The sequence below is a fragment of the Ectobacillus sp. OTK genome (assembly GCF_059698935.1).
The window spans coordinates 4,715,020-4,829,452 of the sequence record NZ_AP048547.1 but is presented as its reverse complement, the minus strand read 5'-3'; the positions used below and the strand labels follow the sequence as shown (position 1 = coordinate 4,829,452).

Genomic DNA, 114,433 nt, shown 5'->3' with positions numbered 1-114,433 from the left:
CGGCAGCAGCGTTTGCAAAATAACCCGCTTGGTTTAGCTAATAGCTTGCGCGGTATGGGAACGGGAATGCAGCCTTCCTGGTGGGAGTCGTTGCATAAGCTGCACATGCCGGTTTTATTGCTTGGCGGAGAATATGACGAAAAGTTTCTCGGCATTTTGCAGCGTATGAAGAAGCGTCTTCCTAATGCTGAATTTGTACAAGTTTCTGGTGCTGGTCATACAATTCATGTGGAACAACCAGAAAAGTTTGATACAATAGTAAGGGGCTTTTTCCAAACACAATACTTAAAAGGAGGTTTACATCATGACTTTTGAATGGGTACAGCAAGGGAAGTATGAAGATATTATTTATTCTACATACAATGGTATCGCTAAAATTTCGATTAACCGTCCAGAAGTACATAACGCATTTCGTCCAAAAACGGTGTCTGAGCTGATCGATGCATTTGCACGCGCACGTGATGATGCTTCTATCGGTGTCATTATTTTAACAGGTGAAGGCGGCCGCGCATTTTGCTCCGGCGGCGACCAAAAGGTACGCGGCCATGGCGGATATGTAGGAGAGGATGAAATTCCTCGTTTAAATGTACTCGATTTACAGCGCTTAATCCGAGTGATTCCAAAACCGGTCATTGCGATGGTAGCAGGCTACGCAATTGGCGGAGGCCACGTGCTTCATATCGTTTGCGACTTAACGATTGCAGCTGATAATGCAGTATTTGGTCAAACTGGACCAAAAGTGGGCAGCTTCGATGCAGGCTACGGTTCCGGCTATTTAGCTCGCATTGTCGGTCATAAAAAGGCGCGTGAAATTTGGTATTTGTGCCGTCAATACAACGCGCAGGAAGCGCTTGATATGGGACTTGTTAATACAGTAGTTCCACTTGAGCAGCTTGAAGAAGAAACAGTGAAATGGTGCGAGGAAATTTTAGAGAAAAGCCCAACGGCAATTCGTTTCCTAAAAGCAGCATTCAATGCGGATACAGACGGTCTTGCAGGTATTCAGCAATTCGCTGGAGATGCAACGTTATTGTATTATACAACAGAGGAAGCAAAGGAAGGACGCGATGCGTTTAAGGAAAAGCGCAAGCCGGACTTCGGTCAATTCCCTCGTTTTCCTTAATTGTAGAAAAGGCTTGATGCATTGTCATCAAGTCTTTTTTCTATCAGATTGTAACGCAATTCACAGAAAGGAGCGACGATGATGGAGACAATGCCAAATTGGCTCAAGCAACGGGCGTTTTTAACGCCGGATCGCATTGCTCTCGAAACAGAGCAGGAGCAGTTGACATTTCGTGAGCTTCAGCAAAGAGTTGCGGCTCTGGCTGGAAAGCTGCATAGCGCAGGAGCTAAGAAAGGAAGTCAGGTTGCAGTTTTAATGCGTAACAGTATACAAATGGCTATTACGATCCATGCCTTAGCCTATATGGGAGCGACTGCTGTGCTGCTAAATACGAGGCTATCGGAGGAAGAGCTTGCATGGCAAATGAGCGATGCTGAAGCTTCCCTTCTGCTTGCGGACGAGGCGCTTCGGCATTATGGAAGAAACGTTGCTACGTATACGATAGAGGAGATCTCCTCTCTTGAAGCGCAGCCATATATTGTACAAGAGGAATTTTGCTCCGAAGATGTAATGACGATAATCTATACGTCCGGTACGACAGGGAATCCAAAAGGCGTATTGCTTACATATGGAAACCATTGGCATAGTGCTGTCGGCTCTGCACTCAATATAGGATTTCGGGAGGATGATTGCTGGCTTGCTTGTCTGCCCTTTTTCCATGTTGGCGGTTTATCAACTTTGCTGAAAAGCGTTATATACGGTATGCGTGTTGTGCTTGTAGAGAAGGTGGATGCAGCCGTATTAAATCGCGCGATTCAAGAGAGAGGTGTTACGATTATTTCCGTTGTAACGAAGGTGCTTACAGATATGATGCAATATCTTGGAGAGGGTGCGTATCCAAAGTCGCTGCGCTGTGTGCTCCTTGGCGGCGGACCAGCTCCGAAGCCTTTGCTGGAGGCGTGTATGAAAAAAAGCATTCCCGTATACCAAACGTATGGTATGACGGAAACCGCTTCGCAAATTTGTACCTTGTCCTCTGATTATATGTTGACAAAGGTGGGCTCAGCTGGTAAGCCGCTGTTTTCCTGTCAGCTTCGGATTGAGGCAAACGGAGGGGAGGCACCTGTAAATGCACCGGGAGAGATTGTTGTTAAAGGACCGAACGTTGCAAAAAGATACTTCAAGCGGGAGTCACATTTAGAGAATGGCTGGCTCCGAACAGGCGATATTGGCTATGTGGATGAGGATGGATTTTTGTATGTGCTCGACCGCCGAAGCGACCTTATTATCTCTGGAGGAGAAAATATTTATCCTGCCCAAATTGAAGAGGTGCTTCTCGCTCATCCTGACGTTGAGGAAGCAGGCGTTGTTGGGAGGGAGGATGAAATGTGGGGGCAAGTGCCTGTTGCGTTTGTTCGAAAAGCAGAGGTGAGCCGTGTCACGGAGAAGGAGCTTCTTGCGTTTTGCGGCAAAAGGCTGGCCCGCTATAAAGTTCCGCGGGAGATTCAATTTGTAGATGCCCTTCCGCGCAATGCTTCTAACAAGCTATTGCGTCGTGAGCTCAAGCAAAGATTGAGGGAGAATTCGTATGAAAATTAAGCGAGTCACGCTCTATGTTACGGAAATGAAGCTGGTTTCTCCGTTTGCAACAAGCTATGGAACATATCGGGAGCGGGAGAGCGTTTTAATCGAAATGGAGGATGTGGATGGACGCATCGGCTGGGGAGAGGTTGTTGCCTTTTCACAGCCTTGGTATACGGAGGAAACCGTTCAAACGGCATTACATATGCTGCAGGAATTTCTTGTTCCTATCTTGCTAGGTAAGAACATTGACCACCCAAGTGAGCTGCCTCAGCTATTTTCAAATGTAAAGCGAAATAATATGGCAAAAGCGGGGCTTGAGGGGGCTGTTTGGGATTTATATGCACAGCATAAGAATCAGCCGCTCGCAGCGGTGCTTGGCGGCGTACGCAGCGACATTGAAGTAGGAGTGGTAGTTGGGATTGATACGCTGCCGCGCATGCTCGGGCAAATCGAACGATATGCCGCAGAGGGATATCAAAGGTTTAAAGTGAAAATTAAGCCAGGATATGATTATGAGCTGCTGCAAGGGATTCGTCAGGAGTTTCCTAATATTCCTTTAATGGCTGATGCCAACTCAGCTTATACGCTGCAAGACAAGGCGCAGCTAAAGAAGCTTGATGAATTTGGACTGATGATGATTGAACAGCCATTATCAGATCATGATATTTTGGACCATGCACTGCTGCAAAAAGAGCTGCACACACCCATTTGCTTAGATGAAAGTATCCATTCCTTTGAGGATGCACGCATGGCGCTTACGCTCGGAAGCTGCCGTATTGTAAATATTAAAGCAGGCCGAGTCGGAGGACTGACCGAGGCTATTCGCATTCACGATTTTTGCCAAGCGCATCATATTCCTGTTTGGTGCGGAGGTATGATTGAGACAGGTATATCCCGCGCACAAAATGTGGCACTTGCCTCTCTTCCAAATTTCACGATTCCGGGAGATATTTCGGCTTCCTCGCGTCACTGGGAGGAGGATGTGATTATTCCTGAGATAAAGCTATCCAATGGGAGAGTGTGTGTATCATCGGCATCTGGTCTCGGGTATGAAGTGAATCGCAAGCGATTAAAGGACATTACGATGCAAACAATCGTGCTTGAAAATCCGTTATGAACAAGTTTAACTCCTTTTTATATTCTGTGATTTACGGTATAGTGAAGGAGTGAGCAAATTGTGGCAAAAATGTTACGGAAGTGTATGTGAACTATGGTAAGTTTTTGTCATGTGTAAAAAGTGTAATGCAAATCATTGTCTATTTTTTAAGCTCTTCTCTTGACTTGTTTTTTCAAGAAAGAGAAGATTAGAAAAAGGAGGAGTTATGTATGACGTTGTTACATGAAGTGTTAACTTTTAATGAGAAGTTTGTGCAGGAAAAAGAATATGAGAAATTCCAGACAGATAAATATCCAGATAAAAAGCTCGTTATTATTTCTTGCATGGATACAAGACTTGTTGAACTGCTTCCGAAGGCGATGAATCTTCGCAATGGGGATATAAAAATGATAAAGGTAGCTGGGGCTGTCATTGCCCATCCGTTTGGTAGTATTATGCGCAGTGTTCTTGTTGCTTTGTACGAGCTTGGCGCTGACGAGGTGTGTGTCATTGGCCATTATGATTGCGGCATGGCAAGTTTGCAGGCACAAAAGACAATCGAGAAAATGAAGGAGCGCGGTGTTTCAGAAGAGAAACTTGATACGCTTCGTTTTTCTGGTATTGATTTAGATCGCTTCTTACATGGCTTTGAAAGCGTAGAGGATAGCGTTAAGCACAGTGTGAATATTATACGGCAGCATCCATTAATGCCAGAAGGCGTGCCGGTTCATGGATTAGTCATTGATCCAAAAACAGGGCGTCTTGACTTAATTGAGAACGGGTACGAAGCCTAATGGCCTTTATCCGATTTTTCCGGGACGGGGTCAAAGCCGCCCGGATGAAACGGATGACATTTACAAATGCGTTTGAATGTGAGCCAGCCGCCTTTTGCTGCGCCGTGACGGCGGATAGCCTCTAAGCCATAGTGCGAGCATGTAGGATAAAAACGGCATGTCGGCGGCTTTATTGGGGATATTACGAGCTGATAAAAGCGAATCAATGCGAGAAGAATAGATTTCATGAGCTTGCTCCTTTTCGTTTTATTGTATGTTTTTTATGCCTGTAAACAGGTAGAGATAAGTCGTTTTAGACAGTATTCTTTACCAAACCCTCACTTTCGAATATCATTATGGAGTGTATCTGAATAAGATGCAGCACTAAAAAAAAAAGGAGGATTTGATTATGCCATCAGTAGAAAGCTTTGAGCTTGATCATAATATTGTAAAAGCGCCGTATGTGAGACATTGCGGTGTTCACCATGTAGGAAGCGACGGCGTTGTGAATAAGTTTGATATTCGTTTTTGTCAGCCGAATAAGCAGGCAATGAAGCCTGATGTGATTCATACATTAGAGCATTTACTTGCTTATAACTTAAGAAAGCACGTAGAAAAGTACGGCCATTTTGATATTATCGATATTTCTCCAATGGGATGCCAAACTGGCTTTTATCTTGTTGTAAGCGGTACGCCGACAGTTCGTGAAATCATTGATCTATTGGAAGACACGATGAAGGATGCGGTTGAAGTGGCAGAGGTGCCAGCTGCAAATGAAACACAGTGCGGGCAGGCGAAGCTTCATGACTTAGAAGGTGCTAAGCGCCTCATGAACTTCTGGCTACAACAAGAAAAAGCCGAGTTGGAAAAAGTATTCGGTTAATGAACTGAGGGCTTGTCCTCGTCCTGTTTTACATAAGGGCTATCTTCGGCACGATCCACAGAGTGCTTGTAAGAATAGCCCTTATTGATTGTGAGAACAGATAAAAGCAGCACCACAATCACCACAATTACGGAAATCACCAGTATATGAAACATCTCCATTTCCCTCCCCTTCTCCTCAATAGTACCATGTCTGCAGTGTTCTGCATATTTCTCGCATTGTTAGGAACAATGAAGAATAGAGGAATCATCAGCGTTTATTAAGCCAATCACGCTGTTTAAGGCAACGCAGTATTTCACAAAGTGAGGGACAGCAAATGGAGAAACAAACATATTATGTATCAATTGCAGACGGTGAGATTTCTAAGGTGAAATCCGCGAACACATATAGCTTTGAAATTCAGGCAAATGATATGGAGATTGTGCAGCTTCGTCAATATTTTGATGAAGCGTATCGGGCAGATTTAAAAACCTTCGTCAGATCGCATATTCCGTTCCTTGAGTATCATCATGACCCGGAAAACCATGAATATGACGACAGCCTTCAAAAAGCGTATCGAATGATTTATAGCCTGAGTGATCAGGAGACACAAGAAATCATCGCGCAATTAGGTATTATAGACGGGCTGTAATAATAGGCATAGGCGCGAAGAATGTGCTACAATTTGTGGTAAGAAAAATTCGCCACAATTGTTAGGGGAGCGTGTGAATGTACACTTTTAAAGATTATTACCACAATACAGTACAATTATCCTTCGAAGATCGTCCGTTTTCCCATGAGCCCAAGCACGTATGGGTTGTTTGTCGTCATGAAGATGAATGGCTGCTGACGCATCATTTGCGACGCGGATTAGAATTTCCAGGAGGAAAGGTAGAGGCCGGGGAGAAGCCTGAAGAAGCTGCTGTGCGTGAAGTGCGGGAAGAGACTGGAGGGATCGTGTCCCAGTTACAATACATAGGACAGTATAAGGTCTCAGGAAAGGATAAAATTATCATTAAGAATATTTATTTTGCTACGATTAGCGATTTACAGGATTATACGCATTACAATGAAACAAATGGACCGGTTCTGCTTAAGACGATACCAGATGATATTAAAGAGGATAAGCGCTTTAGCTTTATTATGCGTGATGATGTGCTGCAACACAGCTTAATGTATATTCAACAGCATTTTTTAAATTCCTCAGGGACGATAGAGAGAAAAGTACGGGAATTCTAAAGCTGATTTACATATAAAAACAGACCGAGCCGTGTTGAACTGAACCAATTGGGGTGCAGTTCATGTGGACTTGGTCTGTTTTTACACTGAGTATAAATTGTAAGTGCAGCTATGCTCCTGTCTTCGCCTAATGGCTCGCCAATCAGCGAGTTTTTTTATATGCTTTACTGGATATGTCGATTCAATATATGTTCAAACCATTCGACGAGCACATACATAACAGTAGCAAATACGCACGTAAGCAACACGCTCATGAGAACGAGGGTAAAGTTGAATACCTGAAAGCCGTAGCTAATTAAGTATCCTAAACCTTGCTTAGAAACAAGAAGTTCGCCAAAAATAACGCCGACCCAGGAAAGTCCAACATTTACCTTTAAGGTTGAAATAATAATCGGCAGTGAAGCTGGAAGTATAACCTGTTGATAGCATTGTCGTCTACTGGCTCCAAACGTTTGCAGCACCTTCAAATAATTCGGGTCCACCTCACGAAATGCGGAGTAAATAACAAGAATCGTAATGATGATGGAGATAATTACCCCCATGGCGATCGAGGATGTAATAGTTGGTCCGAAAACAACAATAATAATTGGTCCGAGTGCTACCTTTGGCATGGCGTTTAATACAACAAGATATGGATCGAGAACCTTAGCAAGAAACGGTACAGCCCATAATATAGTTGCAATAAGCGTTCCGAGGACAGTGCCGAGGATAAAGCCGGCAAATGTTTCTAAAAGCGTCGTCCAAATATGCGGATACAGCGAGCCGTCCATTATCTTGTCAGCCATCATGTTAAAAATGCTGGAGGGAGAACTGAAGAGCAACGGGTCAATCCACTGGGTGCGGCTTGCAGTTTCCCAAAAAATAAAGAAGGCAACTAATATAAAAATCTGTAATAATAAAATGGCTTGCCTTTTCTTCTGTTCTTTTTGCGTATATGTGCGATGAAGGAAGGATAAATCTAAATTTTTATACTTCAAGCCTCTCCAGCTCCTTCCATATAGATTGAAATAGCTGCCCGAATTTCGGGTGCTGGCGCGCATGAAATGGGGAAAGCAAACGAATGTCCTCAGGGACGAGGATTGTTTTGGCAATGCGGCCGGGATTGGTGTGAAGCAGAAAAATGCGGTCACTCATGGAAATCGCTTCTTCTATATCATGGGTGACCAGGATAGCTGTTTTTTTAAACTGCTTCAGTAAGGCGTACACGAGCTCCTCTAGTTTAATTTTTGTTTGGTAGTCCAGGGCTGAGAACGGTTCATCCAGCAGCAGCATTTTTGGATTGGTAGCAAGTGTGCGTACGAGCGCGGCCCGTTGCCGCATACCGCCCGACAGTTGGCGCGGATACAGCCTTTCTACATTTTCGAGTCCGACTTCACCAAGCAGCTTCAGTGTTTTTAGCTTTTTTTCTTCATTATACGTTCCGGTAATGTGAAGACCTGTCATTATATTTTCTTCAATTGTTTTCCACGGAAACAAGTAATCTTGCTGGAGCATGTAGCCGATTGAGGAGGTCGGCTTCCATACACGCTCTCCCTCAATCTCGATTATTCCATCTAGCGGCCGAAGCAATCCAGCGATGATAGAAAGAAGAGTTGTCTTGCCGCAGCCGCTTGGTCCTAAGAAAGAAATGAATTCTCCTTGCTCCACCTGAAGATGAATATCAGCCAGCACGAGCCTCGCTTCCTTGGCATCGAAAAAGCAATGGTATAAATTTTGGATCGTCAAAAAGCTCATGCGGAATCACTCCTATTGGTTAATGACGCTTTCCGCGATGGAAGTGTCCACTAATACCTCGTACGGCACTTCCTTTGGCAGCTCGCCAGCTTCCTTCATAATGTTTTGCAGGTTGTTCCATTCTTCGTTATCTAAAATCGGATTTGTCGCATAAGAGTTTTGGTTTTTATAGCGCTCAATGACTTTAATGATAATATCCTGTGGTGTATCCTTGAAAAATGGCGTTACCGCTTTTGCAATTTCCTCTGGACTGTGGGTATCCACCCATTGCTGCGCCTTATAGAGGGCCCTTGTAAATTTCTCTATGACCTCCTTGTTGTCTTTTAAATAGCTTTCTTTTGTCATAAAGGATGTATAGGGAACCTTGCCGGACTCTTTGCCAAAGGATGCAACGATATAGCCCTTTCCTTCTTTTTCAAAAATACTTGCCGTTGGCTCAAACAATTGTACAAAGTCACCTGTACCAGAGGCAAATGCATTTGCAATATTGGCAAATTCAACGTTTTGAATCAAAATTAAATCCTTTTGTGGGTTGATGCCATATTTCTTCAAGACGTACTCCCCAACCATTTGCGGCATGCCGCCTTTTCGCTGACCAAGGAATGTGCTTCCTTCTAAATCGCTCCAGTTAAAGGAGTCGAGCTTTTTGCGTGAAACGAGAAACGTTCCATCTGTTTGTGTGAGCTGCGCAAAGTTGATAACAGGATCCTTTGCCCCTTGGTTATACACATAAATAGATGTTTCTGAGCCAACAAGAGCGATATCGATGCCGTTTGAAAGAAGCGCAGTCATCGTTTTATCGCCGCCGGCTGTTGTTTGTAAATCAATATCCAGTCCTTCATCCTTGAAATATCCGTTTTGTAACGCCACATATAACGGTGCGTAGAATAAGGAGTGCGTTACTTCTCCGATACGAACCTTTTGCAGTTTCACTTGTTTTGTTTGATTGCATGCTACAAACGTAAAGAAGCTTAACATCATGATTGTCAATACAGTAACAAGCTTTTTCATAGATGCACCTCCTAAAGTAAGCCTATTTTACTGTATGTGAAAAAGCGCCCATGTGTGAGCGCCCAGAAAAATTTTTGCTTGTACCGGAAGTGAAGCGGCTAGGAGTATATAGAAAAGAGCAGCCTGTCGGGAGGCTGCTCTTTTTCTAATATGATCGCTTCGGGAAAGCTAGGGTTTTGTCGGAAGATACAGCTTTCCCGAAGCGGTATTAGACGAAATGCTACAAGATTGGTCCGCCAAGCTTCACTGTACGCTCGGGAACTGTTGTGAACTTTTTGAAGTTTTCTTTAAATTGAGCCGCAAGCTCTAATGCTTTTACTTTATATGCAGCTTTATCAGCCCATGTTTTTTCAGGTGTTAATACATCATCTGGAACGCCTGGCACATGAATCGGAATTTCAAGACCGAAAATATCATCCTTTACCGTTTCTATGCGGTCTAACTCACCGTTTAGCGCAGCCTGCACCATTGCGCGTGTATACGCAAGTTTCATACGTTTTCCAGTGCCGTATTCTCCGCCCGTCCAGCCGGTATTCACAAGGAATACTTTTACGCCATGCTTTTCGATCTTTTCGCCGAGCATATCTGCGTAGCGGGACGCATTTAGCGGCAGAAACGGAGAGCCAAAGCATGTTGAGAACGTTGCCTGCGGAGATGTGATGCCGCGCTCTGTACCAGCCAGTTTGCTTGTGTAGCCGCTTAAGAAATGGTACATCGCCTGCTCCTTCGTTAATTTGCTGATAGGAGGCAGTACGCCGAATGCATCGGCTGTTAAAAATACAATTGTGTTCGGATGGCCAGCTACGCTTGGAAGCACAATGTTTTCGATTGCCTCAATCGGATACGCAGCACGCGTATTTTCCGTTAAGGAGACATTGTCGTAATCTGCAAATCTAGTATTTTTATCTAACACAACGTTTTCCAATACAGAACCGAATGTAATCGCATCAAAAATTTGCGGCTCCTTCTCACGGGACAAGTTTACGCATTTTGCATAGCAGCCGCCTTCAATATTGAACACACCGTTGTCAGACCATCCGTGCTCATCATCGCCGATTAATTTACGATTCGGATCAGCGGATAATGTTGTTTTTCCTGTACCGGATAAGCCGAAGAACAATGCTACGTCCCCTTCTTCTCCTACATTGGCCGAGCAGTGCATAGAAAGGATGTCCTGCTCTGGAAGCAAGTAGTTCATAATGGAGAAAATGGATTTCTTCATTTCTCCCGCGTACTCTGTACCTCCAATCAGCACAATACGCTTTTCAAAGGAGGTGATAATGAAAGCCTCGGATTTTGTTCCATCAAGTACTGGATCTGCCTTGAACGTTGGAGCAGATATGATGGTAAATTGCGCCTCATGGTTTGCAAGCTCTTGTTCCGTTGGACGGATGAATAGCTGATGTGCAAATAAGTTGTGCCACGCAAATTCATTTACAACCTGAATCGGAAGGCGGGAGTTACGGTCTGCACCTGCAAAGCCCTTGAATACGAAAAGCTCCTCTTTTTCTTTTAAATATTCCAGCACTCTTGTGTATAAGTGATGAAAGGTTTCTTCAGAAATTGCTTGGTTCACTACGCCCCAATCAATTTTATCTTTGACGGATGCTTCGTGAACGATAAATTTATCTCTCGGAGAACGTCCTGTATATTTCCCAGTTGAAACAGAAACAGCACCTGTAGAAGTTAGATTTCCCTCTTCTCTCATCAAAACCTTTTCTACTAATTGCGGTACGCTTAATTGCACATGTGCATTGCTTCCATTCAATAGTTCATGTAACTCGATTTGGACATTCACAGTACTCATCATCAAAACCATCCTTTGTTTAAATTATAGAGAAATATCTCACATCATCTACAAAAAGTATAACACATTAAAATAAATAATGTATACTATTTATTGATAATTGTTTGTACATTTGCACCTTTTTGAATGTTTTTCCTTCGACAAAAATTAATAAAGGATATTTTGCAGAGAATTGATGTGAACCATTGGACTTGTTTTGCCTGCATTTATCATCACATAAATAGATAGGATTTTTTTGCTAAAATGTGCAGATAATGAATTGACAAAGTTATGTTATTTCTATACTATATCCTTTAGACGGATACTCTCTTATCCCGAGCTGGCGGAGGGACAGGCCCTATGAAGCCCAGCAACCTCACCGAATAGGTAAAGGTGCTCAACCTGATGCAAGGCATGAATGTCTTGAACGATAAGAGTGAAAGGCAAAGAAATGACACATTCAACCTTTCCTCGAATGGGAAGGTTTTTTATTTTGCTTTCTTGGGAATTTTAAGAATGTCGTATGACAATTTAATTTAGGGATGAGTTCCGTACGCAATAGATTAAGGGAGGTTTACCAATGACAAACAAGCGTCGTCTTTTCACGTCTGAGTCCGTAACTGAGGGACATCCGGACAAAATTTGTGACCAAATTTCAGATTCTATTTTGGATGCGATTTTAACAAACGATCCCAATGCACGTGTAGCTTGTGAAACAACGGTAACAACGGGTTTAGTGCTAGTAGCAGGGGAAATTACAACTTCTACATATGTAGACATTCCGAAAATTGTTCGTGAAACAGTTCGTGAAATCGGCTATACTCGCGCGAAATATGGTTTTGATGCTGAGACATGTGCAGTATTAACTTCCATTGACGAGCAGTCTGCTGACATCGCAATGGGTGTAGATAAAGCACTAGAAGCACGCGAAGGCTCTATGTCTGATGAAGAAATTGAAGCAATCGGCGCGGGCGACCAAGGTTTAATGTTCGGCTTTGCATGTAACGAAACGAAAGAGCTTATGCCTCTTCCAATCTCTCTTGCACACAAGCTATCCCGCCGTTTAACGGAAGTGCGCAAGGATGATACATTACCGTACCTTCGTCCGGACGGTAAAACGCAAGTAACGGTTGAGTACGATGAAAATGGCAAGCCAGTTCGTGTTGACACAATCGTTATCTCCACGCAGCACCATCCAGAAGCAACGCACGAGCAAATCGAGCGTAACCTTAAAGAATATGTAATTAAGCCAGTTGTTCCGGCCGAGCTTGTTGACGAAAATACAAAATACTTTATCAATCCAACAGGCCGCTTCGTAATTGGCGGACCACAAGGCGATGCTGGTTTGACAGGACGTAAAATCATCGTTGATACGTATGGCGGATATGCCCGCCACGGCGGTGGTGCGTTCTCCGGTAAAGATCCTACAAAGGTAGACCGTTCTGCAGCATATGCAGCTCGTTATGTTGCGAAAAATATCGTAGCAGCAGGGCTTGCAGAAAAAGCGGAAGTGCAGCTTGCATACGCAATCGGCGTAGCGCAGCCAGTATCTATTTCCGTTGATACATTTGGAACAGGCAAAGTAACTGAAGATGTATTAGTTGATTTAATTCGCAAAAACTTCGACCTTCGTCCAGCGGGTATCATTAAAATGCTTGACTTGCGCCGCCCGATCTACAAGCAAACAGCAGCGTACGGTCATTTTGGCCGCAACGAGCTCGACCTTACTTGGGAGCGTACAGACAAAGCGGATGCGCTTCGTCAGCAAGCAGGACTATAATCATTGTAAAAAAGATCCATGCAACGCATGGGTCTTTTTTACAATTTAAGGAACTTTCTTGGATTTGTCTAACCCTTCGCAGTCAACTCATCCTCCCCAAGTAGGTTGGCAAAAGCGCCTTTAGTGATAAAGAATCCACGGAATACTTGTATGACCTCGCTTCGCCTGAGCCGTGCATTTTGTGCACGGGCTGTTGGTCTGCCCCAGCTAACCAGAACGTCTCCGCTTTCTTAAATTGCGAAAAAAAGGAATGATTGTATTGTTTACTTTCCTCAAACAATAAGTTTGCAGATGCATTTTCAGTTCGTTCCCCTTATGGAGCATAAGCAGTGTAAGGGGAAGAGAAAGGGTGGGCTGCAATGATTAATAAAATTGCTTATTTATTTTGGCTGCTTTGTCTGTGTATATTCCTAAGCGGTGTAGTTTGGACTACCTCCAAAGAGTATGAACATGAAAGAATTATGCATTCTGTCGTACATAAAGTGCAAATACAAAGAATGTACGATGAGAAGGTACATGATATACAGCTATAAGCTAGAGGAGAGCAGCAGAAGAATGATACGCCCATTCGGCTGCAGTTCCATGATACATGCAAAAAGCCTTGAGTTAGAGAATATGACTCAAGGCTTTTATATGAAAAGAGTAGCATTACTTTTGCTGCATGTTATATGCTTGAGTTGTGGTTTAACATAGCAAAAATACATCTACGGTTGTATAGAAGGCGGGATTGTGAAATGGAGCAACATACTGTACAGGCGGAGCTTTGTCTTATTCGAGATCATGGCTACGCGGTGCCAGATGATACGGATGCCTATCCGTATGCACAAATTATAATGGAGGAAATTGGATCAACCGATGCTGATTTCCGTGAGTTGATTGGTAAGGTGCTGAAAAACTGGATTGCAAACGGAGTCTTTCGTCATAAGGAGCTAAGAGGTTTATTGCTTCAAGCAATTAGCCCGGATTATTTATTGTATGGGATCGGAGAGAATGGAACGGATTCTGTGTTTCGCCGTGCTGCTTCAGCTTCTCTTTCAGCAGCCATTGTATCCTACCATGAGCGTGATCCATTTTTATCAGAGACGCAGCTAGAGAGCGTTGCCGAGCAAATGATAGAGTATATGTACTTAGAACAAGATATAAGAGGCTACATAGAAGGAAAAGGAAGTGCAAAGCCTATTGCCCACGCAGCCGATGCGCTTACTGCAATTGCCCGTTGCTTAACAGAGGAGCAGGCATCGCTTGCCTATGCGATGCTGGAAGCGATTAAGGAAAAGGTGTGTAATGGGGAGCAAGTATATGCTCATTTCGAAGATGAGCATTTTGTAGGTGCAGTGCTCGCGCTTTGGGAAAAGGGGCTTATTAATGAAATATATCTGGCAGCTTGGATTGTGAATTTTCTTGAAACAGAAGAAGCCATGCAGCCGACTAGGGATATTGTAACGCAAAACATCAAAATGTTTTTACGCAGTTTGTATTTTCGTATGGCAGAAGAGTATGACAATATTGCATCTGTGCTGCTTGAGACGCTGCAGCAATTAGGGCAGAGAGAGTAGCTGAAAAGAAAGTATCTGGTTGCATACATTCTTAAAGCTTTTTTCGTTCGAGCAGCGAGCATACCGGCATGGGAGAGAGCAAGGAATAAAAAGACATGTACCATAGAATGATGGTACAAAAAGGAGAGTGGCTATGCCAACTGTAAGGCTTCTTGTCCTGCTTAGCTTTTTAGATGCGTATTTTACTGATATTGGTTTACGTTCCCAAGCTGTTGAGGAGGAAAATCCGATTGCCAAGCTGTTGTACGAGACGGATGTGGCATTGTTTTATGGATGGAAAATCGTTTTGCCGCTGCTCCTGCTGTTTTTGTACCCAAAGGTGAAAACAAATGCTTTTATTTCTCGAATGGCACACGGTGCATGTATAGTGTATGCTGTGTTGCTTCTCTATCATATGTATTGGTTTACTCACATGTTTTCATAAAGTGTGTAAAGAACACTTGCCGTTAAGCGAAGACATAGTTGCATTTGCAATTTATAATCTTAAAGTCTAACAAAAAAACAAGCAAAGGAGTAAGTCTTTGCTTGTTTTTTTGTTAAAACCTCTGTTCTGCCTCTAATACGAGCGCCTCACCGTGAATCGTTGCTTCTCCTTCAGACGTAAGCAATGTGCAGCTTGTAATTGCAAATGCTTCTCCTTCTTTACTCATCTCATATTCCAGTAGAATGCCGCTGTCCAGAAGTTCGCCGTCCGCATAGACATGGACATATTCCCCCTGTGAGGAATGCAGCTTTTTTTCATGCAAAAAGCGGCTCCACTCATCCCAATTTGTTACGATATAAGCGGGCGTTCCGTCCATTAAATAGCCAAGCATACTGCCTTTATCGAAGACACGTCCATTTGTTTTTTTCGAAAGCATGACAAGAAAGCGGTGAATTAAGGCGTATTGTGCGTACGAGAGCTTTTCGGAAAAAGAAACAGTGATCTCCTTTGTTTCCTCACGCACCTTTGTTGTAATCAATTTGTCTAAAGTGTTTGTGATAAGTGTTTGTATATACTCTTCAGGATTGCCATTCTGATATGTAACTCTTGCCTTTAACATTGTGAAGCCTCCTTAATTATATAGTACTTTTATTATGGCTTACTGGTGATGAATATTCTGTGAACATGGTCACAGATAGGCCTGTTTTTGTGATAAATATCACATTTCTTTTTCTGTAACCACTATAAGATAAGAGCATAGAGAGCGCACTCCATCTTATCCAAATTGAAATGAAAATAACTCAAATGCAGAGAGGGGAATGTATATGGCGACTGTTGTAGGAAAACAGGTTAAGAAAAAGCAGAGTCGTATCGGTGCAAACTGGGATCCAGAAAATCCAACATTTTGGGCAGCGGAAGGAAAGCGTCACGCGACACGAAATCTTTGGATTTCTGTTCCAGCGTTAATGCTCGCTTTTATCGTTTGGCAAATTTGGTCTGTTGTTGCAGTAAGATTAAATGATATCGGTTTTTCCTTTTCGCAAGAGCAATTATTTACCTTAGCGGCAATTCCGGGTCTTGTCGGCGCAACGCTTCGTTTCGTATACACATTCGGTGTGGGACAATTTGGCGGACGTAACTGGACTGTATTTTCGACAGCAATTCTTGCAGTTCCGGCAATTGGAATTGGAATAGCGGTACAAAATCCAGACACACCATATTCTGTTATGCTTCTATTAGCGGCGCTTTGCGGACTTGGCGGCGGAAACTTTTCTTCTTCCGTTGCGAATATCAGCTTTTTCTTCCCGAAAAAAGAAAAAGGTACAGCGCTTGGTATTAACGGCGGTTTAGGAAATATGGGTGTATCCGTTGTACAGTTTGTTACACCTTTAATTATTACAACAGGCACATTCGCAGCAATCGGCGGCGAAGGGCAAGTATTGAAAAATGGCCAAGAACTTTGGCTGCAAAACGCAGCATTTATTTGGGTCATTCCGATTATCATTGTAACACTTGCAGCATTATTTGGAATGGATAATGTTCCAGGTGTGAAGCAGTCTCCAGCAGCACAATTTGTGATTGTAAAGCGTAAGCATACTTGGATTATGACTTGGTTATACGTTGCAACATTCGGTTCCTTTATCGGGTATTCTGCAGCATTTCCGTTATTATTAAAAGCGCAGTTCCCTGAGAAATTATCGCTTGCCTTCTTAGGTGCGTTGCTGGCAGCGGCAGCTCGTCCAGTTGGCGGCTGGATTTCTGATAAATTCGGCGGCTCTAAAGTAACAGCATTCACGATTGTTATTATGGCAATTGGAGCACTAGGTGTGATTCATTTCTTGGGTCAAAAGGATTTTAACGGCTTTTTAGCATCCTTCCTTGTACTGTTCGTGTCGGCTGGCCTAGGGTCTGGTTCTACATTCCAAATGATTCCGAACATTTTCCCTGCTAAAGAAGCTGCGCCAGTATTAGGGTTCACGGCAGCATTTGCGGCGTATGGCTCCTTCTTTATTCCGAAATTGTTTGGATGGTCTGTAAAAACAACAGGAACACATGCAACAGCACTCTATTTCTTCATCGCCTTTTATGTCATTTCCTTTGTATTAAACTGGTATTTTTATCAAAGAAAGAATGCGGAAATAAAATGCTAATGCTAAAGGGAAAGGTTACTCTTTCCCTTTTTTTGTTTAGCGTATAAGGAAATAAGAGGTTTAGATGCTATCTACACTTCTCGCTGTGGGGAGAGGTTTCCGCTCGATGAGAAAGTCAGATTGTTTTCATTTTTCTTATAATAGAGATGTTTATATTGGAATTTATAGAGTTTCAGCGTTACAATAAAAGGATGTTCTAACAAGAGTAAGAGTGTCGGAAAGGAGAGCGCTGCGATGGAAGATAGAAAAGTACAGGATATGCATAAACGCTCGCTTCGTGATTTACGTATTTCGGTGACAGATCGCTGTAATTTTCGCTGCATCTATTGTATGCCAATTGAGGAATTTGGTTCGAATCACTGCTTTATGCCGCGCGAACAACTGCTCACCTTTGAAGAGATTACTCGGCTTGCGAAGCAATTTGTCCGCCTTGGCGTAGAGAAAATCCGGTTGACTGGGGGAGAACCGCTCCTTCGCAAGGATTTACCTGTGCTTATCGAGATGCTTGCGGCAATCGATGGAGTGAAGGATCTATCTCTTACAACGAATGGTCTTTTACTGAAGAAATATGCACCGATTTTGAAGCAAGCGGGTATCCAAAGAATTAATGCGAGTCTTGATGCGCTCGATAATGATATATTTACGAAAATGAATGGAGTAGGTGTTCGTTCCGAAAGAGTTCTAGAGGGGATCGAAGCAGCCTTGCAAGCTGGGCTAAAGGTAAAGGTTAATATGGTTGTGAAAAAGGGTATGAATGATTCGCAAATATTACCGATGGCGCGTTTTTTCAGGGAAAAAGGCATTACGCTTCGTTTCATTGAATTTATGGATGTTGGTTCAACGAATAATTGGAAGCTTGATGAGGTAGTTACAAGTAAGGAAATTCACGATATGATTCATAGCGAGATGCCGCTTGAGCCTGTTGCTCCCGATTATGCGGGAGAGGTGGCGAAACGGTATCGCTATGTAGGTACTGAGGCAGAAGTTGGTTTTATTTCCTCTGTTTCAGCAGCCTTTTGCTCATCATGCACGCGTGCCCGGTTATCAGCTGATGGTCATGTATATACATGTTTGTTTGCAGAAAAGGGAACACCGCTTCGGGAGTTTGTTCGTTCTGGTGCTTCAGATGAAGAGCTGTTTGAAAAGCTGCGCGGGACGTGGGAAAAGCGTGATGATCGTTATTCTGAGGAGCGTTCCTCCTATTATAAAGGAGGAAAGCAAAGAAAGCCGATCGAAATGTCATATATCGGCGGGTAAGAAGGAGACAGTGTATGAGCGTACAGGAGCATAAAAGACGGGGAGCGCAGCATGTTTGCTGCAAGGTGATTACGATTTCGGATACAAGAACAAAGGAAACCGATAAAAGTGGTGCAGCTATGATTAGATTGCTTGAAGAGCATGGTATAACAGTTGGCGCCTATGAGATTGTAATGGATGATAAAGAAAGTATTCAGCAGGCTGTGTTGTCCGGCTGCCGCGATGCCCATATTGACGTTGTCCTTACAAACGGCGGTACGGGCATTACGAGAAGAGATGTAACGATTGAAGCGGTGCGCGAACTGATTGAGAAGGAAATTGTAGGATTTGGCGAATTATTTCGGATGCTAAGCTACACAGAGGATATCGGCAGTGCAGCGATCATGAGCCGTGCAATTGCTGGTACCATTGATAGAAAAGCAGTATTTTCCATGCCGGGCTCTACCGGTGCAGTCCGTCTTGCAATGAATAAGCTCATCTTGCCGGAGCTTGGGCATGTTGTATGGGAATTGAACCGTCAATGAAGACGGCGGGCATTGTATTAGCTGGCGGACAGTCACGGCGCTTCGGGGAACCAAAGGCGCTTCAAATTTGGAAGGGAAAGCCGTTTCTATCCTATTCTATCGGCGCACTGCAGCCGAGCGTGGATGAAATTGTTGTAGTTAGCCACCTTAAGGAGCTGGTTCATATACCTGGAATTGTTGTGCGTGAGGATTTGGAAAAGTATCGCGGCATGGGACCGCTCGCTGGTATTTTAACCGGGATGGAAGCAGCTGCTGGGGATTGGTATATTGTATTGCCTTGTGATGTACCGCTTGTAACGAATGAAATCATAATGAGCATAATGGGTGAAGTAAAGGGAAATGTGGACGCGGTTGTGCCGATCGTAGATGGACGGACGCAGCCGCTGCTCGCATGCTATCACAAAAGCATCAAAGAGAAGCTGGAGCAGCTTTTACGAGAAGGTAAACGAAGCATGAAGGACCTCCTCTCTCTGTGTACAGTTGTATATGTGACAGAGGAGAAGTTAGGGGCAAACACGCAATCATTCATAAATGTGAATACAAGGGAAGAATATAGGAATTTACCGTGAGCCGATTTCGTATCAAGGAAATCGGCTGCTTTTTTATACTTTAAGACATTATAAAATTCCAACTGGGGAGCTGTTCGATGCAGTAGGAGATTTCAAGAATAAAGTATAAGTGCAGCTAGGCTGCCAACCTTTCCAAGGCTTGTGCTAGTTAAGCTTTCTTTACACTTTAAGAAAGTACAAATTTCCAGCTAGAAGTAAATTCGATGTAGTTGGAAATTTTAGAGGTAAAGTATAAGTGCAACTACGCCCCTGTCTTCGCCTAACGGCTTGCCAATCGGCGAGTTTTCTTTATGACAAATTTGTTTCAAGACACGATTTTCCTAGAGAAAGTGTGATTTGTATCACACTTTCTCTAGAAGCAGTTCTTTATAGTTAAACATGTGGTAATCATTCGTGCAAGAGTAACCTAATGCATGTATCTTAAATGACAATATTGAACTCTCCCCTCTATTTGTTGGAGCTGTCACACCTTCGCATAAATTGAGGAGGGAGTCTTCTTGGCTAAAATGATAAAAGATAATACAATACAAAGATAGGAAAAAAGGGGTGGTTACATTGACGCTGTTTCGAAAGCCGATTCCAATTGAAGAAGCGTTGACAAAGCTAATGCAGTTTCCAAAACAAATAGAAGAAGAGTATATAGAATTAACAGCGAGTGCCGGCAGGGTGTTGTCTCGTGATGTATATGCACCTCATCCGGTTCCTTGGTTTATTCGTTCTCCATATGATGGCTATGCTGTTCGGGCAAGCTCGACTAGGGAAGCAGGGGAAAGCAATCCTGTTTGGCTAGAACTTCTTGGTACAGTGGCTGCTGGAGAGGTGTGGAATGGTACAGTACAGGAAGGACAAGCAGTGAAGATTATGACAGGAGGTGCTGTTCCTGAAGGGGCAAACGCTGTAATTATGCGCGAGCTGACAAAGGAAGAGGAGCACGGCGGTAAGACATTCGTTCAGCTAAAACGAAAGCTGAGGGAGGGAGAAAATATTTCTAGCATCGGAGAGGATATAGAGGAGGGCGCACGGATCCTTACAAAGGGGACGTATATTAATGCGGGAGTGATCGCGTTATTAGCAACCTTCGGATATGAGAAGGTTCCCGTTACCCGAAAGCCAAAGGTTGCCATTATTGCAACGGGAAGCGAGCTTCTTGGTACGGGTGAGCCGCTTATGCCGGGAAAAATCCGCAACAGCAATGGTTTTATGCTTTACACGCAGGCGCTTCGCAGCGGAGCCGAGCCGATTTCCTTTGGCGTTGTAAAGGATACATTTGAACAAACGTTGGAGACGGTGCAGGCAGCGCTGCGGGCAGCGGATATCGTTGTGACTACAGGCGGTGTTTCTGTGGGAGATTTCGATTATATACCAGCTGTCTATAAAGAGCTTGGTGCAGAGCTTCTATTTAATAAGATTGCGATGCGTCCGGGAAGTGTTACATCAGCAGCAGTGCTGGGAGATCAGCTGCTGTTCGGATTATCAGGTAATCCGTCCGCTTGCTATGTCGGATTTGAATTATTTACAAGACCAGTAATTCGAACGATGCTCGGCATGGAGAATGTCTATTTACAAAAGGCAGCAGCAATCTTAAAGCAGGATGTGCTAAAAGCAAATCCGTTTACACGCTTTGTGAGAAGCAAGCTATCCTTTGAAGGCGGACGCTTGTATGTACAGCCGTCTGGGAAGGATAAGTCCAATATCATTTCTTCGCTGCCGGGAGCGGATTGTTTTATGGTACTGCCGGGCGGTACAAGAGGATGGCAGGCAGGAAGCATGGTTGAGGTTGTACTCATCGAAGGGCAGGATGGCATGAAGAAATGGGACTGAAGCCTATCATCCTGCAAATTGTCGGTTATCAAAATAGCGGAAAAACAACAGCGGCAGAGAATATCATCTCTTTTTTAACGAAGGATGGCCTGCGTATTGCTTCCTTTAAGCATCACGGTCACGGCGGGAAGCCAGCTCTTCCAGAAGGAAAGGACTCGACCCGTCATATGCAGGCCGGTGCCATTGCAGCTGCAGTTGAGGGAGATGGAACATTTGCGGCAGCCATTCAAGATCAACAATTTCAATTAGAGCAGTGGATAGAGCTGTGCGGTTCACTTAGTATTGATGTGCTGCTTATTGAAGGATATAAAGAGAAGGAATATGAAAAAATTGTATGCATTCGCAGTGAGGAAGATCAAAAGCTATTGCGGCTTCCGAATATTATTGCGGTACTATCATGGATACCGCTTGAAAGCGATGCCCCTGTTTTCTCCATTCAAGAGGAGGAACTGTATTGTACATGGGTAAAAGGTTATATAGGGAGGAAACAGCATGTTTGAGATTACAGCATCTCCTATTTCTGCTGAGGAGGTAACGGAGCAGGTGATGCACCGAAATGCAGGTGCGGTTGTAAATTTTATCGGCACGGTGCGGGAGATCACGAAGGGCAGAAGAACTTTATATTTAGAATATGAAGCGTATGTTCCAATGGCAAAGGCAAAGCTAGAGCAAATCGGCAGAGAAATAGAAGAAAAATGGCCAGGCGCAAAATCTGCAATTGTGCATCGCATTGGACGATTGGAAATTGGTGAAGCGGCGGTTGTCATTGCTACGTCTTCTCCGCATCGCGCGGATGCGTATGAAGCAAATCGGTATGCGATTGAGCGGATTAAAGAAATGGTTCCGATTTGGAAAAAGGAGCATTGGGAAGATGGAGAGCTTTGGATTGGCAATCAGCAAGGAACGATTTCCTATGAAAATGGCAAGCCTGAGGTGAATGAAGAATGATTACAGTACTATTATTCGCTCATTTACGTGAGCAGCTCGGCACACGTGAGCTGCAAATAGAAGAGCAGTCAATAACAGTAGCAAACTTAAGAAAACGGCTAGAAGAGAAATACGAATTCCTTGATACGAAAAGTATTATGATTGCGGTAAATGAAGAATTTGCCGACGATGAGGATGTAATTCAAGCAGGTGATACAGCGGCACTGATTCCACCGGTAAGCGGAGGGTAAGGAGGAGAAGCAATGAGTGAATTTACACATTTCAATGCAGAAGGAAAAGCACGCATGGTTGATATTTCTGAAAAACATGAAACAGCACGTACGGCACATGCCGCATCGAGCGTGATTGTTTCAAAGGAAGTATATGAAAAAATGACAAAGGGAGAAGTGAAAAAGGGAGATGTCTTATCCGTTGCGCAAGTTGCAGGTATTATGGGCGCAAAGAAAACGGCGGACATTATTCCAATGTGCCATCCCCTTTCTTTAACAGGAGTAGACCTTTCGTTTCGTTGGGAGGAGCGTGGTGATGAGTACGAACTGCATATCGAGTCCTTCGTGAAAACAAAGGGAAGCACGGGCGTAGAAATGGAAGCATTAACGGCAGCTTCCGTTTGCGCCTTAACGATTTATGATATGTGCAAGGCGATTGATAAGGGGATTGTAATCGGACCGACTTATTTACTGGAAAAAACAGGCGGGAAAAATGGTGATTACAAACGCTTAAAGGGGTAATCAGCATGAACCGATATTCAAGACAAACACTTTTTGCACCGATTGGAGAGCAAGGGCAGAAATTTCTGAGACAGGCTCATGTACTCATTGTTGGGGCCGGAGCGCTTGGCTGCGGTAACGCTGAAATGCTTGTTCGAGCTGGCGTGGGGAAAATTACAATCGTCGACCGAGATTATGTGGACTGGAGTAATCTGCAACGGCAGCAGCTGTATGAGGAACGTGACGCTGAGCAAGGGATGCCAAAAGCGATTGCGGCGAAAAATAGGCTCAGCCGCATTAATAGCGAGGTGGAAATTACAGCGCATGTTTTAGACATTACACCTGATGAAATTACCATTTTCTGCGAACAGGGAGTGGGTGTTATTATAGATGCGACGGATAATTTTGAAACACGTCTTCTTATTAATGACGCATCGCAAACATATAATATACCCTGGATTTTTGGCTCTTGTACAGGAAGCTATGGGTTATCGATGGCAATTATTCCAGGACAAACGCCGTGCTTTCGCTGTTTGCTCCCGCATCTTCCATCTTACAGCTTAACGTGTGATACCGCTGGTGTAATTGGTCCAGCCATTGGTATGACAGTGTCTTATCAAGCAGCAGAAGCATTGAAAATATTGACTGGAAATATGCAAGCAGTACGACCGTCATTGGCTTTGTTTGATATTTGGAATAATGAGAATATGTTTTTGCGTGTCGGAAAGAGAAAGAATAAAAAATGTCCATCGTGCGGAGAAGAAAGAACATATCCGGCTTTAAAGGAAGAAGATAGAAGCAAGGCAGCTGTTTTATGCGGCAGGGATACGGTTCAGCTTCGGAGTACGAAGCCGTTTGAGCTAGAAAAGCTTGCTTTGCACATGAAGCGTGCCGGATATGATCTTCAAAGCAATCCGTATTTGGCGATGATGCAGCTAGAGGGACACCGTATTGTCCTATTCCGCGACGGCAGGGTGCTTATTCATGGAACGAAGGATGTTACGGAAGCCCGTTCTATATATCAGCGTTATTTTGGATAACCTACAGAAGGGAGCAGATCCATGCCGACAGTTTTAAGCACTGAGAGTGTAGAGCACTTATCCAGACTGGCATATCAAACGCTGAAGATAAAGAAAGGAATACATTTGTTCCAAGAAGGCCAGGACGGAGATCGATTTTTTGTGGTGCTAAAAGGAAAGTTTCAAGTCAATAAGCTTTCAGGTGATGGAAAGCAGCTTTGCTTGCGTTTGTGCGGACCAAACTCAATTATGGGAGAACTTATGATTTTTTCGAAAAACGGAAAATATTTGTTCAGCGGCCGCGCGCTCGAAGATAGTGAAGTACTTGTAATTAAGAACGAAACAATCGAAAGGGAATTGCTTACAAATCCGCTGTTTGCGGCGGACTTTATGCCTGTTATGACGGACCATATTCGCAAACAGCATACAAAATTTCGTGACCTTGTCTTGTACGGGAAGAAGGGGGCGCTCTATTCCACTCTAATTCGTATGACAAACAGCTACGGTGTGCCGGTAGAAAACGGTATATTGCTTGATGTGCAAATTACGAATCAGGATTTAGCGAATTTTAGTTCAACAACACGGGAAAGTGTTAATCGTTCCTTAAATGAGTTAAAGGGGATGGGGATCCTTTCCTTTCAAGGAAGAAAAATTATCATTCATGATATAGAGTATTTGAAGCGGGAGATCAACTGTGAAAATTGTCCGGCTTCATATTGCAATATTGAATAGAAGTAAGCAGCTATCTGATGATGGCTGCTTTTTATATTGCACAATAGTTCAGATAACTGTCACGACATTGTCAAACAAATATGTGATGTACGTCACAGTGATTCCGCTCACTCATGCGTATAATGAAAGCAACAAGATGGCTTTCAAGAATAAGGGAGGGAATGACATGAATATAATCGAGCGCAAGTTTTATTCAAAAGCGCGGTTTTATTCATTTGTTATAACATTGCTGTTAGTGTTGACAGTGTGGTATGCAACAGATCAGTTTACCCATATTGATTTAGCAACGCTCGGGTATTTGCTTTCTTCTATTGTATTTGCAATTGGGATGACAATCCGTGTTTGTTTTTGGTTCGCGAGGCCGGCAACACATCAGGTTGTGAAACGGAGCTTACAAAACTTAAAGTCATCCAATCGTGTCAAACGAAATATTGTGTCTGTTTTAAAAACAGGATTTGAAAATATATTTTTGCAAAAATTTATTTTTAAACGCGGTATATACCGTGGATTGCAGCACTTTTTAATTGCATGGGGCTGTATTGGGTCTTTAGCCTTTACATTCGGTTTAACATTTGGTTTGTTTCGTTTCACTTTAATTGATGCTCATACGTATGGCGTTATTGTGTTCAACCGCCAGATGATGAAAATTCAGGCACATGGCCTTGTTGCAGAGCTTATGTACAATTCACTCAACATTTTTGCGATGATGCTGCTAATCGGTGCAACGATGGCGCTTATCCGCCGCACAATGAATAAGGATGTTCGTGTAACGCAGCGATTTGAATTTGATATTTTACCGCTTCTTTTATTGCTCGGTGCAGCAGTAACAGGATTGATGCTTACAATTTCTTATGTCTTCCTAAAAGGATTTATTCATAATTATATAACGATTATACATCAAATATCTGTTGTGTTTTTCCTTATATATTTCCCATTTGGCAAGCTATTCCACGTTCCGATTCGCCCGCTTGCAACAGCTGTTCCGATGAACTATCAGGAGGTTGTAAAGGTGGATACAAGAGCATGTAAGAAGTGCGGCACGAATTATAGCAATGACGATCAGATTTCAGATGTAAAAGCCATTTTAGCAGCGCAGCAATTTGATTTGCAACTTGCAGACGGCTCATATCTAGCAGATTACTGTCCTTCATGCCGCAGACGGATGCGCGTGATGAAGCAGTTAAATATGGAACAAACAATCGGCAACCCGTACGGACCGATTCAAACAAATAACGGTATTCATGTACCAGGCTTTGGACAAAAACGTTCGGAAAAGTTTTATGAAGCAAAAAAAGATGAAGCAACAATAAAATAACGGGGTGAATCAGATGGCTCAGATTGTGAAGCAAGATAAATTCGTGACAAAAGACAATGTAAAAAACCTGCATAAGCCTGGTGAAAAGCTTATCACAACACATTGCTGCTATTGCGGGATGCAATGCGGTATGCATATTCGTGTAGAAGAGAAAACAGGAAAGGTAGTTGGTGTAGAGCCTCGCTATGATTGGCCGGTAACGAACGGGAAAATGTGTCCAAAAGGTGTGACAGCATATCAAACAATTGAGCATCCGGACCGGATTACAAGGCCTTTAATTAAACGAAATGGAGAATTTACAGCCGTATCTTGGGATGAGGCGCTAAGCTATATTGCAGAAAACTTCCAACGTATTCAACGTGAATATGGCAAGGACGCGATTGGAGTGTTTGGCGGTGTATCCATGACAAATGAAAAATGCTATCTAGTTGGTAAATATGCACGCGTTGGTCTTGGAACGCGTTACATCGACTACAACGGCCGCTTTTGTATGAGTTCTGCGGCAGGAGGTATGCTGAAAACTTTCGGCATCGATCGCGGTATGACGCTGCCCATACCAGAGCTTGAGCATACGGATTGCTTCTTCTTAGCCGGAACAAACTCTGCTGAGTGTCATCCGACAAGTACGCAATGGCTATGGAAAGCAAAAGACAAGGGTGCAAAAATCATCGTTGCAGACCCTCGTGAAGTACCAATTGCCCGTGTAGCTGATGTGCACCTGGATTTGAAGCCGGGTACAGATTCTGCTTTGGCGGCAGGCATGATTCATTTGTTAATTCAAGAAGGATATGTAGATAACGAATATGTAAGGGAGCGTTGCAATAACTTTGAAGAACTGAAGAAATCTGTTCAGCATTGCACTCCAGAATATACATCCAGCATTACAGGTATTGCAGTTGAGAAATTGATAAAAGCAGCACATATTTATGGTCAATCTCCACGCTCTGTTGTCATGTTTGCCCGCGGTGCGGAGCAGCAATCTAAAGGTGTGGAAAACGTACAAATGTACATTACAATGTCCTTGCTGCGCGGTATGGTCGGTAAATTCGCTTCCGGCTGCGGCACGTTTACAGGACAAGGAAATGGGCAGGGTGGTCGTGAGCACGGCCAAAAGGCAGATTTGCTGCCAGGCTATCGTAAGCTAACAGATCCAAAAGCGATTGAATATGTATCTAGCGTATGGGGCATTGATCCGAAAGATATGCCGCAGCCAGGCGTATCCGCATTTGAGATGTTTGACTTGATGCATAGCGGTGAAATTCGTGCGCTTCACTTAATGTGCAGCAATCCAGCCGTATCAGCACCGAATATTAACTATGTAAATGCAGGATTTGAGAAATTAGATTTTATGGTTGTAAGTGACTTCTTCTTGTCTGAATCAGCTGAGTATGCAGATGTTGTTTTACCAGCAACTTCTTGGGCAGAGGACGAAGGAACAACAACAAACTTAGAAGGACGCGTTATCCGTATTCGTAAGGTACGCGAGCCTCTTGGTGAAAGTAAACCGGATTGGGAAATTATGAAATTAATTGCTGAGCGTATGGGAAAAGGAAAATTCTTCCCTTATAAGGATGCACGCGATATCTTTGAAGAGTTTCGAATCGCGACAAAAGGAGGCCCTGCGGATTATTACGGCATTACGTGGGATCGAATTGATAAAGAGGATGGTGTATTTTGGCCATGCCCTTCTGAGGATCATCCGGGAACTCCGCATATGTTTAAAGAAAGATTTGGGACATATGATGGTAAAGCAAACCTTGGCATCTTTAATTGGAAAGAGCCAGGTGAGGTTCAAGATAAGGATTACCCGCATGTATTGACGACAGGTCGTGTTGTGTTTCATTACTTATCAGGAAATCAAACGCGCCGCGTTGACTTCCTAATGGAGCAATGTCCGGTGCCGTACGCAGAAATGCATCCGGAAATGGCAATGCAGTATAACTTGGCAAACGGTGATAAGGTAAAGCTTGTGACACGCCGCGGCCATATGACAGTCGATGTCCGTTTAACAAAAACAATTCGTAAAGATACAGTATTTGTTCCATATCACTGGGGTAAGGAATTGGCGGTTAATCAGCTGACAAATCCTGCACTAGATCCAACCTCTCGCATGCCAGAGTTCAAAGTGTGTGCAGTAAAAGTAGAGAAGGCGTAAGGAGGATATACTATGAAAAAGGTAATGTATTTAGAATTCGAACGCTGCATCGGCTGCCGCTCTTGTCAGGCAGCATGTCGAGAATGCGGTGATCATGAATATAAAGAACGCAACTATGTAGAATACGTAGATTTTATGGAAAGCCGTCAAACCTTTCCGATGATGTGTATGCAATGTAAAGATCCTGCATGTGCGCGTGTTTGTCCGGCAAATGCGATTCAAATTACGGAAGAGGGCGTTGTCCTTTCCGCGATGGAAGAAAAATGTATCGGCTGCCGTAACTGTACGTTTGGCTGTCCATTCGGGATTCCGAAATTCGATTTTGAAGCAAATAAAATGTATAAATGCGATATGTGCTATGACCGTACAAAAGAAGATATCCCGCCAATGTGTGCATCAGTTTGCCCAAGTGAAGCGATTCGTTTCATTGACTTTGATGAAATGCAGGCTCTTCGCCGCAGCCGTGCCCGAATGAACTTAATTGAAGGCAAGAAACCGTCTGAAGGTAATAAATGGAACTTTGTGCCGGAGTTTTTCGGTGTCTATTCTGAGTAGTCCCGTTTGGAGGGGAGGAACGTCCGATGAGTGAACAGGAGAAGAAAAAAAAGCGTCATCGCGAGGAAACAGATCAAGATATGATGAATCTGATAGATAATTTAAAGCGTGTGGATGATGTAAAGTATAACCGCCGTGCATTTATTAAATCCATGACGGGGGCAACGGTGGCAATAGGTCTGGCTACCATCCCGTTCCAAATTGTCAGTGCCAATAAAAAGGCAGATAAAGAAGCGCGCGTAAAGATTACGGAGCTGGCTTCTTTGCCGAAAGGGCAATCTGTAAACTTCAGTTATCCGACAGAAGCAGATACTGCTATTTTGGTCCATACGGTGGAGGGTGAGCTTGTAGCGTATAATAATAAATGTACGCATTTGCAATGTCCGGTGTTTTATGAAAAAGAGCGTGACATCCTTGTTTGCCCGTGTCACCGCGGTTTCTTTAATATTAAAACAGGACATCCGGTGGAAGGGCCGCCGCAAAGAGAATTACCGCTCATTGAATTAGAGGTAGCCAACGGTGTTGTATATGCGGTTGGAAGGAAGTATCGTCATGAGTAAACGCGGATGGGTTATTATCATTATGACTTCGCTTATCGTGAATGTCATATCCTTACAGCATACGATTGAGGCGTATTACGGCAGGGAATATGGTACAGTGACAACATGTATGATTGTGAGTATAGTCTCAGTTATTGTGGCATTGATGGCATACTTTAACTGGAGAAAGCTAGAATATAACAGATAAAAAGCAAAGGTGGGAGGCCTTTGCTTTTTTGCAGTTTACTTAGTTTGCCTGTTAGAGAAAAGAACTGACTGCATCCGCTTTTCGTTATGCTAACAATTTATCTTGAGGCGTTTGAATAACGTCTTTGTAATGACCCAGAAGGTTCTCGAAAATCGTGTCCCAGCTTTGGGACAATGCATACTCTCGTCCGGATCGTCCCATTGCGGCGATTCTGGAATGATGGCTAAGAAGATCTTTAATTGCAGCGCAAAATGCATCAGTCTCTTTTGGTTCACATAGGTATCCTGTTATGCCATGCTGCAAAATATTCTTCACTCCCCCCGCGTTCGCTCCGATTACAGGCGTACCGGAAGCGAGCGATTCCAGCACGACATTGCCAAACGTTTCTGTTGCGGATGGGAACACCATTAGGTGTGAGGAAGCATAGACAGCTGCGAGTTCTTTTCCTTTTAAATAACCGGTGAATGTTACGTTTTCGTTTAGCATTGCTTTCATTTCCTCTGCGAGCGGTCCATCCCCGACAAGGAGCCAGTGAACAGAGTCTCCAAGCGTTCGATTTGTTTTTTGAATAATTTCTGTCAGTGTATCGATATCCTTCTCCGGAGCCATACGACCGACGTACGAGAGAATATATTTTGCTTGTATGTTGTATGTATCACGTATGGCTTTTTCCTCATAATGCGGATGATAGAGATTACAATCAACGCCGCGTGCCCAAATGTGCAGGTCTCGGAACCCTTTGTTCTTTAGCTGCTTGAGCGTTTCATAGGAAGGAACGAATGTTTTTTGAAGAGAGCTGTGGAACCATCGTAAATAATTCCAAAGAAAGCGAGAGAGAAAATCTAGTTTGTAGTACTTCAAGTAAGCGTCAAAATCAGTATGATACGATCCGACAAGCGGAATGCCTAACTTCTTTGCGTAATACATACCGCACAACCCTATGTTAAAGGGGGTTGCGACATGAATAAGGTCAGGCTGAAAGCGTTGTAATTCTTTTTTTATAAATACTGGGTTTGGAATCGCCAGTCTGCATTCCGGATACACGGAAAGCGGAATGCTTTTCATTTTTTTCACATTCGTAACAAAGCTGTCCTCAGCAGTATTTTCGGGTGCAAATACATAATATTCTATTCCCATGCGCTGTAGGTACTCCGTGAAGCGTTCCAGTGTTTTCGCAACCCCGTTTACTTGCGGTACAAAGGTATCGGTAAAGATAGCGATTTTCATAAGACGCCCTCCCCACTTACAATAGTTGTATGATTTGAAAGTAAGAAAGAATGCCGGTGAGCGTTCCAAGGCACATGCCTGCGAGCACATCGGATGGATAATGAAGACCCAGATAAATACGGGATATACCGACGCTTAAGGCAAGAGGAAGGAACAGGAATACTGATACAGGCACATAGATAATGAATGGGATTACGACTGAAAAGACAGCAGTGGTATGCCCAGAAGGAAAGGAATGGTCTTGCAATGGGTTCAAATGATGCTTTGTTCCATCAATCATTAAATACGGGCGTTTTCGCGGATACAGCTTTTTGAAAATTTGCACCGGAATATGGCTGATAGCAAGGGAAACAGCGCTTGCTACTGCGGTTTCGCGAAGCGAACCCTTTGATAGGAGCAAGAGAAGCAATACGGAAAGAATGGCACATGTTGCCCCCCCTGCATGTGTAATTGTGCGAAAGTATAGGTTTAGTGCCTTTCGCTCAAAATAACGGTTAATTCCCTTGAAAATGTAACATTCTATTTCATATAAGGCGCTGATAGAACGTGCTATCATCAGCAGCACCTCCCTAATGTCAGTATATTTCGTATTGCATTTCCATTTTAATAAGAATTTGTTGAGAAAGTGATAAGGGATTGTAAAAAAATAGTGGATAGATTCTAAACAATGATGAAGGAAAAGGGGAGAAAACTTTTATTTTGATGAGCACAGGCCTGCCAAAAAGCGTCTATCCAGGCTGGAGTATTTTCTATATCGGCAAAAAGCCCGGTATGCACCGAGCTTTCCTCATATCAATTTATTTTTGCTGTACACTCTTATAGAATTGTCCTTTTTCCACATATTCACGGCGAATACGAGCCATATCCTGCTTATCTTCTTCTGTTAGTTCGCGAATCACTTTTGCCGGACGTCCAAATGCTAATGTATTCGGGGGAATAATCTTTCCTTGCGGCACGAGGCTGCCGGCGCCGATAAATGCACCCTCTCCAACCTCCGCGCCGTCAAGTACGATAGAGCCCATGCCAACTAATGCATTTTTCCGGATTGTGCAGCTATGTAAAGTAACCTGATGACCGATTGTTACATCATCCTCTAAGATAAGCGCGCATCTTGGACTTTGATGGAGCACACATAAATCTTGCACATTGACGCGATCGCCGATAATCGTAGGAGACACGTCGCCGCGAATAATTGTGTTAAACCAAATACTGGAGTACTCGCCAATTGTCACATCGCCTGTAATTGTGACATAATCAGCAATAAAAGCACTGTCTGCAATGTTTGGATATTTATCTTTATATGGATAAATCATAGATCGAAACCGCCTTTCTGTTCATGTACTATTAGTGTATCAACAATATTTTAAAATGAAAACAGGGGGATGCGCATGTGGAGCTGGGAAGCGAAAGCGGCAAAAGCTGTTGTGGTAATTGTTCATGGGGCCATGGAGCATCACGGTCGTTACGCAGCGCTTGCCGATATGTGGACGGCAGCAGGATATCATGTAGTGATGGGTGATTTACCGGGGCATGGAACATCTTCAAGACAGCGAGGACATATTAATAGCTTTGAGGAATATATACATACGGTGCGGAAATGGATTGAGGAAGCAAAGCGCTACCGCCTTCCCCTTTTTTTGCTTGGTCACAGCATGGGAGGTTTAATTATTATTCGTCTTCTTCAGGAAACCGGGATGCAGGTGCAAGGTGTTATTTTAAGCTCGCCGTGCCTAGGCGTATTGGCAGAGCCTCCTATCTTGTTAAAGGCCGCAGCGAAGGTATTAAATGCACTCGCCCCAAAAATGAAGTTTTCTTCCCATTTAACTGCTGAGATGGCAACACGCAATAGAGATATCCGAGATGCCATGGAGAATGATTCCTTGCTTTTGCAAAAGGTATCGGTGCGTTGGTTTGTTGAACTGACAAAGGCAGTTTCAATCGCACACGAGCAGGTTTCAGCCTTTCCAGATGTCCCCCTTCTCATTATGCAGGCATGTGAGGACAAACTTGTGGACCGGATGCAGGTTCGCAAATGGTTTAATGAAGTGAATAGCAGCGATAAGGCGTATAAGGAATGGAAGGATTGCTATCATGAATTGTTCAACGAGTATGAACGTGAGCAAATTTTTGCGTTTGCGAAAGCCTTTACGGGAGTGCATATTGATGAAAGGAGTGAAGTAAAGTGAAGATTCCTACAAATCCCATATCTCTTATGTCCAAAGTCTATCGGAATGTGATGCCGCCGGTGCATCAAGAGCTGGTGAAATGGACGGAGCGGGCGCAGAGGATTCCAAATGAGGAGCTGCGCAAGCAAGCGCTAGCGAGTATTGAGCATAAAACCTTTCATTGCGAGGGGGGAAGCATTCTCGCCATCTTGGCAGGTACAGGGATGAATGAATGTGTTCGCTTTATTGTCGCCTATCAAACCATCAGCGACTATTTAGATAACTTATGCGACCGCAGTACTTCTTTGGATCCGCTTGACTTTGAAGCATTACATCAGTCGATGCTTCATGCTCTTACTCCGGGAAGCTCTATAGAAAATTATTATCGCTTCCGTGAAGACCAGAACGACGGCGGCTATTTGGAGGCACTGGTTCGAACGTGTCAGGATGTCCTGCAGCATACGAGGCATTACCCAAAGATAGCTGGAACATTGCGGGAACTCGCTCGTTATTATTGTGATCTGCAGGTACATAAACATGTAGCTCTCACAGAAAGAGAGGGGCGGCTTCAGGAGTGGTTTGCTGTGCATAAAGAACAGCTTCCTGCAATGAGTTGGTATGAGTTTTCTGCCTGTGCCGGCTCAACACTCGGCATTTTCTGTCTGGTGGCATATTCCTTCCATCATGAGTTAAGTGAATCACAAATTATAAAAATTAAAAAAGGCTACTTTCCTTATTTGCAGGGATTGCATATTTTGCTTGATTATTTTATTGATCAGGAGGAGGATAGGCTCGGCGGGGATTTGAATTTTTGCAGCTATTATGAGAACCGGGAAGAAACACTTGAGCGGCTGAAGCATTTTGTGCAAGAGACAGATAGATGTCTACAGGAACTGCCGCATGCGAAATTTCATCGTTTGATTAGCCGGGGCTTGCTTGGTATGTATTTGTCCGATAAAAAGGTAGCGGAGCAAAAGGAGATGCAGCAAATGGCTCGTCATATTGTTAAGTATGGCGGAGTTGTTTCCTATTTCTTTTATGTGAATGCCAAGCTGTATCGTATGCGGGCGTAGGAAAAGATGTTGACTATAGCTGTTCCATTTCAAGGAGGGACGTAGTCAAGCTATATCGAATGGCAATGCGGCCGCCTGTATGAACAATCATTTTTATACGAAAAAGGTGTCAGCTTTATCCGACACCTTTTCCATTTTTATTCCACACATGTAAGATCAGTTCTCCTGATTTACTATCGTTTTTCGATTGCGATAATAAATGGCGGATGATTGCTTTGGTTAATAAATTCATATCGCAGTACGTGTGCGATTTGCTGATCAAGATTCATCGCAAACTCTACGACTGCATCACGCTCTGCCTGTCCTTCTTCATGACCATGGTAAATCACGAGTACAATGATTCCCTCCGGTGCCATAAGCTTCAGGAGCTGTTCAATTGCGGCGATGGTTGAAGCTGGCTGTGTGACAATGCTTTTATCACCGCCTGGCAAGTAGCCAAGGTTAAACACAGCCCCTGTCACTTTTCCCATTGCATCAGCGGGCAGCATTTCCAGCAGCCTTTCGTGACTTTCATGAAGCAGTACTGTACGATTGCTTAAATCTTGCTCCATAAGCCGTGCTTGTGCATTCAGAATTGCTTGTTCTTGAATATCAAAGCCGAACACTTTTCCAGTTTCTCCGACAAGTCGTGCGAGAAACGCTGTATCGTGTCCATTTCCTATTGTAGCATCCACCGCGTAGCTTCCGTCCTTTACTGCCATTTGCAGAAGCGTACGCGCAAATGGCAAAATGCGTTCAAGCTTCATATGTTCATCACCTTTTCCGCAAATTTTCCTTGCCAGCTGCCTCGGCGTACAAATTCCGCATCAATTGTATTGAGAACTTCCCATTTTCTCAGGCTCCACATCGGACCAATCATGAGATCAGCCGGACCGTCACCCGTGATGCGATGCACAATGACCTCTGGCGGAATGATTTCAAGCTGGTCAACAACGAGCCTTATATACTCCTCAAAAGACAGAAGCTCAAGCAGCCCCTTTTCGTATTGCTTTACCATTGGCGTACCTTTTAACAAATGAAGCAAATGAATTTTAATGCCTTGAATATCAAGTTTTGCGACTTCGCGTGCTGTTTCCATCATCATGTCATAATTTTCAAGAGGCAATCCGTTAATGATGTGCGAGCAAACGCGAATATTATGCTTCCGCAGCTTTTCTACCCCTTTTACATATGTCTCATAATCGTGCGCACGATTGATGAGAAGAGCAGTTCGTTCGTGAACTGTCTGCAGGCCGAGCTCAAGCCACAAATACGTGCGTTCATTAAGCTCTGCCAAGTACTCTACAACATCATCGGGCAAACAGTCAGGGCGGGTTGCGATGGAAAGGCCGACAACTCCTTCCTCTTCTAAGACAGGCTCAAATGTCCGCTTCAGTACATCGAGCGGGGCATGTGTGTTTGTGAATGCTTGGAAGTAGGCCATATATTTGCCTGCCTTCCATTTTTCATGCATTTTCGCTTTAATTGTATGAAATTGCGTAATCACATCTTCGGTGCGATTACCGGCAAAGTCACCAGAGCCGGCAGCGCTGCAGAACGTACAGCCGCCGAACGCAACTGTACCGTCGCGGTTCGGGCAATCGAAGCCCGCATCTAATGATACCTTAAACACCTTGCTGCCGAATGTTTGGCGCAGGTGGTAGTTCCATGTGTGATAACGTTTGTTATCTGCCGAATACGGAAACGGATTGTTCATCGAATCTCCCTCCTTTAAACAAGCACTATTTCTGTGAAAAGTTCAGTTCATCTAAAAGGAAACAGTATTCATTATAGCACACCAGCTCATATAGTTTGCAGGATGGGGGATAATAAAACGAGACTTCCATCGGCATAGCTTGCCGCTTGGTGGTTAGTGATGTACATGAAGCAACATAAGGGGGCTAAGTATGACAACACGTGATTCGTTAAATCAATATATTGATGAAGCGGAGCAAGCGCTGCAATATGCAAAGGAGCAGCTTGAGATAGGAAAGCGTCAGGAACACTATAATATGATGGAATATACAGACGCACAATTGCAGCTTGAGCAAGCTGTAGCGGCTCTTGAGAAAATGGAACATAACGCAAATGAACAACAGCGTGACCGCATTGAGCGTGCGCTTATCCAACTGCGCAACATACAGCATGAAATGATTACTACACGGCATTAATAAAGGAGGAAGAAGACGATGAAAAAACGTTCAAAGCAAAATAATCCAGAACAAAAAACGCAAAATGGTCATAACCAAGAGTTTTCAAATGAGATGGATCCAGTTGTGCAAGCAAAGAAAAACTATGCACGTCAAGGGCAGCCGCAAAGATCAAAGCAATAGTGCTGTGATGGCCGGAAGCTAAGGGAATCCTTCATTACTAAATGAAAGGAGCCATCATGGGAAACCTATTATTTATGGTTTCCCGGATGGCTTGCTTATTATTTTTACATGCTTTTATATTATTGCTGAATATTTCAGGCAGCCTCCTCCGCTTTTGCATAACATGCTCCCCTTAAACATTTTTCTCATATCTCCGAAAATATTACGGTTTCTATTAGGAGAACAATGGTAAATATGAATCAGAAATCAATATTACATAGCATAATGCCGTATAAGAGGCCGACAGGCGGTTTGAAAATATTTTGCATACAGAGAGTAACTAAAGCATAGGGGCACAAATCAAATGGATTATGGTGAACTTCTTCGTATAAAGGATTTGATATACAGCTTTTAGAAGCGACATCTGTGGATAGTTCTTATTTTATTTATCCATATAGATTAATTTATTATCCTTGTAATAATTTATGCATAGATTGGTTATGCTGTTTGTATCTATCATTGTGCCTATCTTGTATAACCGGCAATCCAAAGCCGATAGCAGCAGAAAGCATAGACAGAAGCAAACCTTAAATACACTAAGCACTGTTTGACGGAACAACACAGATGTTTTAGAATAGGATGTATGTAAATACACAACAACAGTGATAAGGAGCAGTAGTAGTACATACAGGTACAGAGAGTTGACGGTTGGTGCAAGTCAATCCGCGTTGTATTATGAACTCGCCTTTGAGTTGCAGCTGTGAAGAAAGTAGCGGCTGCCGTTTCTCCGCGTTAAGGAATTGAGTGAATGTTTTTACATTAATTAGGGTGGTACCGCGGGAATATAACCTCTCGTCCCTTTTGGGATGAGAGGTTTTTTGCATTTTACAAAGGAATAAACGATTGGAGGATTTACTTGTGAGCTTCAACCATAAAGAAATAGAACAGAAGTGGCAGGCGTATTGGGAGGAACATAAAACATTCCGCACGCCGGATGAGACAGACAAACCAAAATTTTATGCACTTGATATGTTTCCGTATCCATCCGGAGCGGGCCTGCATGTAGGGCACCCGGAAGGATATACGGCAACGGATATTTTATCGCGTATGAAGCGTATGCAAGGCTATAATGTACTGCATCCAATGGGCTGGGATGCGTTTGGTCTGCCTGCTGAGCAATATGCGCTTGATACAGGCAACAGTCCAGCGGAGTTTACGGAGAAGAACATCAATACGTTCCGCCGCCAAATTAAGTCTCTTGGCTTCTCTTATGACTGGGACCGTGAAGTGAATACAACGGATCCAAATTATTATAAATGGACACAATGGATTTTCCTTAAGATGTTTGAGAAGGGCTTGGCTTATGTGGATGAAGTTGCGGTAAACTGGTGTCCAGCGCTTGGCACGGTTTTGGCAAATGAGGAAGTAATCGACGGAAAAAGCGAGCGCGGCGGTCATCCGGTCGAGCGTCGTCCGATGAAGCAGTGGGTACTCAAAATTACAGCTTACGCGGACCGTTTGCTTGAGGATTTAGAGGAGTTGGATTGGCCGGAAAGCTTAAAGGATATGCAGCGCAATTGGATTGGCCGTTCTGAGGGAGCTGAGGTACGCTTTCGGGTAGACGGAACAGAGGAACAATTTACGGTGTTTACAACTCGTCCTGATACATTGTTTGGTGCAACCTATGCAGTACTGGCACCAGAGCACGCATTGGTAGAAGCAATTACAACGGCTGAACAAAAAGAGGCGGTTGAGGCGTACTTAGATGCGGTGAAGACGAAGAGTGATTTAGAGCGTACTGATCTTGCGAAGGATAAAACAGGCGTATTTACAGGTGCCTATGCGGTGAATCCAGTAAATGGCGAAAAGATGCCGATTTGGATTGCTGACTACGTGCTCGTGAGCTACGGAACAGGCGCCATTATGGCGGTGCCGGCGCATGACGAACGTGACTATGAATTTGCGAAGAAATTCAACCTGCCAATCCGAGCAGTTGTGGAAGGCGGAGATGTGTCACAAGAAGCTTATACAGGAGACGGCAAGCATATTAATTCTGAATTCCTAGATGGCATGAATAAAGAGGAAGCTATTACAGCGATGATTGTATGGCTTGAGGAAAAAGGAATCGGTACGAAGAAGGTAACATATCGTCTGCGCGATTGGTTGTTTAGCCGCCAGCGTTACTGGGGTGAGCCGATCCCAGTAATTCATTGGGAAGATGGTACAATGACAGCAGTGCCGGAGGAAGAGCTGCCGCTTGTATTGCCAAAAACAGAAAATATTCGTCCATCCGGAACAGGCGAATCTCCGCTTGCGAATGTTGAGGAGTGGGTGAACGTTGTTGATCCGGTGACAGGCAAGAAAGGCCGCCGTGAAACGAACACAATGCCGCAATGGGGCGGAAGCTGCTGGTATTATTTACGCTATATTGATCCGCACAACAGCGAGCAGTTGGCTGATCCGGAAAAGCTAAAGCAGTGGCTGCCAGTTGATATTTATATCGGCGGAGCGGAGCATGCGGTGCTTCACTTATTGTACGCACGTTTCTGGCATAAATTCTTGTACGACCTTGGCGTTGTACCAACGAAGGAGCCGTTCCAGAAGTTATTCAACCAAGGTATGATTCTTGGTTCTAATAACGAGAAAATGAGTAAATCGAAAGGCAATGTTGTAAACCCGGATGATATCGTGAGAAGCCATGGCGCTGACACGCTTCGTTTATATGAAATGTTTATGGGACCTCTTGAAGCATCGATCGCTTGGTCTGAAACAGGGCTTGACGGCTCGCGCCGCTTCTTGGATCGTGTATGGCGTTTGTTCGTACAAGACAGCGGGGAATTAAGCGAGAAGATTACAGCAGAGCCAAATAAAGCAATGGATCGCGTATATCATCAAACAGTGAAAAAGGTTACAGAGGATTACGAAGGCATTCGCTTTAACACAGCGATTTCACAAATGATGGTGTTTATTAATGAAGCGTATAAAGCAGAAACGCTGCCAAAGGCGTATGCTGAGGGCTTTGTGAAGCTATTATCTCCGGTTGCGCCGCATTTGGCTGAAGAGCTGTGGGAGAAGCTTGGACATAGCGAGTCTATTACGTATGCAACATGGCCGGCTTATGATGAAGGAAAGCTTGTCGATGATGAAATTGAAGTTATCGTACAGGTGAATGGCAAACTGCGCGGCAAGGTAACGATCGCAAAGGATGCAACAAAGCAGCAAATGGAAGAGGCTGCGCTTGGAAAAGTACAAACGCAAATCGAAGGCAAAACGATCCGTAAAATTATTGCTGTTCCAGGCAAGCTAGTTAACATCGTTGCGAACTAAGAAAAGCGGAAACGGCCTGATTTGCGCTTATAGTAAAACAACTGATATATATGATTTTTTATGAAAGCAGATAAGTCCTTTTAAAGCTATGCTTATCTTTATCAAACGGTTCCCCGTAATAGGGAACCGTTTTTTCTTAGAAGAAACGATTTATAACTTCGGGGCGTCGCCTAGCTCTCTTCCGTAAAATAACCTTCTCTGCAAGAGGAAAAAAGTTCCTTCCAGTGCAGAACAAACGGAATACTTCTACAAATAAGCCTCATTGAACTGTGTCCGCTTTTCTTATTCCATTGATTGTACGATTTTCACAAAATCTTGGATGCCAATTTTTTGTCCAGCCTGCCGCCTTATTCCTAAATGATATTCTAAGCCGTTTTTTTGAAAAAGAAAAAAGCAAAAGGCGTTGCCTGCCATGGAACGGTATATCGCTTTTGTCCCGTCCTTCATTGTGTACGTCCGGTCTATGCGAGGAATGACCGGAATTTGTCCGTTTGCTGGGCGAATGACCATTTTAAAATGCTCCTGCGGATTTTGGGCGTTGAAGTAACTAATATCTAAGTGAGGCGGCCTGGTATTGTCTAATTTTCCGAGACTGTGGGTAAATGTGAAAGGAGGAAGCTTCTTAGGAAGCATTACCTTCTTTTTATACATGTCCTCGAATTGCTTAACGGCTTCTGGGAGCGGCTTGTAGCCCTGATTGAGTTCTGTATGTTCAATTGCTTGGAAAGCAGATGGATGAACTTCAGCGCCTATGGCAAATAAAGCAAGCGGGATGTATAGAAAAAGAGCCCAAGTTCGTTTCATGGTGTCCCCCCTTTTTTCTTAGTGTGACAGAGGAGCGGAAATATATGTGCTTTTACATGTCAAAAGTAGAAACTTACCCAATTTATATTTACATATAAGAAGCCTTGTCTGCAAATCATACATATGAATGCACAAGAAGGAGGGATGGGCATGAGCAGGAAAAACAACGGTGGTCAAAAGCAACCGAATTTTGATGATTCTTCAAATTTTTCAAGCAATAAACAAACTCAAATTAAAAAGCAAGATAAAAACAAATAATTGGCAAGAAAGGCCCATCACGGTACAGTGATGGGTCATTTTATATATCATATAAAGTGAAAATTCAGCGGATGGTTCAGAGATCTATGTTTAGTTTCGCAGCTAAAGCATGTGCTATGGAGGAGGAATTATACGCTAGAGCATATTTGTGTTGTATTGCACTTTGCTAATAGCACTTTAGCTTGTTAGAATAGGATGAAAGGAAGCAGAAGGAGGAGCAGCAGATGGACGAAATTAAAACAATCACACCGGCAGAGGTGGAACAAAGGCTGAAAGAGGGAGAAACATTGTTTCTTGTAGACGTGCGCGAATACGAAGAGGTTGCGTACGGTAAAATTCCAGAAGCCGTCCATATTCCAATGGGAGAGATTCCAAATAAGCTTGATTCTTTCGATATGGATAATGAATATATTTTCATTTGCAGGTCCGGTGTTCGCAGCGAGCATGTTTGCCGTTATTTAGATAGTCTTGGCTACAAAACGGTGAACATGATCGGCGGTATGCTGGCATATGAGGGAGAAACAGAGTAAACGGAACGAGCAGGTTCCGTTTTTTCTTTTTAGATAAAGCTGCTTCTCTGTCTATGGTCCATCCTTATATAAGAAGGATGGACCATGTTTGTTTTGCTTACATACAATATAGCAGGCCAAGGAAAGGACGATGAGAATGGCACCGCGCATTCGCAAGGTAAAGATTATCAATAACAACGGCTCAATTAATTTTGGACAACGGGCCTGCTTGACCCCTTTTTCTGTTTCAAAGGAGTATAACGGATCAGGAGGCGCAAGTACGGGAGTTATTGTAAATGGCCGGCGTACAGGGGGGGGAGTTGGAGCAGGGCAGCAAGTAGTTGAAGGGACGGAGCTTCAGCAGGGCAGCCCCTTTGAGTTTTGAATACCAGGAGGAAGCAATGGGTATATGTATTGAAAAATTTATTGTTGTAAACAATTACGGAACAATTGAATTTGGAAATGGCCGGAGGGAGGTATCTTTTTCGGCCTCGAAAACGAATAATGGGGCAACAGGAGTAACTGTCGCTGATTTTGTGAATGGAAGACGTGTAAGCAATGCAGAAATTTCGGCTGAAGTCCCTGAGATAGTCAGTCAGGAAGAGATTGACCTATCTAGCGGGCTGCCTTTTTAGCTGTGAACGAGCATTGATAGCAGATGCTCGTTTCTTTTTGTACTTTAGGCAGTGTAAATTCCCAGCTAGAAGTTTATGAGACGAAGCAGCAAATTTTAGGAATAAAGTATAAGTGCAGCTTCTCGCTGCCCTCTACTAACGGCTCATCAATCGATGAGTTTTCTTTAATAAATTTACATGTCCTGTATCATAAATTCTCTCTTACATAATAAAATAAAGCAAATCACTCTCTTTTGAAGGGAGGGGGAAGGTGTGGAGAAAACGCTGAAAATTGATATTACCGAAAAAGTAACAGCAAAATTTAAAGAGGAATATTTGGAGTTATATTCTCATAAATTTAGAATTGGCAAGTTTTATATACATGCAGAGAAGAAGTACGATTTAGAAGAAGGATATATCTATGAAAATGGAAGGTTTTATCGGCTTATTCAGACACGTCGTGATAGAAATCATTCAGAAGAAAGCAATTTAGGATGGTGCTGAGATGATTCGGGTGAAGGTGTTTGACGAAGGTCACGAGAAGGATCTAGAAGAAGCAGTGAATGTATTTTTGAAGAAAATAGACGATGAGAATGTAGTAGATATTAAATACCAAGTCGCGGTTTGCAATAATGATGAGGAGAATCAAATCTATTGTTTTTCTGCTATGATTGTATACAGAGCCTAACGTTTCGTTAGGCTCTCTTTTCTATGGGAAACTGCGCCTCTGTCTCACCAATCAGCGAATTTCCTCAAAAGATAAGGAAGTATAACTTTTGAGGGACACTGCCCTGCTCCCACGGTCTGCTCCCTGTGGAGAAAGACCTTCGCCCGCCGAGGCAAAAAACGCCTCAATGTGCAGAGAACTGTCCCTTTCGCAAGCAAACTGGGTCATGTCCGCTTTTCTTATTTTGCATAGCGTGCTGCAGATGTACCCGCAATTCGTCCAGTTACGAGCGCTGCGGTAATGTTGTAGCCTCCTGTGTAGCCGTGAATATCAAGGATTTCCCCGCAAAAGTACAAGCCATTCATAAGCTTAGATGCCATCTCTTTTGGATAAATTTCTTTGACAGACACGCCTCCTCCCGTAACGAAGGCTTTTTCTAGGGGCTGTGTGCCATTTACAGTGAACGAAAATCCTTTTAAGTCTTTTATAACGCTGCGAATGCTTTCACCTGATAGCTGTCCAGCAGCATGTGTTGGGTCGATATTATTTTTCTCAAGCAAAAAGAGAAGATATCTTTCTGGAACATAGCCCTTTAACACGTTTTTGATTCCCTTTTTCGGTTCGTCCTTAATTTGCTGCATAATGCGCTGAAATAACGGTTCTTCTTTTTCAGCCGGCAGTGCATCGATGCGCATCGTTACTGTCTTTGTTTGAAATTTTTTCATTGTTTTTAGTACATATTGACTGCAGCGGAGTGCAGCTGGGCCAGAAATGCCGAAATGTGTGAAAATCATGTCCATAATATGTGTTTTGACGAGCTTTCCTTTCGGGTCTACTACGCTTAGACCAATATTTCGCAAGGAAAGCCCTTGGAGAATTCGTTCTTGAATAAACGGTTCATTTGAGGTGATTGGCACCTCTGTCGGAAACAGCTCTGTAATGGTATGCCCTGCTGCCTCCGCCCAAGCATAGCCGTCTCCGGTAGAGCCTGTATGAGGTACCGATTTGCCGCCAACAGCAATGACAACATGCTTCACCGGGATGACTTCGCCCGTTTGCAGGACAACTGCTGATGTTTGTCCATTTTCATACTGTACAGTTCGGACAGGTGTATTTACGCGAACGTCAACCCGCAGCTCTTTTAGTCTGCGCAGTAACGCATCCACGACAGACTGCGCCTTATCAGAAACAGGGAACATCCGTCCGTGGTCCTCTTCCTTTAGATGCACACCGAGTTTTTCAAAAAATGAAATGATGTCCTCGTTATTAAAAATAGAGAATGCACTGTACAAAAATCGGCCATTACCGGGAATATGCTTAACAATTTCGTCGACAGGAAGACGATTTGTGACATTGCAGCGCCCGCCGCCGGAAATTGCGAGCTTTCGTCCGAGCTTGTCCCCTTTGTCAAGAAGAAGCACCCTCGCTCCTTCCTCAGCTGCGCCAATTGCCGCCATTAAGCCAGACGGCCCGCCGCCGATTACAATTACGTCATAGTCCATACAATCACCCTTCGCAAGAATTACTGTAAACTAGCATAGCAGAAAGGAAGGAAAAAGAAAAACAAGGCCGTCTTTAGAAACTAACAGCAATTGTGATACAATACTAAGGTTAGAATGCATGAGGGGGCTTTTTCTTATGTCCGATTCGAAGTTTTTGCGCGGCACGCTCATTGTGACGCTTGGGACGTTTTTAGTGAAGTTTTTAGGTATGATTTATGTATTCCCGTTTCACGCTTTAGTACAGACAAATGGCGGTGCCTTATACAATTATGGATACGTGCCGTATACTATCTTTTTAAGCGTGGCAACGGCGGGTGTGCCGCTTGCGGTTGCCAAGTTTGTTTCGAAATATAATGCACTTGGCGATTATGCGACAAGCCGGAGAATGTTTCGTTCCGGTATGAAGCTGATGATTGCGATGGGGATTTTGTCGTTTGCTGTCCTCTACATAACGGCACCGCTGTTTGCCGAGGCGTTTCTTGGCAGAGGGAACTTAGAGAATACGGTGGAGGAAGTAACACTGATTATTCGTCTTGTCAGCTTTGCGCTTCTTGTTGTTCCGGCAGCTAGCCTAATTCGCGGCTTTTTTCAAGGTCACCAGTCAATGGGACCGACGACTGTGTCGCAAATTATTGAGCAAATTATCCGTATCGCAATCCTTCTTGGCGGCAGCTTCGTTGTTATTAAAGTTTTGCACGGTACTGTCGCGACTGCCATTGGTGTGTCAACGTTTGCTGCATTTATTTCGGCACTCGGAGCGCTTGGCGTATTGCTAGTGTATTGGAGAAAGCGAAAGCCGTCCTTAGACCGGCAGCTAGAATCTCAAACTGTGCAGCCGTCTAGCGTGAGCACAGGACAGCTTTTTAAAGAACTGTTCGCTTACGCACTTCCATATGTGGTGGTTGGACTGACCATTCCGTTATATCAAGCTGTGGATACTGTAACCTTTAACCGCATGATGTTATCTATTGGCAAAGGGGAAATTGCAGAAGCTGCCTACAGTATTTTCACGATGTGGACGCACAAGCTTATTATGATCCCTGTTTCGCTCGCCACAGCCTTTAGCTTAACGCTTGTACCGACGATTACAAAATCATTTACAGAGCGCAATTCAGTCTTATTGCAAAGGCAAATTTCACAAACCTTTCAAATTAATGCGTTTGTCACACTTCCTGCTGTAACCGGTATTTCTGCACTGGCGTATCCGATTTATAGTGCATTTTACGGTGTGAGTGAGCTTGGCGGCCAGATTTTGATGTGGTATGCACCTGTTGCGATGCTGTTTGCTTTATTTTCTGTAACAGCGGCTATTTTGCAAGGAATCAATCAGCAGCGGCATGCAGTTATCGCGCTTGCAATTGGAATTGTGTTAAAGATAATTGGAAACCTTGTGTTAATTCGATATTTTGAAACAATTGGCGCTGTGCTCAGCACAGGCATCGGCTTTTTTGTCTCTATTTGGTATACGAATGTACAAATTCGCAAGTATGCAGGCTTTGATTTTACAATCGTGTATAAACGGATGTTCCAGATAGCGGTCCTAAGTGCTGTGATGACAATCGTTGTAAAACTTGTACAATGGGGACTGTCACCGCTGTTTGGAGATTCTAAAAGTCAGCTTGACGCTGCCGTTGTTGTTGCAGCAGGAGCGATCATTGGTGCAGCTGTCTATGGTTTATTGGCAATTCGGACCGGCATGCTGCAGCGTATATTTGGGGACGAGCTTTTGGATAGACTAAAACAGAGATTTGGAAGAAGATTTAAAATGAAGGCGAAAGGTGCATAGGATTTCTTTTTGAATATCCAGCCTCCTTCTGGAAATGTTCCTCACTATAAAAGGCAAAAGTGCTTTTCATGGTGGGGAACATTTTACTACGGGAGTAAAGCACAGAGACCGGGTACGTCTTTCGTATTGATAAGCATAAAGAAGGTGACATAATGAGAATTGATAAGATTTTATCTAATATGGGCTATGGCAGCCGTAAAGAAGTAAAAAAGCTGTTAAAGGAAGGTGCGGTACAGGTAGATGGTGTACCGGTAAAGGATGCGAAGCAGCATGTTGATGTAAATGAGCAGGAGGTCACGGTTCACGGTGAGGTTGTCGAGTATAAGGAATTTATTTACTTGCTGATGCATAAGCCGCCGGGGGTAATTTCTGCAACAGAGGATGACATGCATGAGACCGTTATTGATTTGCTTGAGCATGAGGATTTGATTTTTGAGCCGTTTCCTGTCGGTCGTCTTGATATTGACACAGAAGGATTGCTGCTGCTTACAAATGATGGGCATTTGGCGCACCAGCTTCTTTCCCCGAAAAAGCATGTTCCGAAAAAGTATTATGCGCGCGTACGCGGCCGGGTAACAGAGGATGATATAGAGGCGTTCCGAAAAGGAGTTGTACTTGACGATGGTTATGAAACGAAGCCAGCGGAACTAACAATTTTGCAGCGCGGAGAAATGTCAGAAATTGAGCTGGTGATCACAGAAGGAAAGTTTCATCAAGTAAAGCGTATGTTTGAAGCGGTCGGAAAAAAGGTAATATATTTGAAGCGTACGGAGATGGGGCCGCTTACGCTTGGAGATTTAGAGCTTGGAGAATATCGCGAATTGACAGACGAGGAAGTGCAGCAGCTAAAGGAATATCGCGTGGAGGCATAGCTCGTTCCACGCAAAGAAAGCCCCTTTCTATTCATAGAAAGGGGTATGTATATGCAGCGTTATTTGCTATGATGTTAATTTGACTTTCTTTCCTGTTGTTGTCCATTTCCCCCGAGTTGGGCTGTATACAAGTTCGTTGAACTCCAGCACGTTTAAATCGCGCTGTACCGTTCTTGGGGTAATACCGAATTCATCCACAAGGTCTTGTGTTGTAACAGTACCTCTTTCATTAATGTACATGTAAATTGACTTAATCCTTGTTAGCATACGAGAAGTTGTGAGTTTCAAAAAACCACCCCTCTACGAATTTTTTATTGACCAACAGAGAAAGAAAGCTATTTATTCCCATTGTACTCTATTTGCTAAAATTCATGCTTTTACTAACTTAATTTTAACATAATTTTAACATGTCTATCATGAATGGAAAAGGTTTGTTGTGAAATGTTTACGGAGGATTTTTTTTCTAGTTTCCATACGTAATAAACAGAAATTCTATAAAAGACAGGGAAATCCTTTATGTTACCTAGCAAATGTTAGGCTGCAAATGGTATTATTTCACTTATATTCCTGTAGTATTCTGTTTCGTTCGCAAATTTCCATTAAAGGAAAAAATTATCAATAGTAGTTTTAGATCAATAAAGAGGTGAGTACGATGTCGAATATCAATTGGTTAGAAGAGGTGCAAAAGCGGCAGCAGAGCTTAATTGATGACACACAGCAATTTTTGCGCGTGAGAAGTGTTCTTGATGAAGCGACAAAGTGTGAGGGTGCTCCTTTTGGAGAAGGCATTGCTCAGGCCCTTGCATTCATGCTTGAGACTGGAAAGCAGGATGGCTTTGTGACGAAGAATTTAGATGGTTATGCGGGCCATATTGAAATGGGGCAGGGCGAGGAGTTAATCGGTGTATTATGTCATGTGGACGTAGTGCCTGAAGGAGATGGATGGAAGAGTGACCCATACGCTGCGGACATTCGGAACGGCAATATTTACGCGCGCGGTGCAATTGACGATAAAGGTCCAACGATGGCTGCCTATTATGCAATGAAGATTGTAAAGGAGCTAGGGCTTCCTTTGACAAAGCGTGTTCGAATGATTTTAGGAACGGATGAGGAAAGTCATTGGCGCTGTGTAGAGCATTATTTTCGTCATGAGGAAATGCCGACGATGGGATTTGCTCCGGATGCAGATTTCCCAATTATTAATGCTGAAAAAGGCATCTGCGATGTACATATAGCACAGCAGTCTTCAGCTACAGATGGAGAAAAAGTACTTTTGTCATTCCAAGCAGGCAGACGGCTCAATATGGTACCTGATTATGCTAAGGCAATAGTACAAACAAAGCAAGCGCAGGAGCTTGCTGCTGCATATAAAGTGTGGGTGCAGTCCATGGGATGTATAGGAAAAGCAAACGTGAGCGGTGATGAGGTCGCACTTGATCTAAAGGGGCGTTCTGTACATGGATCAACTCCAGAAAAGGGTGAGAATGCCGGCATACGTTTAGCCGCATTTTTAGCAGAACACGAGTTGGATAAGCAGGGGGCCTCTTTCGTACAGTTTGTTTCCCGATCTTTTGGAACAGATACTAGAGGCACACTTTTAGGCATACAGTATAACGATGATATTACCGGTGACTTAACTGTGAACGTCGGTCTTCTCTCCTACAGGAAGGAGGAAGGAGGTACATGCGGCCTCAATATTCGCTATCCGGTTACGACAGACTTAGAGGGTACCTTGAAGGTTTTGCGCGATTCTGTAGGCGTTCAAGGTTTTGAGATAAGGGATCTGTCTGATTCTAAACCGCACCATGTAGATAAGGACCATAGATTAGTGCGGACGCTTCAGCGTGTATACGAAGAGCAAACGGGAGAAAAGGCGGAGCTGCTGGCAATTGGCGGAGGGACGTATGCCCGCTCACTGCAAGCAGGTGTAGCGTTTGGACCGTTATTTCCAGGAAAGGAAGAACTCGCTCACCAAAAAGACGAGTATATCGAGATTGAGGATTTAGTAAAGGCAACCGCTATTTACGCACAAGCGATTTATGAACTGGCAAAATAGGTATACCGCTCTCCGGGAAGGAGAGCGGGCTTCTTTTTGCTTTATAAAATTAAAGAAGGTATAACTTTTAGAACCCGTCTCCGCTTTTCTTAATGAGGAGGAATGAAATATGAATGTATCTGTGCAGACGGAAAAGCGAAATGCTGGGAACGTATTTCGTTTATATTATTTTGTTGTTTTCTTTGGCATGGGAGCATTGTTCCCGCTGCTCGGGGTATACTTAAAAGAATACGTGCATTTATCGGGTGTGCAAGTTGGAAATATTATGTCGATTGGTCCAGTTATCATGATTTTTGCTCAACCGCTCTGGGGGATGTTGTGTGATTATACGCAAAGGCCTCGGCAAATTTTGCTTCTAACGCTGCTTTTGACTGCAGGGATGGCGTTTTTGTATTCCATGACCGCAGTATATCCGATGCTGCTTCTCATTGCTGTTTTGCTTGCGTTTGGGCAAAGCGGTGTCATACCTGTTTCAGATAGTATTACGCTCAGCTATGTGCAAAAGGTTGGGGGCAATTATGGAGCCATTCGCTTGTATGGAGCTCTTGGCTTTGCAGCAGCTGTGTTAATCTCAGGAAAAGCGACCGATTATTTCGGTGTACATATTATTTTTTATATCTTTACCTTTGTTTGGGTAACGGCGGCACTATTAACAAGAATGCTGCCAAACCATGGAGCACCCCTTCGTACAAATATAACAGAAGGTACAAAAATACTGCTGAAGAAGCATGAGTTTGCTGTGTTTTTAGCGTGTACCTTTTTAATTATCGGGCCGGCTCAAGCAAGCAATACATATCTTGGCATGCTTATCTCGGAGCTGGGAGGAACGATGACGGGGATCGGCTTTGCATTTTTGTTAGCTGCTGGCAGTGAAGCTCCGTTTATGAGAACGGCATCGTACTGGATTCAAAAGGCAGGCATGCATCAAATCCTCATTCTTGCTGCTTTCGTCTCTGCACTGCGCTGGCTGCTTTACTTTTTTGAGCCGCCTTTAGCAATTGTGTATGCGACGACAATTTCGCAAGGAATATCTGTCGGTTTATTTATTCCAACTGCCCTGCAATATGTTCGGGACATGGCCCCGCCTTCTATGCAATCTACCGCCGTGTCGCTGTACGCGACAGCCGGAGGAGGATTTGGTACATGGTTTTGTACGTTTATTGGCGGTTTCCTGCTGGACCGATTTGGAATTCAAAGCGTATACTTAGCGTACTTTATTTTAACGATGAGCGGTGTACTGTTATTTGTGCTGGAAGCAACACGCACAAAAAGAATAGAGGGAAGACTAAGAGGAAAGGAGAGTGTGTGATGAAGTCGCATTACTTTCTTGCTATTTCACTGCCGGAAACGGTGAAGGATGCTCTGGATGCATGGAAGCAGCAGTACAAAAAAGAGCTCCCGTTTCAGTCATGGGTACACCGTGATGATTATCATATTACACTCGTGTTTTTAGGAGAGGTATCGTCTCTAATGTTACCTCGTATAGAAGAGGAGATGAATCAGATCTCTGTAAATAGAAAGTTTCCCATGACTTTGCAAGGAATTGGAGCATTCGGGTCAGTGGAGCGTCCTCGTGTTCTGTGGGCGGGGACTACTCACCCGCCTGAGCTGTTTGCCCTGCAAAAGCAAACGTATAATCTTTGTGAAGCTCTCGGCTTTTCTCTTGAAACGCGTGCGTATCGCCCTCACATTACGCTAGGGAGAAGATGGCGCGGCGAGCAGCCATTAACAGGCTTACAGCAGCGAGAAATCCATGAGCTGCCGTTTTCAGTTGAGAAAATTACATTATACAAAAGCCATTTACAACGGACTCCAAAGTATGAGGAGATTTTCAGTATCCTTCTGTCTGATTCTTGAAACCGTTTACTTAAGTTGTGAATATACTATTACAAGTAAGAAAAGCGAACACGGCACGTTTTTCTCCCGTAGTCAAGCCATCCGTGCACAAGGTGCGCGGTTCGACGAAGCTTATTCATTAAGGGGCTTTCCGTGTGCCTCTTATCATGAAAGACGGATTTTGCCTTTTGTAGGAAGGGGTATTTTACGGAGAGGAGCCGGTCGTGGAAGTAAGATGAATCTGGAAAACTAAGGGAAGGATGGTGAGCACGGTATGCTGAAGATTGAACGTCTATTTGAGGCGTACTTAGACGGAATGGACTATATTGTTGTATTGCTTCCGCACTCGTACGGGGTCTCCAGCCAATTTCTGCTAAGGAACGGAAAGCAGGAATGGCAGCTTCAAGTAATACACGTACACAATCTTCCCGGATTTACAAAGTATGAGTGCAAAGTAAGCGAGCATGTTCAAATTGGAGCAGCCTACCGCGTGGTTGATGATCGGAAGAATGAGACGGATTTGCAAGTTGGTGCTGTCATTCGTACAAAGGAATTTGATGAGGCGTATTATTACGACGGAGATGATTTAGGAGTTGCCTACACAGCAGAAGAAAGTATATTTAAGGTGTGGTCTCCTCCAGCTTCTTTGGTGAAGCTGCGTGTGTACAAAGAGGATGGGTACGATGATTATGATATGGCTCGCGGAGAAAGTGGGGTTTGGAGCTGTAAACTTCTCGGAGATTGGGAGGGAGTACGGTATACATTTGTTGTGTGTATCAATCTTGTGTGGCGCGAGGTGACAGATCCGTATGCAAAAGCGATCACAATGAATGGCGAGCATGGAGTAGTTGTAAATCTGGAAAAAACAAGAGGGAAGCAGACGATAGATTTCCCGCCTCTAGTTAATTTTACGGATGCTGTTATTTATGAGGCACATATTCGAGATCTTACGATTCATCCTGATAGCGGAGTCCTGCAAAAAGGAAGGTATTTAGGGATAACCGAAGCGCAAACAATGAGTGCAAATGGGACAACAACGGGTCTTTCCTATTTGAAGGAGCTTGGAATTACACATTTAGAACTGCTGCCATTTAACCATTTTGGCGGAGTGGATGAGCAAAATCCTGAGGAAGCATATAATTGGGGATACAATCCGCTGCATTTTAATGCGCCGGAAGGAAGCTATGCAACGAACCCAGCTGACCCGTACAGCCGTATTGTGGAATTGAAGCAAATGGTTGAAGCACTGCACGAAAATGGTATTGGTGTCATTATGGACGTTGTATACAATCATGTGTATATACGCGAGGAGTCATCTTTTGAAAAGCTTGTACCAGGCTATTATTTCCGTCATGATGCAAATGGCATGCCTTCAAATGGAACAGGGGTAGGAAATGATATTGCATCCGAACGGCGTATGGTTCGTAAATTTATTTTGGATTCCATACGGTACTGGCTTCAGGAATACGGTGTAGATGGCTTTCGCTTCGATTTAATGGGAATTTTGGATTGGGAGACAATGAACGAAGTTCGCCGCGCCGTTGATGCAATCCGACCTGATGTTTTAATTCTTGGGGAAGGATGGGATTTAAATACGCCGCTTCCTGCTGATAGAAAGGCAACATTGAGAAATGCCAGATATATGCCGCGAATTGCGCACTTTAATGATCGATTTCGTGATTACATTAAGGGGAGTACCTTTTCAATCTTCGACCAAGGCTATGCGTTTGGAAACTGCAGTAAATTAGATGAGGTCAAAAGAGTAATCAGAGGGAGTGTCCCGCTGCAGGCAAATGAAACGGACTTATTTGATGAGCCTGAACAGACTGTTAACTATGTAGAATCACATGATAACCATACAATGTGGGATAAGCTGTCTCAAAGTAATGCAGAGGAGCCGGAAACGATGCGCAAGCGCCGCCATCTCCTTGCAACGACCATTACGCTTTTATCGCAAGGTATTCCGTTTCTACACGCTGGTCAGGAATTTTACCGAACAAAGCAAGGGATTGAAAACAGCTATAACTCCCCAGACAGCATTAATCAGATCGATTGGAAACGAAAGGAGAAAAATAGTACGGCAGTTGAATATGTAAAGGGACTCATTCGTTTACGCAGATCGCACGGCGCATTTCGTTTTGCATCAACTGCTCTCATTCAAAAGCATTTTTCCTTCTTGCCTGCTCCTGAACCCGCTATCTTATATCACTTACATGATGTTGCGGCTTTTGGTCAGTGGAAGGAGATCCTTGTGTTGTTTAATACGGGCGCAGATCTGAAAATAGTAACACTGCCGGATGAGGGGGAGTGGCAGGTGCTTGTAAATGAGACCGAAGCAGGTATTCTCCCTATTACTTGTCATAAGGGAGAGGAGTTTGCAGTTGCGCCGGTCAGCGCCTATGTCTTGGCGAAAATGTAACATCGCTACTTGACGATGAGAATGTAATACAGGTAGAATTGACGAAGGTAGCTATTTTGGTCATAATACCACAATAGCTCTCTCTTTTTATATAGAGGAAAGAGCAGCTGAGGCGTTTCTTTATTTTTACATGCTTGCTGCGTTCGTGCATTGCAAAGCATAGTATGATGTCAAGGCAGTTCTCTATCTAAGTTAGGGTTTGGCTGTCATATTGTTGGCATGGCAATCCTGTGCAAGTACCGATAGTAAATCATGTTTCACATTGTATGAAGAAGTGTGGAACAATGAACATGATAGAAACAGCAGGGAAGAGATGTGTCGGAAATTCACTACAACAAAAGGAACTGTTAGCGGGTAATGAACATGGAATGGTTGGAACAATGGTTAGGAGAAGATTGGAAGGTGGCACCGGCCGGCGGAGCGACAGGTGATGCGTATATTGCTCAGCAGGGAGAACGAAAGCTATTTTTAAAGCGAAACTCGTCACCTTTTCTTGCCGTGCTGTCGGCTGAAGGCATTGTTCCGAAGCTGCTTTGGACAAAGAGAATGACAACCGGAGATGTAATCTCTGCACAAGCATGGCTGAGCGGGCGAAAGCTGGAGCCTGCAGAAATGAAGAGCGAGAGCGTAGCTCTTTTATTACAAAAAATTCACTCGTCTCAAGCATTACTGCAAATGATTCAAAAGCTTGGAAAGAGGCCATTTTTTGCTAACGATATTTTAGACGAGCTTCTTTCTATGTTGGAGGAGAAGGTGAGACAGAAAGAAGCTGTACAAAAGGGCCTTCAATATTTGCATAGTTCGCTTGCGGAGGTTGTACATGAAGAGCTTGCTGTTTGTCATTGCGATGTAAACCATAACAACTGGATATTATCCGATTATAATGAATTGTATTTGATTGATTGGGATGGAGCAATTATTGCAGATCCTGCTTTAGACATTGGCATGCTGTTATATTGGTACGTGCCGCAAAGTGAGTGGAGGTCATGGCTGAAGCATTATGGCCTGGATATGACGAAATCTCTTTTGCGCCGTATGGAATGGTATGTTGTTGCCCAGTCCATTATATCTATGCAGTGGTATACAACGAAGGGGAAGCAGGAGGAAGCTTCCTATTGGCACGATTACCTAAAAAGCCTCCTTGCCTCCCGGTCCTCTTAGGATAGGCTATCTATTCCAGAAATCCATTGTGAAAGCTGGTCTTGGTGACTTGAAATATGCTGATCTAAATCGGGAGAATATTTTCCCGCCTGGCTATAATAATAAACGTCGTTTAATACGGTTCTTGTATCGTCAGCTACATTGTCGTTTGCCATGAGCGACTTGATAATACGCTCCATTTGTTCACATTCGGCTACAGTTCCGCAGCAATCACACTGATGGTTTGTTAAAATGTCCTTTAATACGGTCATTTGATGCTCGTGGTTGAGAGGCATATCAACACATCCTTTTTTAAAGATAAGAAAGTATAGATTTTTGGGCGTTGCCTAGCGGACGCGACCTTGCTCCTTTCTGTAAAATAACCTTCCACGCAAAAGCAAAAAGCGTTTGTCAAGGTGGAGAATCGTTTACAATAGGAGCAAAACAGGCTGTGTACGCTTTGCTCATTGTTCCTTTGTAGTTTCCGTGATTGCTGTTTGTTTTATACGAGAGAAGGACCGAGTGCAAGTGTACTTGGTTTTTTACACTTTAAGAAAGAATAAATTTCCAGCTAGAAGCAGCAAATTCGGCGTAGTGGGAAATTTTTGGGATAAAGTATAAGTGCAACTACGCCTCTGTCTTCGCCTAAAGACTTGCCAATCGGCGAGTTTTCTTTATGTGACAGGAAACGTTTGGGTGATGCTTGCCCAAAGCAAAAGCGGATCGTGCCCGTTTTTGTAGCATGATTGAGAAGGGAAGAATACTTAATGCGTCTTAGACATAAACCATATGCAATGGAAATGATTGAAACCTATCCGCAATTTGTAATTGCTGACCCGGCAGCTCATAAAGGCAACTGGAGAAAGCTATTCGGAAATGATAACCCGATTCATATTGAGGTCGGTACAGGGCGCGGCCGCTTTATTTATGAAATGGCAAAAGCGCATCCGCATATTAATTATATCGGTATTGAGAAGTTCTCAAGCGTGGTTGTCGATGCGCTGCAAAAGCTGATTGATGAAGAAGTGCCGAATCTGAAGCTGATTAATAAGGATGCGAAGGATTTAACTGTATTTTTTGAAGGCGAAGAGATTGACCGTATCTATTTGAATTTTTCTGATCCTTGGCCGAAGGCTCGACATGAAAAACGCCGTTTAACGTATAAAACGTTTTTACAAAATTATGAGCAAGTGCTTATAAAGGGTGGAGAAATTCACTTCAAAACGGATAATCAAGGACTATTTGAATATTCCCTTATAAGTTTTTCTGAGTACGGCATGCTGTTACAATATATCAGCCTCGACCTTCATAATAGCGATTTCGAAGGCAATATCATGACAGAATATGAAGAGAAGTTCTCGAGTAAAGGGAACCGTATTTACCGGGTTGAAGCAAAATTCCGCAATGAACCTGTGCTCTAAAGGCACAGGTTTTTTGCATTTTAAGGGTATAAATTTTCAGCTGGAAGCTAATTCAACGCAGAGGAGAATTTTAGGAATACAGTGCAACTACGCCGCTGTCTTCGCCGATCGGCGAATTTTCTTTATTTTGTTTTACAACAACTTACTTTACGTGTGTTACAATTATTGGAAGAAAGGGAGTGGGGGAAATGGATACACTGCGGATAGGAGAAATCAAAGTCACATGGCTTAAAGGCGGACGAAGCAACTTGGATGGGGGCGCGATGTTTGGGGTGGTGCCAAAGCCGCTTTGGTCACGTAAGTATGAGTATAATGAGAAGAATCAAATTCCGCTTCGAACAGATCCGCTTTTATTGCAAACAAAAGATGAAAATATACTGATTGATTCAGGAATTGGAAACGATAAAATGAGCGAAAAGATGAAGCGAAATCAAGGGGTAACCGAGGAGTCTTCTGTTAGTGAGTCACTTTCACAGCTTGGATTAACACCTGATGATATTCATATTATCCTCATGACACATCTGCATTTTGATCATGCTTCCGGCCTAACCAAGAAGGAAAATGGACAAGTAACGTCAACATTTCCGAACGCAAAGATTTATGTATCAGAGGTTGAATGGAACGAAATGCGCAGTCCGAATATTCGTTCACGCAATACATATTGGAGAGAAAACTGGGAACCAATCGTGCATCAGGTGCAAACGTTTCAAAAGGATATTGAGATTACAAAGCAGGTGCGTATGGTGCATACGGGAGGCCATAGTGATGGACATGCAATCATCATAGTGCAGGACAGAGGAGAAATGCTGCTGCATCTTGGTGATTTATTGCCGACGCATGCGCATCAAAATGTTCTTTGGGTTATGGCGTATGACGATTACCCAATGACATCCATTGCACAAAAGCAACAATGGATCACATGCGGCATAGAACAGAACGCGTGGTTTACGTTTTATCACGATTATTATTATCGTGCAGTCAAGTGGGATAGTGAAGGAGCGCTAATGGAAAAAGTACAAGTAGCGGAAAATAAAAAGTCCCTGTGAGAGGGACTTTGTTTTAGTCTTCAATTACTTCTAAAATTGTTCCTGTTTTGGCATCGACTAAAAATTCAAATCGTTCCTGTACGCCATCGATGAGGGCTGTGATGCCGCCGCGATACACATCATACGTTAAATTGTAGCGTTCTAGCACCTCTGGCACCATATGAATCCAAGATCCTGTAATTTCACCTTTATCTTCAAATGTTTTTTTTGCCATTTGCAATGCTTTTTCGGACGAAAGATGACTGCCTTGCTGTAATTTTACCGCTGCGAAATATCCGGCAGTTACACCTAAGCCCATGCCGATGAGCAAGCTTTTCCAATTCATCGCTTCCACCTCTATTGAACAGAATGGTTTGTTATTTTCAAGTATAATCGAAATTTCTCAAAAAAAGAAGAAACTAGCGACATTTGTAGAATTTCGCTACAATAAGAGTCAGTGTATATAGGAAAAAGTATCCTACCAAAAAGGAGAGTTCATTCGATGAATCAAGAAACGATGAATTTATTTCGTACGTTAACGGAGCTTCCTGGAGCATCAGGCTTTGAACATGCTGTTCGCCGCTTCATGAAGGAGGAGCTCGCGAAATACTCCGATGAAATCATTCAGGATCGCTTAGGCAGCGTTTTTGGTGTGAAAAAGGGGGATGAAAACGGTCCTCGCGTGATGGTAGCCGGTCATATGGATGAAGTTGGCTTCATGGTGACGCAAATTACGAAAAATGGCATGATTCGTTTTCAGCCGCTCGGCGGCTGGTGGAGCCAGGTACTGCTTGCGCAGCGTGTACAAATCATAACGGATAACAAGCCGATCATTGGTGTAATTGCTTCTGTTCCGCCGCACATTCTAAGCGATGAGATGCGAGCTAAACCGATGGATATAAAGAATATGCTTATTGATATTGGAGCCGATGATCGTGAGCATGCGTTGGCGATTGGAATCAAACCGGGACAGCAAATTGTGCCGATATGCCCGTTTACGCCAATGGCAAACGAAAAGAAAATTCTTGCAAAAGCCTGGGATAACCGTTACGGATGCGGCTTAGCTATTGAACTTCTAAAAGAAGTAAAGAACGACAAACTGCCAAACATACTATATTCCGGTGCGACTGTGCAGGAGGAGGTCGGTCTTCGCGGTGCGCAAACAGCGGCCAATATGATCGGGCCCGATATTTTCTTTGCTCTGGACGCAAGCCCGGCAAATGATGCAGCTGGTGATAAGAAGGAGTTTGGTCAGCTTGGAAAAGGAGCGCTTTTACGTATTTTTGACCGTTCGATGATTACACATAAAGGAATGGTTGAGTTTATTTTGGACACGGCGGAAACAAATCAGATTCCGTATCAATATTTTGTTTCGCAAGGCGGAACGGATGCAGGTCGTGTTCACACTAGCAGTTCTGGTGTGCCGTCTGGTGTAATTGGTGTATGTGCTCGTTATATCCATACACATGCGTCAATTATGCATGTAGATGATTATGCAGCGGCAAAGGAGCTGCTTGTGAAGCTTGTGAAAGCAACTGATCGTACAACGGTTGAAACGATTCGAAGCAAGTAAGCATTAACGTTGTTTTGAAAAACGGAGGAATAGAGATGAAGGTAGCAATAGGGTCTACAAACAAAACAAAAACGGGGGCAGTGCGGGGCGCGCTTCCGGAAGCAACGCTTATCCCTGTTTCTGTTCCATCTGGTGTAGCTGATCAACCGTTTTCTGATGAGGAGACATTACAGGGGGCGGTTAATCGGGCTAGAAATGCTTTGGAGGAAACGGATGCTAATATCGCAATTGGTTTAGAAGGCGGCGTGCTTGAAACAGGACGCGGCCTGTTTTTATGCAATTGGGGAGCGCTCGTGACTCGCAGCGGAGAAACGTTTTATGCAGGGGGAGCACGTATACAGCTTCCAGATGAATTTTTGCATCCGCTTCTTTCTGGAAAAGAGCTGAGCGAGATCATGGACGATTATACGAAGCGTCGAGATATTCGCAGTGGTGAGGGAGCCATCGGTATTTTTACGAACGGATATGTGAATCGGGAAGAGATGTTTACCCATGTAGCAAAGCTGCTCATTGGGCAATATATGTATTCAAAAGCATAAGAGTTGCAAGAATTCTATTTAGACGAGTAAAGTAGACAGCAGAAGGAATAAGGAGAGTGGACATATGAAAGTGCTTGAAAGCATGGAACAATTTCAGACATTACAAGGAGAACAGAACGTTGTATTTTTATTTTCAGCAGATTGGTGCCCAGACTGTGTGTTTATTAAGCCATTTATGCCGGAAGTAGAAGAGACGTACAGCGATTTTACATTTGTTTTCGTTGATCGTGACAAGTTTATTGACCTATGCCGCGAGCTGGATGTATTCGGAATTCCGAGCTTTGTTGCCTATAGTAATGGGGAAGAAATCGGACGATTTGTGAATAAGGACCGGAAAACACAAGAGCAAATTGAGACGTTTTTGGAAGGACTTCGCACGCAATGAAAATGACAAGCAAGAAAGTGAAGGACGAGCTGGTCAGGCGGCTTGAACGTCCAGATTGGCAGTTTCAGTATGACAGGGAAAAAGAGACGCTTCGAATTGAGGATAAGGAAACTAAAAAAGGGATTACAGTTTCTCTGCCGGGTATCGTTGCAAAATGGGAGCAAAAGCAAGAGAAGGCCGTAGAGGAAATCGTATATTACGTAGAAGAAGCACTTATCGCGATGCATAAAGAAGGAGCGCAGGCAGAGCGGATTTTACCTGTTATTCGCTCTACTTCATTCCCCATGGAGCAGGAGGAGGGAAACCCGTTTATTACAACGGAGCATACAGCAGAAACAAGGATTTACTATGCTCTTGATTCTGAAAAAACGTATCGTCTCATTGATCAACGTCTCCTTCAAAGTCTTGGTCTTGATGAGCAGCAGGTGAGGGAGATGGCTCTGTTTCACCTTCGATCCTTGCCGCACAAGGTAAAGTCTGATGAAGTAGCCGGCAATGTATTTTACTTTTTTAACCAAAATGACGGTTATGATGCCAGCCGGATTCTCGATGATTCTCTTTTAATGGAGATGAAGGGACAAATTGAGGGAGATATGGTCGTTGCTGTGCCGCATCAGGATGTGTTAATCGTTGCAGATCTTCGAAATGAAATTGGATACGATATTATTGCGCAAATGACGATGAAGTTTTTCTTTGAAGGTCGTGTTCCGATTACAGCTCTTTCCTTCATGTATGAAAATAAGGAGCTAGAGCCGATTTTTATTTTAGGAAAAAAACGTCGACAGAAGGACAATAAGAAAGAATAAAAAGTCTGCATATCTATCATGTTTGCTTAGGGAAGAACAGCTTTTTTGCCCCGTAGCAAGGGCAGAGCACGTATAATCCAGCACATCTATAAAAAGCAAAAACCGCTGCTTAGGTGGTTTTTGCTTTTTTATATTATGTACTACTACTAGAGTGCGCTCTGACCCCTATAATTTTTTCCCCACATTCGCTATAATGCTGTTACAATAAAAGATGTTATTATTTTGCAGAAAGAGTGGTACTGCATGTTGGATTGGATGAAAAAACTGTTGAATAAGGAGGAGAAGAGTACGGCTGAAACTCCTCAAACAGATCATTCGCTTGTTATAAACAAACACGAACCGTTACAAAAGGAAATAGAGGCAAGGGTGACTTATCAATACCCAAAGGGTAAATTTCGATTTCCGCTAGAGGTTAATGAACAGATTGAGAGGCGTGAGAACGTTCAAACTGAGCAGTTGACCCGACATGAAGAAAGAAGGTCTACTGTAGAACAGAATAGGAGCAAGCCTTATTCATTGCAGCAGGAGAGGCTTGAGCAGGTACAGCCTGTGCCGCTGTATGTACCAGAATCCAGGCTATATCAGCGTGAGGAGCAGCTCTCTACTCGTTCACAATTGCCAGAGTCCAACCGCGGCCCTTTTCGTCCAACGGAAATCGCATCCCCCATCTTTGGCTATACACGTCCAGAGCAGGCTAAAGAAAAACGAATGCCGGTTGAGGATATCGTACTGTCAAATGAAAGAAAATCAGTGGTGGATGCATGGATGGAGAAAAATGGATATGTATCAGTTTTAGAGAACAGGGAAGTGGTACATACGGAAAAGGCATATGCAGACAGTGAGGAGCAAACACTCTTAAATAAGGAATATGTGGAAACGGCTTGTGCTGAAAAGCTAGAGGTAGTTCAAGTGATGCAGGAGGAAGCAATCGAGCAAACGGAAGAAGAGACCTCTGAGCCAGCGGCAGAAGCAGCTGAGGAAGAACTCGAACTATCACCGGAAGAAGAAGCAATCGAGCAAACGGGGGAAGAGACCTCTGAACCAACGGCAGAAGCAGCTGAGGAAGAACTCGAGCCATTGCCGGAAGAGGAAGCAATCAAGCAAACGGAAGAAGAGACCTCTGAGCCAGCGGCAGAAGCAGCTGAGGAAGAACTCGAGCCATTGCCGGAAGAGGAAGCAATCGAGCAAACGGGGGAAGAGACCTCTGAACCAACGGCAGAAGCAGCTGAGGAAGAACTCGAGCCATTGCCGGAAGAGGAAGCAATCAAGCAAACGGAAGAAGAGACCTCTGAGCCAGCGGCAGAAGCAGCTGAGGAAGAACTCGAGTTATCACCGGAAGAGGAAGCAATCGAGCAAACGGAAGAAGAGACCTCTGAGCCAGCGGCAGAAGCAGCTGAGGAAGAACTCGATCTATTGCCGGAAGAGGAAGCAATCGAGCAAACGGAGGAAGAGACCTCTGAGCCAGCGGCAGAAGCAGCTGAGGAAGAACTCGATCTATTGCTGGAAGAGGAAGCAATCGAGCAAACGGGGGAAGAGACCTCTGAGCCAGCGGCAGAAGCATTGAAAAAAACAGACAAAGTGCCTTTTGCAAGCAAGACCGAGGAGCGTAAGAAAAAGCGATTTGTGCCGTATAACGTAGTAATGCTTAAGCAGGACAAGCTTCGCTTGGAACAAAAGAAGCAAGAAGTGCCAAAATATATTATTCCGCCTATACATTTACTGCATGTTCCACCGCGTTTGGAAGTGAATGATGAAGAGTGGCTGCAGGAGCAAAGGGAGTTATTGAATACAACATTTTTCAACTTTAATGTTGGCGCCAAGGTTGTGCATATGACGCAAGGACCTTCTGTTACGCGATTTGAAGTACAGCCTGAACCAGGAGTGAAGGTTAATAAAATCACCAACTTATCTGATGATATCAAGCTAAACCTGGCCGCCCGCGATATTCGCATTGAAGCGCCGATTCCAGGCAAAAACGCAGTTGGCATCGAGGTGCCAAACAAGCAAAGTAAGCCCGTATTTTTACGGGAGATTTTGCGCAGTCCGCAGTTTACAAAAAGTGAATCGCCTCTGACGGTTGCGCTCGGTTTAGATATTTCTGGTGCACCGATTGTAACAGATATCCGAAAAATGCCGCATGGGCTGATTGCGGGCTCGACTGGATCTGGAAAGAGTGTGTGTATCAACGCAGTCTTGATGAGTATTTTATATAAAGCGATGCCTCATGAGGTAAAGCTTATGCTGATTGACCCGAAGATGGTCGAATTGGCACCGTATAATGAGGTGCCTCATCTTGTGTCTCCAGTTATTACGGATGCAAAAGCTGCTACGGCTGCTTTGAAATGGGCCGTAGAAGAAATGGATCGTCGCTATGAGTCATTTGCGCATGCAGGTGCCCGTGATTTAACAAGATATAATGATCTCGTGCGGCAAAAGCAAACACCGGGACAGCAGCTGCCTTATATTGTCATTATAATTGATGAGCTGGCTGATTTAATGATGGTAGCACCTGCTGATGTAGAAGAAGCCATTTGTCGTATCGCGCAAAAGGCGCGTGCATGCGGAATTCATTTGCTTGTTGCGACACAGCGTCCGTCCGTTGATGTTATTACTGGACTCATTAAGTCAAATATACCGACACGTATTGCCTTTACTGTGTCGTCTCAGGTTGATTCGCGGACGATTATCGATACTGGAGGGGCAGAAAAATTACTCGGACGCGGGGATATGTTGTTTTTAGAAAATGGTACATCGAAAACGGTTCGCCTGCAGGGTGTATATGTATCGGATGAAGAAATTGAGCGTACCGTGCAGCACGTAAAGCAACAAATGAAGCCGAGCTATTTGTTTCAGCAGGATGATTTGCTTGCGAAGACAGAGCAGCATGCAGCAGAAGATGAGCTGTTTTATGATGCCTGCCAATTTGTGCTGGAGCAGGGCGGCGCATCTGCCTCGTCTGTGCAGCGCCGTTTCCGAATCGGCTATAACCGCGCCGCACGTCTTATTGAAGAAATGGAGGCGCAAGGCATTATTTCGGAGGCACGCGGAACAAAACCGCGCGATGTTCTTATCACAGAGGGAGAATTAGCTGCTATGCAGGATATGAACGGATAAGGACATTTTACCTCCTTTTCCTGTTTATAAATATAGGGAAGCAGGGGCAGACAGGTTATACTAAAAGAACTGATGAGATGATGGGTAGGGAGTCAATCATGATGAAAGAAATCGAGTGGAAGCTGCAAGGAAAAATTAAGCGTCTTACAAATCAAACCTTTAAGTTTGATGAGCGAGTTGGAGAAGGATGGTTCTCTGCCGTTTATTTTTTGAAAACGCGTGATATTATTCAGCAGGCTCTTCCGGGAACTGTGGTAACCATGCAATTTTTCCAGAGGGAGCATGCGGTTTTATGCGGTACGGATGAAGCAATTGCGTTATTGCAAACCTTTGCTGCGCATCCGGAGAAGCTGGAAGTCCATTCCTTAAAGGATGGCGATAAAATTAGTCCATTTGAGACAGTACTAACCATTCGTGGACCTTATGAGTATTTTGGATATTTGGAAGGTGTTATTGATGGTATTTTGGCAAGGCGTACGTCAGTGGCTACGAATGTGTACAACGTTGTGCAGGCAGCGCGCAGCGGCAGCAGAGAAAAGCCAATCATTTTTATGGGGGATCGTGACGACCATTTTACGCAGCAGGCGGGTGATGGATATGCAGCCTATATCGGGGGAACGAGTGCTCAGGCAACACATGCGATGAATGAATGGTGGGGAAAGAGCGGTATGGGAACAATGCCTCATGCGTTGATCCAAATGTTCGGAGGAGATGTTGTTGCAGCGACAAAAGCATATCATAATCAATTTCCAGAAGATGACTTAATTGTACTGATTGATTATAATAACGATGTGATTACTGATGCACTTCGCGTGGCTAGGGAATTTGGTCCGAACTTAAAAGGTGTGCGCGTCGATACGTCTCGCACGATGATTGATCAATATTTTATCCGGCATCCAGAGGTACTGGGCACCTTCGACCCGCGTGGTGTAAATCCGCAGCTTATTTTTGCGCTTCGTCAGGCTCTTGATGCAGAAGGCTATGAGCACGTGAAAATCGTAGTAACCGGAGGGTTCGATGAAAAGAGAATCCGTGAATTTGAGTCACAGGATGTCCCGGTTGATATGTACGGAGTGGGAAGCAGCTTGCTTAAAATAAATATTGGCTTTACAGGGGACAATGTTGAGCTCAATGGCGAGCCGCAGGCGAAGGCAGGACGAAAATACCGCCCAAATCCGCGCTTAGAACGTGTTGAGCTATTGGCAAAACAAGAGGTATAAGAGTTTTAATACTGCTTGTTCTTAGTTTTCATGTGATAGGGTATGCTGCGGGATAAATTTGTTTATTCCTGCGGTGTCTCCAGATCGTTAAGAAGCAGTTATGTTTTTCTCGGCCGAATAACCGGTTGCATCAGTGTTTCTTTATTCTATGCAGCTTGGGGAATTATCTATAATGGCTATGTTATGTGTTTGTTTCACGTTTCGAAATAACAATACAGGAAGAATTTTCATTGTCATTCCCAAAAACGAAAACACAATCATATACTGTCTTACAGATAGGCCGTTGTATTAGTTATAGATGTTGGAGGTTCTTTAAAATGACAGTTTATCACTTTGTAGGCATCAAAGGAACAGGTATGAGCGCGTTGGCGCAAATCCTGCATGATATGAACTATGCCGTCCAAGGATCTGATGTGGAAAAGCACTTTTTCACGCAAACGGAGCTTGAAAAACGCGGAATCGCAATTTTACCTTTTGATAAAAATAACATTCAAGAAGGGCAAGTCATTATTGCTGGTAATGCGTTCCCGGATACACATGAAGAAATTGAACGCGCGAAGGAGCTGGATTTGCCGATTTACCGCTATCATCATTTCCTTGGTGATTTCATGGGCCGCTATACGAGCGTTGCCGTTTCCGGTGCACATGGTAAAACATCCACGACCGGTCTGCTTTCCCATGTAATGCAGGGAGCATATCCAACGTCGTATTTAATCGGTGACGGAACGGGAAAAGGCGTAGAAGACAGCAAATATTTTGTGTTTGAAGCATGTGAATATCGAAGACACTTTTTGTCGTATCACCCAGATTATGCGATTATGACGAATATCGATTTTGATCATCCGGATTATTTTGCGGATATTAACGATGTGTTCAGTGCGTTCCAGCAGATGGCGCTGCAAGTGAACAAAGGGATTATCGCCTGTGGTGACGATGAGCAGCTGCAGCAAATTCAAGCCAAGGTACCTGTCATCTTCTACGGCTTTGACGAGCATAACGATTTTCAAGCCCGCAATATCCAAAAAGGAACAGACGGAACTCGCTTTGATGTGTTTGTGCGAAATACGCACTACGGAACATTTCAGATTACAGGATACGGCAACCATAGTGTACTGAACGCACTCGCGGTTATTGCGCTATGTCATTATGAAAATATCGATATAGATATTGTGAAGGAGCAGCTAACAACCTTTGGCGGCGTGAAGCGCCGCTTTAGCGAGAAGAAGTCGGGTACACAAATTATCATTGATGACTACGCCCATCACCCTACAGAAATTAATGCTACGATTGAAGCTGCAAGGCAAAAGTACCCAAATCGTGAAATTGTTGCAGTGTTCCAGCCGCATACATTTACGCGTACGAAAAAGTTTCTAGATGAGTTTGCTGCAAGCTTACAAAAAGCAGATCAAGTCTATTTATGTGATATTTTCGGTTCTGCACGTGAAAATCAAGGAGAGCTGTCCATTCGTGACTTACAGCAAAAGATTGATGGCTCGGAGCTTATTAGCGTCATGACAACAGATATGTTGAAGAAACACCAAGATGCTGTGTTGATTTTTATGGGCGCAGGGGATATTCAGAAGTTTCAAAAAGCCTATGAGAAGGCAGTCGAAGTGAAGTAATAAAAAAGAGGCGGAAAAATTCCGTCTCTTTTTTATTTCAAGATAAGAAAGCATAAACGTTTAGGATACTACCTGATTTCAGCATCCGGCCCCCTTCCGCGGTGAAAATGGAAGTCTGCTGTGGATAAACGCCGTCGAACTGCCCATTTTGTTTGGGGGTGGTTTTACTGCAGGGACAAAGGCGGACCGCGCCCGCTTTTCTTATTTTAGGTTCTCCGGATTTAGTGCTTCTAGCTCGGCAATTACAAAACGCCCGTTTTTTCGAATAAGCACATCATCGAAGTATATTTCACCGCCCCCATATTCCGGACGCTGAATGCAAACTAAATCCCAGTGGATGTTGGAGTTATTGCCATTGTAGGCCTCTTCATATGCTTGACCTGGCGTGAAGTGGAAACTGCCGTCAATTTTTTCATCAAATAAAATATCGCCCATTGGATGTAGAATGTAAGGGTTGACACCGATAGCAAATTCACCTATAAAGCGTGCACCTTCATCTGTATCAAAAATTTCATTAATTCGTGAAGTATCATTTGCTGTTGCTTCTACGATTTTACCGTCTTTAAAAGTAAGCTTTACGTTTTCAAATGTGTAGCCATTATAAGGAGACGGCGTGTTATATGTAATAGTTCCATTTACGGAAGTCTTTACTGGAGCTGTAAATACCTCACCGTCCGGAATATTCATTTCACCCGCACATTTAATAGCTGGGATGTCTTGAATGGAGAAAGTTAAATCGGTACCAGGACCCGTAATCTGTACTTTGTTTGTACGATTCATCAGCTCGACAAGTCCGTCCATCGCCTTGTTCATTTTGCTGTAGTCTAGGTTGCATACGTCGAAGTAGAAGTCTTCAAATGCTTCGGTACTCATTTTTGCGAGCTGTGCCATGGAAGATGTCGGATAGCGAAGAACAACCCATCTTGTTTTCGGGACACGAATATCACGATGGACTTTTTGTCCGATTGTTTGGTTGTAAATCTTCATTTTATCGCTTGGTACATCTGCTAACTCATTGACGTTGCTGCCGGAGCGAAGTCCGATGTAAGCATCCATATTTCTCATGACTTCTGCTTCAAAGTCTGCAATTTGTGAAAAATGCTCCTCTGAGGCACCTAGCATTAATGCTCGATTTACCTGCTGATCCTTTAAGGATACAAACGGATAACCGCCTGCTGCGTAGGCTTCCTTGATAAGCGCATTGACAAGCTCGCGCTCGAGCCCGAAGTTTTCAATTAAAATTTTTTCACCCTTTTTTAGTTTTACGGAATAATGAATGAGGTTGTTTGCCAATGTATCAATGCGTGGATCTTTCATATTTGCATCCCTCCTAAATCAAAATATCAAAATTATTGTAACCCACTTTTTCTTGTTTGTTTACTAAGATGCTAGTTATTTTCCAAAAAAATGAAATGAACTGTGGAATGTCTGTATCGTTTCGTTCTATCTTATGAGAAGATTAGAATAGCAACAGAAATAGTTGTATAATACTAATAATAGGATCAAAGGGGTGAACGGTATGGAAATTATTTTATATGTAAGTGCGCTCATCGCAGCTATTGCATTTGCGGTGCTTGCGGCGTATCTTGGCAATACGCTCGTTGCATTGCGGAGGACATTGCTGAGTCTTGCGCGTACAACAGCTGCGTTGGAAAAGCAGTTACAGGGTGTTACATATGAAACAGAGCAGCTGCTTCACAAAACAAACGCATTAGCTGAAGACATTCAGCAAAAATCTCAGTCACTGAATAAAGTAGTAAAGTCAGTGGAAGGCATTGGCACAACAATTGATTCTATTAATGGTAAGCTGACTCAAGCGACGAACTCTGTTGCACATCAAGTGGAGCAAAACGCAGATAAGGTCGCGCAGGTCATGCAGTGGAGCACGGCAGCGATAGAGATATACGACCGTCTCCGAAAACGAAAATTTGAAAAGGAGGAGCAGCGGGAGCGCAAGCAGGAAAAGCTTCCGGTGCGGGTACGGGGTGAATAGTATGAAAGCAGAAAAGCTAGAAACAAACGAACAATTAGAGCAAGCCATTGAGGCAAATCCAGCATGTATTATATTTAAGCACAGCCTTACTTGTCCTATTAGTCAAGGCGCATTTCAGGAATTTCAAGCGTATAGAGAAGAGTATGCGGAGGTTCCTGCCTTTTATTTATACGTACAGGAAGCTAGAGATGTTTCTAATCATATTGCGGAGCGCTTTGGTATTCGCCATGAGTCACCGCAAGTGCTGTACATTCAAGACGGCAAAGCGGTATGGCATGAATCTCATTGGAAAATTACGAAGCAATCCTTACAAGAGCACGTTTCTGCTACTTGAAAAAGCATTTGGGATAATAAAATTTTGAATTTTTAGAAAAATGCATTGACGAACCGCGTGTTTATGGTATTAAATAAAAAATGGAACCTCCATATGTTGAATATAGTACCGCATTATCATATACACAAGAGGCTGAAGAAAGCGATTTCCTATTGTGCTAGGTAAGAACAGCAATTCATAATGTTTGGTATACCATTTTTGAAGGGGGTCTTTACCTTGTCATCAAAAAATTTGGAAACGTTACGCTTGCAAGTGGATGAAATCAATTTAAAGATTTTAAAGCTGTTAAATGATCGCGGACAGATTGTACAGGAAATTAATAAACTAAGAGAAGTACAAGGTGTGAAGCGGTTTGACCCTGTACGCGAGCGTAAAATGCTCGATATGATTTCAGAGAATAATAATGGGCCATTTGAAACATCCACACTTCAGCATATTTTTAAGCAAATTTTCCAAATGAGTCTTGAGCTGCAGGAGGACGACAATCGAAAGGCGCTTCTTGTTTCGCGTAAGAAAAAGCCGGAGGATACAGTTGTTGAAATCAACGGAGAGAAAATTGGTGATGGTCAGGTTCATTTCATTATGGGGCCATGCGCGGTGGAAAGCTATGAGCAGGTAAAGACCGTTGGACAGGCGATGCAGAAGCAGGGGTTAAAGCTCATGCGAGGCGGTGCCTTCAAGCCTCGTACATCTCCATATGATTTTCAAGGCTTAGGCGTGGAGGGCTTGAAAATTCTTCGTCAGGTCGGCGATGAATGCGGTCTTGCCATCGTGAGTGAAATTTTAAATCCAAATGACATTGAAATGGCACTTGATTATGTAGATGTGATCCAAATTGGTGCACGTAATATGCAAAATTTTGATTTACTGAGAGCAGCTGGTGCTGTGAAGAAACCAATTTTACTAAAACGCGGTCTTGCTGCTACGATTGAAGAGTTTATTTACGCAGCTGAGTATATTATTGCGCAGGGCAACGGTGAAATTATTCTTTGTGAACGCGGCATTCGTACATATGAGCGGGCAACGCGAAACACGCTTGATATTTCTGCTGTACCGATTTTGAAAAAGGAAACACATTTACCGGTTGTAGTCGATGTAACACACTCAACAGGACGCAGGGACTTGCTGCTTCCAACAGCAAAGGCAGCAATTGCAATCGGTGCGGATGCTGTCATGGCAGAGGTTCATCCAGATCCGGCTGTGGCGTTGTCTGATTCTGCCCAACAAATGAATATCCCAGAGTTCCATTCGTTTATGAATGAGCTAAAGGCGTTCAAAAATGTAAATTTACAATCATAAAGAAAACTTGCCGATTGGAAAACGCTCCAAACAGCAATACTTTCTTATTCTTCTACAAAAGCTAGGGGGTTGAGTGTCATTCAATCACTCCCCTGGCTTTTTTGTTAGAATAAAATCTTATATACTTGAAATGTTCATGTTTTTATAAAGACTGGACATCCTCTTTTTGGTGAATTTGTACAAAAAATAACGACTGCTTTTGTCATTTTTTATGCTTTTTACACGATATTCGAGAATTTTTTTGTACATTTGAGGGAAAATATTGTCTGAATAAGTATTTGTGTCGTATGATTAAAAATGGATGTATAATATTGTTTTACATATACCTATGCATCTCATTATGTAAACGGATAAAGAACGATTTTACATAGAGTGATTTTATAAAAGGAGCGTATGACCCGATGAATGTTACAATATATGATGTAGCACGCGAAGCAAATGTATCTATGGCAACTGTTTCACGTGTTGTAAACGGCAACCCGAATGTGAAGCCTACAACCAGAAAGAAAGTACTTGAAGCGATTGAACGTCTTGGATACCGTCCAAATGCGGTAGCAAGGGGACTTGCGAGTAAGAGAACGACAACTGTTGGTGTAATTATCCCCGATATTTCTAATATTTTTTATGCCGAGCTGGCACGCGGGATTGAAGATATCGCAACGATGTATAAATATAACATTATTTTAAGTAACTCTGACCAAAATAAGGAGAAAGAGATGCATTTATTAAATACGATGCTTGGCAAGCAAGTGGACGGTATCGTATTTATGGGTGAAAACATAACAAGGGACCATGTTGAAGAGTTTGAAAAATCACCAGTGCCTATCGTACTTGCTGCTTCATTTGATGCTGAAAACACCACGCCATCCGTAAATATTGATTACGAGCAGGCTGCTTATGATGCGATCAAGTACCTTCTTGATAAAGGACATACTCGAATTGGCTTCGTTTCCGGCCCGTATGCAGAGGCGGCTGTAAATCATAAAAAGCAGATTGGGTACCAAAAGGCGCTTTCAGAGGCAGGTATTCCTTATGATGAAGCACTTGTGGCAGAAGGAGATTACACATATGACTCCGGCATGGAGGCATACGAAAAAATGGCAGAGCTTGCAAATAAGCCGACGGCTGTGTTTGTATCTTCAGATGAAATGGCGCTTGGTGTCATTCATGCAGCGCAGGATCAAGGTGTTCATATTCCTAGCGAGTTAGAAGTAATTGGTTTTGATAATACACGTCTCGCAACGATGGTTCGTCCGCAATTAACAACTGTCGTACAGCCGATGTATGATATCGGTGCGGTTGCGATGCGTTTGCTTACTAAATATATGAACAAGGAATCGGTAGGGGATCATACTGTAATCTTGCCGCACCGCATTCAGTTCCGTAACTCTACAAAGGAAGAATAATACGAAAAGCGGACAAGGTTTGCCTGCTCCTGAAGGAGACAGCGTTCCCGTAAAAAGTTACCTTTCTTATCTTGTAAAAAAAGCGGATGCAGTTCAGTGAACTGCATCCGCTTTTTTAGCTACATAATGATATTTTTCATGTTTGTTCGGATAGGCTCGAGACATTTTGTTAAAGAAATATAATTTTTTTCTTCAATCTCCTTTTTGCGTGGAATAGGCTTGTACATATTCTCCGGGTCTTCCCAATGCAGAGCAAGCGGTACAGGTGCTTGCTTTTCCCATGCTTCAATCCACTCAAGCGGCAAAAGTCCTGATGCAGCATTACGCATATGATTCATTTCAAGCCAAATGAGCGACCATGCACGCGGTACAACACGCCAGATGTCGTAGCCGCCGCCCCCTACTGCAATCCAACGTCCGTTGCAGTATTCGTGCGCAATTTCATGAGCAACTTTCGGAATCTCCCGATAGATGTTAATGGTAGAGCAAAGATGGGTGAGAGGGTCATAGTAATGGGAGTCTGCACCGTTTTGCGTTAGAATGACGTCTGGCTTAAAGTATGCCGCTACTTCCCGAATTAAAGCACGATATGTGTAAAGGAAGGATTCATCCTCTGTAAACGCATCCAAGGGAACGTTGAAGGTATACCCATAGCCTGCACCTTGCCCTCGTTCATTGATGGCCCCTGTTCCTGGAAATAAGTATCGTCCTGTTTCGTGAATGGATACAGTGCACACATTTGGATCATCGTAAAATGCCGATTGCACACCATCGCCGTGATGGGCATCCGTATCAATATACATCACGCGTAATCCATATTTCTTTTGTATATACTTAATCGCGATAGAGCTGTCATTATAAATACAGAAGCCAGAGGCCCTATCGTGAAAGCCGTGATGCAGCCCTCCGCCTAAATTTAAGGCGTGCTCTGCTTTTCCCTCTAATACGCAATCAACTGCTGTTAACGTTCCGCCCACTAACAATGCACTCGCTTCATGCATGCCTGCAAACATGGGAACATCATCGGTGCCGAGTCCATATTGCAGGGCTGTTTGCTTGTCGAGTTTCCCTTCCCCCGCTTTTTTTACTGCATCTATATATTTTTGATCATGAATCAGAGTAATCTCCTCATCAGTCGCGATACGCGGCGCGACAACTTGCTCTTCATGAATGAATCCCCCTTTTTGCAGCAAATCGTAGGAAAGCTTTACACGTAATTGATTAAATGGGTGTTCAGAGCTAAATCGATAGCTCTGAAACGCATCGGAATAAATAAAGATGTTCTTCATGACGGCATCCCCGCTAAATTTGGCCACAGTACCTGGTAGCCTTCCTTACGCAAATGTTCAATCACCTTTAGGGGGTTCATGGTTTGAATACGAAATACTAATACTTTATGATCGGGGTCCTTATCCGGATATACAAGCACACTGACGATATTAATGCCAAACGAGCTAAATACAGTCACTACCTTGCCAAGAATTCCTGGTTCATTTTTCACTTTTACTTCAATTTGCGAGCCTGGCTGATGGGCGCCTGTTAACTCAACAAGCTTATGAAAAACAGTCGGCTCTGTTAAAATACCGACAAGCTTGCCCTCCTTTGTCACTGGCAGGCAGCCGATTTTGTTCTCATACATCACGTTAGCAATTTCTTCTACGAAATCAAGCGGGTGACATGTAATTACATGTCTCGTCATAATGCGTTCAATAGGCTGCTGCAGAGCCTCCATTGATACGTTTTGGTCTAGAATGGAAGGACAAGCATCCCGAACATCACGGTCGGAGATAATGCCGACAACCTCAAGATTTCCATTTACAATTGTAATATGACGGATGCCTCTTGCTGCCAATATTCTCAGTGCTGTTGCAATCGTATCCGTCGGGCGGAGCGTTGCAGCCTTTGCATTCATAATCTCTTCGACGATCATAGATTTCCCCCTTAGTACATAAAGCGATTTTGAAAACGAATTCTGTCAAACTTTTGCATAGTCTGTTGATCGATGCGTTTTCCGACCCGCACCATGAGGCAATTAGCCGGATGCGAACAAATTTCTGGATCATCTGTTGCCATCCAGATGAGTCCGCCGGCGTTCATCATTTTTTCCATCACTTTTCTGTATTCCCAAACATTTAAGCCGGTTCCTTTTAAGTCCCAGTGCCAATAATATTCCGTTGTGATGATGATGTAGTCCTCCATGTTATCGTCCATCATTGAGACTTGAAGCATGTTTTGACCGACATGAAATCCGCGGAACTCCGGGATCACTTCAATGGCTCCGAGTTCTATTAAATTGTCCATGTTTGATTCTGACCAGCGTTCGAGCGGATCAGGATATAAATATGTGACATATCCTACAATCGTATGCTCATGCCGTGCGATAGTAACGCGTGCTTCCGGAAGCTGTGAAATTTCAATGATGGCTTGATGCTGCTGATGTGCAGGCCGAAAAGCCTTTAGGTCCTCGTGAAATTCATAATTTTCTAAAGCAGGAACAGGTACCGGTCCTTCTATCATGAGGGTTCCTTTGGGGGTCTTTAATGTTTGTGAATGATACACCTTGTTGTGAATCAATTAGTCTCACCGCCTTTTTGGAGAGGAAACAAGCAATCTGAATATATGCTCATTTTCATAGTAGCGCAAAACAGCATTGAAGTGAACTGGAAATATCGTCAGAATTATGTACAATATTCTGAATTGAGTCGGATTTTTGTAAAAAAAATATAAAATTTTGTAAAAAATGCTGAAAATTTGAAATAGTTTATATTATAATAGGCATTAGATTCTATAACGAAGGGGGATTTAAAAATGAAAGTGGAAGCGCTTCCTGTAATGAAGAGAGATAGTAATCTACTTAGTTATGAAGAAACGTACAGCAGCTTTGACTGGGCAGAAGCAGAAAAGAATTTTTCCTGGTACGAAACGGGACAAGTGAATATGGCCTATGAAGCAATTGATAAGCACGCTAAATCCCACCTGAAAAATAAGGTTGCCCTTTATTATCAAGATGCTGAACGTAAAGAAAAATACACATTTAAAGAAATGATGGAGCAGTCCAATAAGGCCGGAAACGTGTTGAAAGCTTACGGTGAGATTGAAAAAGGCGACCGCGTCTTTATTTTTATGCCTCGTTCTCCGGAATTATATTTTACAGTGCTTGGCGCGCTTAAGCTAGGTGCAATTGTAGGTCCCTTATTTGAAGCCTTCATGGAGTCGGCTGTACGCGACCGTTTAGAGGATAGTGAAGCAAAGGTGCTTGTTACGACACCAGAGCTGCTTTCACGTGTTCCGCTTAATGATCTTCCCGCATTAAAAACAGTATTTGTTATAGGTGACAACATAGAAGAAGGCGGCAAAATTACCGCGTTCAATCCACTATTCGAACAAGCCTCTAAAAAGCTCGACATCACATGGCTCAGCCGTGAAGACGGTTTAATCCTTCATTATACATCTGGATCCACCGGAAAGCCGAAGGGAGTTCTTCATGTACAGAACGCAATGATTCAACATTATCAAACTGCAAAATGGGTTCTTGATTTAAAAGAAGATGATGTATACTGGTGTACCGCTGACCCGGGCTGGGTAACAGGAACGTCTTATGGTATTTTCGGTCCTTGGTTAACAGGAACATCTAATGTTATTTTAGGCGGACGTTTCAGCCCTGACGCATGGTATGAGACGCTGCAGGAATACGGCGTGACCGTATGGTATAGTGCACCGACAGCATTCCGCATGTTAATGGGTGCCGGCGAAGATGTTATTAAAAAATATGATCTATCTGCTCTTCGTCATATTTTGAGTGTAGGTGAGCCGCTAAACCCTGAGGTTGTACGTTGGGGGGTTAGAGTATTCGGTCTGCGCATTCATGACACGTGGTGGATGACAGAAACGGGTGCACAAGTAATTTGTAACTATCCGTGTATGGAAATTCGTCCAGGCTCCATGGGTAAGCCGATTCCAGGTGTACGAGCTGCCATTGTCGATAATGAAGGCAAGGAAGTGCCTCCGTATACAATGGGCAATCTTGCGATTAAGAGCGGTTGGCCGTCCATGATGCGTGCTGTCTGGAACAACCCGGCGAAATATGAATCATACTTCATGCCAGGCGACTGGTACGTATCGGGTGATTCTGCTTATATGGATGAAGATGGATATTTCTGGTTCCAAGGTCGTATCGACGATGTTATTATGACAGCCGGAGAACGGGTAGGTCCGTTTGAAGTTGAAAGTAAGCTTGTTGAGCATCCAGCTGTTGCGGAAGCGGGGGTTATCGGCATTCCTGATCCGGTTCGCGGTGAAATTATTAAAGCGTTCATCGCGCTTCGCGCAGGCTATAAGCCTTCTGAGGAGCTCATCGAGGACATTCGTTTGTTCGTGAAGAAGGGCCTGGCTGCTCACGCGGCTCCGCGTCAAATCGAATTCCGCGACAAGCTGCCAAAAACGCGCAGCGGTAAAATTATGCGCCGCGTCTTGAAGGCTTGGGAGCTAAACCTGCCAACAGGTGACCTCTCCACGCTAGAAGACTAATAGTACTGTGAACGAGCCAAGTCTGAATGCCTTATTCGACTTGGCTTTTCTTATATTAATTAGAAAGCTGTATTTGACATGATACCGTTATCAATGGTATAAAATAAGTAAATCATGAATATTTGCGCGTTGAAAGGATCTAGTAGCAATCATTTCCCTGTTACAGAGAGCTGATGGTTGGTGTGAATCAGCACATAAATGATTACGAATTACACCCTGGAGCATTCTTCTTCGATTGAGTGTTACTCAAAAGGGGAAGGACGGCACGAGCCGTTATCGAAATGAGGCGGTGACAACATGTCACAACTAGGGTGGTACCGCGATTATATATTCAATCGTCCCTTCTTTTCAGAAGGGGCGATTTTTTTATACTTTAAGAAATTATAAATTTCCAGCTAGGAAACCATGAGACGCAGCGGGAAATTTTTAAGGATAAAGTATAAGTGCAACTGGGCTATCCCAAACCTTTACAAGGTTTGCGCCAGCCAAGTTTTCTTTATTTGAATGGAGGAGAGAAGATAATGGATATTTTACAGGATTTGGAGTTTCGGGGACTGATTAACCAGCAAACAGATGCAGAAGGATTGCGCGAGCTATTAAATAAAGAAGTGGTAAAGCTATATTGCGGTTTTGACCCGACAGCAGACAGCCTGCATATCGGCCATATGCTGCCAATTCTTATTTTGCGCCGCTTTCAGCAAGCTGGACATCAGCCGATTGCGCTTGTCGGCGGCGGCACGGGTTTAATTGGTGACCCGAGTGGGAAGAAGGCGGAGCGTCAGCTAAATGAAAAAGAAACAGTAGCAATGTTTAGTCAACGTATTAAAGAACAGCTATCCCGTTTCTTAGATTTTGAAAAAGAAGAAAATCCAGCAATTGTTGCCAACAACTATGATTGGATTGGCAAGCTTGACGTGATTACGTTCCTGCGCGATATCGGGAAAAACTTTGGATTAAACTATATGCTTGCGAAGGAATCTGTATCTGCTCGTCTAGAAACAGGTATTTCCTTTACAGAGTTTAGTTACATGATTTTACAATCATATGACTTTTTAAATTTATACCAAACACATGGATGCAGACTGCAGGTTGGCGGCAGTGATCAATGGGGCAATATTACAGCTGGTATGGAATTAATCCGTAAATCAGAGGAAGATGCAAAGGTATTTGGTTTAACAGTGCCCCTTGTGACAAAATCAGACGGCACGAAATTTGGTAAAACAGAAGGCGGAGCGATTTGGCTTGATGCAGAGAAAACAACGCCATATGAGTTCTACCAATTTTGGATTAATACCGACGACCGTGACGTTGTAAAATACTTAAAATACTTTACATTCCTGTCCCATGACGAAATTAATGAACTAGAAAAGCAAACGCAGGAAGCGCCAGAGCAGCGTGCGGCACAAAAAGCATTAGCAGCAGAGATGACGAAGCTTGTGCATGGTAAAGCAGCACTAGAGCAAGCGATCAAAATTTCAGCAGCGCTATTCAGCGGCTCTGTTGCAGAGCTTACAGCGGAGGAAATTCAGCAGGGCTTTAAGGATGTTCCATCTTACGAGCATACAGGGGAAGAGATCTCTTTAGTCGATTTGCTTGTTGCGAGTAAAATTGTATCCTCTAAGCGTCAGGCCCGTGAGGATGTATCGAACGGTGCTGTATCGGTAAACGGAGTGCGTGAGCAGGATGTAAACCGCATGATTACTGCTGCAGACCGCATTGAAGGACAATTTACAATCATTCGCCGCGGTAAAAAGAAATATTTCTTGATTAAGTACTAAGAATAATGGAGGCGTAAGTTTTTTCTTACGCCTTTTATTATTAGAGGGGAGAGAAGGATGAACATACAGCATTGGTTTCAAGAGTACGTATTCAATCCAAATAAGCTCGTAGCGGTTGGCGGGACAATTGTGAAGATTATCTTTATTTTTGCTGCGGCCCGTATTTTTTTATATTTTGCCAACATCGCTGTAGAGAAAATGTTTAAGCTTCGTTTAAAAGGGCCATTACGTCAAAGTGAGCGGCGGGAAGCGACACTTGTTAAGCTTTGTCAAAATATCCTTACCTATGTCACTTATTTCATCGCGATTATGACTGCAATCGAAGCTCTTGGCATCAATATTACAGCATTGCTAGCAGGGGTCAGTATTGCTGGGCTTGCGATTGGTTTTGGTGCACAAAATTTAGTGAAGGACATTGTAACGGGTTTCTTTATTATTTTCGAGGATCAGTTTTCTGTTGGAGATCAAGTAAAGGTAAATGACATTGGCGGTACAATTGAAGAAGTTGGATTGCGAACGACAAAAATGAAGGCTTTGGATGGTGAGATTTATTTCTTTCCAAACAGCACAATTACAAAAGTGGCAAATTATACGTTGGGCGGAAAAGAGCTAGAGAAGGATAGCGCTGCTTCGACAACTCCTGCAGCACCATCTGCACCTCCCGCACAGCCTGCGCCGGCTCAGGCACCTATTAAGCCGCTTGAATCAGTAGAGAAGGGGGCAGAAGCGCCTCAAAAAGGGAATGAGGTGGTGGAAAAGCAAGGGGAGACCGCAATGAAAGAAGGGGAATCACTTGCTAAGCAAGGAGGAATATCCTGATTGAGAACAAGCCGATGCAGTTGCATCGGCTTGTTCTCAGACTGTGGAGAAAGTCTTCCACTTGAGGGAAAGCGTTGCAATGGGGATTGCCTCCATTTTCACATCCATTGTTGCACCGTTTCTCGTTCCATTTCTATACTAAAATAATAGATAAAGGCAACTAAATATCTGAATAAAAAAGAGAAGGTATTTAGTTGCCTTTGCTGATTTGCTGCTAAGGCTATTTTACACTTTAAGAAAGTATAAATTTCCAGCTAGAAGCGAATTCGAAGCAGCAGGAAATTTTAGGAACAAAGTGTAAGTGCAGCTACGCCTTTGCTTCGCCTAACGGCTCGCCAGTCGGCGAGTTTTCTTTAAAATAAAAAATACCGACACACAGGTGTCGGTATTTTTGTTATTAACGAGAGTAGAACTCTACGATTAATGCTTCGTTGATTTCAGCTGGTAATTCAGAACGCTCTGGTAAGCGAGTGAATGTAGCTTCTAGCTTGTCAGCGTTGAAAGCTAGGTATTCAGGAACGAAGTTGTTTACTTCTAAAGCTTCCTTAACAACAGCTAAGTTAAGAGATTTTTCACGTAGGCCGATTGTTTGACCTGGCTTTACGCGGAAAGACGGGATGTCTACGCGAGCACCGTCAACAGTAACGTGGCCATGGTTTACCAATTGGCGAGCTGCACGACGAGTGCGAGCAAGACCCATACGGTAAACTAGGTTGTCCAAACGGGATTCAAGAAGAATCATGAAGTTTTCACCGTGCTTACCAGACATTTTTCCAGCAATGTCAAATGTGCGGCGGAATTGACGCTCATTTACGCCGTACATATGGCGAAGCTTTTGCTTCTCTTGTAATTGTAAACCATATTCGGACAATTTTTTACGTTGACCTGGACCGTGTGGACCTGGTGCGTAAGGGCGTTTTTCTAATTCTTTACCTGTTCCGCTTAGAGAGATTCCAAGACGGCGAGAAAGTTTCCAAGATGGACCTGTGTAACGAGCCATGAATAGCTCCTCCTTCAATGTTTTTATTTTACGTAAAATAAAAACAGACGTGAGACTTCCGTTTATGCGTATTTTATTTTCATGTACCATCGCTCCAGCAGCAGGGAGTTACACGATACACCTCCTTGGAGGAATAAAATACAAACATAAATATATTCTCAAAGGCTGCCTTTTTATTTTACACAAACGCTATTATATCCTTTTCTACAGCTAGAGTCAAGGTGATTTCCTTGTCTTTTGAAAAAGGAAATTTCAGGAGAAATAAGCGTGTTTTTGCAGGTGCTATAACAATAGGTTGCAGCAGCACTGTTATAGATTCTTTACTAATGATTCCGCGAATTTCTCCAAGTACTTTTGATCAAGTTCGTCAAAACGGTTTTTACTAGGGCTGTCGATATCGAGTACACCGATCAATTCACCGTCTTTGATTAGCGGCACGACAATTTCGGAATTCGAAGCTGCGTCACACGCAATATGACCAGGAAATTGATGTACGTCTGGTACGAGCTGCGTTGTTTTCGTTGCTGCCGCCGTTCCGCATACACCTTTGCCAAATGGAATGCGTACGCAAGCGGGGAGGCCTTGGAAAGGCCCGAGTACGAGCTCATTGCCTTCTGTTACATAAAAGCCGACCCAATTAATATCTTGAAGAAATTGATGTAAGAGAGCAGACGCATTGGCCATATTAGCTACTGCGTTCGTTTCTCCTTCAGTTAGTGCCTCTAATTGTCGAATCACTGTGTCATAATCTTTTTCGCGTGATCCGCTGTATGTCTCTGTATGAAACATAAAAATGCCTCCTTTCGTCATAGAAAGTGTAGAGTCTTGGCAAAAGATGTGTGTTTTGCCTTAACTTTGTCGATAGAAAGTTAAAGGAATTTGTCTTAAAAGTCAAGAACTTAGAATGCAGAGAGTGTCGACGAAAGGGTGAATTGACGTGACACAGACAAATACGAAGAAGAAGATTATTGATGCGGCGATTACGTTGTTCAATACGAAAGGCTATGATGGCACAACGGTAAGAGACATTGCCAAGGAAGCGAATGTGAACGCAGCAAATATCTCCTACTATTTTTCGGGAAAGCAAGGGCTATTGGAATATGTGGTTACCAGCTTTTTGGAAGAGTATATTCGGATTTTAGAGAATGCGTTTACGCAGGATGGTTTATCACCGAAGGAGATGCTGCTTGTCATTATACGCCAAATTCTTCATTACCAGTCAAATCACCATCAGCTCACCCGCTTTTTTTATCGTGAAATTTCTTTAGATAGCATGCTGATTCGAGAAATTATGACAACGTATTTGGTAAGGGAAAAATATTACTTGCAAACGATTATTCACAAGGGGATTCAACAAGGAGAATTTCAAAAAGTTTCGTTTCCTGTATTTATGGTGCAGTTAAAAGGAATGCTGCAAAGTCCGTATTTAAATGCACAGTATATTGCAGAGGTATTGTACGCGCTTCCGTCGGAGTCCTATTTTGCAGATCGTTACGCAAAGGAGGTAGAGAGCTGGTTAGCTCACGCACTGTACAAGCCGTCAATAGCGCCAATGCCTGCAGCTGCTCAGTTTTGACAAGGGAAGGGGCCAATGTAAAAGCCGCTTGCAGCTTTTACATTCGGCTCCTTTTTATATCCTTTAGAGAGTTACTACTCTAAAGCCATTTAAGAAATGAATGATCATGCTTGTAAAGCTAAATATAGATCCTGAAAAAAATATAAAAAATGAGGTCAAAAACAGTATATAACATGGTATCATTAATACATTGACATTTTTCAAATAGTGATACATATAGACAAGAAACGCCCCTTATTTTAAAAGAGAACGAATATTGCACGACAGGGTCGTTTTTATGATATTTAAATAGATTTTGATAAATAGTTAAGGAAATCCTCATACAAGAGATAAGAGCAAAAAGGGGAGGAAAATGGATGGGTTCTATCCTGACGATCATTATCATTGTAGTGAGCTTTATCCTTATACTGCTTATGATAGAGCTCGTGATAAGAAATCGTTTATATAAAGATTTACAAGAGTGGAAGCAGTATAAGCAAAAACTGAAAGATAAGCCGATAGCCGATGAACTGAAAAAGGTAAAAGATTTAAATATAACTGGGCAAACAGAGGAATTTTTTGAAAAGTGGCGCCACGATTGGGATGAGATTTTGGCCGTAACTATCCCTGAGGCGGAACGAAAGCTGCAAAAGGCTGAGGGTCATGCAGCTCAGTTTTCCTTTAGAAAAGGTCGTGCTGCGCTCAATGAAGCGATTGTGGCGCTAGAGGATGCGAATCATCGGACGGATGAGATTTTACATGAGCTGCATAACCTGCTTGAAAGCCAACAGAAAAATAACAGCCAAATCGAACAGCTTCGCCATACATATCGGGAAATGAAAAAAAATGTGCTTGCATATCGTCATATGTTCAGTCTGGCAGAATACAAGCTAGAGCAGCTGTTAGATGAAGCGCTGCAGCAGTTTCAAACCTTTGAAGAAGAGACCAGCAAAGGGAATTATTTGGAGGCGCGCGACATTGTGCTCAGCTTGGAGCAAAGTGTTTCGTATTTACAGTTTTTAATCGCTGAAATTCCAGATTTACAGGTTGAATGTCAGTCAGCTCTTCCTGGGCAATTGGATGACTTGCTAAGTGGATATGAAGAAATGAGCAGGCAAGGCTATGCGCTAGAGCATCTCGAAATCCCGAGGGAAGTACAGGAACTGAGACAAGAGCTGCAGCAGTGCATTGCAGACCTTCAGAATGTGGAAATTGCGAAAGTTCAGGAGCGTATCGCCTTTTTAAAGGAAAAGCTGGATGCATTATACGACCAATTGGAGGCGGAGGTTACGTCCAGGCATTATGTCGAGAAGGAATCGTATATTTTGATCGATATGCTGGAGGATGTACGCGAAAAAGCAGCAGAGACGAAGGAAGAAACACAGTTTGTAAAGCAAAGCTACGAATTAAGTGATAAAGACGTAGAAATACAAAAATATATTGAAAAGCAGGTCAATATGTTATTAAAACGATATGATGCACTGCATCTTCGGATTGCAAAGCAGGATATTGCATTTTCTGTCATTCGTGAGGAAATCGAGGATATTCACGATCAAGTAGAGGCGGTGAAGCGTACGCACCAGCATTATAAGGAAATGCTGCAAACGCTGCGAAAAGAGGAGTTTCAGGCGCGTGAAGCGCTGCAACAGATGCGAAGCACGATGATGGAAACGAAACGCCTTTTGCAGCGCTCGAATCTTCCGGGCTTGCCAGAGCATTTTTTAGGCGGTGTGCAGCAGGCGCAGCTTTCTATGCAGAGGGTATATGAGCAGCTAGAGCACAAGCCGCTGAATATGAAGGCAGTGAATGGGGCTTTGGAGGAGGCGCTTTCTCTTGTGAATAGTACTCATGCTGACACAGCCGCACTCATTGAAAAGGCATACCTGGTCGAAAAGGTGATACAATATGGAAATCGATACCGAAGCCAGGATGCTCGTATTGCTGAGGGATTAGAGCAGGCAGAGAAACGCTTTCGACAATTTGAATATGAAGCATCGCTTGAGCAGGCTGCTGCGCTGCTTGAGGAATTGGAGCCGGGCGTGGTTCGAAAGATTGAGGAGTTCATCAAAACGGAGTAATATACAAAAAGGGTATGTGAAATAGACCATCATGGAGATCCTTTATCACAGGATTTTACATGACGGTCTAGTTCGCGAGGTGATTCAAACGGATCACCTCCTTTTGTTTTTGGCTGGATAAGGCAGCTTTGTGCAGGATGTCTAGCTTCTATGGCGGCTTTTCTAGTCTCTCATGTATGCCCTTTTGAAGGGCAACCAAAACTAAATGTAAGGCAGGGCAGAATGATCTGTTCTTACAAAAGCATATAGCTGGTGCGTGTGTAACCATATGAACAGAAAACATTAAGAGATGTTGCACGCAGCATGTAAACTCAATTAGGGGGAAGCTTCGATGATTTATTTAGATAATAGTGCTACGACGAAGCCATATGATGATGTGCTGCAGTCTTATATAACAGTTGCGCGAAACTACTTCGGCAATCCGTCCTCCCTTCATTCGCTTGGGAGTGAAGCAGAGCGGTTGTTATCGCAATCGCGCTCTGTTATCGCTGGATTACTTGGCGTAAAGCATACAGAAATTGTCTTTACATCTGGCGGAACAGAGGGAAACAATCTGGCTATTAAAGGGACTGCGATTGCACTTCGTTCCCGCGGACGTCATATTATTACGACGCCTGTAGAGCACGCATCTGTATCGGAGGCGTTTAAGCAATTAGAGATGCTCGGTTTTGAAGTAACATATGTACCTGTTGATGAAAATGGAGTTGTTTCGGTCCAAGGCATTCAGCAGGCATTGCGTCAAGATACAATTCTTGTGTCGATTATACATGTCAATAATGAAACAGGCGCTGTACAGCCAATTGCTGAAATCGGCAGGCTGCTGCGCAAATACCCAAAGGTGCGCTTTCATACGGATCATGTGCAAGGAGTTGGAAAAGTACCTCTTTCCTTTTATGAGGCAAACGTCGACCTTTGCACCATTTCCGGGCATAAATTCCACGGAGTAAAGGGAACGGGCATTTTATATGTGAGAGAGGGCGTGATGCTAGATCCGATTTTATCAGGCGGACAGCAGGAGAACCAGTATCGCTCTGGAACGGAGAATTTGCCTGGTATTGTTGCGATGGCAAAGGCGTTGCGCATGACGCTTGAAAAGCAGGAGGATAAAATACGGCATGTGGGTGAAATGAAGAGTGCATTGATTTCTTTTTTTAGCGGCATGCCGAATGTTGTATTGAATACGCCCAGCGTTTCAGCGCCGCATATTGTGAATATTTCCTTTCTTGGTCTAAAGCCTGAGGTGGTCGTGCATGCGCTTGAGGAGCGGGATGTATTTGTATCGACAAAGTCTGCTTGTTCATCAAAAGCAAAGGAAGTGAGCCATGTTTTGCTTGAGATGGGAAGAGGCCGTGAAGCGGCAGAAAGCGCGATTCGGATTAGTTTATCCACAGAAAATACCATGACTGAAATTCAGCAGTTTCAACAGATTGTACGAGAAGTAATTCCAAAACTATATGAAGTGACGAGGTAAAGAAATGAAGTATGATTATTTATTAATTCGCTATGGCGGAGAAATGACGACAAAAGGGAAAAATCGTTCGAAATTTGTTAGTATTCTAAAGGAAAATATTAAATATAGACTTAAGAAGTTTACAAATTTGCAGTATGAGGCAACGCGGGACCGGATGTACATTCAATTGAACGGAGAGGACCATGAAGCAATTGCAGAGCGGCTGAAGGATGTGTTTGGCATTCACTCATTTAGTCTATCCTTAAAGGTGGAAACAGAGCTTGAGGCAATGAAACAGGGTGCTCTTGCCGCATTCTTAGAAGTTAAAAAGGAAGTACGCACTTTTAAAGTGTCTGTGCACCGTGCGTATAAACAGTTTCCGCTGCAAACTAATGAATTGAACCGTGAAATCGGCGGATATATTTTACAAAATACGGACAATATTACAGTGGATGTTCATTCCCCTGATGTAAATGTGCGCGTAGAGGTTCGTCCTGATTTTACGTATATTATGTGCGAGGAAAGAATGGGGGCAGGCGGCCTGCCGGTCGGTGTCGGCGGTAAAGTCATGCTTCTATTATCAGGGGGCATTGATAGCCCGGTAGCAGGATATTTGGCGATGAGGCGCGGTGTTACGCTTGAGGCGATTCATTTTCATAGTCCGCCGTTTACAAGCGAACGAGCAAAGCAAAAGGTCATCGATTTGACACAGGAGTTGACGAAGTACTGCAGAAGAATTAGCGTGCATGTTGTTCCTTTTACGGAAGTGCAAAAGGCTATTCATAAGCAAATTCCTGATAGCTATACGATGACAGTCATGAGACGGATGATGCTGCGTATTGCAGAGCGTATTGCGGAGCAGCGTGGTGCACTGGCGTTAGTGACAGGAGAGAGTCTTGGGCAGGTGGCAAGCCAAACGCTTGATAGTATGCATACGATTAATGAGGTTACAAATTATCCAATCCTTCGTCCGCTTATTACAATGGATAAGCTGGAAATTATGAAGATTGCAAATCATATTGGCACGTACAATATTTCGATTCTTCCTTATGAGGACTGCTGCACAATCTTTACGCCGCCGAATCCTTCTACGAAGCCGAAACGCGAGAAAGCAAACCGATTTGAAGGGTTTGAGGATTTTGAACCATTATTGCAGGAAGCAATCGCGCAAACAGAAACAATACTAATACAGGCAGCAGAGGATAAGGTGGCCGAGGAATTTAAAGAGCTCTTTTAAAACCATAAATTACCAATATGTTTTTTGTATGAAGCTATGTGTTTCTTCACACTCTATACTCACAAGGAGGTGAAATACACATGGCAAACAACAACAACCAATTGCTAGTTGCAGGCGCTGAATCTGCATTAGACCAAATGAAATATGAAATTGCACAAGAGTTTGGCGTACAGCTTGGCGCTGATTCTACATCTCGTGCTAACGGTTCTGTCGGCGGTGAGATTACAAAGCGTCTAGTCGCAATGGCTGAGCAACAATTAGGCGGTTTTAGCAGATAATCACATATAACTTGGCTTTGAGAGCGGGACTTCTCCCCCGCTCTCTTTTATTATTCCACTTTTAAGAAAGTATAAGTTTCCAGCTAGGAGCTAATTCGACGTAGTAGGAAACTTTAGGAATAAAGTGTAAGTGCAGCTACGCCTTTGTCTTCGCCTGACGGCTCGCCAATCGGCGAGTTTTCTTTAAAACAATGCCGACATAAATAAAGCGCGGAAATAGAGGATTTTTTTCATGTAATGTATAGTAATACGGACAAGTGCTGTCGGAAAACCTCTACTATTGTTGCCCACTAGTCAAAAAATAAACAAATTTGTCCGATGAAAAAACGTTCAAAACATACTGTAAATTCTTTATTATAAGTAAGAGGAGTACCGGGATGGAGGAGGAACAAAAATGAATCGTGAAGAGTTAATTGCACCGGAGTCTTATAATCTTGTGCAGGAGATGGAGCGCTATGCTGCAGATAAAGAGAAGCTTGCGCTTATTTGGCAAAACGAAAGCGGCGACAAACGAGAAATTACATATGAGCAGCTTATAAGAGGTGCAAATAAAATTGGGAATGCCTTCTTGCGTGAAGGTCTGCAGCAGGGAGATAAGGTGCTGATTATGGTGCCGAGGATCCTCGAAGCGTACATGATATATCTTGGTGCTATTAAAATGGGCTTAGTCGTGATTCCAAGCTCGGAAATGCTTCGTAAAAAAGATATTGAATATAGAATCAGTCATGGGGATGTAAAAGCAATTGTCAGCTATGCTCCCTATGTCGACCAGTTTGATGGAATTAATGCCATCGATTCGCTGAGAAGATTTGTGATTAGCGACGTAGCTATTGATAGATGGATAAACCTAACAGAACGACTACAAACGGAAAGTGACGTGCTTGAGGCCGCGCCGACAAAGCGTGATGATATGGCGTTTTTATCCTATACATCCGGCACAACCGGCAATCCAAAGGGTGTTGTGCATACGCACGGCTGGGCTTATGCACATTTGCGTACAAGTGCTCCGAATTGGCTTGGTATTAGAGAAGGGGACCTCGTATGGGCAACAGCAGGTCCTGGTTGGCAAAAGTGGATTTGGAGCCCGTTTTTAGCGACGCTGGGCTCCGGTGCAACGGGTTTTGTCTATCATGGGAAATTTGAGCCGCGTACGTACCTGCAGCTGTTAAGTGATTATGGAATTCAAGTGCTTTGCTGCACACCGACAGAATATCGTTTGATGGCGAAGGTGGAGAACTTAGAGCAATATAATTTATCCGCGCTTCATAGCGCTGTTTCGGCTGGAGAGCCGTTAAATCGCGAGGTAATCGATACATTCCGGCGTTATTTTAACGTTACGGTGCGTGACGGCTATGGCCAGACAGAAAATACCCTGCTTGTTGGCGTAATGAAGGGAATGGATATCAAACCAGGCTCTATGGGCAAACCGACTCCCGGCAATACCGTGCATATTATTGATGAAAGTGGCAATCCTCTGGGAGCTGGTAAAGTAGGAGACATTGCGGTTCATATTAGTACACCAGCCCTATTCCAAAAGTATTACAAGGACCCTGAACGTACGGAGCAACAATTTAGAGGAGACTACTATGTAACGGGTGACAGAGCAAGGCAGGATGAAGATGGTTATTTCTGGTTTGAGGGAAGAAGCGATGATATCATTATCAGTTCCGGCTATACGATTGGACCGTTTGAAGTAGAAGATGCGCTTGTAAAGCACCCATACGTGAAGGAATGTGCGGTAGTAGCGAGTCCTGATGAAATACGGGGAAATGTTGTAAAAGCGTTTGTTGTATTGCAGGATGGAGTAGAGGAAGATGCAGCTCTGATTCCCCTTTTGCAGAAGCATGTGAAAACATTTACGGCACCGTATAAATATCCGCGTAAAATAGAGTTCGTCAGCGAGCTTCCAAAAACAGCATCTGGGAAAATTCGACGTGTAGAATTACGGCAGCGTGAACAGGAGCTATCGTCTAACTAAAAATACGCGAGAAAACAAGGTTATTTCTGTTTTCTCGCGTATTTTCATATTTGTGTGAAAAATATTGGGGGTGTTGTCGGTGGGGCAGCTATGGTATGGCGGTGTAATTTACACGATGCGTCAAGAAGGTGAAACAACAGAGGCTGTATTTGTAGAAAATGGTACAATCGTTGCAATTGGTGAGAAGGCATTATTAGAAAAACGATATAAGCATGCTATTGATAGGGAACGGGACCTGCAAGGGGGTGTTATGCTGCCAGGCCTTACAGACAGCCATATGCATTTAATTGGTCATGGAGAGCGCTTGCTGCGGCTTGATTTGTCAGAATGCAGATCATACAGAGAGATGCTTCTGCTTGTAAAGGAGAAGACAGCTGAAAGTCCAGAGGGAGAATGGGTTATTGGTGAGGGCTGGAATGAAAATGCATTTGCTGATACGAAGGAGCTTCATGCACGCGATTTAGACGCAATCTCTGCTAAGCATCCTATTTTATTAAAAAGGGTATGCCGTCATGCGGTGCTCGTTAACTCTTTCGTTTTGCGGGCGGCACATATTACTGCCATAACGCCTCAGCCAAAGGGAGGAGTGATTGGATTCGGGATTGACGGTGCTCCGAATGGCTTATTATATGACCGTGCCATTAATCTGCTTGATCATATCGCGCCAAAGCAAACAGAAGGGTATTTGCAAAAAGCACTGCGAACAGCTGTCGAGGATTGCTGGCGTCATGGCCTTGTTGGCTGTCATACGGAGGATTTAAATTATTACGGCGGATTTGAACGTACATACCGGGCATTTACCAGCTTTATTGGGGGAGAGAATCGATTTAAAGCACATCTTCTCGTTCATCATGAGGTAGTCGATAATTTGGAGAACTACGAAGATCAGAAATACATTGAATTTGGTGCAATGAAGGTGTTTGCTGACGGTTCACTTGGCGGGCGGACGGCCCTTTTAAGTGAGCCGTATAGCGATGCCCCGGAGACCAATGGAGTAGCCGTAGTTGAACGAGAGGAATTAGCGGCTCTTATTGCTAAAGCGCGCAGAAAAGGTCTTACAGTGGCCATTCATACGATCGGAGACTTGTCATTTGAATATATTCTTGCTGCATTGAAGCAGTACCCACCAAAGAAAGGGCAGCGGGATCGCCTGATTCATTGCCAGGTGCTGCGTAAGAATTTAATTGAACAAGCAAAGCAGCTGCCAGTCGTTTTAGATATTCAGCCTGTTTTCGTAATGTCTGATTTTCCCTCAGTTATTGAGAAGCTTGGTGTTGATAGGCTGCGGTATGCATATGCATGGAGAACCTTGCTTCAGAAAGGTTTTATTTGTGCGGGAGGCTCTGATGCGCCAATTGAGCACGTAAGCCCGTTTCTCGGGATATACAGCGCAGTGACGAGAAAAAGCCGATTTGATGGAAAAACCTATTTGCCTGAGGAGAAGCTGACGGCATTCGAAGCGGTTTCCTTATTTACATCTGGCAGTGCATATGCTATACAGAAGGAAAACAGCCGCGGGAAAATTTTACCGGGCTATGAGGCTGATTTTACAATCGTCGACCGAGATGTTTTCTCGATAGAACCTGAGGATATATTACATACAAAGGTAAATATGACAGTTGTTGATGGAATAGTTGTGTACGAACGCTAAAAACCGGAGATGCCCGTAGCGGCATGTCCGGTTTTCTGCTTTTTTACACTTTAAGAATAAAGTGTAAAAAAGCTGCGCCTCTGTCTTGCCAATCAGCGAGTTTTCTTTATAAAAACGTTCGTTGTACCTTCTCCCAAAACGAATTATTCTTTAGCTTAACTGTTTTAATTCGTTTCTCACTCAGCTTAATCGTGATTTTGTCTACATGCTTAATGCTTAACGCCTCGTTATCCATCCCCATTACTGGATAATCATTTCCATCCTGTTTAATTTTAAGGGTTAACGTGCGGTCGCTGCTTAGCAAAAACGGAGAACCGAGCGTACGGTAGTTGTTATTGTTAACAGAAGCGAGCTCGCTTACTTGAAAACAAGGAAGCATAGGATCGACAACTGCACCGTGTAGAGATTTGTTATAAGCAGTGCTGCCAGTTGGCGTAGAAACAACCAATCCGTCACCGCGGAATGTTTCAAAGTATAAGTCATCAATATGAACATCCACAACTAATGTTTTAATGATGCTGGAGCGAAGTGTAAATTCATTTAAACAGTAGAAGGCTGTGTCATTATCGATGGTAACATGAATGGTTGGATATCTTCTTACCTCAATTTCTGTATTGGTGATTTCTCCAAGTGCTTTTTCAGCTTGGTCTATATGGAAATCACAATAAAACGAGGTCGAGTCCCCTGTCGCTATGCCTGCATATAAGCAGTCATCACGGAATCCAGTTTTTCTTACTGCCTGCAAAAATGTGCCATCACCGCCGACACTAATAATGGCGTTGGCAGATTTGGGGCTATCTAATATAGTAAACCCATTTTCCTCCAGCTTACGATAAATGGGCTGCATTTGCTCTAATAAAGGTGAATGGCTCTGCTCATAAAAAAAGTATAAATTCCGACGATCTGGCATGATTTCTTCCCTCCGCTGTAGTTAACATATTGTGTTTATATACTATATTTCTATACTAAAACGAGAAATCCTTCTTTATTTTTAGAAAAGTTTGTATTTTTAATGTCTTTTCCCTGACAATATAAAGACAATAATTTTTATGATGTTCGCCTGATCCTTCCATGTTTTCCTATGTTTATTTCCTTTTTCTTCCGTCTATACTGGTTACGGAATGAAAGGATGAACGCGTATGACTTGGTACACTATAGTCCCTGCAATTTTACTGTTGTTATGCTTAGTCATTTTTATAACAAAACTTTCCATAAAAGCAATTGTTTTATATACACCGCAAGAAAAACAAGTGCTCCTTCGTGTGCGTGTATGGTTTATTCCCTTTACGATTGATGTGTTGAAACTGTTGCAAAAGCGGAAGGAAAAGCAAAATAAGGAGCCGAAGCAGGAAGAGGAGACACCAAAGCATTCTGCAGTAGAGTGGCTTGAAAGAATACCGAATTTGATAAAAAGCGCTGGAGACATCCATACTATACTTAAGGGTTTTCTCCATAAAATAAAGGTAAAGAAATTTTCATGGAGCTCTCATATTGGCACAGGAGATGCGGCCGCCACAGGCATACTGGCTGGACAAGTTTGGTCTGTAAAAGGAATAGCAACTGGACTGGTTAGTCATTACATGCGCGTCGTAGGGCAGCCTCAGCTGGAGGTACATCCTGTGTTTCAGGGAACAGCCGCAGCCACTCATTTTGAGTGCGCTGTTTCGTTTCGAATTGGTCAAGCTATTTTTGCGGCAATAAAGCTGCTTCGGTATATACGTAAGCATCGTTCTATCTTGATTGATCAAACAGAGCATCTGCATCAGTAGGAAATGTCGGCGGATAAGGCGATGAAATAAGCATTGAAGAAAAGCTGAAGGAGGTCTATTCTATGGCAGAACATCCGATTCAAAGCTTAATGACAACAGCGATGGAAAATTTAAAGGTGCTTGTCGATGTCAACACGATTATCGGGGAACCAATTCAATCTCCTGATGGCAGCGTGATTTTAACTGTTTCTAAGGTAGGATTCGGCTTTGCGGCTGGAGGAAGCGAATTTGGTAAAAATGGTGGAGAAAAGCTGCCGTTTGGGGGCGGAAGCGGAGGCGGCGTGTCGATTACACCGATTGCGTTTCTTGTTGTAAATGGGAAAGGTATCAAAGTGCTCCATCTCGATGAAAATACACATTTAATGGATAAAGTAATGGACCTGGCTCCACAGGCGATCGAGAAAATACAAGACATGCTAAAGAAAAATAAACAAGAGGCTGATCAAACTCAGACTCATTAGCCCGAAGAGCTGATGTCGCTTGGCATCAGCTCTGCATGTTGGCTCATCTGAGGGAAGCGATATTGTCATTATTTTTCGACAAAGGGAAGCCTTTTTGTTGCATTCTGTTTCTGTTCCCTCTATCATTGACACTGTACATATTTTCTTGTGAAAAAAAGGAGGATTTGTAATGGCAAACGTTACATTTAAGGGGAATCCTGTTACATTGCTTGGCAACGAAGTAAAGGTAGGAGAGCAAGCACCGAATTTCACAGTATTAGCTAATGACTTATCTCCTGTAACATTAGAAACTTACAAAGGCGCAGTGAAATTAATTAGCGTAGTGCCTTCTGTAGATACAGGCGTATGCGCTGCGCAAACACGTAAATTTAACGAAGAAGCTGCAGGCCTTGACAATGTGAAGGTGTTAACGGTTAGCGTGGATCTTCCATTTGCCCAAAAGCGTTATTGTGCAACAGAGGGTCTTGAGAATGCTGTTACACTTTCTGACCACCGCGATCTTTCCTTCGGCAAAGCATACGGCGTTGCAATTGAAGAGCTTCGTTTATTAACTCGCGCTGTGTTCGTAATCGACAGCGAAGATCGAGTAACATATGTAGAATATGTAAGCGAAGCAACAAATCATCCAAACTACGAAGCAGCGCTTGAAGCTGTAAAAGCTGCGAAATAAGTAATGACATAAGCAACGAGGCCTCCATTTTGGAGGCCTTTTTTGTTAGATAGGAAAGTATAATTTTTTGGGTCCGCCCTGCTCCCATAATCTGCTTGCTGTGAGGAAAGACCCCTGCCCGCCGAGGCAAAAAGCGTCTCCATGTGCAGAGAACTGTCCCCTTCGGGAGCAGGGCGGACCGTGTCTGCTTTTCTTGTACTTTAAGAAAGTATAAAATTCCAGCTGGAAGCTCATTCGACACATCAGGAAATTTTAGGAATAAAGTATAAGTGCAGCTACGCCTCTGCCTTCGCCTAACGGTTCGCCAATCGGCGAGTTTTCTTTATTTATAAAGATAAGATTCACGTTATGTCTGCTTTTCTTATAGTGCGCCGATACTGAATAATATCGAGCAGTGTGGTACACTATGTTTGTTTTGTGATTTTGAGAGGAGTGTAGAAAATGAGTTCTAAAATAGAAGTGTTATTTTCCATTCTAGATACATCCACAATCATTTTGCGAAATGAACTGGATCTTACATATTTAGAAGCTCTTGCTGAAGCAGGCGACAATATATTCGAGGGGGCAGTTTTGCAGGAAGGGCTGCGGCAGTCCGCCCTGGAAAGACTGCAACGGGAGTATGGAAAATTCCACGAAGAAAAATATACAAGCGAAGATATTCGTAAAGCAGTTCAGCTATGCCTGTTAAAAGGAATGAAGGAAGGGGTACAGGCTACGCATGAAATGACACCCGATGCAGTTGGCATGTTTGTAAGCTATTTATTTAATAAATTTACAATGGGCCAAACGGATTTAACCGTTCTCGATCCGGCTGTTGGTACGGGCAACCTGCTGACAACCTTGTTTAATCACCGGGAAAAGGGCGTGCAAATGAGCGGATTTGGTGTAGAAGTTGATGACGTGTTGCTTCGTCTTGCCTTTATGAATGCGAATCTGCAAAAGCATAGTATTGAGCTGTTTCATCAGGACGGCTTAGCATCGCTTTATATTGACCCGGTTGATGCCGTCGTATGCGATTTGCCGATTGGCTATTATCCAAATGAGGAGAGGGCTAAGGAGTATACGCTGCGTGCAGAAAATGGTCTGTCGTACGCACATCATCTGTTTATTGAGCAAAGCATCAAACATACAAAGGAAGGCGGCTATTTGTTTTTTTTAATTCCGAACTTCCTATTTACGAGTGAACAGGCGCCAAAGCTGCAAGCATTTATCCGAGAGCATTGCCATATTCAAGGGGTGCTGCAGTTAGCAGTTTCCATGTTTAAAAATGAAAAAAATGCAAAAAGTATATTTGTTCTCCAAAAGAAGGGATTGAATGTGCAGCCGCCGAAGCAAGCGCTGCTTGTAGAACTTCCAGCATTCTCAAACTTCAAGGCTACAGAGAACATAATGCTGCAGCTCAATCGGTGGTTTTCAGTAAATAAAGATATATAACAGATAGTGAAGATGATATAATACAGTTAGAAGGTATTGTAATTTTTTACATTATATTAAGTTGGAAATTCCGTTTTTTTTATTAATCTGTAATATAAAAAAAAATGCTGTGTTTCAGTCTTTTTGCTTGAAATATAATGAGTACGGTGTTTAAATTAGTAATGTGATAAAAAATGACAAAACTTGCGTAATTTCAACATCGTTAACAAGGTAAAAAGGAGCGGAAAACTAGATGACAAAAGTGATTGCCATCAATGCAGGCAGTTCATCTTTAAAATTTCAATTGTTTGAAATGCCGAGCGAGACGGTTTTAACAAAAGGATTAGTAGAGCGTATCGGTTTAAATGATAGCGTGTTTACGATTACAGTGAATGATGAAAAGCAAACAGAGGTATTAGATATTCCAAACCATGCAGTCGCTGTAAAAATGCTTCTTGACAAATTAACTTCTACAGGAATTATCCAATCCTTAGAAGAAATTGGCGGTATTGGGCATCGCGTTGTACATGGCGGTGAAAAATTTAATGATTCCGTATTGATTACAGAAGAGATTTTACAGGAGATAGAGGAGCTGAACGACTTAGCGCCGCTGCATAACCCTGCCAATATCGTCGGTATTCGAGCGTTTCAAGAGGTGCTTCCAAACGTGCCGGCTGTTGCGGTATTTGATACGGCATTTCATCAAACAATGCCAGAGGAAGCATTTTTATACAGTCTGCCGTATGAGTATTATGAAAAATATGGAATCCGTAAGTATGGCTTTCACGGTACATCCCATAAATATGTTACGGAGCGCGCTGCGGCAATGCTTGGCCGTCCAATTGAGCAGCTTCGTCTTATTTCCTGTCATTTAGGAAACGGAGCAAGTATTGCGGCTGTTGAGGGCGGAAAATCAATTGACACCTCTATGGGCTTCACACCGCTTGCGGGTGTGACAATGGGAACGCGCTCTGGTAACATTGACCCGGCGTTGATTCCATATATCATGGAAAAAACAGGAAAAAATGTAGAAGAAGTGTTAGATGTTTTAAATAAAAAGAGCGGAATGTTAGGGATTTCTGGTTTTTCTAGTGACTTGCGCGATATTGAGCAGGAGAGCGCCGAAGGAGACTACCGTGCACAAATAGCGCTTCGTGTATTTGCAAGCCGTATCCATAAATATATCGGCTCTTATGCCGCTCGTATGAAGGGCGTTGATGCTATTATCTTTACGGCAGGTATCGGAGAGAACAGCACTACCATCCGCGCTAGTGTGTTGGAAGGGCTGGAATTCATGGGCGTATATTGGGATCCAAGCCGCAATAAGGTACGCGGGGAAGAAACGTTTATCAGCTACCCGCATTCACCAGTTAAAGTATTAATTATTCCTACAAACGAAGAAGTAATGATTGCGCGTGACGTTGTGCGCATGGCTCAAGTATAAGAAAAAAGACGGGACATCCCGTCTTTTTTTTGCACTTTAGGAAAGTATAAATTTCCAGCCAGAAGCTAATTCGACGTAGTGGGAAATTTTAGGAACAAAGTGTAAGTGCAACTACGCCTCTGTCTTCGCCTAAAGGCTCGCCAATCGGCGAGTTTTCTTTATAAGTAAGAATAAGAAAGTATACCTTTTTGCGAGGACGCTGTCCAGCTTCCACGGTCTGCTCCCTGTGGAAACAGACCTCCACCCGCTGAGATAAAAAGCGCCCTGATGTGCGGAGAACTGTTTCTCTCGGGAGCTAGGCGGGCCGTGCCCGTTTTTCTTAGGAGAAATATGGTATAATATTAGGGGCTACATAGTAGAAAAATGATGGTACAGAGTAATCCTGTACCAAGCAATGCTTTCTCAGATAAGGAGCTGGTATTATGCCATTAACAGAACGGGAGCAAAAGGTTTGGAATGAAATTCAAAGCTGGGAGTATCAACTATCGCAGCAGGAATCAACCGACTTTCAAATGCTGTATGACAAATGGGTGAATGCGGCCCTAAATGGAATACCGGCTGGCAAGAGGATGGAAGCTTTTGCGAAAGTAGATCAATGGCTGTTTCATTTACATGCGTTTATTCAAAGCTCGCAATCGCAGTTAGATGCGCGAGGGCGTATCTTATCAGCAGCACGTTTATTTAATGAGCGTATTGAGCACCTCGAAGAGCTCCGTACATTATCTATTGATCAGCTTATTTATATTGCAGAGCATCAAATTGCCCGTCATCGTGTCTATTCTTTCATACAGGGCGGAGCAGCGGGGGCCGGCGGCTTTTTATTGCTTAGTGCGGATCTTCCTCTTATGCTCGCCTTGAATTTGAAGGCCGTTCAGCTTATTGCAACAACGTACGGCTATGATATGAATAAGCCCTATGAGATGATGATTGCCCTAAAGGTGTTTCACGCAGCTATCTTGCCGGCGAGATTACAGCGCTATGCTTGGCATGGATTATTAGATGAAATTAACGAGACGGAAGCTATGCCGTTTTTTTATGCAGGAGAAGACCGAGTCGTAGGTGCAGGATCCTTACAGGCTATTTTGAAGCAGACGCTTAAAACATATATCATTTACACGCTTCGCCGCAAGCTCGTTCAAGGGATTCCGCTTCTCGGAATTGCCGTTGGATCGACGGTGAACTATCGATTAACCCGTACTGTTACAGAATTTGCCCATCGCTTTTATCAAATGCGGTATTTGCTTGAGAAACAAAAATAAGCTTCTGCCTCTAGCGGAAGCTTATTTTTTTACATGCAGGAAATGATGCATAGAGTACAATGAACATTTTCGCAGTTCTTCTCCCTGTAATTAGCGTATAGTGCAAATGGAATATAGGAATAGATATACTATGAGTGTGTTTTTTCGGCAGATATATCCTGATTTGTACGATACCAAAGCCATAAATCATTAATAACAGAAGCAAGATCAGCAATTTCCGAATTTAATCTGCAGGAAATTTCAAAATTTGCTTCCTGATTCAGCTGCTGCTGCTTTCGATTAATCGCTTGTTCTAATTCTTGAATTCGATCAGGAATATACCCGCGTATGCTTTCCCATTTCAGCAAGATATGCTGCTGGTCTCCCTCTGGTATTTCATCCCAGTCTTCTTGTAAATCCGGAACCTCAATGCCTAATCGTTCATCTAATGTAAAGTACCGTTTCATAAATTCCCCTCCGTTTACCTATATTCTATACGAAAGGCGAATCAAATTCGAAAGAATTGTCTGAAAAAAGAAAAGCAAAAAATAATTCTTGCGTGGTGAGAAAAAAGTTGGTAAAGTATCACTATGAATGAAAATGAATTTAGATGAATATTTATTCTTTTAATATATAGGAGGATGTCAGATGGGCAAGCAAAAATTAGTATTGGCATATTCCGGAGGCTTAGACACTTCCGTTGCAATTAAATGGTTACAACAACAAGGTTATGATGTAGTAGCGGTAGGATTAGATGTTGGTGAAGGGAAAGACGTTGAATTCATCAAGCAAAAAGCATTACAGGTCGGCGCGGTAGAGTCATATTCCATTGATGCAAGAAAAGAATTTGCTGAGGAGTATGTTCTTCCTGTTCTTCAAAGTCATGCATTATATGAAGGAAAATATCCGCTCGTATCCGCTTTATCACGTCCGTTAATTTCAAAAAAGCTTGTTGAAATTGCAGAGCAAGTAGGAGCGGTTGCAGTTGCTCATGGCTGCACAGGAAAAGGAAACGACCAGGTTCGTTTTGAAGTTTCTATTATGGCTTTAAATCCAGATTTAAAAGTAGTAGCTCCTGTACGTGAGTGGAGCTGGTCACGTGAAGAAGAAATCGAATACGCGAAAGAACATAACATTCCAATTCCGATTAATTTAGATAATCCATACTCTATCGATGCGAACCTTTGGGGAAGAGCATGTGAGTGCGGTGTGTTAGAGGATCCTTGGGCTGCTCCTCCGGAAGGCGCGTATGATATGACAACACCTCTTGAAGCGACTCCAGATCAAGCGGATATCGTTGAAATCGAGTTTAAGCAAGGTGTGCCGGTTGCATTGAACGGAAAAGCATATGAGCTTCATGAATTAATTTTAGAGTTGAATGTTCTTGCTGGTAAGCACGGCGTTGGCCGCATTGACCATGTTGAGAATCGTCTTGTGGGAATTAAGTCTCGTGAAGTATATGAGTGCCCGGCTGCTCTTACTTTAATCAAGGCGCACAAGGAGCTAGAGGATTTAACATTAACGAAGGATGTAGCGCACTTTAAGCCGATCATCGCTCATAAATTAACGGAGCTCATTTACAATGGCCTATGGTTCTCTCCATTGCACAAAGCATTGCTTGCATTCATCGAAAGCACACAGAAGAATGTAACAGGTACAGTGCGCGTGAAGCTGTTTAAAGGGCATGCTATTGTAGAGGGCAGAAAGTCTGAAAACTCTCTATATGATGAAAAGCTTGCAACATATACAAAAGAAGATGAGTTTAATCATCAAGCAGCGGTAGGCTTTATCGAATTGTTCGGATTACCAACAAAGGTTTACAGCCAGCTGCATAATCAGAAGAAGGTGGAAGTGTGAAAAAGCTTTGGGGCGGCCGCTTCACGGAAGGAGCCGAGGCGTGGGTAGAGGAATTCGGAGCATCAATTTTCTTCGATCAAGAGCTTGTGCTTGAGGATCTTGAGGGGAGTATTGCACACGTCACGATGCTTGCGAAATCTGGTATTCTTTCGGAAGAAGATGCGGCAAAGATTAAGGAAGGACTACAGGTTCTTCTTGAGAAAGCAAATAACAATGAATTGACATTTTCCGTTGAAAATGAAGATGTTCATTTAAACCTAGAAAAAATGTTAATTGAACAAATCGGCGAAGTGGGCGGTAAACTGCATACTGCCCGCAGCCGAAATGATCAAGTTGCGACAGATATGCATTTGTATTTGCGTAAGGAAGTTCGCGATATTATTGTTAAGCTTAAAGGATTGCAAGAGGTGCTAGTAAAGAAGGCTGAGCAGCATGTTGAAACAATTATGCCAGGTTATACGCATTTGCAGCGTGCACAGCCAGTGTCATTTGCACACCATCTTCTTGCATACTTTTGGATGCTGCAGCGTGACGTTGAGCGCTATGAGGATTCTTTAAAAAGAATCAACATTTCTCCGCTTGGCGCAGGTGCTCTTGCCGGTACAACATTCCCGATTGACCGCAGCTATAGTGCATCGTTGCTTGGATTTGACGGCATTTATGAAAACAGCATGGATGCGGTAAGCGACCGCGACTTTATTCTAGAGTTTTTAAGCGGCTCTTCTATTTTGATGATGCATTTGTCTCGTTTTTGCGAGGAGCTTATTTTGTGGAGCAGTCAGGAATTTCAATTCATTGAAATGAGCGATAAATATTCCACAGGAAGCAGCATCATGCCACAAAAGAAAAACCCGGATATGGCCGAGTTAATTCGTGGTAAGACAGGACGCGTGTACGGAAACTTGTTTAGCCTGCTTACGGTTATGAAGGGTCTGCCGCTTGCCTACAATAAGGACCTGCAAGAGGACAAGGAAGGCATGTTTGACACGGTGAAAACAATTAAAACCTCTCTTCTTGTTATGGCAGGCATGATTGACACAATGAAGGTAAATGCCGACAAGCTCGGACAGGCAGTAAAGCAAGACTTCTCAAACGCAACAGAAATCGCGGATTACTTAGCAGCAAAAGGCCTCCCATTCCGTCAGGCGCACGAAGTAGTAGGGCGCTTAGTGCTGATGTGCATTGAGAAAGGCATTTACCTATTAGATTTGCCGCTTGAGACGTATCAAGAGGTATGTCCATTATTTGAAGCGGATTTGTACAATGTATTGGATCCATACGCAGCAGTAAAGCGTCGCAATAGCGAAGGCGGTACTGGCTTTGATCAAGTGCGTCAAGCACTTGAGAAAGCAAATGCTGTATTAGGAAAATAAGTCAAGGCGTATGCCTTGACTTATTTTTTATATTTAACATAATTTTGAAAGAAGTCCCCTTCGCAAGCAGACCGGGTCATGTCCGCTTTTTTATGCGTTTGTTTACAGCTCGCCTTGTTCCTCGTTCTCGCCGCGTACTACAAGGACATCGCATTTTGCATAGCGAATAATATGTTCAGATACACTGCCGATCAGGAAGCGCTCTACTGCATTTAAACCTGTGGCGCCGCACACAATAAGGTCAATATTGTATTTTGGTGCTACTTCCTTAGCGATTTGTGCTTTCGGGTTTCCATACGCGAGTACAGTTTCTACAACTGCTACACCTGCTTCAAGTGCAGATTTTTTATAGTCCTCTAATAAATCTTCAGCAAATTCGTTGGCACGGTCCGCAATGGCGAGGCTGTAAGCTTCTACGGCGGAGTATGCTTTTACATCAACAATGTGAGTGATGATGAGCTTTGCTTCATTACGCTTTGCGACATGGATGGCTTTCTTAAAGGCCTTCTCCGCTTCCTTAGAACCGTCAACGGCAACCAGCACATTTTGATAATTTGACATGAAAACCCCTCCCATATGGATAGAAATACAGTGATACTTCTAACAGCAGTATATGCTTGCTGTTGGTATATCAAGGAAAGTTTCGCTTTTTACATCGGCAAGCTAGATCCGTGTACAAAACGAAATTACTTTCTATATCTATTATAAAGGAAAGTGCTTTCGAAAATTTAGCGGAATTGTTACAGTATTTCATCAAGAGTTCAAAATGGTGAAAAATAATATAACTACTGCAGAAACCCAAAATAGAACTGGCTTCTAAATATTTTTTAATTGTGTTGCATATGCTAGCAGAAGACGGGCTTTTACTATTTTAAGGGGGAAGGCGCAGTGCGAATCGGTATACCAAAGGAAGTTAAAAATAATGAAAATCGTGTAGCTATGACGCCAGCGGGGGTTGTTCATCTCGTTGGAAGCGGGCATGAGGTATATATTGAAAAGGGAGCGGGGATTGGCTCCGGATTTACGGACGAGGAGTATGTAAAAGCCGGTGCTGTTATCGCTCACACAGCACAAGAGGCGTGGTCGATGGATGTAGTAATGAAGGTCAAGGAACCCATCCAAAGCGAGTACGGCTATTTTCGTGAAGGACTGATTTTATTTACTTATTTGCATCTTGCGGCGGAGCCTGAGCTAACAAAAGCACTAATTGAGAAGAAGGTTGTCGGTATTGCCTATGAAACAGTACAGCTGGCAAACCGATCGTTGCCGCTGCTGACGCCGATGAGTGAGGTAGCCGGTCGAATGGCTACGCAAATTGGAGCACAATTTCTTGAAAAGACCAAAGGTGGAAAAGGGATTTTACTCGGCGGTGTTCCGGGAGTGAAACGCGGGAAGGTAACGATTATCGGCGGGGGTGTAGCGGGCACAAATGCAGCAAAGATTGCGGTAGGCCTAGGTGCCGATGTAACAATGATTGATGTGAATCCAGAACGTCTCCGTGAGCTGGATGATATTTTCGGTCATCGTATTACAACCCTCATGTCAAATCCGTATAATATTGCTCATACAGTGAGAGAAAGTGATTTGGTGATCGGAGCTGTGCTCATTCCAGGTGCGAAGGCTCCAAAGCTTGTGAGTACAGATATCATTCAGTCTATGGAGCGAGGTTCAGTGATTGTTGATGTTGCGATTGACCAAGGCGGTATTTTTGAAACGACGGATCATATTACAACACATGACAATCCAACGTATACGAAGCATGGCGTTGTTCATTATGCTGTTGCGAATATGCCGGGAGCTGTACCGCGTACCTCAACGATTGCTTTAACCAATGTAACGGTGCCATATGCAGCACAAATTGCTAAAAAAGGCTACCGGCAAGCATGTTTGGATAACGAGGCATTGTTAAAAGGTATAAATACCTTAAATGGTCATGTAACATATCAGGCAGTCGCACAAGCACATGGCCTGCCATATGTAGATGCAGCTGCGCTTCTGCCATAACAGGAAAAGGACCCATTTTATTTTAAATAGGTCCTTTTGTATGTTTGTCAGATAAGCTTTGTATTCGGAACATTTATAGAATTAACTCGCGTTATAACGTTTCCAGTGAATTTTCCTAAAATCAAGGCCGGCAAGAAATAAGGTAAGCTCGGTTCTGCCGTGATATACTGGTCTACCTTTCCGATCCTTGCTTACTAGGACAATGGGCACGTTTGGAAAATATGGTACAAATTTATTACGGACTTGATCGATATAGTCGTCCGAGTTATAAAATAAACCATTTTCTACAACGGCAATCGCAAACGTCACACCTTGTTCCTGAACTAGAGCTCCTTCGAATTCCATGGTACTCCATCTCCCTTCATAGATGTATTCCGGTACAATTCGCTACAGATAAGAAAAATTCCTTCTAGTAATGTATCAAAATATACAAAATCGACTGAAAAAAGAAATTTATTTTTTTATAACCTGCAATTCTTTTGGATATTTAGTCAAGATTTCTGTGCCCTGTTTCGTTACGTATACATCATCCTCAATACGTACACCTCCAATAGCAGGGACGTATATGCCGGGCTCAATCGTAAATACCATCCCTTCCTTTAAGGGAGCTGTATTGGCATCTGTAACAGAAGGGTATTCATGTACGCTAATTCCTAAGCCATGACCGAGACGGTGCGGAAAATAATTTCCATACCCAGCTTGCTCAATATGTGAACGTGCGGCACGGTCAATCGTATCAAATGGTACACCAGGCTTGCACGCTTCAATTGCTTTTTGCTGCGCCTTGAGCACAGTATTATATATGCGCTTTTGTTCTTCCGTCACATTTCCGAATGCAACAGTACGTGTAATATCGGAGCAGTAGCCGTCGATGACTACACCTAAATCAAATAAAACAAAGTCACCGCGCTGAATACGGTTCGCACCCGGAACGCCATGCGGCAGGGCTGAGTTTGTGCCGGTTAGCACCATCGTATTGAAAGCCATTTGTTGAATCCCTTTTTTCTTCAGCTCTGTTTCAATCGCTGCCAAAATTGTAAGTTCTGTTTTTCCCTCCGCAATTTCATTTACACCGATTTCGATTGCATAGTCCGCCATATATGCTGCTTGGCGCAAAATAGTGAGCTCCTGCTCATCTTTTATAAGGCGAAGCTCATGCAGCTTTGCTTCTGCAGTGATAAAATCGGCATTCGGAAAGAGGCCCTGCAGGCTTTCATACCGTTCTACGCTTAAATGCTCCTTCTCAATTGCTATCGTGCGATCGAGAACACCTCGCTTTTCAATCGCTTTTGAGATAAGCGACCATATATTGTCGGTATCGCTGTATCCAATAATTTCGTGCAGCCAGCCTGCATTCCGCGCTTGGTTCTCTTCCATTTTTGGACAAATTAAAATCGGCTCGCTTTCGGGAAAAATAAACAATCCCAGCAGCCGCTCATGCGGCTCGCAATAAAATTTGCTCATGTAAAATACATTCGGTGTAGATGTAAGGAAAGCTGCATCTGTATCGTGTTCTTGCAGCCAATGCATCATATTTTGCAGCCGTTGGTTCATATCTCAACCCCCCTGTTTCGTTATTATAACTTTACTGTTTCTCTGTTGCGATGACAAGGGAGTAAGCGTTAAAACAGACAAGATTTACTAAATTTGTATATAATAGAAGGAGTGAAAAAAGATTTTAAGGAGGAGAATCAAAATGAAGGTATCTTATCATGGTCATTCCGTCGTCAAGATTGAAACAAGTGATTCTACAATTTTAATTGATCCGTTTTTAACAGGAAACCCACAGGCGGATTTGAAAGCGGATGAGGTAAAAGCTGATGCCATTTTACTTACGCACGGCCATGGTGACCACGTTGGCGACACAGTAGCGATTGCGAAGCAGAATGATGCCTTGGTTGTAGCAACCGCTGAATTGGCGGCATTTTTGGGCTGGCAGGGAGTAAAAACTCACGGCATGCATATCGGGGGCTCACGCGCATTTGACTTCGGTACGGTAAAGCTTACGCAAGCGTTTCACGGCTCTGCTTATATTGACGAACAAACAAAGACAATTACATATACAGGCATGCCGGCTGGGATCTTGTTTACGGCAGAAGGGAAAACTATTTATCACGCAGGGGATACAGCACTGTTTTCGGACATGAAGCTGATTGGCTCCCGTCATTCCATTGATGTAGCATTTTTGCCGATTGGTGACAACTTCACAATGGGACCCGAGGATGCAGCGCTTGCCGCTGAATGGCTTGGCGCAAAAATTGTGGTGCCGATGCATTATAATACATTCCCGCCGATTCAGCAGGATCCGCACCGTTTTGTGGAAATGCTGCAGGGAAGTGTGGGCAGAGTATTACAGCCGGGAGAAGCAATTGAATTGTAGAAGAATAAAGGAAAGAGGCGCTTAGGGGTTGTGCGCTTCTTTTTTTTGTGTATTATAAAAGAATAATACAGTTTCTGTTCCTTTCAGTGTAACAGTCTTTGTTTTATCAAGAAATAGGCAAGAACACCGCTTCCTTCGACCAACGGAAGTCCCTTTGTGGGAGAGGAGCGTTAGCGAGTAGGTCGCGGGCAGTTCAAAGTGTAATGTTATTATAATGATGGAAGGAAAGTATGGTGAAGCTACTTGGCTACGAAACACAATCAGATTTTAGAGCATATTAACAGCTTGCCGGTAGGGCACAAAATCTCGGTGCGGCAAATTGCGAAGGACTTGAATGTAAGCGAAGGAACGGCATACCGAGCGATTAAGGATGCTGAGAATAAAGGCTATGTGAGCACGATTGAACGTGTCGGAACGATTCGGATCGAGAAAAAGAAGAAGGAAAACATTGAAAGGCTGACATATGCTGAGGTTATTAATATTGTAGACGGACAGGTTCTCGGCGGACGGGAGGGCTTACATAAGACATTAAATAAATTTGTAATTGGTGCGATGACGCTCGAAGCCATGATGAGATATACGGATGCGGGAAATCTTCTTATCGTCGGAAATCGGACGCAGGCGCATCAACTTGCGTTAGAAGCCGGGGCAGCCGTGCTGATTACAGGCGGATTTGATACAGAGGAGCATGTAAAAAAATTAGCAGACGAACTGAAGCTTCCGATTATTTCAAGCAGCTATGATACCTTTACGGTAGCAACGCTTATTAACCGTGCAATTTACGATCAATTGATCAAAAAGGAAATTGTGCTTGTAGAGGATATTTTAACGCCAGTCGAAAAGACCATTTCGTTTAAGCCGACAGACTTAGTTGCAAAGTGGCATGAATATAGCCAAGAAACACTTCACGGCCGTTATCCAATTATCGATGAGAATTTAAAGGTGCTGGGGATTATTACGGCAAAGGATATTATCGGAGTGCCGATAGAAACGCCTATAGAAAAGGCAATGACGAAAAATCCGATTACGGTAAACGGAAAGGTATCCGTTGCTTCAGCAGCACGGATGATGGTATGGGAAGGCATTGAGCTGCTTCCGGTTGTTGATGAGCAAAACAAATTGCAGGGTATTCTAAGCCGTCAGGATGTCCTGCAGGCACTGCAGATGATTCAACGTCAGCCGCAGGTCGGGGAGACCATCGAGGATATTGTTACCAATCAGTTTATCGATACGAAGGAAACAAAGAACGAGAGTGTCTACCGCTTCTCTGTTACGCCGCAAATGACAAATTCTATTGGAACATTATCATACGGTGTATTTACAACGATTGTGACAGAAGCGACAAATCGGGTGCTGCGTGCACATAAAAAAGGAGATCTTGTAGTGGAAAACTTAACAATTTACTTTGTTAAGCCAGTGCAAATCGATACAGTTATTGAAGTATATCCAAAGGTGATGGAGGTTGGAAGAAAGTTCGGAAAAGTGGACGTAGAGGTGTATCAAGAAGGGGAGGTTGTCGGAAAAGCACTGTTAATGGTGCAGTTAATCGACCGCTAGTAAAACAGAGTTCCACTTTAGTTATATCCTCTGTACGTTTTAGAGGGCTTGTGGTGCTTGATGCAAAGAAAGGATAAAGCTATCCGGTAAGCAGATAGCTTTATCCTTGTTAATTTAATTTTTCAGCTTCTTCTATAGCAAGAGGAAGAAAATGCTTGTATTGACGAAAGCCGTTATATGCACTTGCACCTCCTACCAGTATAAACAATACTCCTATGACGATGCTTATGGTAGAGAGATGAACGAAAAACTGATTCAATCCGAATAATGCAACAAACAATCCGAGCGCCATGCTTGATTTTCCAGAAAGCCATCCCTTTTCCATTGGACGGCGTGTACGGAAATACTTTGTTTTGTAAAATAGATAAAACATAAGTGAAACAACGATAAAAACAGCTAATACAGGCATGACTCACAATCCCCCATCATATTAGTAATTTATTTTTATTTTATCTGAATTTTCCCGCTGCTTGAAGTGTTTTCATGTATGATAGGAGCAGGAGCTATGAAGAAAAGGAGATCTATAAAGCTATGAAAGAACAAATTTTGCAGGCTATTAAGCAATTTGATACGATTATCATTCATCGTCATATTCGTCCAGACCCGGATGCATTAGGATCACAGTGCGGGCTTGGTACAATGCTGCAGGCATCGTTCCCAGAGAAAAATATCTATATGACCGGAGCGAATGAACCAACCCTTTCATACATGCACATCATGGATGAAGTGAATGACAGTACATATGAAAACGCGTTAGTCATTGTATGTGATACAGCCAATGAAGATCGCATTTGTGACCAGCGTTATAAAAATGGCAAAATGTTAATTAAGATTGACCATCATCCGAACGCAACACCGTACGGAGATTTGCTGTGGGTTGATACGACAGCAAGCTCGTGCAGCGAGATGATTTATGAGTTTTATTTATATGGACAAGACAAAGGTCTTGTATTGACAGAGGAATCAGCACGTCTTATCTTTGGCGGTATTGTCGGTGATACAGGACGCTTCCTATTCCGCAACACATCACCAAAAACATTTGAATACGCGGCGCAGCTTGTGGCGATGGGCATTGATTTTCCAGAGCTGTACAATGAAATGTACAAAACAAGTGTGAGCCTATCGCGTTTGAATGGATATATTTTGCAAAATTTCGAGCTCACGGAGGAGGGAGCATCCTATATTAAAATTTCCCGTGAGACAATGGAGAAGTTTGGCGTTACAACAGCAGAGGCTTCATCGGTTGTTGGAACGCTTGGAAGCATCGCGGGTATACGTGCATGGGTCTTGTTCCTTGAGGAAGAGAACTCCATTCGAGTTCGTCTTCGTTCCAAGGGGATTGTGATTAATAAATTAGCGGCCAAGTATAATGGCGGCGGGCATCCGTTAGCATCGGGTGCAACGGTCTATTCATGGGATGAAGCAGATGCGCTTGTTGAGGATTTACGTGCGCTTTGCAGACAATAGAGGGATTTTCAAGAAAAAAGCCAATTATCCTGCGTGGTCAGGACAATTGGCTTTTTTGGGATAGATAGGGAAGGATGTTTCCGCTTTTCTTATACTTTAAGAATTATAAATCTCTAACTGGAAGTCTATTCGACGGAGTAAGCAATTTTAGAAATCAAGTATCATCGCAACTGCGCTTCTGTCTTCGCCTAAAGGCTCGCCAATCGGTAAGTTTTCTTTATTTATCCGCAATTTTTAAGGAGATTTCCAATACTGTATCGAAATAAATGGAGTCGACTTTGAACCTATACTGCCGATCATCCCGCTCGTACGTTTTGTTTTCAATTGCCTTTTTCAGGAGTGCTTTATTTTTAGCAACGCTTTGAATGTCCTGTGTAAGCAATTCTCGCAGGTCGTCACGTACTGCGGTTGTGAGAGTGTGAACGGCCAGGCCATCTAAATCATACGCATCATGGTTAGTGATTGTAATTTTAATGTCTTGAATCGTTAAGATGCGTTTATTTTGCTCATTTTGCTTCTTTTGGTCCTCAAGCAGTAAATGCTTGTCTTGCTCCAATACTTGTATTCTTAGCTGTTGCTTTGCAATTGTAGAAGTTTGCTCTTCATGATAAATTCCGTACATATATAAAAAAATAATCCAGCTCAGTACGCCTCCGATCGCTGCTCCCGCAAAAAACATTTGCCATGTTCTTGTTTTATAGAGTGGAGGAATTCTCATACATGCTCCTGTGTTATCCACTTAATGATCGTAAGCCCGGTTTGCATCCCGCCCATAGCAAATAAGATAAGCAGCACCTGTTTGATGATATCCCTCGTCTCACCTTGGAAAATCCCGCGTTCAAAGCTATAAAAGGTATCGAATGTTCCGCCAATGGCCGCTACGAGCGCCCAAATACGCAGATTTTGCGAAAATCGGTTAATCATAGTGAGCGGCGGTTCTCCGGCTAAAAATGAGCCGAGACCTCCAAGCAGCGACCCTCCGAGCATAACGCCAAATGCAATGAAGTAACTCGTAATGAGAAGAGACAAAAAGGTTTGTTTTACCTCCAATGCGACCACCCTTTCCTATCACTATATATATGGACAGGGACTGGGGAGTATGTTTTGATTTCACGTTAAACCATCACTTATAATGAAAGAATGTGAATATGTGAGGAAATGGGGTGCAGCAAGTGACATTCGTACATTTGCAATGCCAAACTGTGTACAGCTTGTTGCAAAGCGCGTGCAAAATTGAAACGCTTGTACGCCGTGCGAAGGAATTGGGGTTTCAGGCGCTTGCTATTACAGATCAAAACGTGATGTACGGTGTAATTCCGTTTTATAAAGCATGCAAGGCGGCTGGTATACATCCAATTATTGGGTTAACGGCCTCTGTATTGGAGGATGGAGAAGCTTCGTCATATCCACTCGTGCTATTGGCCGAAAATGAGATAGGCTATCGGAATTTACTTAAGATTTCAAGTACCATTATGACGAAGACAAGGAATGGGATTCCGAAGAAATGGCTTGCTCGTTACGCAGGCGGCTTAATTGCCATTTCACCGGGCTTAAAAGGAGAGGTGGAGCAGCTCCTGCTTCAGCAGGAGGACGAGCGGGCGAGAGCAGTGATTGCCGGCTATAGGGAGATCTTTTCTTCTTTTTATCTCAGTGTACAAAATCATGGTTTGCCTGAGGAAAGGCTGCTGCAAGCACGTCTGCTGCAGTTGAGTGAGGAAATGCATGTACCGCTTGTGGCAGCAAATGATGTTCATTATGTGGATAAAGCAGATGCCTTTGTTCAAGATTGCTTGTTGTGCATTGAGCATGGCGTAAAGGTAGAGGATTCAAACAGACCGCGTCTTAGAACTGAGGAATATGATTTAAAATCAGCGGAACAAATGGAGGAGCTATTTCCCTTTCTTCCAGAGGCACTCAGTCATACAGTACAAATTGCACAGCGCTGCCAAGTTGAAGTCACCTTTCATGAGAGCCGTTTGCCAGAGTTTCCAATCGATACGGGCGAAACGTCAGATGAGTTTTTACAGCGTATTTGCGAGGAAGGGCTTCATAAGCGCTATGAGCGTATAACGGCTGTACATAGAGAGCGGCTGCAGCATGAACTACGTGTCATTAGCAGTATGGGCTTTAGCGATTATTTTTTAATTGTATGGGATTTTATGAAGTATGCACATAGCCTTCGTATGCTGACAGGACCTGGCCGAGGGTCGGCTGCCGGCTCGCTCGTTGCGTATGTATTAGAAATTACAGATATTGATCCTATTCGATATGAGCTGTTATTTGAGAGATTTTTAAATCCAGAGCGTGTGACAATGCCTGATATTGATATTGATTTTCCCGATGTCCGCCGCGACGAAATCATTTCGTATGTTGCGAAGAAATACGGTCAGCTGCACGCGGCGCAAATTATTACATTTGGTACGCTGGCTGCAAAAGCCGCAGTGCGTGATATCGGGCGTGTGATGGGGCTGTCGCAGCGCGAAATGGATCAGTTTTCCCGCCTAATTCCCTCACGCGCGGGAATCACATTGGAGCAGGCCTATGAGGACTCCGCTGTTTTACGAGAGTATACGGCAAGCAATCCGAGGTACGAGCGTGTGTTTTCAGTTGCCAAGCGTGTAGAGGGAATTCCGCGTCACACGTCGATTCATGCTGCCGGTGTAATTATAAGCGATGCCCCTCTTACAAATAGCGTAGCAGTGCAGCAGGGACACAATGATGTCTATATTACACAATATCCTGCAGAGGTATTAGAAGAGCTTGGATTACTTAAAATCGATTTTCTTGGCTTGCGCAATCTTACTATTTTGGAGAACATTTGCAGCTTTATTTCTGAAACGAGCGGAGAAGCGGTTGATTTACAGCGCCTGCCTCTTGATGATGAAGCGACCTTTTCACTTCTTGGACAAGGAGATACGACGGGCGTGTTTCAGCTTGAATCATCAGGGATGCGCAATGTCTTGAAGGCGCTGCAGCCCTCTGTGTTTGAGGATATTGTTGCTGTCAACGCTTTATACAGACCTGGTCCCATGGAGCAAATCCCCGCCTTTATTGAAGCGAAGCACGGAAAGAGGGCTGTACAATATCCGCATCCGGACCTAGAACCGATTTTGAAAAAAACATACGGGGTTGTAGTATACCAAGAGCAGATTATGGAAATTGCTTCTAAGATGGCAGGTTTTTCTCTCGGTGAAGCAGATTTGCTGCGCCGAGCTGTCAGCAAGAAGAACCGTGACATTTTGGATAGAGAGAGGGAGCCGTTTGTAAACGGCTGTTTAGCTAAGGGCTATGACGAAGCAACCGCTCAGGCTGTATACGACTTAATTGTTCGTTTCGCGAATTATGGTTTTAACAGAAGTCATGCTGTTGCCTACAGTATGGTTGCCTATCAGCTCGCTTATTTAAAAGCGCACTACCCGATCGCCTTTTCAGCAGCACTTTTGACGAGCTCGCTTGGCAACGAAGAGCGCATGATGCAATATGTGCGTGAAGCGAAGCGAAAGGATATCCGAATTTTCCCTCCTTCTATCCAAACGAGTGCTTATCAGTTTTATCCTGAGGAAGACGGTATTCGATACAGCTTGCTTGGTATTCGCGGCATCGGCAGTGCAACAGTAAGAGACATTTTGCAGGAGCGCCGCAAAGGGCCCTTTGCTGACCTGTTTCAATTTTGCGTCCGTTTGCCGTCGCGAACTGCGAATCGAAAGCATCTAGAGTTACTAATTGGAGCGGGCTGCTTTGATTGCTTTGGAGTAGAGCGAGCTTCCTTGCTTGCCAGCATAGATGCAGCATTGGAATATGCAGCACTCGTTCGGCCGGATGATGAAAATCAAGCCGAGATGTTTTTAGACGAGGACCTTGTTCCAAAGCCAGCGTATACGGAGACAGTCCCGATGCAGCTCGCTGCACGGCTGCGTTTAGAAAAAGAAACACTCGGTTTATATTTATCCGGCTATCCGACGCAGGAATACGAATCGCTTATACAGGAGCTGCAAATCCCGACGCTTTCGGAGGCCGTCAAAAGCCGGAATAAACATGTTCGTTCCATTGTCTTTATAACCGAAGTAAAAGTAGTTCGTACGAAGGCAATGCAAAATATGGCCTTTTTGACCATTTGCGACAGGGAGGAAGAATGGGAGGCAGTCGTATTCCCAGATACGTATGCGCAGTTTCGTTCCGTTTTGCAAGCGGACAGCACAGTGCTTCTTGAAGGGACGGTGAGTGTGCGCAATAACCGAACACAATGGGTTGTCAGCGGCGCATATACGCTCGGGCGCATAGAGGATTACGAAGCAGCAAGAGATAACCGTTTATATATCAAGCTGCCGTCTCGATACGACAAAGGACTGCTTGCGAAGATTACGAAAACTTTATTGCATTATCCGGGACTTGCCCAAGTATTTATTTATTATGAAAAAGAACATAAAATGGTACAGTTATCCCGTCCTTTTTCTGTACATCCTAATGAAGAATGCATCGAATCGCTGAAGGAAATTTCAGGCGCTGAGAACGTTGCATTAAAAATGTGATAGACTTTTTCGTGTCTTGTCCATTATATTAATAATAAAGCTCGTGGTCAGACCACTTTGGAGAGAAGAAAAACGCAGCTGCAATCCAATATGAGGAGAGTGAACGTTTTGTCAACACTTCGCGACGAAGCATTACATATGCACCGGGTACACCAAGGGAAGCTTGAAACTGTATCAAAGGTTAAGGTGGAGAATGCAAAGGACTTAAGTCTTGCGTATTCACCAGGCGTGGCAGAGCCGTGCAAAGCTATTTATGACGATAAAAGCAAGGTGTACGAGTATACAGTGAAGGGAAATATGGTTGCTGTTGTAACTGACGGCACAGCTGTATTGGGTCTCGGAAATATAGGTCCAGAGGCTTCGCTGCCCGTTATGGAAGGAAAAGCGGTGCTATTTAAAAGCTTTGCTGGTGTTGATGCATTTCCAATTGCTTTAAATACAAACGATGTAGAAAAGATTATTGAAACTGTCAAATTAATGGAGCCGACATTTGGCGGTGTTAACCTTGAGGATATTGCAGCACCAAATTGTTTTATTATAGAAGAACGCTTGAAGAAGGAAATGAATATTCCTGTGTTTCACGATGATCAGCATGGTACCGCAATTGTTACGGTAGCGGGACTTGTGAACGCTTTGAAATTAGTAGGTAAAAAGATGTCTGAAATTAAAGTTGTCGCAAATGGAGCGGGCGCTGCCGGTATTGCAATTATGAAGCTGTTATATCGCTATGGTGTTCGTGATATTATTATGTGTGATACAAAAGGTGCCATTTACGAGGGGCGTCCGATCGGCATGAACGCAGTAAAGAATGAGATAGCAAAATACACGAATCGTGACCGCAAGCAAGGCTCGCTTGCGGATGTCATTCAAGGAGCGGATGTGTTTATCGGTGTATCGGCAGAAGGTGCCCTAACAAAGGGGATGGTGCAAACGATGAACCGTCAGCCGATTATTTTTGCGATGGCGAACCCTGTACCGGAAATTATGCCGGCAGATGCGAAAGAGGCGGGTGCAGCAGTCATTGGCACAGGAAGATCTGATTTTCCGAATCAGGTGAACAATGTATTGGCGTTTCCAGGCATTTTTCGAGGTGCGCTTGATGTGCATGCCACGCAAATTAATGAAGAGATGAAGGTCGCAGCCGTACAAGCAATTGCGGAGCTCGTATCAGCTGAGAAATTACATGCTGACTATATTATCCCAGCACCGTTTGATCCGCGCGTTGCTCCGCAGGTAGCGGCATACGTGGCAAGGGCCGCAATGGAGACGGGTGTGGCGCGCCGGAAGGTGAATCCAGACGAAGTAGCTGAGAAAACAAGAAGATTAGCGATTATAGGAAAACAGTAAGCGGGGAATGTCCATTGACAGTAGCACAATCGAAGGTATATCTAGAAATTGTTCATAAAATTCGTTCCATTATGGAGGAAGATGGCCTTAAGGCTGGTGACCGTCTTCCTTCAGAAAGAGAACTGAGTGCACGCCTGAACGTCGGGCGTTCCTCTGTGCGTGAGGCACTTCGTGCACTGGAGCTTGTCGGTTTAATTGAAACGCGCCGCGGCGAGGGAACGTTTGTGAAGCATTTTTATGAGAACGGTCTTGTGCAGCTGATTGCAACGTTTTTGCTGCAGGACGAAAAGACAAAGCAGGACCTGCTGCAGGTGAAGATGCTGCTCGAGCGAGATGTATTAAGCCTTCTGATTGGCAAAACAGAGGAACAGCTTCTGCCGCTCTCACAGCTTCTTTCCTCTGATGAAACGTCCTTATTCATTTTTCATCAAGCGTTTTTTAAGCAGGCTGTTGAGCTTACGAACAATTACCTGCTATACCGTATTTGGCTTATTGTGAGCGAGTATGCAGCGACATTTTCTTGTAAAGTTGAAGTGCCGTTGGAAGATATAACCTATTACAAGGAAATTTATAGAGCAATAGAAAACAAGGATATAGAACAGATGCTGCATTGTTACGAGGAGATTTCAAAAATAATCCTGTTGCACATGTAAGCTTTGGAATTTGTCGAAGCGGCCTTGACATGTTGTGACAAACATTCTATTTAGCAATGTTTAAAGTAAAGAGAACGGTCAGCTTATTTCTAGATTCGGATAAAGCTGTATCCAACTACAAAGGAGGGGTAATGTGCTAAGAGATTTGTTTATTAAGAAAAAGAAATACGCAGCAATTCCTTCAGAGCAAATGAGAAGAGATGTACCGGACGGTCTTATGACAAAATGTCCGCAGTGTAAAAAAATTATGTATACGAAAGAGCTTCTAAAAAACCTAAAGGTGTGCGCAAATTGCGGCTATCACCATCCGATGAATGCGTGGGAGCGGTTAGACAGCCTGCTTGATGAACAAACGTTTTTAGAATATGATCAGGAAATGATTTCGGCGAATCCGCTCCAATTTGAAGGCTATGAGGAAAAACTGGAGGGAGACCGCAAACGAACGAAGCTCAATGAAGCGATTGTAACCGGAGAGGGAACAATTGATGGGATGCTTGTTGTTGTCGCTGTAATGGATTCGCGCTTTCGCATGGGGAGCATGGGTTCAGTCGTGGGAGAGAAAATCGCGCGTGCTATCGAAAAAGCGCGGGAGCTGCAAGTACCGTTCCTTATTTTCACGGCATCGGGCGGTGCAAGAATGCAAGAAGGGGTATTGAGTCTGATGCAAATGGCAAAAACAAGTGCCGCCCTAAAGCGATTTAGCGAAGATGGAGGCCTTATCATTTCTATTATGACTCACCCAACTACGGGCGGTGTTTCAGCAAGTTTTGCATCACTTGGAGATTATAACTTAGCGGAGCCGGGTGCTCTTATTGGTTTTGCAGGGCGGCGCGTCATTCAGCAAACGGTGCGCGAGGAACTGCCAGAGGATTTTCAAACGGCAGAATTTTTGCTTCAGCATGGGCAATTAGATGCAGTGGTGAACCGTCTTGATATGAAGGAAACATTGAGCAAGATTATAGGAATTCATCATGTAGGAGGGACGGAGCATTGGCAGAATTAGAGTTTGAAAAGCCGATTGTCCAGCTGCGAAATAAAATTCGCGAACTGAAGGAGTACACGAACAACAGCCAAATGGACTTTAGCGAGGAAATTCGTATTCTAGAGGCGAAACTTGAGAATTTGGAGAATGAAGTATACGGCAATATGAAGGTGTGGGATCGAGTACAGACGGCTCGTCATCCAGAGCGTCCGACTACCTTGGATTATATTGAGCATATATTTACA

Annotated in this window: 116 protein-coding genes, 1 riboswitch and 2 other annotated features (2 of these 119 running past the window's edge); of the genes, 85 read left to right on the top strand and 31 right to left on the bottom strand. The window is 43.5% G+C overall.

Annotated elements, in window-relative coordinates; genetic code table 11:
- The 5 genes from menH to AC6HZ4_RS23900 all read left to right on the top strand — a co-directional run.
- Positions 1-315 carry the 3' end of a 2-succinyl-6-hydroxy-2,4-cyclohexadiene-1-carboxylate synthase gene (gene menH, locus AC6HZ4_RS23920; protein ID WP_497492355.1) on the top strand. It extends 525 nt beyond the left edge of the window, so the window shows 315 of its 840 coding nt (coding positions 526-840); its start codon lies beyond the left edge, outside the window; it ends in the stop codon at positions 313-315.
- Positions 305-1,123, top strand: coding sequence for a 1,4-dihydroxy-2-naphthoyl-CoA synthase (gene menB, locus AC6HZ4_RS23915; RefSeq protein WP_497492353.1), 819 nt, complete (start codon positions 305-307; stop codon positions 1,121-1,123). Before menH ends, menB begins: the two co-directional genes overlap by 11 nt.
- A gap of 81 nt (positions 1,124-1,204) precedes the next feature.
- On the top strand, positions 1,205-2,662 hold the full coding sequence (locus tag AC6HZ4_RS23910) for an o-succinylbenzoate--CoA ligase (RefSeq protein ID WP_497495830.1): 1,458 nt from the start codon (positions 1,205-1,207) through the stop codon (positions 2,660-2,662).
- The gene (gene menC, locus AC6HZ4_RS23905) at positions 2,652-3,764 is read left to right on the top strand and encodes an o-succinylbenzoate synthase (protein ID WP_497492352.1); all 1,113 of its coding nucleotides are present in this window, start codon (positions 2,652-2,654) and stop codon (positions 3,762-3,764) included. The genes AC6HZ4_RS23910 and menC overlap by 11 nt, the downstream gene beginning before the upstream one ends.
- A gap of 209 nt (positions 3,765-3,973) precedes the next feature.
- Positions 3,974-4,537, top strand: a complete 564-nt coding sequence (locus AC6HZ4_RS23900; RefSeq protein ID WP_497492351.1) for a beta-class carbonic anhydrase — start codon at positions 3,974-3,976, stop codon at positions 4,535-4,537.
- On the opposite strand, the gene yidD is transcribed toward AC6HZ4_RS23900, so the two are convergent.
- Entirely contained in the window at positions 4,534-4,764 is a 231-nt protein-coding gene (gene yidD, locus AC6HZ4_RS23895; RefSeq protein ID WP_497492350.1) for a membrane protein insertion efficiency factor YidD, read from the bottom strand. The two genes, AC6HZ4_RS23900 and yidD, sit on opposite strands and share 4 nt — an antisense overlap.
- 161 nt (positions 4,765-4,925) lie before the next feature.
- Between yidD and AC6HZ4_RS23890 the strand changes: the two genes are divergently transcribed.
- Positions 4,926-5,399, top strand: coding sequence for an S-ribosylhomocysteine lyase (locus AC6HZ4_RS23890; protein ID WP_497492349.1), 474 nt, complete (start codon positions 4,926-4,928; stop codon positions 5,397-5,399).
- Here AC6HZ4_RS23890 and ytzI read toward each other — a convergent pair.
- Positions 5,396-5,554 carry a YtzI protein gene (gene ytzI, locus AC6HZ4_RS23885; RefSeq protein ID WP_497492348.1) on the bottom strand — a complete coding sequence of 53 codons (159 nt, stop codon included), beginning with the start codon at positions 5,552-5,554 and terminating at the stop codon, positions 5,396-5,398. The two genes, AC6HZ4_RS23890 and ytzI, sit on opposite strands and share 4 nt — an antisense overlap.
- Before the next feature lie 161 nt (positions 5,555-5,715).
- Here ytzI and AC6HZ4_RS23880 point away from each other — a divergent pair, with 161 nt between their 5' ends.
- Complete coding sequence (locus tag AC6HZ4_RS23880; RefSeq protein WP_497492347.1) at positions 5,716-6,030, top strand: hydrolase; 315 nt, start codon at positions 5,716-5,718, stop codon at positions 6,028-6,030.
- 77 nt (positions 6,031-6,107) lie between these two features.
- A complete protein-coding gene (gene ytkD, locus AC6HZ4_RS23875; protein ID WP_497492345.1) occupies positions 6,108-6,617 on the top strand; it encodes an RNA deprotection pyrophosphohydrolase in 510 nt (169 codons plus the stop codon).
- Positions 6,618-6,781: 164 nt separating this feature from the next.
- Here ytkD and AC6HZ4_RS23870 read toward each other — a convergent pair whose 3' ends face one another.
- The 4 genes from AC6HZ4_RS23870 to pckA all read right to left on the bottom strand — a co-directional run bounded on the left by AC6HZ4_RS23870 (position 6,782) and on the right by pckA (position 11,169).
- On the bottom strand, positions 6,782-7,519 hold the full coding sequence (locus AC6HZ4_RS23870; protein ID WP_497495829.1) for an ABC transporter permease: 738 nt from the start codon (positions 7,517-7,519) through the stop codon (positions 6,782-6,784).
- Between the two features lie 64 nt (positions 7,520-7,583).
- Positions 7,584-8,351 (bottom strand): ABC transporter ATP-binding protein, encoded by a 768-nt coding sequence (locus AC6HZ4_RS23865; RefSeq protein WP_497492344.1) that lies wholly within the window; start codon positions 8,349-8,351, stop codon positions 7,584-7,586.
- Positions 8,352-8,363: 12 nt separating this feature from the next.
- On the bottom strand, positions 8,364-9,362 hold the full coding sequence (locus AC6HZ4_RS23860; protein ID WP_497492343.1) for an ABC transporter substrate-binding protein: 999 nt from the start codon (positions 9,360-9,362) through the stop codon (positions 8,364-8,366).
- 220 nt (positions 9,363-9,582) lie between these two features.
- Positions 9,583-11,169 carry a phosphoenolpyruvate carboxykinase (ATP) gene (pckA, locus tag AC6HZ4_RS23855; RefSeq protein WP_497495828.1) on the bottom strand — a complete coding sequence of 529 codons (1,587 nt, stop codon included), beginning with the start codon at positions 11,167-11,169 and terminating at the stop codon, positions 9,583-9,585.
- 306 nt (positions 11,170-11,475) lie between these two features.
- Positions 11,476-11,585: riboswitch (SAM riboswitch) on the top strand.
- Positions 11,586-11,728: 143 nt separating this feature from the next.
- Between pckA and metK the strand changes: the two genes are divergently transcribed.
- The 4 genes from metK (at position 11,729) to AC6HZ4_RS23835 (ending at position 14,908) form a co-directional block, all read left to right on the top strand.
- Positions 11,729-12,928 carry a methionine adenosyltransferase gene (gene metK, locus AC6HZ4_RS23850; RefSeq protein ID WP_497492342.1) on the top strand — a complete coding sequence of 400 codons (1,200 nt, stop codon included), beginning with the start codon at positions 11,729-11,731 and terminating at the stop codon, positions 12,926-12,928.
- A gap of 359 nt (positions 12,929-13,287) precedes the next feature.
- The gene (locus AC6HZ4_RS23845; protein ID WP_497492341.1) at positions 13,288-13,461 is read left to right on the top strand and encodes a hypothetical protein; all 174 of its coding nucleotides are present in this window, start codon (positions 13,288-13,290) and stop codon (positions 13,459-13,461) included.
- A 201-nt stretch (positions 13,462-13,662) separates the two neighbouring features.
- Positions 13,663-14,484 (top strand): DUF2785 domain-containing protein, encoded by an 822-nt coding sequence (locus AC6HZ4_RS23840; protein ID WP_497492339.1) that lies wholly within the window; start codon positions 13,663-13,665, stop codon positions 14,482-14,484.
- Positions 14,485-14,617: 133 nt separating this feature from the next.
- Positions 14,618-14,908 (top strand): DUF5658 family protein, encoded by a 291-nt coding sequence (locus tag AC6HZ4_RS23835; protein WP_497492338.1) that lies wholly within the window; start codon positions 14,618-14,620, stop codon positions 14,906-14,908.
- Positions 14,909-15,020: 112 nt separating this feature from the next.
- Here the strand turns inward: AC6HZ4_RS23835 and AC6HZ4_RS23830 are convergent, their stop codons facing one another.
- Positions 15,021-15,527, bottom strand: a complete 507-nt coding sequence (locus AC6HZ4_RS23830; protein WP_497492336.1) for a hypothetical protein — start codon at positions 15,525-15,527, stop codon at positions 15,021-15,023.
- Positions 15,528-15,732: 205 nt separating this feature from the next.
- Between AC6HZ4_RS23830 and AC6HZ4_RS23825 the strand changes: the two genes are divergently transcribed.
- The 16 genes from AC6HZ4_RS23825 to AC6HZ4_RS23750 all read left to right on the top strand — a co-directional run bounded on the left by AC6HZ4_RS23825 (position 15,733) and on the right by AC6HZ4_RS23750 (position 29,410).
- Positions 15,733-17,058, top strand: coding sequence for a NarK family nitrate/nitrite MFS transporter (locus AC6HZ4_RS23825; protein WP_497492335.1), 1,326 nt, complete (start codon positions 15,733-15,735; stop codon positions 17,056-17,058).
- 234 nt (positions 17,059-17,292) lie between these two features.
- Positions 17,293-18,315: a GTP 3',8-cyclase MoaA gene (gene moaA, locus AC6HZ4_RS23820; protein ID WP_497492334.1), complete on the top strand. Its 1,023-nt coding sequence runs from the start codon at positions 17,293-17,295 to the stop codon at positions 18,313-18,315.
- A gap of 14 nt (positions 18,316-18,329) precedes the next feature.
- Positions 18,330-18,839, top strand: a complete 510-nt coding sequence (locus AC6HZ4_RS23815) for a MogA/MoaB family molybdenum cofactor biosynthesis protein (RefSeq protein ID WP_497492333.1) — start codon at positions 18,330-18,332, stop codon at positions 18,837-18,839.
- Positions 18,836-19,408: a molybdenum cofactor guanylyltransferase gene (gene mobA / locus AC6HZ4_RS23810; RefSeq protein WP_497495827.1), complete on the top strand. Its 573-nt coding sequence runs from the start codon at positions 18,836-18,838 to the stop codon at positions 19,406-19,408. The genes AC6HZ4_RS23815 and mobA overlap by 4 nt, the downstream gene beginning before the upstream one ends.
- Positions 19,409-19,963: 555 nt before the next feature.
- Positions 19,964-21,229, top strand: a complete 1,266-nt coding sequence (locus tag AC6HZ4_RS23805; RefSeq protein ID WP_497492332.1) for a molybdopterin molybdotransferase MoeA — start codon at positions 19,964-19,966, stop codon at positions 21,227-21,229.
- Positions 21,220-21,729, top strand: a complete 510-nt coding sequence (gene mobB / locus AC6HZ4_RS23800; protein WP_497492331.1) for a molybdopterin-guanine dinucleotide biosynthesis protein B — start codon at positions 21,220-21,222, stop codon at positions 21,727-21,729. Before AC6HZ4_RS23805 ends, mobB begins: the two co-directional genes overlap by 10 nt.
- The gene (locus AC6HZ4_RS23795; RefSeq protein ID WP_497492330.1) at positions 21,722-22,177 is read left to right on the top strand and encodes a molybdenum cofactor biosynthesis protein MoaE; all 456 of its coding nucleotides are present in this window, start codon (positions 21,722-21,724) and stop codon (positions 22,175-22,177) included. Before mobB ends, AC6HZ4_RS23795 begins: the two co-directional genes overlap by 8 nt.
- Positions 22,174-22,407: a molybdopterin converting factor subunit 1 gene (gene moaD / locus AC6HZ4_RS23790; RefSeq protein ID WP_497492329.1), complete on the top strand. Its 234-nt coding sequence runs from the start codon at positions 22,174-22,176 to the stop codon at positions 22,405-22,407. Before AC6HZ4_RS23795 ends, moaD begins: the two co-directional genes overlap by 4 nt.
- 12 nt (positions 22,408-22,419) lie before the next feature.
- Complete coding sequence (gene moaC, locus AC6HZ4_RS23785) at positions 22,420-22,908, top strand: cyclic pyranopterin monophosphate synthase MoaC (protein ID WP_497492327.1); 489 nt, start codon at positions 22,420-22,422, stop codon at positions 22,906-22,908.
- 5 nt (positions 22,909-22,913) lie between these two features.
- The gene (locus tag AC6HZ4_RS23780) at positions 22,914-23,927 is read left to right on the top strand and encodes a ThiF family adenylyltransferase (RefSeq protein WP_497492326.1); all 1,014 of its coding nucleotides are present in this window, start codon (positions 22,914-22,916) and stop codon (positions 23,925-23,927) included.
- Between the two features lie 21 nt (positions 23,928-23,948).
- Positions 23,949-24,638 (top strand): Crp/Fnr family transcriptional regulator, encoded by a 690-nt coding sequence (locus AC6HZ4_RS23775; protein WP_497492325.1) that lies wholly within the window; start codon positions 23,949-23,951, stop codon positions 24,636-24,638.
- Positions 24,639-24,804: 166 nt separating this feature from the next.
- Positions 24,805-25,953: an MFS transporter gene (locus AC6HZ4_RS23770; RefSeq protein ID WP_497492324.1), complete on the top strand. Its 1,149-nt coding sequence runs from the start codon at positions 24,805-24,807 to the stop codon at positions 25,951-25,953.
- A gap of 13 nt (positions 25,954-25,966) precedes the next feature.
- Positions 25,967-28,108 carry a formate dehydrogenase subunit alpha gene (fdhF, locus tag AC6HZ4_RS23765; RefSeq protein WP_497492322.1) on the top strand — a complete coding sequence of 714 codons (2,142 nt, stop codon included), beginning with the start codon at positions 25,967-25,969 and terminating at the stop codon, positions 28,106-28,108.
- 12 nt (positions 28,109-28,120) lie between these two features.
- Positions 28,121-28,663 (top strand): 4Fe-4S dicluster domain-containing protein, encoded by a 543-nt coding sequence (locus AC6HZ4_RS23760; protein ID WP_497492321.1) that lies wholly within the window; start codon positions 28,121-28,123, stop codon positions 28,661-28,663.
- Between the two features lie 26 nt (positions 28,664-28,689).
- Entirely contained in the window at positions 28,690-29,223 is a 534-nt protein-coding gene (locus AC6HZ4_RS23755) for a Rieske 2Fe-2S domain-containing protein (RefSeq protein WP_497492319.1), read from the top strand.
- A complete protein-coding gene (locus AC6HZ4_RS23750) occupies positions 29,216-29,410 on the top strand; it encodes a hypothetical protein (protein ID WP_497492317.1) in 195 nt (64 codons plus the stop codon). The genes AC6HZ4_RS23755 and AC6HZ4_RS23750 overlap by 8 nt, the downstream gene beginning before the upstream one ends.
- Positions 29,411-29,494: 84 nt before the next feature.
- On the opposite strand, the gene AC6HZ4_RS23745 is transcribed toward AC6HZ4_RS23750, so the two are convergent.
- From AC6HZ4_RS23745 to AC6HZ4_RS23735, 3 genes are all read right to left on the bottom strand, one after another.
- The gene (locus AC6HZ4_RS23745; protein WP_497492316.1) at positions 29,495-30,637 is read right to left on the bottom strand and encodes a glycosyltransferase family 4 protein; all 1,143 of its coding nucleotides are present in this window, start codon (positions 30,635-30,637) and stop codon (positions 29,495-29,497) included.
- 16 nt (positions 30,638-30,653) lie between these two features.
- Complete coding sequence (locus tag AC6HZ4_RS23740) at positions 30,654-31,193, bottom strand: phosphatase PAP2 family protein (RefSeq protein ID WP_497492314.1); 540 nt, start codon at positions 31,191-31,193, stop codon at positions 30,654-30,656.
- A gap of 241 nt (positions 31,194-31,434) precedes the next feature.
- Positions 31,435-31,950 carry a gamma carbonic anhydrase gene (locus AC6HZ4_RS23735; protein WP_497492313.1) on the bottom strand — a complete coding sequence of 172 codons (516 nt, stop codon included), beginning with the start codon at positions 31,948-31,950 and terminating at the stop codon, positions 31,435-31,437.
- A gap of 75 nt (positions 31,951-32,025) precedes the next feature.
- Between AC6HZ4_RS23735 and AC6HZ4_RS23730 the strand changes: the two genes are divergently transcribed.
- Complete coding sequence (locus AC6HZ4_RS23730; RefSeq protein WP_497492312.1) at positions 32,026-32,823, top strand: alpha/beta hydrolase; 798 nt, start codon at positions 32,026-32,028, stop codon at positions 32,821-32,823.
- Positions 32,820-33,875, top strand: a complete 1,056-nt coding sequence (gene tbcS, locus AC6HZ4_RS23725; protein ID WP_497492311.1) for a tetraprenyl-beta-curcumene synthase — start codon at positions 32,820-32,822, stop codon at positions 33,873-33,875. Before AC6HZ4_RS23730 ends, tbcS begins: the two co-directional genes overlap by 4 nt.
- Before the next feature lie 173 nt (positions 33,876-34,048).
- Here the strand turns inward: tbcS and mnmM are convergent, their stop codons facing one another.
- A complete protein-coding gene (mnmM, locus tag AC6HZ4_RS23720; protein ID WP_497492310.1) occupies positions 34,049-34,621 on the bottom strand; it encodes a tRNA 5-(aminomethyl)-2-thiouridylate-methyltransferase MnmM in 573 nt (190 codons plus the stop codon).
- Positions 34,618-35,571: a tRNA modification radical SAM protein MnmL/YtqA gene (gene mnmL / locus AC6HZ4_RS23715; protein WP_497492309.1), complete on the bottom strand. Its 954-nt coding sequence runs from the start codon at positions 35,569-35,571 to the stop codon at positions 34,618-34,620. Before mnmL ends, mnmM begins: the two co-directional genes overlap by 4 nt.
- Positions 35,572-35,761: 190 nt before the next feature.
- On the opposite strand from mnmL, the gene AC6HZ4_RS23710 reads away from it, so the two are divergent.
- From AC6HZ4_RS23710 to leuS, 3 genes are all read left to right on the top strand, one after another.
- Positions 35,762-36,025: a DUF2524 family protein gene (locus AC6HZ4_RS23710; protein ID WP_497492307.1), complete on the top strand. Its 264-nt coding sequence runs from the start codon at positions 35,762-35,764 to the stop codon at positions 36,023-36,025.
- An 18-nt stretch (positions 36,026-36,043) separates the two neighbouring features.
- Positions 36,044-36,187: a glycogen biosynthesis protein GlgD gene (locus tag AC6HZ4_RS23705; RefSeq protein WP_497492305.1), complete on the top strand. Its 144-nt coding sequence runs from the start codon at positions 36,044-36,046 to the stop codon at positions 36,185-36,187.
- Between the two features lie 632 nt (positions 36,188-36,819).
- Positions 36,820-37,029 (top strand) — a binding site (T-box leader).
- A gap of 55 nt (positions 37,030-37,084) precedes the next feature.
- On the top strand, positions 37,085-39,493 hold the full coding sequence (gene leuS, locus AC6HZ4_RS23700; protein ID WP_497492304.1) for a leucine--tRNA ligase: 2,409 nt from the start codon (positions 37,085-37,087) through the stop codon (positions 39,491-39,493).
- A 282-nt stretch (positions 39,494-39,775) separates the two neighbouring features.
- On the opposite strand, the gene AC6HZ4_RS23695 is transcribed toward leuS, so the two are convergent.
- Positions 39,776-40,297 carry a hypothetical protein gene (locus tag AC6HZ4_RS23695; protein WP_497492303.1) on the bottom strand — a complete coding sequence of 174 codons (522 nt, stop codon included), beginning with the start codon at positions 40,295-40,297 and terminating at the stop codon, positions 39,776-39,778.
- A 482-nt stretch (positions 40,298-40,779) separates the two neighbouring features.
- On the opposite strand from AC6HZ4_RS23695, the gene AC6HZ4_RS23690 reads away from it, so the two are divergent.
- The 5 genes from AC6HZ4_RS23690 (at position 40,780) to AC6HZ4_RS23670 (ending at position 42,366) form a co-directional block, all read left to right on the top strand.
- Positions 40,780-41,085 carry a rhodanese-like domain-containing protein gene (locus tag AC6HZ4_RS23690; RefSeq protein WP_497492302.1) on the top strand — a complete coding sequence of 102 codons (306 nt, stop codon included), beginning with the start codon at positions 40,780-40,782 and terminating at the stop codon, positions 41,083-41,085.
- 130 nt (positions 41,086-41,215) lie between these two features.
- Positions 41,216-41,449, top strand: a complete 234-nt coding sequence (locus AC6HZ4_RS23685) for a spore germination protein (protein ID WP_497492301.1) — start codon at positions 41,216-41,218, stop codon at positions 41,447-41,449.
- 16 nt (positions 41,450-41,465) lie between these two features.
- A complete protein-coding gene (locus AC6HZ4_RS23680; protein ID WP_497492300.1) occupies positions 41,466-41,699 on the top strand; it encodes a hypothetical protein in 234 nt (77 codons plus the stop codon).
- 252 nt (positions 41,700-41,951) lie between these two features.
- Entirely contained in the window at positions 41,952-42,182 is a 231-nt protein-coding gene (locus tag AC6HZ4_RS23675; RefSeq protein ID WP_497492299.1) for a DUF2553 family protein, read from the top strand.
- Between the two features lies 1 nt (position 42,183).
- The gene (locus tag AC6HZ4_RS23670) at positions 42,184-42,366 is read left to right on the top strand and encodes a sporulation protein Cse60 (RefSeq protein WP_497492297.1); all 183 of its coding nucleotides are present in this window, start codon (positions 42,184-42,186) and stop codon (positions 42,364-42,366) included.
- A gap of 218 nt (positions 42,367-42,584) precedes the next feature.
- On the opposite strand, the gene AC6HZ4_RS23665 is transcribed toward AC6HZ4_RS23670, so the two are convergent.
- Complete coding sequence (locus AC6HZ4_RS23665; RefSeq protein WP_497492296.1) at positions 42,585-43,847, bottom strand: BaiN/RdsA family NAD(P)/FAD-dependent oxidoreductase; 1,263 nt, start codon at positions 43,845-43,847, stop codon at positions 42,585-42,587.
- A 136-nt stretch (positions 43,848-43,983) separates the two neighbouring features.
- On the opposite strand from AC6HZ4_RS23665, the gene AC6HZ4_RS23660 reads away from it, so the two are divergent.
- Together AC6HZ4_RS23660 and AC6HZ4_RS23655 are read left to right on the top strand one after the other, a co-directional pair.
- A complete protein-coding gene (locus AC6HZ4_RS23660) occupies positions 43,984-45,633 on the top strand; it encodes a putative polysaccharide biosynthesis protein (protein WP_497492295.1) in 1,650 nt (549 codons plus the stop codon).
- Between the two features lie 152 nt (positions 45,634-45,785).
- A complete protein-coding gene (locus AC6HZ4_RS23655; protein ID WP_497492293.1) occupies positions 45,786-46,505 on the top strand; it encodes a pseudouridine synthase in 720 nt (239 codons plus the stop codon).
- Between the two features lie 66 nt (positions 46,506-46,571).
- On the opposite strand, the gene AC6HZ4_RS23650 is transcribed toward AC6HZ4_RS23655, so the two are convergent.
- Positions 46,572-46,793 carry a DeoR family transcriptional regulator gene (locus tag AC6HZ4_RS23650; protein WP_497492292.1) on the bottom strand — a complete coding sequence of 74 codons (222 nt, stop codon included), beginning with the start codon at positions 46,791-46,793 and terminating at the stop codon, positions 46,572-46,574.
- A 364-nt stretch (positions 46,794-47,157) separates the two neighbouring features.
- Between AC6HZ4_RS23650 and pepV the strand changes: the two genes are divergently transcribed.
- The 5 genes from pepV (at position 47,158) to AC6HZ4_RS23625 (ending at position 53,977) form a co-directional block, all read left to right on the top strand.
- A complete protein-coding gene (pepV, locus tag AC6HZ4_RS23645; RefSeq protein WP_497492291.1) occupies positions 47,158-48,561 on the top strand; it encodes a dipeptidase PepV in 1,404 nt (467 codons plus the stop codon).
- Between the two features lie 109 nt (positions 48,562-48,670).
- The gene (locus AC6HZ4_RS23640) at positions 48,671-49,870 is read left to right on the top strand and encodes an MFS transporter (RefSeq protein ID WP_497492289.1); all 1,200 of its coding nucleotides are present in this window, start codon (positions 48,671-48,673) and stop codon (positions 49,868-49,870) included.
- The gene (thpR, locus tag AC6HZ4_RS23635; protein ID WP_497492288.1) at positions 49,870-50,418 is read left to right on the top strand and encodes an RNA 2',3'-cyclic phosphodiesterase; all 549 of its coding nucleotides are present in this window, start codon (positions 49,870-49,872) and stop codon (positions 50,416-50,418) included. The genes AC6HZ4_RS23640 and thpR overlap by 1 nt, the downstream gene beginning before the upstream one ends.
- A gap of 253 nt (positions 50,419-50,671) precedes the next feature.
- On the top strand, positions 50,672-52,816 hold the full coding sequence (pulA, locus tag AC6HZ4_RS23630) for a type I pullulanase (RefSeq protein ID WP_497492287.1): 2,145 nt from the start codon (positions 50,672-50,674) through the stop codon (positions 52,814-52,816).
- Positions 52,817-53,173: 357 nt separating this feature from the next.
- The gene (locus AC6HZ4_RS23625) at positions 53,174-53,977 is read left to right on the top strand and encodes a phosphotransferase (RefSeq protein WP_497492286.1); all 804 of its coding nucleotides are present in this window, start codon (positions 53,174-53,176) and stop codon (positions 53,975-53,977) included.
- Here the strand turns inward: AC6HZ4_RS23625 and AC6HZ4_RS23620 are convergent.
- Entirely contained in the window at positions 53,974-54,252 is a 279-nt protein-coding gene (locus AC6HZ4_RS23620) for a YtzH-like family protein (protein ID WP_497492284.1), read from the bottom strand. The two genes, AC6HZ4_RS23625 and AC6HZ4_RS23620, sit on opposite strands and share 4 nt — an antisense overlap.
- Before the next feature lie 471 nt (positions 54,253-54,723).
- Here AC6HZ4_RS23620 and trmB point away from each other — a divergent pair, with 471 nt between their 5' ends.
- Both trmB and AC6HZ4_RS23610 read left to right on the top strand, forming a co-directional pair.
- Positions 54,724-55,377: a tRNA (guanosine(46)-N7)-methyltransferase TrmB gene (gene trmB, locus AC6HZ4_RS23615; RefSeq protein WP_497492282.1), complete on the top strand. Its 654-nt coding sequence runs from the start codon at positions 54,724-54,726 to the stop codon at positions 55,375-55,377.
- A gap of 188 nt (positions 55,378-55,565) precedes the next feature.
- Complete coding sequence (locus AC6HZ4_RS23610) at positions 55,566-56,423, top strand: YtnP family quorum-quenching lactonase (protein WP_497492281.1); 858 nt, start codon at positions 55,566-55,568, stop codon at positions 56,421-56,423.
- A gap of 13 nt (positions 56,424-56,436) precedes the next feature.
- Here the strand turns inward: AC6HZ4_RS23610 and AC6HZ4_RS23605 are convergent, their stop codons facing one another.
- Entirely contained in the window at positions 56,437-56,748 is a 312-nt protein-coding gene (locus AC6HZ4_RS23605; protein ID WP_497492280.1) for a PepSY domain-containing protein, read from the bottom strand.
- 156 nt (positions 56,749-56,904) lie between these two features.
- Here AC6HZ4_RS23605 and AC6HZ4_RS23600 point away from each other — a divergent pair, with 156 nt between their 5' ends.
- The 7 genes from AC6HZ4_RS23600 (at position 56,905) to murC (ending at position 65,661) form a co-directional block, all read left to right on the top strand.
- The gene (locus AC6HZ4_RS23600) at positions 56,905-57,975 is read left to right on the top strand and encodes a M42 family metallopeptidase (RefSeq protein WP_497492278.1); all 1,071 of its coding nucleotides are present in this window, start codon (positions 56,905-56,907) and stop codon (positions 57,973-57,975) included.
- 35 nt (positions 57,976-58,010) lie between these two features.
- The gene (locus tag AC6HZ4_RS23595) at positions 58,011-58,514 is read left to right on the top strand and encodes a DUF84 family protein (RefSeq protein WP_497492277.1); all 504 of its coding nucleotides are present in this window, start codon (positions 58,011-58,013) and stop codon (positions 58,512-58,514) included.
- A gap of 64 nt (positions 58,515-58,578) precedes the next feature.
- Positions 58,579-58,899 carry a thioredoxin family protein gene (locus AC6HZ4_RS23590; protein WP_497492276.1) on the top strand — a complete coding sequence of 107 codons (321 nt, stop codon included), beginning with the start codon at positions 58,579-58,581 and terminating at the stop codon, positions 58,897-58,899.
- Positions 58,896-59,705 (top strand): DUF1444 domain-containing protein, encoded by an 810-nt coding sequence (locus tag AC6HZ4_RS23585; protein ID WP_497492275.1) that lies wholly within the window; start codon positions 58,896-58,898, stop codon positions 59,703-59,705. Before AC6HZ4_RS23590 ends, AC6HZ4_RS23585 begins: the two co-directional genes overlap by 4 nt.
- A gap of 243 nt (positions 59,706-59,948) precedes the next feature.
- The gene (locus AC6HZ4_RS23580) at positions 59,949-62,819 is read left to right on the top strand and encodes a DNA translocase FtsK (protein WP_497492274.1); all 2,871 of its coding nucleotides are present in this window, start codon (positions 59,949-59,951) and stop codon (positions 62,817-62,819) included.
- Positions 62,820-62,920: 101 nt separating this feature from the next.
- Entirely contained in the window at positions 62,921-64,039 is a 1,119-nt protein-coding gene (locus AC6HZ4_RS23575) for a nicotinate phosphoribosyltransferase (protein ID WP_497495826.1), read from the top strand.
- Positions 64,040-64,356: 317 nt separating this feature from the next.
- Positions 64,357-65,661 (top strand): UDP-N-acetylmuramate--L-alanine ligase, encoded by a 1,305-nt coding sequence (gene murC / locus AC6HZ4_RS23570; RefSeq protein WP_497492273.1) that lies wholly within the window; start codon positions 64,357-64,359, stop codon positions 65,659-65,661.
- A 201-nt stretch (positions 65,662-65,862) separates the two neighbouring features.
- Here murC and AC6HZ4_RS23565 read toward each other — a convergent pair whose 3' ends face one another.
- A complete protein-coding gene (locus tag AC6HZ4_RS23565) occupies positions 65,863-66,978 on the bottom strand; it encodes an aminopeptidase (RefSeq protein ID WP_497492272.1) in 1,116 nt (371 codons plus the stop codon).
- Positions 66,979-67,141: 163 nt separating this feature from the next.
- On the opposite strand from AC6HZ4_RS23565, the gene AC6HZ4_RS23560 reads away from it, so the two are divergent.
- The 4 genes from AC6HZ4_RS23560 (at position 67,142) to ccpA (ending at position 70,693) form a co-directional block, all read left to right on the top strand.
- Positions 67,142-67,654 carry a DUF948 domain-containing protein gene (locus tag AC6HZ4_RS23560; protein WP_497492271.1) on the top strand — a complete coding sequence of 171 codons (513 nt, stop codon included), beginning with the start codon at positions 67,142-67,144 and terminating at the stop codon, positions 67,652-67,654.
- 1 nt (position 67,655) lies between these two features.
- The gene (ytxJ, locus tag AC6HZ4_RS23555) at positions 67,656-67,988 is read left to right on the top strand and encodes a bacillithiol system redox-active protein YtxJ (protein ID WP_497492270.1); all 333 of its coding nucleotides are present in this window, start codon (positions 67,656-67,658) and stop codon (positions 67,986-67,988) included.
- 216 nt (positions 67,989-68,204) lie between these two features.
- The gene (locus tag AC6HZ4_RS23550) at positions 68,205-69,287 is read left to right on the top strand and encodes a bifunctional 3-deoxy-7-phosphoheptulonate synthase/chorismate mutase (protein ID WP_497492269.1); all 1,083 of its coding nucleotides are present in this window, start codon (positions 68,205-68,207) and stop codon (positions 69,285-69,287) included.
- A 401-nt stretch (positions 69,288-69,688) separates the two neighbouring features.
- Positions 69,689-70,693, top strand: a complete 1,005-nt coding sequence (gene ccpA, locus AC6HZ4_RS23545; protein WP_497492268.1) for a catabolite control protein A — start codon at positions 69,689-69,691, stop codon at positions 70,691-70,693.
- Positions 70,694-70,812: 119 nt separating this feature from the next.
- Here ccpA and AC6HZ4_RS23540 read toward each other — a convergent pair whose 3' ends face one another.
- Genes AC6HZ4_RS23540 through AC6HZ4_RS23530 form a run of 3 tightly spaced genes read right to left on the bottom strand, consistent with a single transcriptional unit; the run spans position 70,813 to position 73,267 of the window.
- Positions 70,813-72,009 carry an acetoin utilization protein AcuC gene (locus tag AC6HZ4_RS23540; protein WP_497492267.1) on the bottom strand — a complete coding sequence of 399 codons (1,197 nt, stop codon included), beginning with the start codon at positions 72,007-72,009 and terminating at the stop codon, positions 70,813-70,815.
- Positions 71,979-72,623, bottom strand: coding sequence for an acetoin utilization AcuB family protein (locus tag AC6HZ4_RS23535; protein WP_497492266.1), 645 nt, complete (start codon positions 72,621-72,623; stop codon positions 71,979-71,981). Before AC6HZ4_RS23535 ends, AC6HZ4_RS23540 begins: the two co-directional genes overlap by 31 nt.
- Positions 72,624-72,634: 11 nt before the next feature.
- The gene (locus AC6HZ4_RS23530; protein WP_497492265.1) at positions 72,635-73,267 is read right to left on the bottom strand and encodes a GNAT family N-acetyltransferase; all 633 of its coding nucleotides are present in this window, start codon (positions 73,265-73,267) and stop codon (positions 72,635-72,637) included.
- Between the two features lie 234 nt (positions 73,268-73,501).
- Here AC6HZ4_RS23530 and acsA point away from each other — a divergent pair, with 234 nt between their 5' ends.
- The 3 genes from acsA to AC6HZ4_RS23515 all read left to right on the top strand — a co-directional run bounded on the left by acsA (position 73,502) and on the right by AC6HZ4_RS23515 (position 77,817).
- Positions 73,502-75,220, top strand: coding sequence for an acetate--CoA ligase (acsA, locus tag AC6HZ4_RS23525; RefSeq protein ID WP_497492264.1), 1,719 nt, complete (start codon positions 73,502-73,504; stop codon positions 75,218-75,220).
- Between the two features lie 120 nt (positions 75,221-75,340).
- Positions 75,341-75,566, top strand: a binding site (T-box leader).
- Between the two features lie 175 nt (positions 75,567-75,741).
- Positions 75,742-76,998, top strand: a complete 1,257-nt coding sequence (gene tyrS, locus AC6HZ4_RS23520; protein WP_497492263.1) for a tyrosine--tRNA ligase — start codon at positions 75,742-75,744, stop codon at positions 76,996-76,998.
- A gap of 57 nt (positions 76,999-77,055) precedes the next feature.
- The gene (locus AC6HZ4_RS23515) at positions 77,056-77,817 is read left to right on the top strand and encodes a mechanosensitive ion channel family protein (RefSeq protein ID WP_497492262.1); all 762 of its coding nucleotides are present in this window, start codon (positions 77,056-77,058) and stop codon (positions 77,815-77,817) included.
- 397 nt (positions 77,818-78,214) lie between these two features.
- Here AC6HZ4_RS23515 and rpsD read toward each other — a convergent pair whose 3' ends face one another.
- A complete protein-coding gene (rpsD, locus tag AC6HZ4_RS23510) occupies positions 78,215-78,817 on the bottom strand; it encodes a 30S ribosomal protein S4 (RefSeq protein ID WP_497492261.1) in 603 nt (200 codons plus the stop codon).
- 309 nt (positions 78,818-79,126) lie between these two features.
- Positions 79,127-79,606 carry a GAF domain-containing protein gene (locus tag AC6HZ4_RS23505; RefSeq protein ID WP_497492260.1) on the bottom strand — a complete coding sequence of 160 codons (480 nt, stop codon included), beginning with the start codon at positions 79,604-79,606 and terminating at the stop codon, positions 79,127-79,129.
- A gap of 148 nt (positions 79,607-79,754) precedes the next feature.
- Between AC6HZ4_RS23505 and refZ the strand changes: the two genes are divergently transcribed.
- The 7 genes from refZ to AC6HZ4_RS23470 all read left to right on the top strand — a co-directional run bounded on the left by refZ (position 79,755) and on the right by AC6HZ4_RS23470 (position 89,044).
- The gene (gene refZ / locus AC6HZ4_RS23500) at positions 79,755-80,393 is read left to right on the top strand and encodes a forespore capture DNA-binding protein RefZ (protein ID WP_497492259.1); all 639 of its coding nucleotides are present in this window, start codon (positions 79,755-79,757) and stop codon (positions 80,391-80,393) included.
- A gap of 356 nt (positions 80,394-80,749) precedes the next feature.
- Positions 80,750-82,450 (top strand): septation ring formation regulator EzrA, encoded by a 1,701-nt coding sequence (gene ezrA / locus AC6HZ4_RS23495; protein WP_497492258.1) that lies wholly within the window; start codon positions 80,750-80,752, stop codon positions 82,448-82,450.
- A 331-nt stretch (positions 82,451-82,781) separates the two neighbouring features.
- Entirely contained in the window at positions 82,782-83,921 is a 1,140-nt protein-coding gene (locus AC6HZ4_RS23490) for a cysteine desulfurase family protein (protein ID WP_497492256.1), read from the top strand.
- Between the two features lie 4 nt (positions 83,922-83,925).
- Positions 83,926-85,137, top strand: a complete 1,212-nt coding sequence (gene thiI, locus AC6HZ4_RS23485; protein WP_497492255.1) for a tRNA uracil 4-sulfurtransferase ThiI — start codon at positions 83,926-83,928, stop codon at positions 85,135-85,137.
- 80 nt (positions 85,138-85,217) lie between these two features.
- Entirely contained in the window at positions 85,218-85,415 is a 198-nt protein-coding gene (locus tag AC6HZ4_RS23480) for an alpha/beta-type small acid-soluble spore protein (RefSeq protein WP_497492254.1), read from the top strand.
- 394 nt (positions 85,416-85,809) lie between these two features.
- Positions 85,810-87,393, top strand: coding sequence for an acyl-CoA synthetase MbcS (gene mbcS, locus AC6HZ4_RS23475; RefSeq protein ID WP_497492253.1), 1,584 nt, complete (start codon positions 85,810-85,812; stop codon positions 87,391-87,393).
- 79 nt (positions 87,394-87,472) lie between these two features.
- Complete coding sequence (locus AC6HZ4_RS23470; RefSeq protein WP_497492252.1) at positions 87,473-89,044, top strand: amidohydrolase; 1,572 nt, start codon at positions 87,473-87,475, stop codon at positions 89,042-89,044.
- 106 nt (positions 89,045-89,150) lie between these two features.
- On the opposite strand, the gene AC6HZ4_RS23465 is transcribed toward AC6HZ4_RS23470, so the two are convergent.
- Positions 89,151-89,954: an NAD kinase gene (locus AC6HZ4_RS23465; protein ID WP_497492251.1), complete on the bottom strand. Its 804-nt coding sequence runs from the start codon at positions 89,952-89,954 to the stop codon at positions 89,151-89,153.
- 229 nt (positions 89,955-90,183) lie between these two features.
- On the opposite strand from AC6HZ4_RS23465, the gene AC6HZ4_RS23460 reads away from it, so the two are divergent.
- From AC6HZ4_RS23460 to AC6HZ4_RS23435, 6 genes are all read left to right on the top strand, one after another.
- Positions 90,184-90,813, top strand: a complete 630-nt coding sequence (locus tag AC6HZ4_RS23460; protein ID WP_497492250.1) for a DUF2953 domain-containing protein — start codon at positions 90,184-90,186, stop codon at positions 90,811-90,813.
- Positions 90,814-90,875: 62 nt separating this feature from the next.
- Positions 90,876-91,274 carry a GerW family sporulation protein gene (gene ytfJ, locus AC6HZ4_RS23455; protein ID WP_497492249.1) on the top strand — a complete coding sequence of 133 codons (399 nt, stop codon included), beginning with the start codon at positions 90,876-90,878 and terminating at the stop codon, positions 91,272-91,274.
- Positions 91,275-91,443: 169 nt separating this feature from the next.
- On the top strand, positions 91,444-91,944 hold the full coding sequence (gene tpx, locus AC6HZ4_RS23450; protein ID WP_497492248.1) for a thiol peroxidase: 501 nt from the start codon (positions 91,444-91,446) through the stop codon (positions 91,942-91,944).
- Between the two features lie 441 nt (positions 91,945-92,385).
- A complete protein-coding gene (locus AC6HZ4_RS23445; RefSeq protein WP_497492247.1) occupies positions 92,386-93,378 on the top strand; it encodes a class I SAM-dependent methyltransferase in 993 nt (330 codons plus the stop codon).
- A gap of 232 nt (positions 93,379-93,610) precedes the next feature.
- On the top strand, positions 93,611-94,801 hold the full coding sequence (locus AC6HZ4_RS23440) for an acetate kinase (protein WP_497492246.1): 1,191 nt from the start codon (positions 93,611-93,613) through the stop codon (positions 94,799-94,801).
- A gap of 422 nt (positions 94,802-95,223) precedes the next feature.
- Positions 95,224-96,060, top strand: coding sequence for an EcsC family protein (locus AC6HZ4_RS23435; protein WP_497492245.1), 837 nt, complete (start codon positions 95,224-95,226; stop codon positions 96,058-96,060).
- 128 nt (positions 96,061-96,188) lie between these two features.
- Here AC6HZ4_RS23435 and AC6HZ4_RS23430 read toward each other — a convergent pair whose 3' ends face one another.
- A complete protein-coding gene (locus AC6HZ4_RS23430; protein ID WP_497492244.1) occupies positions 96,189-96,506 on the bottom strand; it encodes a radical SAM protein in 318 nt (105 codons plus the stop codon).
- Between the two features lie 181 nt (positions 96,507-96,687).
- Here AC6HZ4_RS23430 and AC6HZ4_RS23425 point away from each other — a divergent pair, with 181 nt between their 5' ends.
- Together AC6HZ4_RS23425 and argH are read left to right on the top strand one after the other, a co-directional pair.
- Positions 96,688-97,896, top strand: coding sequence for an argininosuccinate synthase (locus tag AC6HZ4_RS23425; protein ID WP_497492243.1), 1,209 nt, complete (start codon positions 96,688-96,690; stop codon positions 97,894-97,896).
- On the top strand, positions 97,893-99,269 hold the full coding sequence (argH, locus tag AC6HZ4_RS23420) for an argininosuccinate lyase (protein ID WP_497492242.1): 1,377 nt from the start codon (positions 97,893-97,895) through the stop codon (positions 99,267-99,269). Before AC6HZ4_RS23425 ends, argH begins: the two co-directional genes overlap by 4 nt.
- A 102-nt stretch (positions 99,270-99,371) precedes the next feature.
- On the opposite strand, the gene AC6HZ4_RS23415 is transcribed toward argH, so the two are convergent.
- On the bottom strand, positions 99,372-99,830 hold the full coding sequence (locus AC6HZ4_RS23415; RefSeq protein WP_497492240.1) for a universal stress protein: 459 nt from the start codon (positions 99,828-99,830) through the stop codon (positions 99,372-99,374).
- A gap of 327 nt (positions 99,831-100,157) precedes the next feature.
- Here AC6HZ4_RS23415 and ald point away from each other — a divergent pair, with 327 nt between their 5' ends.
- Positions 100,158-101,273 (top strand): alanine dehydrogenase, encoded by a 1,116-nt coding sequence (gene ald, locus AC6HZ4_RS23410; RefSeq protein WP_497492239.1) that lies wholly within the window; start codon positions 100,158-100,160, stop codon positions 101,271-101,273.
- An 81-nt stretch (positions 101,274-101,354) separates the two neighbouring features.
- Here the strand turns inward: ald and AC6HZ4_RS23405 are convergent, their stop codons facing one another.
- The gene (locus AC6HZ4_RS23405) at positions 101,355-101,618 is read right to left on the bottom strand and encodes a hypothetical protein (RefSeq protein WP_497492238.1); all 264 of its coding nucleotides are present in this window, start codon (positions 101,616-101,618) and stop codon (positions 101,355-101,357) included.
- Positions 101,619-101,726: 108 nt separating this feature from the next.
- Positions 101,727-102,827, bottom strand: a complete 1,101-nt coding sequence (locus AC6HZ4_RS23400; RefSeq protein WP_497492237.1) for a M24 family metallopeptidase — start codon at positions 102,825-102,827, stop codon at positions 101,727-101,729.
- A gap of 142 nt (positions 102,828-102,969) precedes the next feature.
- Here AC6HZ4_RS23400 and AC6HZ4_RS23395 point away from each other — a divergent pair, with 142 nt between their 5' ends.
- On the top strand, positions 102,970-103,653 hold the full coding sequence (locus AC6HZ4_RS23395) for a metal-dependent hydrolase (RefSeq protein WP_497492235.1): 684 nt from the start codon (positions 102,970-102,972) through the stop codon (positions 103,651-103,653).
- 243 nt (positions 103,654-103,896) lie between these two features.
- Positions 103,897-105,210: a DRTGG domain-containing protein gene (locus AC6HZ4_RS23390; protein ID WP_497492234.1), complete on the top strand. Its 1,314-nt coding sequence runs from the start codon at positions 103,897-103,899 to the stop codon at positions 105,208-105,210.
- Between the two features lie 109 nt (positions 105,211-105,319).
- On the opposite strand, the gene AC6HZ4_RS23385 is transcribed toward AC6HZ4_RS23390, so the two are convergent.
- On the bottom strand, positions 105,320-105,619 hold the full coding sequence (locus AC6HZ4_RS23385; RefSeq protein WP_497492233.1) for a YtpI family protein: 300 nt from the start codon (positions 105,617-105,619) through the stop codon (positions 105,320-105,322).
- Positions 105,620-105,741: 122 nt separating this feature from the next.
- Here AC6HZ4_RS23385 and AC6HZ4_RS23380 point away from each other — a divergent pair, with 122 nt between their 5' ends.
- Complete coding sequence (locus AC6HZ4_RS23380) at positions 105,742-106,677, top strand: DHH family phosphoesterase (RefSeq protein WP_497492231.1); 936 nt, start codon at positions 105,742-105,744, stop codon at positions 106,675-106,677.
- 217 nt (positions 106,678-106,894) lie between these two features.
- On the opposite strand, the gene ytrI is transcribed toward AC6HZ4_RS23380, so the two are convergent.
- Entirely contained in the window at positions 106,895-107,395 is a 501-nt protein-coding gene (gene ytrI, locus AC6HZ4_RS23375) for a sporulation membrane protein YtrI (RefSeq protein ID WP_497492230.1), read from the bottom strand.
- The gene (ytrH, locus tag AC6HZ4_RS23370; protein ID WP_497492228.1) at positions 107,392-107,727 is read right to left on the bottom strand and encodes a sporulation membrane protein YtrH; all 336 of its coding nucleotides are present in this window, start codon (positions 107,725-107,727) and stop codon (positions 107,392-107,394) included. Before ytrH ends, ytrI begins: the two co-directional genes overlap by 4 nt.
- Before the next feature lie 122 nt (positions 107,728-107,849).
- Here ytrH and AC6HZ4_RS23365 point away from each other — a divergent pair, with 122 nt between their 5' ends.
- The 5 genes from AC6HZ4_RS23365 to accA all read left to right on the top strand — a co-directional run.
- Complete coding sequence (locus AC6HZ4_RS23365) at positions 107,850-111,206, top strand: DNA polymerase III subunit alpha (RefSeq protein ID WP_497492227.1); 3,357 nt, start codon at positions 107,850-107,852, stop codon at positions 111,204-111,206.
- A 108-nt stretch (positions 111,207-111,314) separates the two neighbouring features.
- Positions 111,315-112,553: an NADP-dependent malic enzyme gene (gene ystJ / locus AC6HZ4_RS23360; protein ID WP_497492226.1), complete on the top strand. Its 1,239-nt coding sequence runs from the start codon at positions 111,315-111,317 to the stop codon at positions 112,551-112,553.
- 71 nt (positions 112,554-112,624) lie between these two features.
- On the top strand, positions 112,625-113,206 hold the full coding sequence (locus tag AC6HZ4_RS23355; RefSeq protein WP_497495825.1) for a FadR/GntR family transcriptional regulator: 582 nt from the start codon (positions 112,625-112,627) through the stop codon (positions 113,204-113,206).
- Positions 113,207-113,339: 133 nt separating this feature from the next.
- Entirely contained in the window at positions 113,340-114,209 is an 870-nt protein-coding gene (gene accD / locus AC6HZ4_RS23350) for an acetyl-CoA carboxylase, carboxyltransferase subunit beta (protein ID WP_497492225.1), read from the top strand.
- A protein-coding gene (gene accA, locus AC6HZ4_RS23345) for an acetyl-CoA carboxylase carboxyl transferase subunit alpha (RefSeq protein ID WP_497492224.1) crosses the window boundary here: on the top strand, positions 114,197-114,433 show its beginning. It continues 738 nt past the right edge of the window; only the first 237 of its 975 coding nucleotides appear in the window; its start codon is at positions 114,197-114,199; its stop codon lies off the right edge, out of view. The genes accD and accA overlap by 13 nt, the downstream gene beginning before the upstream one ends.

Bases quoted from the DNA above. Each gene is read 5' to 3' on its own strand.
- AC6HZ4_RS23775 (WP_497492325.1), top strand. From the start codon at position 23,949: ATGCCGACAGTTTTAAGCACTGAGAGTGTAGAGCACTTATCCAGACTG.
- AC6HZ4_RS23620 (WP_497492284.1), bottom strand. From the start codon at position 54,252: ATGCCTCTCAACCACGAGCATCAAATGACCGTATTAAAGGACATTTTA.
- menB (WP_497492353.1), top strand. From the start codon at position 305: ATGACTTTTGAATGGGTACAGCAAGGGAAGTATGAAGATATTATTTAT.
- ytzI (WP_497492348.1), bottom strand. From the start codon at position 5,554: ATGTTTCATATACTGGTGATTTCCGTAATTGTGGTGATTGTGGTGCTG.
- AC6HZ4_RS23415 (WP_497492240.1), bottom strand. From the start codon at position 99,830: ATGTCAAATTATCAAAATGTGCTGGTTGCCGTTGACGGTTCTAAGGAA.
- AC6HZ4_RS23460 (WP_497492250.1), top strand. From the start codon at position 90,184: ATGACTTGGTACACTATAGTCCCTGCAATTTTACTGTTGTTATGCTTA.
- moaC (WP_497492327.1), top strand. From the start codon at position 22,420: ATGAGTGAATTTACACATTTCAATGCAGAAGGAAAAGCACGCATGGTT.
- AC6HZ4_RS23625 (WP_497492286.1), top strand. From the start codon at position 53,174: ATGAACATGGAATGGTTGGAACAATGGTTAGGAGAAGATTGGAAGGTG.
- AC6HZ4_RS23610 (WP_497492281.1), top strand. From the start codon at position 55,566: ATGGATACACTGCGGATAGGAGAAATCAAAGTCACATGGCTTAAAGGC.
- AC6HZ4_RS23490 (WP_497492256.1), top strand. From the start codon at position 82,782: ATGATTTATTTAGATAATAGTGCTACGACGAAGCCATATGATGATGTG.
- AC6HZ4_RS23795 (WP_497492330.1), top strand. From the start codon at position 21,722: ATGTTTGAGATTACAGCATCTCCTATTTCTGCTGAGGAGGTAACGGAG.
- AC6HZ4_RS23695 (WP_497492303.1), bottom strand. From the start codon at position 40,297: ATGAAACGAACTTGGGCTCTTTTTCTATACATCCCGCTTGCTTTATTT.
- AC6HZ4_RS23880 (WP_497492347.1), top strand. From the start codon at position 5,716: ATGGAGAAACAAACATATTATGTATCAATTGCAGACGGTGAGATTTCT.
- ccpA (WP_497492268.1), top strand. From the start codon at position 69,689: ATGAATGTTACAATATATGATGTAGCACGCGAAGCAAATGTATCTATG.
- yidD (WP_497492350.1), bottom strand. From the start codon at position 4,764: ATGAAATCTATTCTTCTCGCATTGATTCGCTTTTATCAGCTCGTAATA.
- mobA (WP_497495827.1), top strand. From the start codon at position 18,836: ATGAAGACGGCGGGCATTGTATTAGCTGGCGGACAGTCACGGCGCTTC.
- AC6HZ4_RS23440 (WP_497492246.1), top strand. From the start codon at position 93,611: ATGACAAAAGTGATTGCCATCAATGCAGGCAGTTCATCTTTAAAATTT.
- thpR (WP_497492288.1), top strand. From the start codon at position 49,870: ATGAAGTCGCATTACTTTCTTGCTATTTCACTGCCGGAAACGGTGAAG.
- AC6HZ4_RS23735 (WP_497492313.1), bottom strand. From the start codon at position 31,950: ATGATTTATCCATATAAAGATAAATATCCAAACATTGCAGACAGTGCT.
- metK (WP_497492342.1), top strand. From the start codon at position 11,729: ATGACAAACAAGCGTCGTCTTTTCACGTCTGAGTCCGTAACTGAGGGA.
- ezrA (WP_497492258.1), top strand. From the start codon at position 80,750: ATGGGTTCTATCCTGACGATCATTATCATTGTAGTGAGCTTTATCCTT.
- pulA (WP_497492287.1), top strand. From the start codon at position 50,672: ATGCTGAAGATTGAACGTCTATTTGAGGCGTACTTAGACGGAATGGAC.
- AC6HZ4_RS23655 (WP_497492293.1), top strand. From the start codon at position 45,786: ATGAGAATTGATAAGATTTTATCTAATATGGGCTATGGCAGCCGTAAA.
- AC6HZ4_RS23890 (WP_497492349.1), top strand. From the start codon at position 4,926: ATGCCATCAGTAGAAAGCTTTGAGCTTGATCATAATATTGTAAAAGCG.
- AC6HZ4_RS23830 (WP_497492336.1), bottom strand. From the start codon at position 15,527: ATGTTAAAGGCAAGAGTTACATATCAGAATGGCAATCCTGAAGAGTAT.
- AC6HZ4_RS23430 (WP_497492244.1), bottom strand. From the start codon at position 96,506: ATGAAACGGTACTTTACATTAGATGAACGATTAGGCATTGAGGTTCCG.
- ytxJ (WP_497492270.1), top strand. From the start codon at position 67,656: ATGAAAGCAGAAAAGCTAGAAACAAACGAACAATTAGAGCAAGCCATT.
- AC6HZ4_RS23825 (WP_497492335.1), top strand. From the start codon at position 15,733: ATGGCGACTGTTGTAGGAAAACAGGTTAAGAAAAAGCAGAGTCGTATC.
- AC6HZ4_RS23565 (WP_497492272.1), bottom strand. From the start codon at position 66,978: ATGAAAGATCCACGCATTGATACATTGGCAAACAACCTCATTCATTAT.
- AC6HZ4_RS23835 (WP_497492338.1), top strand. From the start codon at position 14,618: ATGCCAACTGTAAGGCTTCTTGTCCTGCTTAGCTTTTTAGATGCGTAT.
- AC6HZ4_RS23395 (WP_497492235.1), top strand. From the start codon at position 102,970: ATGAAGGTATCTTATCATGGTCATTCCGTCGTCAAGATTGAAACAAGT.
- AC6HZ4_RS23600 (WP_497492278.1), top strand. From the start codon at position 56,905: ATGAATCAAGAAACGATGAATTTATTTCGTACGTTAACGGAGCTTCCT.
- AC6HZ4_RS23575 (WP_497495826.1), top strand. From the start codon at position 62,921: ATGAAAGAAATCGAGTGGAAGCTGCAAGGAAAAATTAAGCGTCTTACA.
- AC6HZ4_RS23900 (WP_497492351.1), top strand. From the start codon at position 3,974: ATGACGTTGTTACATGAAGTGTTAACTTTTAATGAGAAGTTTGTGCAG.
- murC (WP_497492273.1), top strand. From the start codon at position 64,357: ATGACAGTTTATCACTTTGTAGGCATCAAAGGAACAGGTATGAGCGCG.
- moaA (WP_497492334.1), top strand. From the start codon at position 17,293: ATGGAAGATAGAAAAGTACAGGATATGCATAAACGCTCGCTTCGTGAT.
- ytfJ (WP_497492249.1), top strand. From the start codon at position 90,876: ATGGCAGAACATCCGATTCAAAGCTTAATGACAACAGCGATGGAAAAT.
- pckA (WP_497495828.1), bottom strand. From the start codon at position 11,169: ATGAGTACTGTGAATGTCCAAATCGAGTTACATGAACTATTGAATGGA.
- AC6HZ4_RS23580 (WP_497492274.1), top strand. From the start codon at position 59,949: ATGTTGGATTGGATGAAAAAACTGTTGAATAAGGAGGAGAAGAGTACG.
- mnmM (WP_497492310.1), bottom strand. From the start codon at position 34,621: ATGAAGCTTGAACGCATTTTGCCATTTGCGCGTACGCTTCTGCAAATG.
- AC6HZ4_RS23680 (WP_497492300.1), top strand. From the start codon at position 41,466: ATGGGTATATGTATTGAAAAATTTATTGTTGTAAACAATTACGGAACA.
- AC6HZ4_RS23605 (WP_497492280.1), bottom strand. From the start codon at position 56,748: ATGAATTGGAAAAGCTTGCTCATCGGCATGGGCTTAGGTGTAACTGCC.
- AC6HZ4_RS23685 (WP_497492301.1), top strand. From the start codon at position 41,216: ATGAGAATGGCACCGCGCATTCGCAAGGTAAAGATTATCAATAACAAC.
- AC6HZ4_RS23515 (WP_497492262.1), top strand. From the start codon at position 77,056: ATGAACATACAGCATTGGTTTCAAGAGTACGTATTCAATCCAAATAAG.
- AC6HZ4_RS23865 (WP_497492344.1), bottom strand. From the start codon at position 8,351: ATGAGCTTTTTGACGATCCAAAATTTATACCATTGCTTTTTCGATGCC.
- AC6HZ4_RS23710 (WP_497492307.1), top strand. From the start codon at position 35,762: ATGACAACACGTGATTCGTTAAATCAATATATTGATGAAGCGGAGCAA.
- AC6HZ4_RS23385 (WP_497492233.1), bottom strand. From the start codon at position 105,619: ATGCCTGTATTAGCTGTTTTTATCGTTGTTTCACTTATGTTTTATCTA.
- acsA (WP_497492264.1), top strand. From the start codon at position 73,502: ATGAAAGTGGAAGCGCTTCCTGTAATGAAGAGAGATAGTAATCTACTT.
- mnmL (WP_497492309.1), bottom strand. From the start codon at position 35,571: ATGAACAATCCGTTTCCGTATTCGGCAGATAACAAACGTTATCACACA.
- AC6HZ4_RS23860 (WP_497492343.1), bottom strand. From the start codon at position 9,362: ATGAAAAAGCTTGTTACTGTATTGACAATCATGATGTTAAGCTTCTTT.
- AC6HZ4_RS23380 (WP_497492231.1), top strand. From the start codon at position 105,742: ATGAAAGAACAAATTTTGCAGGCTATTAAGCAATTTGATACGATTATC.
- AC6HZ4_RS23435 (WP_497492245.1), top strand. From the start codon at position 95,224: ATGCCATTAACAGAACGGGAGCAAAAGGTTTGGAATGAAATTCAAAGC.
- AC6HZ4_RS23690 (WP_497492302.1), top strand. From the start codon at position 40,780: ATGGACGAAATTAAAACAATCACACCGGCAGAGGTGGAACAAAGGCTG.
- AC6HZ4_RS23595 (WP_497492277.1), top strand. From the start codon at position 58,011: ATGAAGGTAGCAATAGGGTCTACAAACAAAACAAAAACGGGGGCAGTG.
- AC6HZ4_RS23535 (WP_497492266.1), bottom strand. From the start codon at position 72,623: ATGATCGTCGAAGAGATTATGAATGCAAAGGCTGCAACGCTCCGCCCG.
- AC6HZ4_RS23770 (WP_497492324.1), top strand. From the start codon at position 24,805: ATGAATATAATCGAGCGCAAGTTTTATTCAAAAGCGCGGTTTTATTCA.
- rpsD (WP_497492261.1), bottom strand. From the start codon at position 78,817: ATGGCTCGTTACACAGGTCCATCTTGGAAACTTTCTCGCCGTCTTGGA.
- AC6HZ4_RS23780 (WP_497492326.1), top strand. From the start codon at position 22,914: ATGAACCGATATTCAAGACAAACACTTTTTGCACCGATTGGAGAGCAA.
- AC6HZ4_RS23355 (WP_497495825.1), top strand. From the start codon at position 112,625: ATGGAGGAAGATGGCCTTAAGGCTGGTGACCGTCTTCCTTCAGAAAGA.
- fdhF (WP_497492322.1), top strand. From the start codon at position 25,967: ATGGCTCAGATTGTGAAGCAAGATAAATTCGTGACAAAAGACAATGTA.
- AC6HZ4_RS23670 (WP_497492297.1), top strand. From the start codon at position 42,184: ATGATTCGGGTGAAGGTGTTTGACGAAGGTCACGAGAAGGATCTAGAA.
- tpx (WP_497492248.1), top strand. From the start codon at position 91,444: ATGGCAAACGTTACATTTAAGGGGAATCCTGTTACATTGCTTGGCAAC.
- AC6HZ4_RS23665 (WP_497492296.1), bottom strand. From the start codon at position 43,847: ATGGACTATGACGTAATTGTAATCGGCGGCGGGCCGTCTGGCTTAATG.
- AC6HZ4_RS23705 (WP_497492305.1), top strand. From the start codon at position 36,044: ATGAAAAAACGTTCAAAGCAAAATAATCCAGAACAAAAAACGCAAAAT.
- mbcS (WP_497492253.1), top strand. From the start codon at position 85,810: ATGAATCGTGAAGAGTTAATTGCACCGGAGTCTTATAATCTTGTGCAG.
- AC6HZ4_RS23755 (WP_497492319.1), top strand. From the start codon at position 28,690: ATGAGTGAACAGGAGAAGAAAAAAAAGCGTCATCGCGAGGAAACAGAT.
- AC6HZ4_RS23400 (WP_497492237.1), bottom strand. From the start codon at position 102,827: ATGAACCAACGGCTGCAAAATATGATGCATTGGCTGCAAGAACACGAT.
- AC6HZ4_RS23845 (WP_497492341.1), top strand. From the start codon at position 13,288: ATGATTAATAAAATTGCTTATTTATTTTGGCTGCTTTGTCTGTGTATA.
- AC6HZ4_RS23590 (WP_497492276.1), top strand. From the start codon at position 58,579: ATGAAAGTGCTTGAAAGCATGGAACAATTTCAGACATTACAAGGAGAA.
- pepV (WP_497492291.1), top strand. From the start codon at position 47,158: ATGTCGAATATCAATTGGTTAGAAGAGGTGCAAAAGCGGCAGCAGAGC.
- AC6HZ4_RS23405 (WP_497492238.1), bottom strand. From the start codon at position 101,618: ATGGAATTCGAAGGAGCTCTAGTTCAGGAACAAGGTGTGACGTTTGCG.
- AC6HZ4_RS23815 (WP_497492333.1), top strand. From the start codon at position 18,330: ATGAGCGTACAGGAGCATAAAAGACGGGGAGCGCAGCATGTTTGCTGC.
- AC6HZ4_RS23840 (WP_497492339.1), top strand. From the start codon at position 13,663: ATGGAGCAACATACTGTACAGGCGGAGCTTTGTCTTATTCGAGATCAT.
- ytrI (WP_497492230.1), bottom strand. From the start codon at position 107,395: ATGAGAATTCCTCCACTCTATAAAACAAGAACATGGCAAATGTTTTTT.
- AC6HZ4_RS23425 (WP_497492243.1), top strand. From the start codon at position 96,688: ATGGGCAAGCAAAAATTAGTATTGGCATATTCCGGAGGCTTAGACACT.
- moaD (WP_497492329.1), top strand. From the start codon at position 22,174: ATGATTACAGTACTATTATTCGCTCATTTACGTGAGCAGCTCGGCACA.
- AC6HZ4_RS23505 (WP_497492260.1), bottom strand. From the start codon at position 79,606: ATGTTTCATACAGAGACATACAGCGGATCACGCGAAAAAGATTATGAC.
- AC6HZ4_RS23660 (WP_497492295.1), top strand. From the start codon at position 43,984: ATGTCCGATTCGAAGTTTTTGCGCGGCACGCTCATTGTGACGCTTGGG.
- AC6HZ4_RS23740 (WP_497492314.1), bottom strand. From the start codon at position 31,193: ATGATAGCACGTTCTATCAGCGCCTTATATGAAATAGAATGTTACATT.
- AC6HZ4_RS23585 (WP_497492275.1), top strand. From the start codon at position 58,896: ATGAAAATGACAAGCAAGAAAGTGAAGGACGAGCTGGTCAGGCGGCTT.
- AC6HZ4_RS23750 (WP_497492317.1), top strand. From the start codon at position 29,216: ATGAGTAAACGCGGATGGGTTATTATCATTATGACTTCGCTTATCGTG.
- AC6HZ4_RS23745 (WP_497492316.1), bottom strand. From the start codon at position 30,637: ATGAAAATCGCTATCTTTACCGATACCTTTGTACCGCAAGTAAACGGG.
- thiI (WP_497492255.1), top strand. From the start codon at position 83,926: ATGAAGTATGATTATTTATTAATTCGCTATGGCGGAGAAATGACGACA.
- AC6HZ4_RS23640 (WP_497492289.1), top strand. From the start codon at position 48,671: ATGAATGTATCTGTGCAGACGGAAAAGCGAAATGCTGGGAACGTATTT.
- AC6HZ4_RS23910 (WP_497495830.1), top strand. From the start codon at position 1,205: ATGGAGACAATGCCAAATTGGCTCAAGCAACGGGCGTTTTTAACGCCG.
- AC6HZ4_RS23445 (WP_497492247.1), top strand. From the start codon at position 92,386: ATGAGTTCTAAAATAGAAGTGTTATTTTCCATTCTAGATACATCCACA.
- AC6HZ4_RS23730 (WP_497492312.1), top strand. From the start codon at position 32,026: ATGTGGAGCTGGGAAGCGAAAGCGGCAAAAGCTGTTGTGGTAATTGTT.
- trmB (WP_497492282.1), top strand. From the start codon at position 54,724: ATGCGTCTTAGACATAAACCATATGCAATGGAAATGATTGAAACCTAT.
- AC6HZ4_RS23465 (WP_497492251.1), bottom strand. From the start codon at position 89,954: ATGCCAGATCGTCGGAATTTATACTTTTTTTATGAGCAGAGCCATTCA.
- mobB (WP_497492331.1), top strand. From the start codon at position 21,220: ATGGGACTGAAGCCTATCATCCTGCAAATTGTCGGTTATCAAAATAGC.
- AC6HZ4_RS23760 (WP_497492321.1), top strand. From the start codon at position 28,121: ATGAAAAAGGTAATGTATTTAGAATTCGAACGCTGCATCGGCTGCCGC.
- ytkD (WP_497492345.1), top strand. From the start codon at position 6,108: ATGTACACTTTTAAAGATTATTACCACAATACAGTACAATTATCCTTC.
- tyrS (WP_497492263.1), top strand. From the start codon at position 75,742: ATGGATATTTTACAGGATTTGGAGTTTCGGGGACTGATTAACCAGCAA.
- AC6HZ4_RS23480 (WP_497492254.1), top strand. From the start codon at position 85,218: ATGGCAAACAACAACAACCAATTGCTAGTTGCAGGCGCTGAATCTGCA.
- menC (WP_497492352.1), top strand. From the start codon at position 2,652: ATGAAAATTAAGCGAGTCACGCTCTATGTTACGGAAATGAAGCTGGTT.